General features: G+C 67.7%; 90 protein-coding genes and 4 pseudogenes. 29 read left to right on the plus strand and 65 right to left on the minus strand.

Annotated elements, in window-relative coordinates; translation table 11 throughout:
* Window positions 1-182: 182 nt before the first annotated feature.
* From A5680_RS13460 to eccB, 3 genes are all read right to left on the minus strand, one after another.
* Window positions 183-794: a hypothetical protein gene (locus tag A5680_RS13460; RefSeq protein WP_156349557.1), complete on the minus strand. Its 612-nt coding sequence runs from the start codon at window positions 792-794 to the stop codon at window positions 183-185.
* A 268-nt stretch (window positions 795-1062) separates the two neighbouring features.
* The gene (locus tag A5680_RS25755; RefSeq protein ID WP_156349556.1) at window positions 1063-1359 is read right to left on the minus strand and encodes a hypothetical protein; all 297 of its coding nucleotides are present in this window, start codon (window positions 1357-1359) and stop codon (window positions 1063-1065) included.
* A gap of 221 nt (window positions 1360-1580) precedes the next feature.
* Complete coding sequence (eccB, locus tag A5680_RS13465) at window positions 1581-2951, minus strand: type VII secretion protein EccB (protein WP_055403407.1); 1371 nt, start codon at window positions 2949-2951, stop codon at window positions 1581-1583.
* A gap of 119 nt (window positions 2952-3070) precedes the next feature.
* Here eccB and A5680_RS13470 point away from each other — a divergent pair, with 119 nt between their 5' ends.
* Together A5680_RS13470 and A5680_RS13475 are read left to right on the plus strand one after the other, a co-directional pair.
* On the plus strand, window positions 3071-3907 hold the full coding sequence (locus A5680_RS13470; RefSeq protein WP_067820072.1) for a cutinase family protein: 837 nt from the start codon (window positions 3071-3073) through the stop codon (window positions 3905-3907).
* A 57-nt stretch (window positions 3908-3964) separates the two neighbouring features.
* Window positions 3965-4585: a cutinase family protein gene (locus A5680_RS13475; protein ID WP_055403405.1), complete on the plus strand. Its 621-nt coding sequence runs from the start codon at window positions 3965-3967 to the stop codon at window positions 4583-4585.
* Here A5680_RS13475 and truA read toward each other — a convergent pair.
* The 8 genes from truA to infA form a co-directional block, all read right to left on the minus strand.
* Window positions 4582-5433 (minus strand): tRNA pseudouridine(38-40) synthase TruA, encoded by an 852-nt coding sequence (gene truA, locus A5680_RS13480; RefSeq protein ID WP_082970358.1) that lies wholly within the window; start codon window positions 5431-5433, stop codon window positions 4582-4584. The two genes, A5680_RS13475 and truA, sit on opposite strands and share 4 nt — an antisense overlap.
* On the minus strand, window positions 5420-6067 hold the full coding sequence (gene rplQ, locus A5680_RS13485) for a 50S ribosomal protein L17 (RefSeq protein ID WP_067820078.1): 648 nt from the start codon (window positions 6065-6067) through the stop codon (window positions 5420-5422). Before rplQ ends, truA begins: the two co-directional genes overlap by 14 nt.
* 114 nt (window positions 6068-6181) lie before the next feature.
* Entirely contained in the window at window positions 6182-7225 is a 1044-nt protein-coding gene (locus A5680_RS13490) for a DNA-directed RNA polymerase subunit alpha (RefSeq protein ID WP_055403402.1), read from the minus strand.
* Between the two features lie 130 nt (window positions 7226-7355).
* Window positions 7356-7961: a 30S ribosomal protein S4 gene (rpsD, locus tag A5680_RS13495; RefSeq protein WP_055403401.1), complete on the minus strand. Its 606-nt coding sequence runs from the start codon at window positions 7959-7961 to the stop codon at window positions 7356-7358.
* Window positions 7962-7972: 11 nt separating this feature from the next.
* A complete protein-coding gene (rpsK, locus tag A5680_RS13500) occupies window positions 7973-8389 on the minus strand; it encodes a 30S ribosomal protein S11 (RefSeq protein ID WP_046182344.1) in 417 nt (138 codons plus the stop codon).
* Between the two features lie 6 nt (window positions 8390-8395).
* Window positions 8396-8770, minus strand: a complete 375-nt coding sequence (gene rpsM, locus A5680_RS13505; protein WP_007167900.1) for a 30S ribosomal protein S13 — start codon at window positions 8768-8770, stop codon at window positions 8396-8398.
* A 160-nt stretch (window positions 8771-8930) separates the two neighbouring features.
* Window positions 8931-9044 (minus strand): 50S ribosomal protein L36, encoded by a 114-nt coding sequence (rpmJ, locus tag A5680_RS25245; protein ID WP_003879483.1) that lies wholly within the window; start codon window positions 9042-9044, stop codon window positions 8931-8933.
* A 38-nt stretch (window positions 9045-9082) separates the two neighbouring features.
* The gene (infA, locus tag A5680_RS13510; RefSeq protein ID WP_003418601.1) at window positions 9083-9304 is read right to left on the minus strand and encodes a translation initiation factor IF-1; all 222 of its coding nucleotides are present in this window, start codon (window positions 9302-9304) and stop codon (window positions 9083-9085) included.
* 272 nt (window positions 9305-9576) lie between these two features.
* Between infA and A5680_RS13515 the strand changes: the two genes are divergently transcribed.
* The 8 genes and pseudogenes from A5680_RS13515 to A5680_RS13550 all read left to right on the plus strand — a co-directional run bounded on the left by A5680_RS13515 (window position 9577) and on the right by A5680_RS13550 (window position 18645).
* Complete coding sequence (locus tag A5680_RS13515) at window positions 9577-11262, plus strand: FAD-dependent oxidoreductase (protein ID WP_055403421.1); 1686 nt, start codon at window positions 9577-9579, stop codon at window positions 11260-11262.
* Entirely contained in the window at window positions 11259-12734 is a 1476-nt protein-coding gene (locus tag A5680_RS13520) for an ATP-binding protein (protein WP_067820081.1), read from the plus strand. The genes A5680_RS13515 and A5680_RS13520 overlap by 4 nt, the downstream gene beginning before the upstream one ends.
* Window positions 12735-12763: 29 nt before the next feature.
* The gene (locus tag A5680_RS13525; RefSeq protein ID WP_046182367.1) at window positions 12764-13609 is read left to right on the plus strand and encodes an LLM class F420-dependent oxidoreductase; all 846 of its coding nucleotides are present in this window, start codon (window positions 12764-12766) and stop codon (window positions 13607-13609) included.
* Between the two features lie 11 nt (window positions 13610-13620).
* The gene (locus tag A5680_RS13530; RefSeq protein ID WP_055403399.1) at window positions 13621-14487 is read left to right on the plus strand and encodes an LLM class F420-dependent oxidoreductase; all 867 of its coding nucleotides are present in this window, start codon (window positions 13621-13623) and stop codon (window positions 14485-14487) included.
* Window positions 14488-14514: 27 nt separating this feature from the next.
* Window positions 14515-15510 carry a dTDP-glucose 4,6-dehydratase gene (gene rfbB, locus A5680_RS13535; RefSeq protein ID WP_067820083.1) on the plus strand — a complete coding sequence of 332 codons (996 nt, stop codon included), beginning with the start codon at window positions 14515-14517 and terminating at the stop codon, window positions 15508-15510.
* Window position 15511: 1 nt separating this feature from the next.
* Window positions 15512-16132, plus strand: coding sequence for a dTDP-4-dehydrorhamnose 3,5-epimerase (gene rfbC, locus A5680_RS13540; RefSeq protein ID WP_055403420.1), 621 nt, complete (start codon window positions 15512-15514; stop codon window positions 16130-16132).
* Between the two features lie 156 nt (window positions 16133-16288).
* Window positions 16289-17415 (plus strand): annotated as a pseudogene (locus A5680_RS13545) (acyltransferase family protein).
* 90 nt (window positions 17416-17505) lie between these two features.
* Window positions 17506-18645 (plus strand): acyltransferase, encoded by a 1140-nt coding sequence (locus tag A5680_RS13550; protein WP_055403397.1) that lies wholly within the window; start codon window positions 17506-17508, stop codon window positions 18643-18645.
* Here A5680_RS13550 and A5680_RS13555 read toward each other — a convergent pair.
* From A5680_RS13555 to A5680_RS13580, 6 genes are read right to left on the minus strand one after another with little or no spacing between them, the layout of a single operon-like run.
* A complete protein-coding gene (locus tag A5680_RS13555) occupies window positions 18605-19006 on the minus strand; it encodes a hypothetical protein (RefSeq protein WP_067820086.1) in 402 nt (133 codons plus the stop codon). The genes A5680_RS13550 and A5680_RS13555 overlap by 41 nt on opposite strands.
* Window positions 19003-19923, minus strand: coding sequence for a metallophosphoesterase (locus A5680_RS13560; protein ID WP_055405461.1), 921 nt, complete (start codon window positions 19921-19923; stop codon window positions 19003-19005). The genes A5680_RS13555 and A5680_RS13560 overlap by 4 nt, the downstream gene beginning before the upstream one ends.
* A complete protein-coding gene (locus tag A5680_RS13565) occupies window positions 19920-20312 on the minus strand; it encodes a cupredoxin family copper-binding protein (protein ID WP_082970359.1) in 393 nt (130 codons plus the stop codon). The genes A5680_RS13560 and A5680_RS13565 overlap by 4 nt, the downstream gene beginning before the upstream one ends.
* A gap of 30 nt (window positions 20313-20342) precedes the next feature.
* Window positions 20343-21044: a Rieske (2Fe-2S) protein gene (locus tag A5680_RS13570; RefSeq protein WP_055405463.1), complete on the minus strand. Its 702-nt coding sequence runs from the start codon at window positions 21042-21044 to the stop codon at window positions 20343-20345.
* Window positions 21041-21589 (minus strand): RNA polymerase sigma factor, encoded by a 549-nt coding sequence (locus tag A5680_RS13575; RefSeq protein WP_055405464.1) that lies wholly within the window; start codon window positions 21587-21589, stop codon window positions 21041-21043. Before A5680_RS13575 ends, A5680_RS13570 begins: the two co-directional genes overlap by 4 nt.
* Window positions 21590-21633: 44 nt before the next feature.
* Window positions 21634-23046 (minus strand): FAD/NAD(P)-binding protein, encoded by a 1413-nt coding sequence (locus A5680_RS13580; RefSeq protein ID WP_067820092.1) that lies wholly within the window; start codon window positions 23044-23046, stop codon window positions 21634-21636.
* A 111-nt stretch (window positions 23047-23157) separates the two neighbouring features.
* Between A5680_RS13580 and A5680_RS13585 the strand changes: the two genes are divergently transcribed.
* Genes A5680_RS13585 through mmsB form a run of 3 tightly spaced genes read left to right on the plus strand, consistent with a single transcriptional unit; the run spans window position 23158 to window position 26741 of the window.
* Window positions 23158-24678, plus strand: a complete 1521-nt coding sequence (locus tag A5680_RS13585) for a CoA-acylating methylmalonate-semialdehyde dehydrogenase (RefSeq protein WP_067820094.1) — start codon at window positions 23158-23160, stop codon at window positions 24676-24678.
* Between the two features lie 5 nt (window positions 24679-24683).
* A complete protein-coding gene (locus A5680_RS13590; RefSeq protein ID WP_055405467.1) occupies window positions 24684-25844 on the plus strand; it encodes an isobutyryl-CoA dehydrogenase in 1161 nt (386 codons plus the stop codon).
* A 12-nt stretch (window positions 25845-25856) separates the two neighbouring features.
* On the plus strand, window positions 25857-26741 hold the full coding sequence (gene mmsB, locus A5680_RS13595) for a 3-hydroxyisobutyrate dehydrogenase (RefSeq protein WP_067820097.1): 885 nt from the start codon (window positions 25857-25859) through the stop codon (window positions 26739-26741).
* A gap of 91 nt (window positions 26742-26832) precedes the next feature.
* Here the strand turns inward: mmsB and A5680_RS13600 are convergent, their stop codons facing one another.
* The 5 genes and pseudogenes from A5680_RS13600 to A5680_RS13620 form a co-directional block, all read right to left on the minus strand.
* Window positions 26833-27333: a MarR family transcriptional regulator gene (locus tag A5680_RS13600; RefSeq protein ID WP_055405659.1), complete on the minus strand. Its 501-nt coding sequence runs from the start codon at window positions 27331-27333 to the stop codon at window positions 26833-26835.
* Window positions 27237-28395, minus strand: a pseudogene (locus tag A5680_RS13605) (histidinol-phosphate transaminase). The gene A5680_RS13600 and the pseudogene A5680_RS13605 overlap by 97 nt, the downstream one beginning before the upstream one ends.
* On the minus strand, window positions 28395-29405 hold the full coding sequence (locus A5680_RS13610; RefSeq protein ID WP_055405657.1) for a 3-oxoacyl-ACP synthase III family protein: 1011 nt from the start codon (window positions 29403-29405) through the stop codon (window positions 28395-28397). The pseudogene A5680_RS13605 and the gene A5680_RS13610 overlap by 1 nt, the downstream one beginning before the upstream one ends.
* Before the next feature lie 7 nt (window positions 29406-29412).
* Window positions 29413-30060 carry a hypothetical protein gene (locus A5680_RS13615; RefSeq protein ID WP_067820103.1) on the minus strand — a complete coding sequence of 216 codons (648 nt, stop codon included), beginning with the start codon at window positions 30058-30060 and terminating at the stop codon, window positions 29413-29415.
* Window positions 30041-31786, minus strand: coding sequence for a thiamine pyrophosphate-binding protein (locus A5680_RS13620; RefSeq protein ID WP_055405227.1), 1746 nt, complete (start codon window positions 31784-31786; stop codon window positions 30041-30043). The genes A5680_RS13615 and A5680_RS13620 overlap by 20 nt, the downstream gene beginning before the upstream one ends.
* Window positions 31787-31866: 80 nt before the next feature.
* On the opposite strand from A5680_RS13620, the gene A5680_RS13625 reads away from it, so the two are divergent.
* Complete coding sequence (locus A5680_RS13625) at window positions 31867-32562, plus strand: ABC transporter ATP-binding protein (protein WP_055405228.1); 696 nt, start codon at window positions 31867-31869, stop codon at window positions 32560-32562.
* An 89-nt stretch (window positions 32563-32651) separates the two neighbouring features.
* A complete protein-coding gene (locus tag A5680_RS13630) occupies window positions 32652-35051 on the plus strand; it encodes an ABC transporter permease (RefSeq protein WP_231977625.1) in 2400 nt (799 codons plus the stop codon).
* On the opposite strand, the gene A5680_RS13635 is transcribed toward A5680_RS13630, so the two are convergent.
* From A5680_RS13635 to secY, 8 genes are read right to left on the minus strand one after another with little or no spacing between them, the layout of a single operon-like run.
* Window positions 35038-35664, minus strand: coding sequence for a class I SAM-dependent methyltransferase (locus tag A5680_RS13635; RefSeq protein ID WP_055405230.1), 627 nt, complete (start codon window positions 35662-35664; stop codon window positions 35038-35040). The two genes, A5680_RS13630 and A5680_RS13635, sit on opposite strands and share 14 nt — an antisense overlap.
* Window positions 35661-36227 carry a DUF4389 domain-containing protein gene (locus tag A5680_RS13640; protein ID WP_067820192.1) on the minus strand — a complete coding sequence of 189 codons (567 nt, stop codon included), beginning with the start codon at window positions 36225-36227 and terminating at the stop codon, window positions 35661-35663. Before A5680_RS13640 ends, A5680_RS13635 begins: the two co-directional genes overlap by 4 nt.
* Before the next feature lie 17 nt (window positions 36228-36244).
* Complete coding sequence (locus A5680_RS13645) at window positions 36245-37447, minus strand: NAD(P)/FAD-dependent oxidoreductase (RefSeq protein WP_067820108.1); 1203 nt, start codon at window positions 37445-37447, stop codon at window positions 36245-36247.
* A 15-nt stretch (window positions 37448-37462) separates the two neighbouring features.
* Entirely contained in the window at window positions 37463-38179 is a 717-nt protein-coding gene (locus tag A5680_RS13650; protein ID WP_156349710.1) for an anti-sigma factor, read from the minus strand.
* Window positions 38180-38221: 42 nt separating this feature from the next.
* On the minus strand, window positions 38222-38767 hold the full coding sequence (locus A5680_RS13655) for a sigma-70 family RNA polymerase sigma factor (RefSeq protein WP_082970360.1): 546 nt from the start codon (window positions 38765-38767) through the stop codon (window positions 38222-38224).
* Between the two features lie 49 nt (window positions 38768-38816).
* Window positions 38817-39617: a type I methionyl aminopeptidase gene (gene map, locus A5680_RS13660; RefSeq protein WP_055405234.1), complete on the minus strand. Its 801-nt coding sequence runs from the start codon at window positions 39615-39617 to the stop codon at window positions 38817-38819.
* A 2-nt stretch (window positions 39618-39619) separates the two neighbouring features.
* A complete protein-coding gene (locus A5680_RS13665) occupies window positions 39620-40165 on the minus strand; it encodes an adenylate kinase (protein WP_067820114.1) in 546 nt (181 codons plus the stop codon).
* On the minus strand, window positions 40162-41487 hold the full coding sequence (secY, locus tag A5680_RS13670) for a preprotein translocase subunit SecY (RefSeq protein WP_067820117.1): 1326 nt from the start codon (window positions 41485-41487) through the stop codon (window positions 40162-40164). Before secY ends, A5680_RS13665 begins: the two co-directional genes overlap by 4 nt.
* A gap of 242 nt (window positions 41488-41729) precedes the next feature.
* Between secY and A5680_RS13675 the strand changes: the two genes are divergently transcribed.
* Window positions 41730-42635 carry a class I SAM-dependent methyltransferase gene (locus A5680_RS13675; RefSeq protein ID WP_067820121.1) on the plus strand — a complete coding sequence of 302 codons (906 nt, stop codon included), beginning with the start codon at window positions 41730-41732 and terminating at the stop codon, window positions 42633-42635.
* On the opposite strand, the gene A5680_RS13680 is transcribed toward A5680_RS13675, so the two are convergent.
* Window positions 42632-43297 (minus strand): GNAT family N-acetyltransferase, encoded by a 666-nt coding sequence (locus tag A5680_RS13680; protein ID WP_055401813.1) that lies wholly within the window; start codon window positions 43295-43297, stop codon window positions 42632-42634. The genes A5680_RS13675 and A5680_RS13680 overlap by 4 nt on opposite strands.
* A gap of 9 nt (window positions 43298-43306) precedes the next feature.
* Complete coding sequence (locus A5680_RS13685) at window positions 43307-44665, minus strand: FGGY-family carbohydrate kinase (RefSeq protein ID WP_067820195.1); 1359 nt, start codon at window positions 44663-44665, stop codon at window positions 43307-43309.
* Between the two features lie 30 nt (window positions 44666-44695).
* Between A5680_RS13685 and A5680_RS13690 the strand changes: the two genes are divergently transcribed.
* The 4 genes from A5680_RS13690 to A5680_RS13705 are packed head-to-tail and all read left to right on the plus strand — an operon-like array spanning window position 44696 to window position 48279.
* Window positions 44696-45676: an NAD(P)-dependent oxidoreductase gene (locus tag A5680_RS13690; RefSeq protein WP_055401921.1), complete on the plus strand. Its 981-nt coding sequence runs from the start codon at window positions 44696-44698 to the stop codon at window positions 45674-45676.
* Window positions 45673-46326, plus strand: a complete 654-nt coding sequence (locus A5680_RS13695; RefSeq protein ID WP_067820124.1) for an L-fuculose-phosphate aldolase — start codon at window positions 45673-45675, stop codon at window positions 46324-46326. Before A5680_RS13690 ends, A5680_RS13695 begins: the two co-directional genes overlap by 4 nt.
* Window positions 46326-47210 (plus strand): MBL fold metallo-hydrolase, encoded by an 885-nt coding sequence (locus A5680_RS13700; RefSeq protein WP_067820127.1) that lies wholly within the window; start codon window positions 46326-46328, stop codon window positions 47208-47210. The genes A5680_RS13695 and A5680_RS13700 overlap by 1 nt, the downstream gene beginning before the upstream one ends.
* Before the next feature lie 31 nt (window positions 47211-47241).
* On the plus strand, window positions 47242-48279 hold the full coding sequence (locus tag A5680_RS13705; protein ID WP_067820198.1) for a dihydrodipicolinate reductase: 1038 nt from the start codon (window positions 47242-47244) through the stop codon (window positions 48277-48279).
* Here A5680_RS13705 and A5680_RS13710 read toward each other — a convergent pair.
* Complete coding sequence (locus tag A5680_RS13710) at window positions 48268-49119, minus strand: helix-turn-helix transcriptional regulator (protein WP_067820130.1); 852 nt, start codon at window positions 49117-49119, stop codon at window positions 48268-48270. The genes A5680_RS13705 and A5680_RS13710 overlap by 12 nt on opposite strands.
* A gap of 74 nt (window positions 49120-49193) precedes the next feature.
* Between A5680_RS13710 and A5680_RS13715 the strand changes: the two genes are divergently transcribed.
* Entirely contained in the window at window positions 49194-49832 is a 639-nt protein-coding gene (locus A5680_RS13715; protein WP_369827661.1) for a class I SAM-dependent methyltransferase, read from the plus strand.
* On the opposite strand, the gene A5680_RS13720 is transcribed toward A5680_RS13715, so the two are convergent.
* Entirely contained in the window at window positions 49829-51061 is a 1233-nt protein-coding gene (locus tag A5680_RS13720; protein ID WP_067820133.1) for a zinc-binding dehydrogenase, read from the minus strand. The genes A5680_RS13715 and A5680_RS13720 overlap by 4 nt on opposite strands.
* Window positions 51058-51819: an SDR family oxidoreductase gene (locus tag A5680_RS13725; protein WP_067820136.1), complete on the minus strand. Its 762-nt coding sequence runs from the start codon at window positions 51817-51819 to the stop codon at window positions 51058-51060. Before A5680_RS13725 ends, A5680_RS13720 begins: the two co-directional genes overlap by 4 nt.
* A 96-nt stretch (window positions 51820-51915) precedes the next feature.
* Here A5680_RS13725 and A5680_RS13730 point away from each other — a divergent pair, with 96 nt between their 5' ends.
* From A5680_RS13730 to A5680_RS13740, 3 genes are read left to right on the plus strand one after another with little or no spacing between them, the layout of a single operon-like run.
* A complete protein-coding gene (locus A5680_RS13730) occupies window positions 51916-52857 on the plus strand; it encodes a class I SAM-dependent methyltransferase (RefSeq protein WP_067820139.1) in 942 nt (313 codons plus the stop codon).
* The gene (locus A5680_RS13735) at window positions 52854-53762 is read left to right on the plus strand and encodes a class I SAM-dependent methyltransferase (RefSeq protein ID WP_067820142.1); all 909 of its coding nucleotides are present in this window, start codon (window positions 52854-52856) and stop codon (window positions 53760-53762) included. The genes A5680_RS13730 and A5680_RS13735 overlap by 4 nt, the downstream gene beginning before the upstream one ends.
* Before the next feature lie 22 nt (window positions 53763-53784).
* Complete coding sequence (locus A5680_RS13740; RefSeq protein WP_067820144.1) at window positions 53785-54699, plus strand: class I SAM-dependent methyltransferase; 915 nt, start codon at window positions 53785-53787, stop codon at window positions 54697-54699.
* Here A5680_RS13740 and sppA read toward each other — a convergent pair.
* Window positions 54696-56468, minus strand: a complete 1773-nt coding sequence (sppA, locus tag A5680_RS13745; RefSeq protein WP_067820148.1) for a signal peptide peptidase SppA — start codon at window positions 56466-56468, stop codon at window positions 54696-54698. The two genes, A5680_RS13740 and sppA, sit on opposite strands and share 4 nt — an antisense overlap.
* Window positions 56469-56507: 39 nt before the next feature.
* Here sppA and A5680_RS13750 point away from each other — a divergent pair, with 39 nt between their 5' ends.
* A complete protein-coding gene (locus A5680_RS13750; protein ID WP_067820204.1) occupies window positions 56508-57434 on the plus strand; it encodes an LLM class flavin-dependent oxidoreductase in 927 nt (308 codons plus the stop codon).
* Here the strand turns inward: A5680_RS13750 and rplO are convergent, their stop codons facing one another.
* The 11 genes from rplO to A5680_RS13805 all read right to left on the minus strand — a co-directional run bounded on the left by rplO (window position 57435) and on the right by A5680_RS13805 (window position 62385).
* Window positions 57435-57875, minus strand: a complete 441-nt coding sequence (gene rplO, locus A5680_RS13755; protein WP_055401833.1) for a 50S ribosomal protein L15 — start codon at window positions 57873-57875, stop codon at window positions 57435-57437. It abuts the gene before it with no gap.
* The gene (rpmD, locus tag A5680_RS13760; RefSeq protein ID WP_055401836.1) at window positions 57872-58054 is read right to left on the minus strand and encodes a 50S ribosomal protein L30; all 183 of its coding nucleotides are present in this window, start codon (window positions 58052-58054) and stop codon (window positions 57872-57874) included. Before rpmD ends, rplO begins: the two co-directional genes overlap by 4 nt.
* Window positions 58051-58719: a 30S ribosomal protein S5 gene (rpsE, locus tag A5680_RS13765; RefSeq protein ID WP_055401838.1), complete on the minus strand. Its 669-nt coding sequence runs from the start codon at window positions 58717-58719 to the stop codon at window positions 58051-58053. Before rpsE ends, rpmD begins: the two co-directional genes overlap by 4 nt.
* A gap of 32 nt (window positions 58720-58751) precedes the next feature.
* Window positions 58752-59120, minus strand: coding sequence for a 50S ribosomal protein L18 (gene rplR, locus A5680_RS13770; protein WP_082459801.1), 369 nt, complete (start codon window positions 59118-59120; stop codon window positions 58752-58754).
* A gap of 41 nt (window positions 59121-59161) precedes the next feature.
* Window positions 59162-59701, minus strand: a complete 540-nt coding sequence (gene rplF / locus A5680_RS13775) for a 50S ribosomal protein L6 (RefSeq protein WP_055401841.1) — start codon at window positions 59699-59701, stop codon at window positions 59162-59164.
* A gap of 10 nt (window positions 59702-59711) precedes the next feature.
* A complete protein-coding gene (gene rpsH, locus A5680_RS13780) occupies window positions 59712-60110 on the minus strand; it encodes a 30S ribosomal protein S8 (RefSeq protein WP_055401845.1) in 399 nt (132 codons plus the stop codon).
* 82 nt (window positions 60111-60192) lie between these two features.
* The gene (locus tag A5680_RS13785) at window positions 60193-60378 is read right to left on the minus strand and encodes a type Z 30S ribosomal protein S14 (RefSeq protein ID WP_003873499.1); all 186 of its coding nucleotides are present in this window, start codon (window positions 60376-60378) and stop codon (window positions 60193-60195) included.
* A 4-nt stretch (window positions 60379-60382) separates the two neighbouring features.
* Window positions 60383-60946: a 50S ribosomal protein L5 gene (gene rplE, locus A5680_RS13790; RefSeq protein ID WP_055401847.1), complete on the minus strand. Its 564-nt coding sequence runs from the start codon at window positions 60944-60946 to the stop codon at window positions 60383-60385.
* 4 nt (window positions 60947-60950) lie between these two features.
* The gene (rplX, locus tag A5680_RS13795; protein ID WP_067820151.1) at window positions 60951-61268 is read right to left on the minus strand and encodes a 50S ribosomal protein L24; all 318 of its coding nucleotides are present in this window, start codon (window positions 61266-61268) and stop codon (window positions 60951-60953) included.
* Entirely contained in the window at window positions 61269-61637 is a 369-nt protein-coding gene (gene rplN / locus A5680_RS13800; protein ID WP_003403649.1) for a 50S ribosomal protein L14, read from the minus strand.
* A 211-nt stretch (window positions 61638-61848) separates the two neighbouring features.
* Window positions 61849-62385 carry a DinB family protein gene (locus A5680_RS13805; protein WP_067820154.1) on the minus strand — a complete coding sequence of 179 codons (537 nt, stop codon included), beginning with the start codon at window positions 62383-62385 and terminating at the stop codon, window positions 61849-61851.
* A 69-nt stretch (window positions 62386-62454) separates the two neighbouring features.
* On the opposite strand from A5680_RS13805, the gene A5680_RS26465 reads away from it, so the two are divergent.
* Window positions 62455-62577: a hypothetical protein gene (locus tag A5680_RS26465; RefSeq protein WP_255353587.1), complete on the plus strand. Its 123-nt coding sequence runs from the start codon at window positions 62455-62457 to the stop codon at window positions 62575-62577.
* Between the two features lie 13 nt (window positions 62578-62590).
* Here A5680_RS26465 and A5680_RS13810 read toward each other — a convergent pair.
* From A5680_RS13810 to A5680_RS25265, 8 genes and pseudogenes are all read right to left on the minus strand, one after another.
* Window positions 62591-62944 (minus strand): annotated as a pseudogene (locus A5680_RS13810) (hypothetical protein); the annotation flags it as partial.
* Between the two features lie 18 nt (window positions 62945-62962).
* Complete coding sequence (locus A5680_RS13815) at window positions 62963-63484, minus strand: hypothetical protein (RefSeq protein ID WP_156675106.1); 522 nt, start codon at window positions 63482-63484, stop codon at window positions 62963-62965.
* Between the two features lie 67 nt (window positions 63485-63551).
* Window positions 63552-64259, minus strand: a complete 708-nt coding sequence (locus tag A5680_RS13820) for a hypothetical protein (protein WP_067820163.1) — start codon at window positions 64257-64259, stop codon at window positions 63552-63554.
* 57 nt (window positions 64260-64316) lie between these two features.
* Complete coding sequence (locus tag A5680_RS25250; RefSeq protein WP_369827662.1) at window positions 64317-64937, minus strand: uracil-DNA glycosylase; 621 nt, start codon at window positions 64935-64937, stop codon at window positions 64317-64319.
* Window positions 64938-65299: 362 nt separating this feature from the next.
* On the minus strand, window positions 65300-66352 hold the full coding sequence (locus tag A5680_RS13825) for a hypothetical protein (protein ID WP_156675107.1): 1053 nt from the start codon (window positions 66350-66352) through the stop codon (window positions 65300-65302).
* 71 nt (window positions 66353-66423) lie between these two features.
* Entirely contained in the window at window positions 66424-67668 is a 1245-nt protein-coding gene (locus tag A5680_RS26565; protein ID WP_082970363.1) for a hypothetical protein, read from the minus strand.
* Window positions 67665-69395 (minus strand): McrB family protein, encoded by a 1731-nt coding sequence (locus tag A5680_RS25260; protein ID WP_082970364.1) that lies wholly within the window; start codon window positions 69393-69395, stop codon window positions 67665-67667. Before A5680_RS25260 ends, A5680_RS26565 begins: the two co-directional genes overlap by 4 nt.
* Before the next feature lie 6 nt (window positions 69396-69401).
* Window positions 69402-70292 carry a DNA adenine methylase gene (locus A5680_RS25265; protein WP_197499786.1) on the minus strand — a complete coding sequence of 297 codons (891 nt, stop codon included), beginning with the start codon at window positions 70290-70292 and terminating at the stop codon, window positions 69402-69404.
* Between the two features lie 114 nt (window positions 70293-70406).
* Here A5680_RS25265 and A5680_RS25270 point away from each other — a divergent pair, with 114 nt between their 5' ends.
* Window positions 70407-71735 carry a site-specific DNA-methyltransferase gene (locus tag A5680_RS25270; RefSeq protein WP_082970366.1) on the plus strand — a complete coding sequence of 443 codons (1329 nt, stop codon included), beginning with the start codon at window positions 70407-70409 and terminating at the stop codon, window positions 71733-71735.
* A gap of 201 nt (window positions 71736-71936) precedes the next feature.
* On the opposite strand, the gene A5680_RS13835 is transcribed toward A5680_RS25270, so the two are convergent.
* From A5680_RS13835 to A5680_RS13875, 10 genes are all read right to left on the minus strand, one after another.
* A complete protein-coding gene (locus A5680_RS13835; protein ID WP_067820171.1) occupies window positions 71937-72869 on the minus strand; it encodes a DUF5655 domain-containing protein in 933 nt (310 codons plus the stop codon).
* A gap of 117 nt (window positions 72870-72986) precedes the next feature.
* Entirely contained in the window at window positions 72987-74069 is a 1083-nt protein-coding gene (locus tag A5680_RS25275) for a phage major capsid protein (protein ID WP_156675108.1), read from the minus strand.
* Between the two features lie 282 nt (window positions 74070-74351).
* Window positions 74352-74840: a hypothetical protein gene (locus tag A5680_RS13845; protein ID WP_067820174.1), complete on the minus strand. Its 489-nt coding sequence runs from the start codon at window positions 74838-74840 to the stop codon at window positions 74352-74354.
* Window positions 74837-75280 (minus strand): hypothetical protein, encoded by a 444-nt coding sequence (locus A5680_RS13850; RefSeq protein WP_156675109.1) that lies wholly within the window; start codon window positions 75278-75280, stop codon window positions 74837-74839. Before A5680_RS13850 ends, A5680_RS13845 begins: the two co-directional genes overlap by 4 nt.
* A gap of 274 nt (window positions 75281-75554) precedes the next feature.
* Window positions 75555-76307 (minus strand): bifunctional DNA primase/polymerase, encoded by a 753-nt coding sequence (locus A5680_RS25280; protein WP_197499787.1) that lies wholly within the window; start codon window positions 76305-76307, stop codon window positions 75555-75557.
* Window positions 76304-76777 (minus strand): hypothetical protein, encoded by a 474-nt coding sequence (locus tag A5680_RS26040; RefSeq protein ID WP_231977623.1) that lies wholly within the window; start codon window positions 76775-76777, stop codon window positions 76304-76306. Before A5680_RS26040 ends, A5680_RS25280 begins: the two co-directional genes overlap by 4 nt.
* Window positions 76778-76901: 124 nt before the next feature.
* Entirely contained in the window at window positions 76902-77237 is a 336-nt protein-coding gene (locus tag A5680_RS25285; protein WP_082970369.1) for a helix-turn-helix domain-containing protein, read from the minus strand.
* A 318-nt stretch (window positions 77238-77555) separates the two neighbouring features.
* Window positions 77556-78956 (minus strand): recombinase family protein, encoded by a 1401-nt coding sequence (locus A5680_RS13865; RefSeq protein WP_231977626.1) that lies wholly within the window; start codon window positions 78954-78956, stop codon window positions 77556-77558.
* On the minus strand, window positions 78851-80191 hold the full coding sequence (locus A5680_RS13870; RefSeq protein WP_231977624.1) for an HNH endonuclease signature motif containing protein: 1341 nt from the start codon (window positions 80189-80191) through the stop codon (window positions 78851-78853). The genes A5680_RS13865 and A5680_RS13870 overlap by 106 nt, the downstream gene beginning before the upstream one ends.
* A 41-nt stretch (window positions 80192-80232) precedes the next feature.
* On the minus strand, window positions 80233-81108 hold the full coding sequence (locus A5680_RS13875; RefSeq protein WP_067820210.1) for a DUF4436 domain-containing protein: 876 nt from the start codon (window positions 81106-81108) through the stop codon (window positions 80233-80235).
* Here A5680_RS13875 and A5680_RS13880 point away from each other — a divergent pair.
* Together A5680_RS13880 and A5680_RS13885 are read left to right on the plus strand one after the other, a co-directional pair.
* A pseudogene (locus tag A5680_RS13880) lies at window positions 81061-81687 on the plus strand (DUF4436 domain-containing protein); the annotation flags it as partial. The gene A5680_RS13875 and the pseudogene A5680_RS13880 overlap by 48 nt on opposite strands.
* Before the next feature lie 20 nt (window positions 81688-81707).
* A partial coding sequence (locus A5680_RS13885; RefSeq protein WP_067820189.1) for a formylglycine-generating enzyme family protein occupies window positions 81708-82430 on the plus strand: 723 nt, incomplete at its 3' end.

An 82430-nucleotide genomic window follows, 5' to 3' on the forward strand; every position in this document is an offset into this window, starting at 1 on the left:
GCCGCGTTGGCGATCGCGCTGGTCGCCGGCGTGGCGGGGGGCCGACGACGGGGTACCGGGAGTCGGTCAGGTTGAACGGGTCGATGGTTGCGCCTCGCGTCAGGCAGTGATCTTCGTAACTGAACCAAGGCCCCGTTAGGACCCCTAGCGCTCGGTTTCGGCACTAGGTAACCGGCACGTCATCAACGTCCCTGCGTCAAGCCTTCCCGAGCTTCCGCTTCGGTCATACCCATTACCGCGAAGTGGAGGATGGAAGTCAGGGTCTTGAACTCGGTCGCTTCTACGACCGAATTGATCGTGCCCGCCCGAACGGTCGAGCGCGGCCTATCGCACTCGATGCAGAGAACCCCGAAGGCTTCACCGTGGTCGTGCAGTTGCAGTTTGATGCCGGTCATTGCGCGAGTTTGCATTCGAAGGCCGCGGGCGTCTACGTCGGTGAAGCCATACGACCGGACCTGTGTTTCTTCCCAGTCAGCACGGCTAGCGGGCATGGTCACAACCGTCGGGGTACCTACTCCGCGCCACAATCGGCCGATGAAACCCTGTGTGTCGGGATATGAGTCCCGGCCGACCCGCGCGTAGTCGACGTTCGGTGATACCCGCCCAACAAGATAAAGGGAATTATCCCGGTGCCGGTAGACCGACAAGCGGGTGTCGTTCGAGTAGATGTTCACCGAAGTGGCAAGTTCGCGCAGAAGAATGTTGACGATGTCGATTAAGCGAACGGTGTGCGCGGTGACGCGGTTGCTAAGGTCCTCGACTTGCCGAATCAGATGGGTGTTCTGAATGGTCAATTGGGTGAGCGTAGGGCGATGCCTGGTCCGTTCATAAGCGATGGACGCAACCGCGATTGCTAGGCCCACCAGTAGCAGAGTCAAGACGATCGGGCGGACCCAAAGCCACGATGCGCCTATCCCGGCCATCCCGAGGACACCGGCGCTCAGCGCCGTGAGCACGTCCGAGGTGCATTCGCGCAACCACATACGGCATCGCTGCCGCCGGGTCAAAGGACTCTGGCTCGACGACGCCATTATGCAGACAGGTACTGACCCAGCGCTTCGACTAGGCGAGCGTCAATTCCCGCTGCCGCTCTCGCCAATGTGAACTGTGTGGAGAACCACGGAGAACCTCGATGATCGCCGCAGCTGCAGCGGCAGCATCCGCATCCGCATCCACAACGTCGTCGCTGACCATCACCAGATTGATCAAAACGCTGTCACCGTCACCGATTTCAACCCGCAACTGTGACACCCCATACCGTTCCTTCTCGAATCCTTCGAGGCAGGCGCGCATCTCGGCCAATGCGTCCTCGCGGCTCTGTCCCTCTACCCCGAAGTGCGCACTTGACTGAACACCCATAGCGTCCGCCTCTCTCAAACCTCGACCCGCTACGTCGAGTGAATCGGCAAGTATGTGGAAAGTGTACGGCCCACGCCGACAGGTTGATGTAGTCAGCGACGCACGGCTGTGCATGAAATGCGGCGCGATGGCGTGGGCCACGTTTCCGACCCGCCATGCTGAAAGCGTTGGCCGGCCGAATGATGGGGCACAGGCGTCTACACGGCAAGGGTGGTGACTCACTACGGGGAGCCCGTGACGGAGTCGCGGGGGATTGACGCCTTCTCTCTGCTCAGCTCCGGCCCAGCGGGGAGCAGGGCCAGGACCGGCCACGGCGCCGGGATCGCCGCCGGCAGTCCGAGGTCGTGTGCGGCGTCGTCGTCGTGAATCGCGAAGCGCACCCCGGAGTCGGTGACCAAATAGCGCGCGCCGGCCCGCACGTAGGCGCTCCGCCCGGGCGGCACGTACACGGCGTCCAGGGCGGGCCCGGGGCCGTCGGCCTGCGCCAAAGACATCGGCGTCCGACCCGGCGGGAGCGGCAGCCCACTGCCGACCGATAACGTGACGCCGGGTTCGCCGGGCGGCACAACCGGCCAGGAGACACACAACGCGCTGACGTCGTCCGAAAGCGTCGGCGCCCGGTCGGGGAAGCCGGCCACCGGCAGCGCGTCGTCGATCGGGGCGGAGCGGATCGCGTCGGGCGCCACCGCCACGACGGTGGCCGTGCCCTGGGAGTTGCCGAAGCGCAGGAGGTCGGCGGCCACCTGCCCGATGCGCTGGACGCCGTCGGCAAGCACCGCGTAATACTCGTCACCGCCCGCTTGTGTGACGCGCACCACACTGCCCACCGCAAATCCGGGCAACGCAGCCGCCCTTCCGCCGGCGCCGCGCACCCTCGGCGTCCTGATCGGCGCCGCCTCCGGGATCGCATCCAGCAACGCGGGCGAGACGCGGCGCGGTGCGCGCCCGTCGAGCCGGAGCGCGCGCACCACCGCGGCGTCGGTGACGTCCACCAGGGCCCGCTGCCCGTCGTAGAGCAAGTAAGTCGGCGAACCCGGGCCGGCCGCGACCAGGGTGGCTTGCCCAGCGCCCAGGCGGCGGACCGGCGTTTCGTCGGTGTGCCCCGCGATCACCGTCGTCGCGCCGGGGCCTTCCGTATCGCAGATCGTCCAGCCCGAGTCGGCCGCCGGCAACGGTTCGCCGATGAGCTGCGGCGCGCCCGGGATGCCCAGCAGCGGGCCGCGTTTGGCCCGCGCCAGGTCGGCCTCGGGTGCCGATCGGGGGCTGGCCGCCGTCCCCACGACCAGCCGCGCGGATGCCAGGTTCGGCACCGGGTGCCAGGTATCGCCCACCCGCACGTACAGCGCACCGGATTCCCGCCCCATCACCAGTTGGGCCTCGTCCAGCGCCACCCGTGGCCGCAGCAAACCAGCGAGCCCAGCCACCGCGACGGCGATAGCCGCCAGCGCGCACCCGGCCGTCAGCGCCGCCCCTGACGAGGGCGAGCGTGCGCTGAGCGTGTGGATATCCCCACCCAGCAACGCGCACTCGGCACGACGCAGCAGAAATCGGTGACCGCTGACGTGCAGCCACGTGGTCGGCCGACCCGGCACTGATCCCCCAACCCCCGTACTTCCTGGGCACACGGTAAAGCGGCCGGCCGCGCGGCCGCTTAATTGATCCACAGGCCAGCGAACTTTCGAACCGTGCTTAGGGTAGGTAAAGTTACGGCGTGTTTTCCCACCGCTTAGGTCGCTGGGTGGGCCCGGGGGTTTCTGCAGTGGTCACCGCCGCCGGCCTGCTCGTATCCCCCGCTGCGACGCCGACGGCCTCCGCATTTGACTGCCCGGACGTCGAGGTCATCTTTGCCCGCGGCACCAACGAGCCGCCCGGCCTGGGCCGGGTGGGCGACGCCTTCGTGGACTCGCTGCGCGAGCAGACCCACCTGAACATCCTCCCCTACGGGGTGAACTACGCGGCCAGCAAGCTGCAGCTGCACGGCGGTGACGGCGCCAACGACACCATCGACCGCGTCAAGAAGAGCGTCGAGACCTGCCCGAACACCAAGATCGTGCTGGGCGGCTACTCGCAGGGCGCGTCGGTGATGGACATCGTGGCCGGCGTGCCGATCGGCGGCATCAACTGGGGCAACTCGCTGCCGGCGCAGTACGCCCCCAACATCGCGGCCGTCGCCACCTTCGGCGACGTGGCCGACCGCGCCGGCGGCACGCTGCCCAGCCAGAGCGCGCTGCTGGGCTCCAAGGCGATCGACCTGTGCAATCCCAACGACCCGATCTGCCACGCCGGCCCGGGCAACGAGTGGAGCGGGCACACCGAGGGTTACGTTCCGGTGTACACCACGCAGGCCGCCGCGTTCGTCGCCTCCAAGCTGCTGGCCGGCACCGGCCAGTCGGTTCCCGGCTTCGGACCGCCGCTGGGTCCGGTTCCCGGCAGCACGCCGTCACCGGTCAACGGGCAGACCCCCGGCTCGCCGCCGTCGATCCACGGCGGAACCGCTCCGGCTCCGGCCGCGCCCGACACGGTGACTCCGCAAGCTCCTCTCGTCTGAATCGTTACCGGCCCGCGATCATCGCGCCCCTAACATCGTGGGGTGAGGCTTATTCCGTTGACGCTGGGCGCCGGGCTGCTCGCGGGAGGCGCGATAGTGGTTGCTCCGCAACTGCTTCCGCAAGCGTTCGCCTCGTGCCCCGGCGTTGAGGTGGTATTCGCCCGCGGCACCGACGAACCGCCGGGTGTCGGCAAGGTCGGCGGGGCGTTCGTCAACGCGCTGCGCCAGCAGACTTCCAAAAGCGTTGGCTCCTATGGGGTGAACTACCCGGCCAACAAGGATTTCCTGGCCGCCGCCGACGGCGCCAACGACGCGAGCAATCACATCCAGCAGATGGCCGGCAACTGCCCCAACACCAAGCTGGTGCTCGGCGGCTACTCGCAGGGCGCCGCGGTGGTCGACATCGTCACGGCCGCACCGGTGTCCGGGCTGGGCTTCCGCCAGCCGCTGCCGGCCGCGGCCGCCGATCACGTGGCCGCCGTCGCGCTGTTCGGCAATCCGTCCGGCCGCGCGGGCCAGCTGATGAGCGCGCTGACACCGGAATTCGGCGGCAAGACCATCGACCTGTGCAACCCGGGCGACCCGATCTGCTCGGGCGGCACCCAGTGGGCGGCGCACCTGAGCTACGTGCCGGGCCTGACGAACCAGGCCGCGCGTTTCGTCGCCGCCAAGGTTTAGCGGGTGCGCAGGTCCCGGGTGACCAGGTTGCGCGCTTCCAGCTGGTCGTTCGGCGGGTAGTCGACGCGCACCAGGGTCAGCCCGTGCGGCGGCGCGGCCGCGTAGTCGCTGGAACGGCTTGTGGCGCCGAGTAATTCGCGACACCACGACGCCGGTCGGCGGTGCTCGCCGACGGCCAGCAGCGCCCCGACCAGCGAGCGCACCATCGACCAGCAGAACGCGTCGGCGCTGACGTGCGCGGTGATCAGGTCGCCGTCGCGCGCCCAGTCGAAGCGCTGCAGGTCGCGGATGGTGGTGGCGTTGGGTCGGTGCCGGCAGAACCCGGCGAAGTCGTGCAGCCCCACCAGCTCTCGCGACGCCGCGGCCATCGCGTCGACGTCCAGCGGGCGCGGCCACGCGGTGACATACCGCGCCTGCTGCGGCTGCGCCCCGTAGGGCGCCGTGGAGAGCCGGTACACGTAATGGCGCCGCAGCGCCGAGAACCGGGCGTCGAAACCCGCTGGGGCGCGGGCGATGTCGAGCACTCGAACGTCGGTGGGCAGGAACCGGCCGAGCCGGCGCACCAGCGGCCGGAACTCCGGCTCGCCCACGTGCGGCGAGCGCGGATAGGCGTTCGGCAGCGCGTCCAGCGGCACGTCGAGGTGGGCCACCTGCCCGGTGGCGTGCACGCCGGTGTCGGTGCGCCCCGCAGCGCGCAGGCGCACCGTGGTGCGGAACAGGGTGGTCAGCGCCTCGTCGAGAACCCCGGCCACGGTGCGCTGGCCGGCCTGAGCGGCCCAGCCCGCGAATTCCGTTCCGTCATAGGCGATGTCGAGCCGCAGACGGACGTGATCGTTAACTCTCGTCAGCCTCGTCGGCCTCTTCGGCCTTCTCCGCCTCGGCGCGTGCCTCGATGGCCTCGTCGTGCTTTTCCTCGGCGGCGGCCTCGGCCTCGGTCGCCTCCGAAGCCTCGGTGGACTCCGAAGCCTCCGGCGTCTCGTTGGCCTCGGTCTCGGTCGCCTCCTCGGCCGTCGGACCGACGGCTTCCTCAGGCTCGACCGCCGCCTGAGGTGCCGCCGCCGCCGCGACCGGCGCCTTCTTGGGCGTCTTGGTCCGGCGCGCCCGCTCGGCCTCCGAGGTCACCGTCTTCTCCAGCACCAGCTGAATCACCGCCATCGGGGCGTTGTCGCCCTTGCGCGGCTCCACCTTGATGATGCGGGTGTAGCCGCCGTTGCGGTCGGCGAAGAACGGCCCGATCTCCTCGAACAGCTTGTGCACCACGTCCTTGTCGCGGATCTTCTTGAGAACCTCGCGACGGTTGTGCAGCGTGCCCTTTTTCGCGTGCGTGATCAGCTTTTCGGCATACGGCCGCAACGCGCGCGCCTTCGGTTCGGTCGTCTTGATCTGGTTGTGCTCGAACAGCGACGTGGCCAGGTTGGCCAGCAGCGCCTTCTGGTGCGAAGACGACCCGCCGAGGCGAGGACCCTTGGTGGGCTTGGGCATTGCACTATCTCCTAAGTGGGGCCGACCCCCGTATCAGGTAGGGCCGGGACGGACGTCTTTAGTTGTGTCCGGTTCCTCAGCGGCCGCTGCACGGCCGCATCGTCACCAGACTGATTAAAGCTGTTCGGTTTCCGCGTAGTCCTGGTCGTCGTAGGCGCCCTCGGTGGACCAGGTGCCGGTGGCCACGTCGTAGCCGGCGACCTGCGACGGGTCGAAGCTCGGCGGGCTGTCCTTGAGCGACAGGCCCAGCTGGTGCAGCTTGACCTTCACCTCGTCGATGGACTTCTGACCGAAGTTGCGGATGTCGAGCAGGTCGGACTCGGTGCGGCTGACCAGCTCGCCGACGGTGTGCACGCCCTCGCGCTTGAGGCAGTTGTACGACCGCACGGTCAGGTCCAGGTCGTCGATCGGCAGCGCGAACGAGGCGATGTGGTCGGCCTCGGCCGGCGACGGCCCGATCTCGATGCCCTCGGCCTCGACATTGAGTTCGCGTGCCAGACCGAACAATTCGACCAGGGTCTTACCGGCCGACGCCAGCGCGTCGCGCGGGGTGATCGAGCTCTTGGTCTCGACGTCCAGGATCAGCTTGTCGAAGTCGGTGCGCTGCTCGACACGGGTCGCGTCGACCTTGTAGGTGACCTTGAGCACCGGCGAGTAGATGGAATCGACCGGGATGCGGCCGATTTCGGCGCCGGAGGCCCGGTTCTGCACCGCCGGCACGTAGCCGCGGCCCCGCTCGACGACCAGCTCGACCTCGAGCTTGCCCTTGTCGTTCAGCGTCGCGATGTGCATGTCGGGGTTGTGCACCGTCACACCGGCGGGCGGCACGATGTCACCCGCGGTGACCGCGCCCGGGCCCTGCTTGCGCAGGTACATGGTGACCGGCTCGTCCTCCTCCGAGGACACCACCAGGCCCTTGAGGTTCAGGATGATCGCGGTGACGTCTTCCTTCACCCCGGCGACGGTGGTGAACTCATGCAGCACGCCGTCGATGCGGATGCTGGTGACGGCCGCGCCGGGAATCGACGACAGCAGCGTGCGCCGCAGCGAATTGCCCAGGGTGTAACCGAATCCGGGCTCCAGGGGCTCGATGACGAACTGCGAGCGGTTGTCGGTGAGGACTTCCTCCGACAGGGTGGGTCGCTGAGAGATCAGCATGGTGTTTCTTCTTCTCCTTCTCGGCACCCGCTATTTGATGCCGACTGTGTTGTCCGCTCCGACCCGCCGCGCCCGGCTTCACCGCGCTTGCGATCGTCGCAGCCCTGCGCCGGGTTCAGCGCGGGGAGTCTTACTTCGAGTAGAACTCGACGATCAGCTGCTCGGTGAGCGGCACGTCGATCTGCGCCCGCTCGGGCAGCTGGTGGATCAGGATGCGCTGGCGCTCCCCGACCACCTGCAGCCAGCTCGGGATCGGGCGGTCGCCCGCCGTCTCCCGCGCGATCTGGAACGGCACGGTGTTCAGCGAGCCCTCGCGCACGTCGATGATGTCGTACTGCGACACCCGGTAGCTGGGCACGTTGACGTGCACGCCGTTGACGCTGAAGTGGCCGTGGCTGACCAGCTGGCGGGCCATCCGGCGCGTGCGGGCGAGCCCGGCGCGGTAGATGACGTTGTCCAGCCGGCTTTCCAGGATGCGCAGCAGGTTCTCACCGGTCTTGCCGGAGACGCGGTTGGCCTCTTCGTAGTAGCGGCGGAACTGCTTTTCCATGACGCCGTAGGTGAAACGGGCCTTCTGCTTCTCCTGCAGCTGCAGCAGGTATTCGCTCTCCTTGATCCGCGCGCGGCCGTGCTGGCCGGGCGGGTAGGGGCGCTTCTCGAACGCCTGGTCGCCACCGACGAGGTCGGTGCGCAGCCGGCGCGACTTGCGGGTGATGGGTCCGGTGTAACGAGCCATGATCCTTGTTCCTAGACCCTTCTGCGCTTCGGCGGACGGCAGCCGTTGTGGGGCTGCGGGGTGACGTCGGAGATCGCGCCGACCTCGAGGCCCGCGGCCTGCAGCGAGCGGATCGCCGTCTCCCGGCCCGAACCCGGGCCCTTCACGAACACGTCGACCTTGCGCACGCCGTGCTCCTGCGCCTTGCGCGCGGCGTTCTCGGCGGCGAGCTGCGCGGCGAACGGGGTCGACTTCCGCGAACCCTTGAAGCCGACGTGACCCGACGACGCCCAGGCGATGACGTTGCCCTGGGGGTCGGTGATGCTCACGATCGTGTTGTTGAACGTGCTCTTGATGTGGGCGGCGCCGTGCGGGATGTTCTTCTTTTCCCGCTTGCGGGTCTTCTGCCCCTTCTTGGGCGCAGAGGCTGCCTTCTTGGCTGGTGGCATGGGCGATTACCTGGCCTTCTTCTTGCCGGCGATGGTGCGCTTCGGGCCCTTGCGGGTGCGCGCATTGGTCTTGGTCCGCTGGCCGCGCACCGGCAGGCCGCGGCGGTGCCGCAGGCCCTGGTAGCAGCCGATCTCGATCTTGCGGCGAATGTCGGCCTGCACCTCGCGGCGCAGGTCGCCCTCAACCTTGAGGTTCGCTTCGATGTAGTCACGCAAGTGGGTCAGCTGGTCGTCGGTCAGGTCCCTGGTGCGCAGGTCCTTGTCGATCCCCGTCGCTGCCAGGATCTCGTTCGACCGGGTGCGGCCGACGCCGAAGATGTACGTCAGCGCGATCTCCATCCGCTTGTCGCGCGGGAGATCGACGCCTACTAGTCGAGCCATAGGTGGCGTTTCCTCTTTTTCTATGCGGAGGTCTGATCCCAGCCCGTTCCCGCTCCAAAGTTTGGGGCGGGGCCCGGCCTCCGTTCCGGGCGTGATGAACGGCCTATCCGCTCAGTGGTGCTGGGAGGTCTGCATTCAGTTGTGTGGCAAGCGCTTCGGGTCAGCCCTGACGCTGCTTGTGGCGCGGATCGGAGCAGATCACCATGACCCGCCCATGCCGACGGATCACCCTGCACTTGTCACAGATTGGCTTGACGCTCGGGTTCACCTTCACGGCTGTTCGATCCTGTTCTTCTCGTTGTCTGGTCGGGCTTACTTGTACCGGTACACGATGCGGCCCCGGGACAGGTCGTACGGAGACAGCTCCACCACCACCCGGTCCTCGGGCAGGATGCGGATGTAGTGCTGCCGCATCTTGCCGCTGATGTGGGCGAGCACCTTGTGTCCGTTCTCCAGCTCAATGCGGAACATCGCATTGGGCAGGGGCTCGACCACGCGGCCCTCGACCTCTATGGCACCGTCCTTCTTGGCCATATATCTTCAGCAATCCTCGTCTTTGGTTTCGTATCCTTGAGTGCGCCCATATCGGCGCAGCATTCGCCCGACTAGAAACGTGAGCCAAGGGCAGGAAATTCCAGGAATTCCTAGGACAGGGCACGCAAAAAGTCGGCGCGGATGACGCACCGTTGTCCCACGATACCTGGTCAGGCGCCTGACCCAAAATCGCCAGCAGCGTAATCCGCCGGGCCGGCAACGCGCCGCCTCGACCTGCCGTCAGGGCCCTGACGAGGGCATACTTGAATCCGATGACGAGTCCCGCGAGTCCCGCAGAACCATCCACCCAGCCTCGCAAGCCGGTCCTGCTGACCGTCGACGACGATCCCTCGGTCTCCCGCGCGGTCGCCCGCGATCTGCGCCGCCAGTACGGCGACCGGCACCGGATCGTGCGCGCCGAGTCGGGCCCCGACGCGCTGGAGACGCTCAAGGAGCTCAAGCTGCGCGGTGAGACGGTCGCGGTGCTGATCGCCGACTACCGGATGCCGCAGATGAGCGGCATCGAATTCCTCGAGCGGGCGATGGACCTGTACCCGGCGGCGCGCCGCGTGCTGCTCACCGCCTACGCCGACACCCACGCCGCCATCGACGCGATCAACGTCGTCGACCTCGACCACTACCTGCTCAAGCCGTGGGATCCGCCGCAGGAGAAGTTCTACCCCGTCATCGACGGGCTGCTGGACGCCTGGCGGGCGTCCCCCGAGCACCCGATCCCGCACACCAAGGTGATCGGGCACCGCTGGTCGGAGCGGTCCTGGCAGGTGCGCGACTTCCTGGCCCGCAACGGCCTGCACTACTCGTGGTTCATGGCGGACGAGCCCGACGGCGAGCGGCTGCTCACGGCCGCCGGCGAGGACGGCCTGCGGCTGCCCGTCGTCGTCACCGAGCGCGGCGACACCCTGGTCGAGCCCACCGACGCGCAGCTGGCCGACACCCTGGGCCTGACCACCACGCCGTCGCAGGAGTTCTACGACCTGATCGTCATCGGCGGCGGCCCGGCCGGCCTGGCCGCCGCGGTCTACGGCGCGTCCGAGGGGCTGCGCACCGTGCTCATCGAGCGCACCGCGACGGGCGGGCAGGCGGGCCAGAGCTCGCGGATCGAGAATTACCTCGGCTTCCCCGACGGGGTGTCCGGCGGCCAGCTGGCCGACCGCGCCCGCCGGCAGGCCGAGAAGTTCGGCGCCGAGCTGATCACCGCCCGCACCGCCACCGCGCTGGAGGTCAACGGCCCCAAGCGCACCGTGCGCTTCGCCGACGGCGGCTCCATCGACGCGCACGCCGTCATCCTGGCCACCGGCGTCGCCTACCGCCAGCTGCCCGCGGAGGGCTGCGGCGAGCTGACCGGCAAGGGCGTCTACTACGGCGCGGCGGTGTCCATCGCGTCGGAATGCGCGGGCGAGGAGGTCTACGTCGTCGGCGGCGCCAACTCCGCCGGCCAGGCCGCGATGTACCTGTCCCGCGAGGCCAAGTCGGTGACCATCGTGGTGCGCGCGCCGTCGCTGGACGCCTCGATGTCCTACTACCTGATCCAGCAGATCGAGCAGCGGCCCAACATCACCGTGCGCACCTGCACCGAGGTGCGCCGCGCTGTCGGAGCGGACCACCTGGAGCGGCTGACCCTGGTCGACAACCGGACCGGGGAGACCGAGGACGTCACCTGCGCGCGGATGTTCATCTTCATCGGCGCCGCCCCGCGCACCGAGTGGCTGGACGGGGTGCTCGCTCGCGACGACCACGGCTTCGTGCTTACCGGACCGGACCTGCGCAACGTGTGCGGCTGGACGCTGGACCGCCCGCCGCACCACCTCGAGACCAGCGTGCCGGGGGTGTTCGCCACCGGCGACGTGCGCGCCGAGTCCGCCAAGCGCGTCGCGGCCGCAGTCGGCGAGGGGTCGATGGCCGTCATGCTGGTGCACCGCTACCTGGCCGAATCGTGACCGCCAAGACCCCGTGCGAGCCCGACGAGCTGCGCAGCCTGTTCCTCTTCGAGGCGCTCAGCGACGAGCAGCTGGCGGTGCTGTGCAGCAACGGGCACATCGAGAACTACGAGCCGGGACCCATCTGCGTCGAGGGTGAGCCGGCGACCTGCTTCTACGTCCTGATCGAGGGCGAGCTGACCATGTCGAAGCTCTCCGGCGGCCAGGACATCGAAACCAACCGCACCTCGCAGCGCGGCGTCTACTGCGGGGCCTGGCGGGCGTTCACCGGCGGCAAACAGAAGAGCTACGACGCCTCGGTGCACGTGACCAAGCCCTCCCGGTTCTTCGTGATGGACGCGCCGGTGTTCGCCCAGTTCATGAAGGACCAGTTCCCGATGGCGGTGCACCTGCTCGACGGCATCGCCGTCGGCACCGACCGCACCCGCCGGATCATCGACAACCGGGAGAAGCTGCTGGCGCTGGGCCGGTTGTCGGCCGGGCTGACCCACCAGCTGAACAATCCGGCCGCGGCCACCGTGCGCGCCGCGTCGGAGCTGCGGCAGCGGGTCGCCGGCATGCGCCAGAAGCTCGCGATGCTCGCCGACGGCACCGTCAGCCCGGAGGCCCTGCGGGCGCTGGTGCGGCTGCAGGAAGAGGTCGCGGCCCAGGTGGCCAAGTCGGCCTCGACGAACCTGACCGCGATCGAGACGGCCGATTTGGAGGACGCCGTCGGCGAATGGCTCGAGGACCACGACATCGAGGGCGGCTGGGACATCGCCCCGACCTTCGTCGAGGGCGGCATCGACACCGATTGGCTGGAGCGCATCGCCGCGGCCACCGAGGAGCTCGGCGCGTCGACGTCGCTGGAGAAAGCCATCCGCTGGCTGACCTACACCGTCGAGGGCGAGCTGCTGCTGAACCAGATCCTGGAAGCGAGCAAACGGATTTCGGCCCTGGTCGCCGACGCCAAGCAGTATTCGCAGATGGACCGGGCCCCCTTCCAGGTGGCCGACATCCACGATCTGCTGCGCAGCACGCTGGTGATGTTCGCCGACCGGCTGGGCCGCGACGCCGCCGTGCAGGTGGCCAAGGACTTCGACAAATCGATTCCCGAAATCCCTTGCTACCCAGGCGATCTCAATCAGGTGTGGACCAACATCATCGACAACGCGATCGCCGCGATGGGTGATGCGGGCGGCACGCTGACCATCCGCACCTGCCGCGAAGGCGAGAGCATGGTCCGCGTCGAAATCTGCGACACCGGTCCGGGGGTGCCCGAGGACGTCCGCGAGCACATCTTCGAGCCGTTCTTCACCACCAAGCCCTTCGGCCAGGGCACCGGCCTGGGGCTCGATCTGGCGTTCAACATCGTCGTGAAGAAACATCGCGGCGACCTGCGGGTGGAATCCGTCCCCGGCGACACCCGGTTCATCGTGCTGCTGCCGCTGGAGCCGCCGCCCCCCGACGCGAGTTCGCTGGACCCGGAATAGCGGCCTGCGCCGGCGGGTTGGGAACGACCATGACCGATGCAGCGAGCAAGCCCAATCTTGGCCGGTTCGGATCGTTCGGACGCGGCGTCACGCCCCAACAAGCCAAAGACATCGAAGCCCTGGGCTACGGGGCCGTCTGGGTGGGCGGTTCGCCGCCGGCCGAGCTGGCCTGGGTCGAGCCCATCCTCGAGGCGACGACCACCCTGCAGGTGGCCACGGGCATCGTCAACATCTGGACCGCACCCGCCAAGCCGGTGGCCGAATCGTTCCATCGCATCGACAAGGCCTACCCGGGCCGGTTCCTGCTCGGCATCGGCGTCGGCCATCCCGAGGCGCACACCGAGTACCGCAAGCCCTACGACGCGCTGACGGAGTACCTGCAGCAGCTCGACGACTACGGGGTGCCCGCCAACCGCCGCGTGGTGGCCGCGCTGGGCCCGCGCGTCCTCAAGCTGTCGGCCGAGCGCGCCGCCGGGGCCCACCCGTACCTCACCACCCCCGAGCACACCGCGCACGCCCGCGAGCTGATCGGCCCGTCGGCGTTCCTGGCGCCCGAGCACAAGGCGGTGCTGACCACCGACGCCGAGAAGGCGCGCGCGGTCGGCCGGCGGGCGCTCGACATCTATTTTCAGCTCGCCAACTACCGCAACAGCTGGAAGCGGCTCGGCTTCACCGACGAGGAAGTCACCAAACCGGGCAGCGACCGCCTGGTGGACGCGGTGGTGGCCTACGGCACCCCCGAGGCCATCGCGGCCCGGCTGAAGGAGCACCTCGACGCCGGCGCCGACCACGTGCCCGTGCAGGTGCTGACGAAGGATGACAACCTTGTCTCGGCGCTGGCCGAATTGGCGGGGCCGCTCGGATTGAACGCATAAGGGGGACGTAGATGACCGGCGCCGCAGCACTGAAACCCGACCTGGGCCAATTCGGCGTATGGCTGCCGGGGCGCTCCATCACCCCCGAACTGGCCGAGCGGATCGAGTCGCTGGGCTACGGCGCCGCCTGGGTCGGCGGTTCCCCGGACGCCGACCTGTCCTGGGTCGAACCGGCCCTGGAGCGGACGACGTCGCTGCAACTGGCCACCGGGATCGTCAACATCTGGACCGCGCCCGCGCAGGCCGTCGCCGAGTCCTTCAAGCGCATCGAAAGCGCTTATCCCGGAAGGTTTTTGCTGGGGGTGGGCGTCGGGCATCCCGAGCACACCCAGGAGTACGTCAAGCCGTACGACGCGCTGGTCTCCTACCTCGACGAGCTCGACGCGGCGATGGTGCCGACCAGCCGCCGGGTGCTCGCGGCGCTCGGGCCGCGCGTGTTGCAGTTGGCCGCGCGGCGCAGCGCCGGCGCGCACCCGTACCTGACCACCCCGGAACACACCGCCAAGGCCCGCGAACTGGTCGGCAACTCCGTGTTCCTGGCGCCGGAACACAAGGTGGTGCTCACCACCGACCCGGAGGAGGCCCGCGCGGTCGGCCGCCGGTACGCCGACTTCTACCTGGACCTGAGCAACTACGTGAACAACTGGCTGCGGCTCGGCTTCAGCGAGGCCGACGTCCGCAAGCCGGGCAGCGACAAGCTGATCGACGCGGTGGTCGCCTACGGCACCCCGGAGGCCATCGCGCAACGGCTGCGCGAACACTGCGACGCCGGGGCCGACCACGTCGCCGTCCAGGTGCTGGACGCCGCGGGCGACGACGCGGTGATTTCGGCGCTGAGCGAATTGGCCGGACCGCTGGGGCTGACTCGCACAAGCTGATCGAGCCGCTCGGTTAGGGTTTGCACCATGCGGTTACTGGTCACCGGCGGCGCTGGGTTCATCGGCGCGAATTTCGTGCACAGCACCGTGCGCGAGCACCCCGAGGACTCGGTGACCGTGCTCGACGCCATGACCTACGCCGGCCGGCGCGAGTCGCTGGCCGACGTCGAGGACGCCATCCGCCTGGTGGTGGGCGACATCTGCGACGCCGAGCTGGTCTCGAAGCTGGTCGCCGAGTCCGACGCGGTGGTGCACTTCGCCGCGGAGAGCCACGTGGACAACGCGCTGGACGACCCGGGGCCCTTCCTGCACACCAACGTGGTCGGCACGTTCACCATCCTGGAGGCGGTGCGGCGCCACGGCGTGCGGCTGCACCACATTTCGACCGACGAGGTCTACGGCGACCTGGAGCTCGACGACCCCCACCGGTTCACCGAGTCGACGCCCTACAACCCCTCGAGCCCGTATTCGGCGACCAAGGCCGGCGCCGACATGCTGGTGCGGGCGTGGGTACGCTCGTATGGCGTGCGGGCCACGATCTCGAACTGCTCCAACAATTACGGGCCGTATCAGCACGTGGAGAAGTTCATCCCGCGACAGATCACCAACATCCTCACCGGCCGGCGGCCCAAGCTGTACGGCAACGGCGCCAACGTCCGCGACTGGATCCACGTCGACGACCACAACAGCGCCGTGCGGCGCATCCTGGAACAGGGCGAGATCGGCCGGACGTACCTGATCAGCTCCGAGGGCGAGCGCGACAACCTGACCGTGCTGCGCACACTGCTGAAGATGATGGGCCGCGACCCCGACGACTTCGACCACGTGACCGACCGGGTCGGCCACGACCTGCGCTACGCGATCGACCCCTCGACGTTGTACGACGAACTCTGTTGGGCGCCAAAGCATACCGATTTCGAGGAGGGGTTGAGCTCAACCATCGATTGGTATCGTGCCAACGAATCCTGGTGGCGCCCTTTGAAGGACGCCGCGGAAGCCCGCTACGAAGGACGTGGTCAGTGAGATGAAAGTTCGTGAGCTCGACATACCGGGGACGTGGGAGATCACCCCGACCCTGCACGGCGACTCTCGCGGCCTGTTGTTCGAGTGGCTGACCGACCACGACTTCACCGCATTCGCGGGTCACCGCTTCGACGTCGCGCAAGCCAATTGCTCGGTGTCGTCGGCCGGCGTGCTCCGGGGCCTGCATTTCGCCCAACTTCCACCGAGCCAGGCCAAGTACGTGACCTGCGTATCGGGTTCGGTATTCGATGTGGTGGTCGACATCCGCGAGGGCTCGCCCACCTTCGGCCAGTGGGACTCCGTGTTGCTCGACGACCTGGAGCACAAATCGATCTATATCTCCGAAGGCCTGGCGCACGGCTTTCTCGCCCTGCAGGACAATTCCACGGTGATGTATCTGTGCTCGGCCGAATACAGCCCCGGGCGCGAGCACACCATTTGCCCGACCGATCCGGCGCTGGGCATCGAATGGCCGCTGGTCGACGGCGCACCCCCGACGCTTTCCGCCCGCGACGCCGCGGCCCCGACTTTCGAAGAGGTGCGCGCCGCCGGCCTATTGCCTGGTTGGGCCGATACCCAGGCGTTCGTCGAGGGTTTGCGCCGCAAATTCGACGCCCAATAGCGCGGGCGCGCCTCGACGGCGGAAGATTTCGCGAGGTATGGATCTGCCGGCCGTTCGCTACGCCGGGTTTGTTCAGGGCACATTAGGCCTACCTTTCTGCTGTTCTGTCTGGTTAGGATGGCGCCATTACAACGTGTGCCGACGAAAGGCAGGCGGATGAAACTCGGGCAAGTGATCGATCCGCGAAACAATGCACTAAACGCGTGGCGGCTGGCGCTGGCGGGCGAAGTCATCTTTTGGCACGTCTTTTCGCTCAACGGCCCCATCCCGTCAAACAGGACGTTCCTCCAACTTTTTTTTCGATAGGGGTTGACGGCTTCTTCGCGATCTCCGGCTTCCTCATCACCGCGAGCTGGTTGAACAACCCAAACGTCCGCGACTATTTCGTGGCCCGGGCCCTGCGTATCCTGCCCGGGTTCTACGTCTGCCTGCTCGTCACCGCGTTCGTCATCGCCCCCGTCGGCGTGGCGATCCGGGGCGGTTCGCCCGTTCAACTCATCCTTTCCGGGGCGCCGCTCGAATACGTCCTCAAGAACGCGGCGGTGGCGTTCGTGAAATTCGATGTCGGCGGCACACCGACCGGAATTCCCGATGCCGGCGACTGGGACGCCTCCCTGTGGTCGCTCATCTGGGAGGTGATGTGTTACCTGATCGTCGGGGTGATCGGCGTGGTGGGCCTGGCCAGCCGCCGATGGGTCTCCCCCGCGATACTGGCACTGGCGACCGTCGGTGCGCTGCTGATGCCGGCCATCACCTTTCCCGAGGTCTTGCATCACCCCGGCGGCGACGCGCGCACCGCGCTGATCTTCCTGGCCTGCCGCACCGCGATCATGTTTTCGGCCGGGGCGCTGCTGTACCAATGGCGAGACGCCATTCCCGCCCGCTGGTCGCTCGTCGCGGTCAGCGTTGTCGTCGTCATCCTGGCGGGCCGGTTGCCGGATTACCGGGTGATCGCCGCCGTTCCGCTGGCCTACGCCATCGTGGTCTCGGGCACGCTACTGCAACACCGGCGCCTGCGGCTGCGGACGGACATCTCGTACGGCATGTACATCTACGCGTATCCGGTTCAGCAGTTGCTGGCCGTTTCCGGGCTTTTCAACACGAACAGACTGCTGATCTTCAGCGTGGTGTCGGTCGCCACCGTGCCGCTCGCCTTCGCGAGCTGGTTCCTGGTCGAAAAGCCCGCGCGATCGCTCAAACACCGCTTCGCACCGAAGCGGTCCGGCGCGGGCAAGCAGCCGCTGGTCGTGCTGCCGCCGGACTTCCGAGGTATGGCGCACTAGTCGCCGAACGGCCGAAAAGCCGAACGCCCCTGGGCGGCGTGGCATAGGATGCCGCGGACAGCTTTGGCGGCGGACGAGGGGTGGAGACCGATGAACCTCGGGCAGGTGTTCGATCCGCGAAGGAACGCGCTGAACGCTTTTCGGCTAGGCCTGGCGGCCGAGGTCATCTTGTGGCACTCCTTTCCGGTCACGGGCCGCATGCCACCCGCGCCGACGCTCCAGCTGTTGTTCTCCGTGGGCGTCGACGGCTTCTTCGCGATCTCGGGCTTCCTGATCACCGCGAGCTGGCTCAACGACCCGCGGGCCCGTGACTACTTCACGGCCCGCGCCCTGCGCATTTTTCCCGGCTTCTACGTCTGCCTGCTCGTCACCGCGTTAGCCTTCGCCCCGATCAGCGTGGCGATCCAGGGCGGGTCGCCCACGAAACTGCTGTTCTCCAGCGCGCCGCTCGAGTACATCTGGAAAAACAGCGCCTTGATCTACCTGCATCACTTCGTCGGTGACACCCCGAAGGGGATCCCCGACGCGGGCGGATGGAACGCTTCGCTGTGGTCCCTCATCTGGGAATTCATGTGCTACATCATCGTTGCCATCATCGGCCTGGTCGGCCTGGCCAACCGCCGCTGGGTGTCGCCCGCGATCCTGATACTGGCGACGCTGGGCGCGCTGGTGTTGCCGCCGCTCACTTACCCCGGGGTGTGGACCATCCCCCAGCTCGCTGTCCGCTCCGCCCTTACGTTTTCGGCCGGCGCCCTGCTGTACCAATGGAAGGACGTGATTCCGGCCCGTTGGTCGCTCGTCGCGGTCAGCGTGGTGATCGTGCTGGCGTCCAGCCAGCTGCCCGACTACCGCGTGGTCGGCGCCCTGCCGCTGGCGTACGCGGTGGTGGTCTCCGGCATCCTGCTCAAGCACCGGCGGCTGCGGCTGCGCACCGACCTGTCCTACGGCGTGTACATCTACGCGTTCCCCACCCAACAGCTGCTGGCCATCTGCGGGTTGATCTGGCTGAATCCGTTGATCTACTTCGTGATTTCGACGGCCGCCACCCTGCCGCTGGCCGCGGGAAGCTGGTTCCTGGTGGAGAAGCCGGCGCAGCGGCTCAAATCGCGCCTCAAGCGAAAGTGGTCCGGCGCCAACGCCGAGCTCTCCGAGGCCGAGGCGCCTCCCGATGCCGTCGCGGCGGACCGGGCTACGCCGAAGCCAACTCCGGAGGTTCCGGATACCGCCTAGCCAGCGGCCGCCACTTCACCGACAACGCCCACAGCAGCACGGTCAGCGCCTCCGCTCCCACGCTGAGCGCGGCGTACGGCGCGGGTTCCCAGCCACGCTCCAAAAAGCCGTTCAGCCCAACGGTTCTCGACAATGTGAACGCGACCAGCGAGCCGCCCGCCAGGGCCGCGCCGGCCCAGCGCAGCCACGCGGGCCCGCCGGCCAGCACCAGCAGCGCGATGGCGAACGACGCGCTGGCCTGGACCAGGAAGGCGGCGCCGATGTCCGGGATGTGGCGGTAGCCATGGACATACAGATAGGCGTGGCTGGCGCCGCCGACCGCCAGTGACGCGGCCAGGCCGATGCGGATCAGCAGAGTCATTGCAACGTCCGTTCTTTCAGCGCCAGGGTGGTCTCGCCCTGGGTGTAGCTCACCTCGCGGACGCCGAGCGCGTCGCGAAGCTTGCCGGCGGGCAGGGTGACCGGCTTGGGCGCCGGGCCGTCGCCGGGTCGCGGCAGCGGGTACGCGGTCGTGGTCCCGCTGTAGAACGTCACGTTGCCCTCGGTCTTGGAAAACAGTTGGTGCACATGCCCGTTGAGGCAGGTGACCGAGGAGAACCGGCGCAGGTAGGACAGGGCCTGGGTCGCGTCGTCGGTGCCCCACCCCCAGTCGGGGTACATCGCGAACAGCGGGATGTGGCTGAACACGATGATCGGGGTGTCGCTCGACAGCCGCGCGACGTCCTTCTGCACGAACTCCAGCTGATCGGTGCCCAGATGCCCGAGCTTGCGCAGGTTCAACGTGTTGACCAGTGCGATCACGTGAACGCCTGCGATGTCGAAGCTGTACCAGCCATCGCCGACCGAGCCCGCACCGAAGGCGCTCCGGTATTTCTGCCCCGCGTCGTCGACCGAATCGTGCTCCCCGGGCACGGTGAACACGTGCGGCGTCTTCAAGGCACTCATCATCTGCTTCGCCTGGTCGAACTGCTCGGGGCTGGACAGGTGTGTGAGGTCACCGGTGTGCACCACGAAATCCGGTGTGTAGCCGAGGTTGTTGATCTGGTCGATCGCGTGGCCGAACGTCCCGGTGACGTCCGGGTTGGGCGCGCCGGTGAACCCGATGTGGCTGTCACTGACCTGTGCGAATCGCAGGCTGGGCCGCGCGTGCGCGTGCTCGGCGGCCGATGCGCCGGCGACATGCGAGATCACCTCGCCGCCGACGACGGCGAACCCGACCGCCGCCCCGAACCACGCCGTGTGCCGCATCAGCTGGCGGCGGCTCATGTTCGGGTTCATCGCGTCACCACCACCGTCCCGCGCATCATCGGGTGGATGGAACAGACGTAGTCGAACGTCCCGGCGTCGGTGAAGGTGTGGGTGAAGGTGGCCCCCGTCCCCATCCCCGGCGAGTGGAACGACCCGTCGCTGGCGGCCACCGTGTGCGGCTCTTCGTCGCGGTTGGTCCACGTGACGGTGGTGCCCACCGGGACGGTCAGCGTGGTGGGCGCGAACGCGAAGCCGTCGATGTTGACCTGGTTGCCGCTCACCGGGGCGGCCGGCGCGGACGCCGACATCGAACCCATGGACATGGTGGGGCTGGAGCCGGCGGCGGGCCGCGCGGCCGAGCAACCCGCCAGCAGCGCGGCGGCGGCCAGCGCGACCGCCGAATGTTTTGCAAGCGTCATGCCCAGGAATAGGGCGGCGGGTTACACCGCTCAGGCGGGCTGGTCGGGCCGGGCGGGCGCGAACACCTCGATGTTGCCGTCGACCTCGCGGACCAGCAAGGGGGGCAACGGCTTTGGGGCGATCGGTAGCTGATGGGTGAGCACCTGCCCGCTGGGAGCGAAGGATGTCGAATGACAGGGGCAGCGCAACGTGTCGTCGGGCGCGTCGAACCAGAGCCGGCAGCCCTGGTGGGTGCACACCCCGGACACGGCCTGCGGCTTGCCGTCGACGCGGCGGACGAACCCGCTGACCGACCCGAGGTCGAAGGGGTGCATGACCCCGTCGGGCACCTGCGAGCTGGCCGCCACCCGCTGCCAGGTTCCGGCGTTGGGCGTGAGCGGCGCGTTGTCGGCGGCGGGGACCGCGGTGGGCTCGCCGGCGAGCACGGCCCGGTCGATGGACACCGCGGTGACCGCGGCGGCCGCGGCGGCCGAGGTGCCGACGATGACCTGCCGGCGCGTGCTGCTGTGCGTGCGCGCCGCTTCCGGCGGGGCGTCGGACAGCTGCTCGGCGAGGCGGCGATGCAGGTCGTCGAGGAATTCCGGGCGCGGGGTCTCGCCGCGGCGCCCGGCCGCGCGCAATTCGATCGCCGTGCGCAGCTGCGCCGCCTCGAAATCGTCGGGGGCGAACGGCCTGGGCCGCCGGCCCCGCAGCAGGTCGTCGACGTACCGGCGCAGTCCTCGCGCGTTCATGACGGGCCCCCATCGTTGACCTGCGCCGCCAGGCGCAGAGCGCGGTGCTGGAGCACCTTGGCGTTGGCGACGCTGACGCCCAGGCGCGCGGCGGAGTCCTTGATCGAATGACCTTGCAGGAAGCGCAGTTCCAGGATCTGCCGGTACCGGTCCGGCAGGTTGTCCAGAACCTGGGCGACACGCTGCGGCGCCGTGCTGATCGCCTCCTCGCTGTCCGGTGGTTGCTCGATGTCGTCGATCGAGGTTATCTCCCGACCCAGGGTCTCCCGCCAATGCGCGGCCAACACCGTGCGCGCGGTGACGCGCAGGTACGCACGCACCTCGCCGACGCTCGCGGTCAGCCGCAGCGGCCGCAGCGCGGCCAGGAAGACCTCCGCGGTGAGGTCCTCGGCGTCGGCCCGGTTGCCCACCCGGGCGTACAGCGTGCGGTACACCCAGGACGCGTTGTCGGTGTAAACGGCCTCCCAGTCGGGATAGCCGGCGTCAAATCCGCTGTCGGGCACCGCCCGCAGCGGCCGTTTGACGGGTTCGCTTTGTGCCGCCACGTGCCTCCTCCACCCGATGAATATCGAGCCGGGTTACACCGGAATCACGGTGCGGCCAGTGAGGTTTGTTCACTCAGCAGTTCGTCGAGTTTGCTGGCGGTCGCCGCGAACACCGACTTGGCGATGCCCAGGAGGCGCTCACGCACCCGCGGCTTGGCCGACGCAGGCGGCAGCAGGTGGCCGATCAGGTGGCCGAACAGGTCCAGGCGCGCCCCGGACATCCAGGCGGTCAAGTCCGGGTCGTCGAGCCAGCGCAGCTGGTTGGCGTAGTCGGCCTGCGCCAGTCGCAGGTAGTCGGTGTCGGTGTCGGGATGCGGCAACGGCACGCACAGCTCGTTTTTCACCTCGTCGTCGGCGTAGGCGGCCTCGACGTGGGCGGTCAGCGCGGCGCTGAAGATCTGTTGGCATCCGCGCACGCTTTGCAGCGTGATCCGGCCGGCATCGAAAATGGGCGTGGCGGGCCGCTTTTCGGCGCCGTCGGCGGTGCAGTCGATGTACAGCGCGCGTCCGTCGCGGGCCAGGACGCCGCCGTCGAGCACCATCCGGTCCGCCTCGACGCGCAGCAGGTGGCCCATCCGCACCACGTCGCGAATGCGCTGCAGTTGCTCGAGCTCGAGCCGGGTGACGGTGGCGCAGCGATACATGGTCGGCCGGACCGCGGGATCTAGCCGCAACAGGCCGCCGGATTCCTCGAGGCGCGAGAACAGGTCGTCGACCGACACGGCGTCGCTGATGGCGCGCAGCTGCGCGATGAAGCTGGCCTTGATTTGGTCGGCGAACAACGCCCCGGGCTGCATGGCGGCGCGGTCCAGCAGCCACGAGTCGCGGGGCATGATCCAGGTCAGCCGGTCCGGCGCGACGCCCTGGCCGAGCAGCCACAGGCAGGTGTCGATGCCGGTCTTGCCGGCCCCGACGATCACGTAGCGCCGATGCGGGCCCAGCCTGGGCAGCTCGTTGGGCGACACGCAGGTGACGCCGTCGGCCACCTCATACGGCGGCGGGCGCATGGCGGGCACCGTCACCCGCATGTAGGTGGCGTCGACGGTGCGGCGCGCGTCGACCGTGTACTCGGCACCGGCGAGCGTGGTGAAGCGGCCGGCTCCGAGGTATTCGCTCATCGGGAAGTAGCTGAGCCGCCCGCTGGGCAGCAGCTGCTGGCGCAGCACGTGGTCGTAGTAGGCGCACACCTCGCCGGCCGTCGCCAGCTCGTAAAGCCCTTGGTTCCAGCCGATTTGGTCGATCGAGTCGCCGCCCAGCGGCAGCGAGTTGACGCCGTAGAACGCCGAGGGCTGGTGCAGCCGGACGAAGGGGTAGGCCATGGTCCAGTGGCCGCCCGGCTGGTGGTGGCGGTCGACCAACACCACGCGGGCGTCCGTCTCGGTCACCAGGGTGTCGACGAACGCCATGCCCATGGCGCCCGCGCCGACCACCAGGTAATCCGCCTCGATGGTGTGCATACGCCTGAAGGCTACGCGCGCCCCCTGGCCACCCGTTCTTGCGACGCCCGGCGGCAGTTACTAGGATATCCAAGTATCCGCCTCTCCTGCGCGCACGAACCCGAGGACACCATGACCACACAGATCCCCCACTTCATCGACGGGCAGCGCACCCCCGGCCAGTCCGCCCGCACCGCCGACGTCTTCAACCCCAGCACCGGGGAGGTGCAGGCGCAGGTGCCGATGGCCGGCCAAGCCGACGTCGACGCCGCGGTGGCTTCGGCCGTCGAGGCCCAAAAGGGTTGGGCGGCATGGAATCCGCAGCGCCGCGCCCGCGTGATGATGCGCTTCATCGAGCTGGTCAACGACCACATGGACGAGCTCGCCGAAATGCTGTCCCTCGAGCACGGCAAGACGCTGGCCGACGCGCGCGGCGACATCCAGCGCGGGATCGAGGTCATCGAGTTCGCCATCGGCATCCCGCACCTGCTCAAGGGCGAGTACACCGAAGGCGCGGGTCCCGGGATCGACGTCTACTCGCTGCGCCAGCCGCTGGGGGTGGTCGCGGGCATCACCCCGTTCAACTTCCCGGCCATGATCCCGCTGTGGAAGGCCGGACCGGCGCTGGCCTGTGGCAACGCGTTCGTGCTCAAGCCCAGCGAGCGCGACCCGTCGGTCCCGGTGCGGCTGGCCGAGCTGTTCCTGGAGGCCGGCCTGCCGCCCGGCGTCTTCCAGGTCGTCCACGGCGACAAGGAGGCCGTCGACGCCATCCTGCACCACCGCAACATCCAGGCGGTGGGTTTCGTCGGCAGCTCCGACATCGCCCAGTACATCTATTCGACCGCTGCGGCGACCGGCAAGCGCGCGCAGTGTTTCGGCGGCGCCAAGAACCACATGATCGTGATGCCCGACGCGGACCTCGACCAGGCCGTCGACGCGCTGATCGGCGCCGGTTATGGCAGCGCCGGCGAACGCTGCATGGCGATCAGCGTGGCGGTGCCGGTCGGCGAGCAGACCGCGAACCGGCTGCGCGCCAGGCTGATCGACCGGATCAACAACCTGCGCGTCGGCCACAGCCTGGACCCGAAGGCCGACTACGGCCCGCTGGTCACCGATGCCGCGCTGGCGCGGGTGCGCGACTACATCGGCCAGGGCGTGGAGGCGGGCGCCGAGCTGGTGATCGACGGCCGCGAGCGGTCCAGTGACGACCTCGCGTACGGGGACGCCAGCCTCGAGGGTGGATTCTTCATCGGCCCAACGCTTTTCGACCACGTCACCCCCGACATGTCGATCTACACCGACGAGATCTTCGGCCCGGTGCTGTGCATCGTGCGCGCCCACGATTACGAAGAGGCGCTGCGACTGCCGTCGGAGCACGAGTACGGCAACGGCGTGGCGGTGTTCACCCGCGACGGCGACGCCGCCCGCGACTTCGTGTCCCGGGTGCAGGTGGGCATGGTCGGCGTGAACGTCCCGATCCCGGTTCCGGTGGCCTACCACACCTTCGGCGGCTGGAAGCGCTCCGGTTTCGGCGACCTCAACCAGCACGGCCCGGCGTCGATCCAGTTCTACACCAAGGTCAAGACCGTCACGTCGCGGTGGCCGTCCGGCATCAAGGACGGCGCCGAATTCGTGATCCCGACAATGGATTAGGCGCCATGTTCACCCTGAACGACGACGAGCGGGTCATCACCGAGACGGCTGCCGCGTTCGCCGCCAAACGAATCGCCCCGCACGCGCTGGATTGGGACGCGACCAAGCACTTTCCGACCGACGTGCTGCGCGAGTCCGCCGAGCTCGGCATGGCCGCCATCTATTGCCGCGAGGACGTCGGCGGCAGCGGGCTGCGCCGGCTCGACGGCGTCCGCATCTTCGAGCAGCTGGCCATCGCCGACCCGGTCACCGCCGCCTTCCTGTCCATCCACAACATGTGCGCGTGGATGATCGACAGCTTCGGCACCGCCGAACAGCGCAAGGCCTGGGTGCCGCGGCTGGCCGCGATGGACGCCATCGCCAGCTACTGCCTCACCGAGCCGGGCGCCGGGTCGGATGCCAGCGCGTTGAGCACCCGCGCCGTCCGCGAGGGCGGCGACTACGTCCTCGACGGCGTCAAGCAGTTCATCTCCGGCGCCGGGGCATCGGACGTCTACGTGGTGATGGCCAGGACGGGCGGTGACGGCCCGCGCGGCATCTCGGCCTTCGTCATCGAAAAGGGCGCCAAGGGGCTGAGTTTCGGCGCGCTCGAGGAGAAGATGGGCTGGCACGCCCAGCCGACCGCGCAGGTGATCCTCGAGGGGGTGCGGGTGCCGGCCGAGGCCATGCTGGGCGGCGCCGACGGCGAGGGCGCCGGCTTCGGCATCGCGATGAACGGCCTCAACGGCGGCCGGCTCAACATCGCGGCGTGCTCGCTGGGCGGCGCGCAATCCGCCTTCGACAAGGCGGGCGCCTACGTGCGTGAACGCGCGGCGTTCGGCAAGTCCCTGCTCGACGAGCCCACCGTCCGGTTCACCCTGGCCGACATGGCCACCGGGCTTCAGACGTCGCGAATGATGTTGTGGCGGGCCGCGGATGCGCTGGACAACGACGATCCGGACAAGGTCGAGCTGTGCGCGATGGCCAAGCGCTACGTCACCGACACCTGCTTCGAGGTGGCCGACAAGGCCCTGCAGCTGCACGGCGGCTACGGCTACCTGCGCGAGTACGGTCTCGAGAAGATCGTTCGCGATCTGCGGGTGCACCGCATCCTGGAAGGGACCAACGAGATCATGCGGGTGGTCATCGGCCGCGCCGAGGCCTCGCGAGTGCGCGCGAGCGCGTAGAAAGGCGGTCAGATGACCGAGCACCTGACGGTGGCCTTCCTGGGCCTGGGCCACATGGGCGGCCCGATGGCGACGAACCTGGTCGCGGTCAAGCATGCGGTGCGCGGGTACGACCCCGTTCCGGCGGCGTTGTCCGCGGCGGTCGAGACCGGCGTCACCGGATTCGACACCGCCGTCGACGAGGTGGCCGACGCCGACGTGGTGATCACCATGCTGCCCAGCGGCGACATCGTCAAGCGCTGCTACGCCGAGGTGCTGCCCGCCGCGCGGGCGGGCGCGCTGTTCATCGACAGCTCGACGATCTCGGTCAACGACGCCCGCGAGGTGCACGCGCTGGCCACCGGGCACGGCATGGCGCAGCTGGACGCGCCCGTCTCCGGCGGGGTGAAGGGCGCGGTCGCCGGCACGCTGGCGTTCATGGTGGGCGGCGATGCGGAGGCCCTGGAGCGCGCCCGGCCGGTGCTGGAACCCATGGCGGGCAAGGTGATTCACTGCGGCGCCGCCGGCGCCGGGCAGGCCGCCAAGGTGTGCAACAACATGGTGCTGGCGGTGCAGCAGATCGCAATCGGCGAGGCGTTCGTCCTGGCCGAGAAGCTCGGGCTGTCCGCGCAGTCTTTGTTTGACGTCATCACCGGCGCGACCGGCAACTGCTGGGCCGTGCACACCAACTGCCCGGTGCCCGGTCCGGTGCCGACCTCGCCGGCCAACAACGACTTCAAGCCGGGTTTCGCGACCGCGCTGATGAACAAGGACCTGGGCCTGGCCATGGACGCCGTGAGCTCGACGGGCTCCTCTGCGCCGCTGGGCCGCCACGCCGCCGAGATCTACGCCGAGTTCGCGGCGGACCACGCCGACAAGGACTTCAGCGCGGTCATCGAGATGCTGCGCGAAGGCTGAAACTCAGCGCGCCGAGCGTGAACTCACGGCGGAAAATCGCACGAAAAGCCGCCGTCGGTTCACGTTCGGCGGAGAGACCAGAGCGTGCCCCTCAGAAGTCGCCCGCGTCGCGGCGCAGCGTCTCGATCGATGAAACCAGCGCCCGCGCTTCGCTTTCCGACATCCCGATGTCGGCGAACACCTGCTCGTTGAGCGTCACCGTGGCGTCCTCGACCGTCGAACGACCCAGGTCGGTGATCTGCACCAGCGTGGTGCGCCCGTCGGTGGGGTGCGGCACCCGCTTCACCAGCCCGTCGGCCTCCAGCCGGCGGATCGCGTGGGTCACGCTGGTGACGTGCACCTGTAAGCGGTCGGAGGCCTTGGTGATCGGCAGCGCGCCGGTCCGGCTGAACGCCAGCAGCCGCAGCAGCTCATAGCGGGAGAAGCTCAAGTCGTAAGGGCGCAACGCCGTCTCGACGCGGGCCAGCAGGATCTGGTGCGCGCGCATCACCGACGTCACCGCGACCATGCCCTGCGCCACGTCGGCCCAACCGGAGCGTTCCCAGTTGGCGCGTGCCGCGTCGATCGGGTCACGCTTGTTGGAGGCAGCCACGCCCCTTCATACCGCACTTGGCGCGCGAGCGTGGCCTTTCCCCAGCGCGGACAGCACCGCCATGGTCGACGCCCTGTTGCCCACGGTGATCCGCGCGCCGCCGTCCGGGTAGCACCGCACCCGTGGGCCGCCGCCGGCGAAAACCTCATGCCACGGCCCACCCCTCGGGGGCAGGTACATGAAGTTCGCGTGCGCGTCGGTGGTGTAGATCCCCAGCGCACTCATGCGCATGCGCAAGTAGCAGCGTTCGGCGTTGATCAGCCGGACCCGCTGCAGCAGTTGGTCTTCCGCCGCGTACGACGCGGCGACCGCGACCAGGCTGGTGATCGCGGCGCCGAACGGCAGCTGATCTGACCACAGCGCCCGGGCCAGCTCCGGCGACGCCACCCCGTAACCGATCCGCAGCCCCGCCAGGCCGTAGGCCTTGGAGAAGGTCCGCACCACCACCACATTCGGGAACCGAGTGATCAACGCCGACACGGCGATGCGGTGCTCGGGCGCGGTGAACTCGATGTACGCCTCGTCGAGCAGCACGACGGTGTCGCGGGGCACGCGGCGCAAGAACGCCGCGACGGCGTCGGCGGACTCCAGCGTGCCGGTGGGGTTGTGCGGGCGGCACAGCACCACCACCCGGGCATCGGCGGCGGCGCGGGCCAGCCCGTCGAGGTCGTTGTGGCCGTGCTCGTCCAGGGGTACCGTCCGCGTCGTCAGCCGCGCCATCCGCGCCAGGATCGGGTATCCGTCGAACGTCGGCGTCGACATCACCATCGTGTCGCCCGCAACGGTCAGCGACTGCAGGGCCTGCAACGCGACGCCCGTCGCGCCCGCGCCCGGCACCACCGCGTCGGCGGGCACCCCGATGTGGTCGGCGATCAGCGCGCGCAGCCGCTCGGGCAGGAACTCCGGATAGCGGTGCGCCGTCTGCACGGAACGCATCAGCGCCGAGCGGACCTCGGGCAGCGGGGGGAACGGATTCTCGTTCAGCGACAAGGCGAAAGGATCCATCGCCTCCGGGAGCGCGTCGCGGAGGTCACCGTCCCACGGGACCGGTGCGGGCTGCATCAGCCTCGCCCGCCCCAGCGCACCGCCGCCGCACCGGCGAAATCGCCGGCGTGCGCGAAGGCGGCCATCATCACGACGTCGCCGGCCCGGACCTGACCGTCGGTGATCGCGCGGTCGAAGTTGATCGGGATCCCCGCGCCGAACAGGTTGCCACACTCGTCGAACGTGTCGCGGTGTCTCGACTCGGGCAGCTCGAGCGCCTCGCGCCAGTTGCGCAGGAACACCCGATTCGGCTGGTTGGTGACCAGCAAATCGATGTCCTTGGCGGGCAGGCCGATTCGGTCGCAGACCGCCAGCGCCACCTCGGGAACCTGCCGGTTGCCGCGGGCCAACACCTTGGTGATCTTGCTTTCGGTGAAGCCGATGCTGCCCTCGCCGGACCCGGCCTGCCACCACTTGCGGGGCGGGTCGTACGACAGCGTCATCTCACCGGCGTACTCGCCGTAGGTGCGGCACTCGACGTCGAGGATCGGCGACTGATCGCCGAGGGTGACCAGCCCCACCGCCGCGCCGTCCCCGGGCACCGCGGACTGCGCCTTGCGCCGGATGGTCGGCTGGTCGAAGAACTGGCCCGCCGCGTTCTGCGCGATGGCGATCAGCGCGGTGTGTCCGCTGCCGGACTCCAGCAGCTTGCGAGCCACGTTGAGCGCCAACACGAATGCCGCGCAGCCGCCGTTGTTGAGGTCCAGCACCCAGGACGGCCGCATGCCCAGCCGGTGTGCGATGCCGCCGCCCTGGCCGTAGAAGGCCATGTCCGGCACCTGGGTGTGGGTGATCAGCACGTCGGCACCCTCGACCACGTCGTGGCCGTGCCGCTCGATCAGGCCCTGCGCCGCGCGTTCGATCATGTCGATGGAGCTCTCGTCGGGCGCGACGTGGTGCCGAAACTTCGGGGCGCGGAACATGACGTTGTCGCGCAGGTCGTCGGATTCGGCGAACTGCGCGTAGTACTCGGCGCCGATCGGTTCGCCGGGCAGATACGTGGAAACGTCGATCAGGCTGACGCTCATGGTTTTCTCACCCCATCCATTTCGGCGTCACCGGCAGGCCGTTGCGGTGCCGGTATTCCGCGATCGCCTTCAGGTTCTGCAGTTCCAGCGCATGCCCGGCGCCGAACATGTCCCAGAAGTCGCCGACCCACACCGGGCGTTGCGCCGGCGCGGTCTCCGGATAGGGGTTGTGGTCGTAGAACGGGTGATGGCAATTGGTCCACAGCACAACCGATCCCGGCTTGTCCAGCACGACCTGCGCGTCGACGACGCGCATCAGGTAGATCATCCACAGGTGCTTGCCCTGGTCCCACGCGCAGTGGTAATCGACGGTCCGCGCCTCGGGGTTGGCGACGGTGCGCGTGTAGATCTCGGTCTCCGAACCGAGCCGGTCGTGGGCCAGCCACAGGCCCGGTGAGTCGGTGGGGGTGAAACCGCGCAGGCTGTAGGTCCACTCCTCCAGGCTGCGGGTGTCGGCCATGTACTCGTACAGATCGTCGGGCGGACAATCGACGTAATCGTTGACCGTGCAGTACTGGCCGAAGACCTGGTCGTGCGGGTACACCGACCGCATCATCTCCATGATGATCGGGGTCGCCTTCTCCCGTGGACTGGTTTCGATGCGGACCACCCCGTCGAGGGGGATGGGGATATCCTCAAGCGCTGGCAACGACATCGTCCCGGTTCTCCTTTGCGGTCGAAACCTGTTCTGCGAGAGCCGCGTTGCTCGGCAACGCGGCGAGAAATGGAGCGAACGGCGGAATTTCGTCGGCGGCGCACTCGACGCTGACCACCGCCGGGCCCTCGACGTCCAGCGCCACCCGAAGCGCCGCGGCGAACTGGGCGGGTTCGCTGACGTCGACCGATGTCAGCCCCGGGAACATGGCCGCCAGGCCCGCACCCAGCGCGCTCGGCCGGAACCGGTTGTAGCTGTACCGGTCCTGGTAGAACAGCTGCTCGCGGGTCACGCACATGGCGTGGGCGTTGTTGTTGAACAAGACGAACGTCACCGGAAGGCGGTATTGCACGGCCGTGTGCACCTCCATGCCGTGCATGAAGAACGCGCCGTCCCCGGCGATCACGACGGTGCGGCCGCCGGGCCGGCCGCCGTTGGCCCGCCCGAACGCCATCCCGATACCCGCGCCGAAGCTGTAACCCATGCCGCCCATGCCGAGCGCGGCCACGAACCGGCCGCCGCGCCGCGCGGGCAGGTAGTGGATGGCGGCGGCGCCGGTGTTGCCGGCGTCGACCACGATGTCGGCGCCGTCGGGCAGGGCGCGGTCCAGGACCCCCATGGCGTCGCGGTACCGCACGCCCGGCCCGGGGCAGGCCGGCGGCGTCAGCTCGGTGCGGCGCACCACGTCCGGCACGCGCAGGCCGTTCGGGCGGCCGTGACCGCGCAGGGCCTGGGTCAGCAGGCGCAGCGAGCCGCGTAGGTCGTCGGTGTGCACGTGGACACAGCTCGGGTACGGCCGCGCCGACCCGATCGACACCGTTCGCACCGCCGCCAGCGCGTCGTCCAGGCCGCCGCGCGCGGTGACCGCGAGCCGGGTGCCGACGATCAGGCACACGGAGCTGGCGGCCACCGCTTCGGCCACGCTCGGGTGGCCCATCACGCCGGTCACCCCGAGCGCCGACGACGACCCGAAGCCCGGCGTGCCGGCGACGTCCTTGGCGTCGGGCACGGTGGCCACCCGCGCGCGCAGCACCGCGCGCAGCTGCTCGAGCTCGGCCCGCGCGTCGTCGCGGGCCACCTGCTCGCCGGCGATGATCGTCACCTGACCGGTCGCGCGGCGCAGTTCCTGCGCGATGGGATGCGGGTTGCCGATCGGCGCGCCGAAGCTCCCCGCATGCCCGTCGGGGCCGTCGGCGGCGATGCCCGCCTGCTGAATGTCCTTGGGCAGCAACAACACCGCCGGGCCGCCCGTGCGCGCGGCGGCGACGGCCCGGGGCAACGCGGACACGATGTCGGCCGGTGCGAGCACCCGCTCGCACGACACCGACACCGCCGAGAACAACGCGCGGGCGTCCAGCGAACCGTTGCGGCCGCTGGTGTCCTGGAAGCTGCCCCGACCGTCCATCGTGGTGGCGGGCTGGCCGACCAGGGCCAGCACCGGGACCCGGCTGGCGAACGACTCCCCCAGCCCGGCGATCAGGTTCAGCGCTCCGCCACCCGAGGTCGCCGCCACCACGCCGAGCCCGGCGCCGCTGCGGCTGTAGCCGTCGGCCATGGTGGCCGCCGAGAACTCGTGCTTGGCCAGCACCGCGGTGACTTCGGGGCGGAAGTGCGCCGCGTCGTACAGGTCCTCGATGTTGGCGCCATCGACACCGAAGACGTGATCCACCCCGAGTGCGGCGAGGTGCCCGACGATGTGGTCGACCACCCGGTACTTGCCGAACATGCCTTCAGACACGAGCCGGGCCCGCGATCGGTTCACCCCGGCGGGTTGAACCGTTTGCCGGCGGCCCTCGTGGTGTCTAAATGGCCATCGAACTGCGCAACGTGGTTCGCCAGTACCGCGTCGGCGGTCAGACGGTCCGCGCGCTCGACGGGATCAGCCTGCGGCTCGACGGCGGTCAGTTCGTGTCGGTCGTCGGCCCCTCCGGGGCGGGCAAAAGCACGTTGCTGCACCTGCTCGGCGCGCTGGACAGCCCCGATTCCGGCTCGATCACCTTCGACGGCGAGGAGATCGGGCGCCTGGGCGACGAGCAGCAGTCGGCGTTCCGCCACCACCGGGTGGGTTTCATCTTCCAGTTCTTCAACCTGCTGCCGACGCTTTCGGCCTGGGAGAACGTGGCGGTGCCGAAGCTGCTCGACGGCGTCCGGCTGGGCCGCGCCAAAGCGGACGCGGTGCGGTTGCTGGACCGCGTCGGGCTGGGCGACCGGACCGAGCACCGGCCGGCGGAACTGTCCGGTGGTCAGATGCAGCGGGTCGCGGTGGCGCGCGCGTTGATGATGGATCCGCCGCTGATCCTCGCCGACGAGCCCACCGGCAACCTGGACTCGGCGACGGGCGCCTCGATCCTTGCGCTGCTCGCCGAGGTGGCGCACGAGGACGGCCGGGGCCGGCTGGTGGTGATGGTGACCCACAATTCGGACGCCGCCGCTTCGACCGACCGGGTGATCACGTTGCAGGACGGGCGGGTCGGGTCCGACGTACCGGCGGTCCCTGCGTGAGGATCGGTGCGGCGGCGAGCCGACTGCGCGTGTTCAGCCTGCGTGAGCTCGCCGTCCATCGCCGCCGCACGCTCGCGTCGATCGCCGTGATGGCCGTCTCCGCAACGTATCTGGTCGCGATCTTCGGCATCTTCGGGTCCATCACCGGATCGGTCAACCGGCTGGCCGACGGGATCGCCGGCGTGGCCGCGCTGGAGGTGTCGGGCATCACCGACGCCGGGTACCCCGACGCCGTACTGGCCGACGTGGCCGCGGTCCCCGGCGTCGCGACCGCCGCGCCGATGATCAGGACGTCCGCCGCCACGGCGACGGGGCCGGTGTTGCTGCTCGGCGCGGACGCCAGCACCGCCGCGCTGGGCGGCGCGCTCAAGGACGCGGTCGCTCGCCCGGTGCAGGAGCTGTCCGCCACGCCCAACGGCGTCCAGGTGGGGCCGCGGGTCGGCTACGCGAAGGGCCAGACGCTGCAACTGGGCTCGGGGTCGGTCACCGTCACCGAGGTGCTGGCCGGCAAGCAGTTCGCGGACCTCAACGGCGGGCACTACGTCCTCGCGCCACTTGCGTTGGCGCAGAACGTGACCGGCCGCGCCGGTCAACTCGACTCGATACTGATCACCACCAAGCCGGGTGCCGATCTGGGCGCCGTCCGCGCCGCGGTCACCGTCGCGGTGAACGGCCGCGCGCTGGTCGCCGCGCCCAGCGTGCGGGCGGCCCGGGCCGGCGACGGGGTCAGGCTGATGAACTACATGGCGCTGCTGGGTGCCGCCGTCGCGCTGGTGGTCGGCGCGTTTTTGATCTACACCACGATGACGATGGCGATCACCCAGCGCCGGCCGGTCATCTCGATGCTGCGCGCGATCGGCGGCCGGCGCGTCACCATCGTCGGCGACATGCTCGGCGAGGCGGCGATCCTCGGGCTCATCGGCGGGGCCATCGGTTCGGGCATCGGCATCCTCGCGGGCCACCTCGCGATCGGCCGGCTGCCCCCGGCGATGACCCAGGGGCTCGAGGCCCGCGTCGAGTACGGGCTGCCCGGCTACGCCATCCCGATAGCCCTGGCGGCGACGGCGATCACCAGCGTGGTCGCGTCGGCGATGGCGGCGCGGCAGGTGTACAAGGTCGCCCCGATCGAGGCCCTGGCGCCCGTCGGGGCATCGGCGGCGGACGTGGTGCCGCGCTGGCTGCGGGTCGCCGCCGGGGCGGGCGCCGTCGCCGTGGCCGCGGCGTCGATCTGGGTCGTCATCGGCCAGCACGGCACGCTGGCCTTCGTCGCGATGGCCGCGCTGCTCAGCGCCGAGATCGCGCTGGGCTTCGCGCTCACCGCACCCATCGTCGCGGCCACGGCCGCGACGGCTCGCCTGTTCGGATCGTTCGGCGCGCTCGCGGCGGCCACCGTCGAACGCGCGCCGCGGCGCGTGTGGGCCACCGTGATGACGGTGCTGATCGGCGTGGTCACCACCGTGGTGATCACCGGCACCAACGCCGACATGATCCGCTCGGCCCGCGCCCTGTTCGCCCCCGCCGCCGGCGTCGACGTGTGGGTGAGCGCGGATGCCCCCGACAGCTACCCCACCGACGCACTGCCGCAAGGCCTTTCGGATAAGGTGGCCACCCTGCCCGGGGTGGGGCGGGTCACCGAGGGGGCATTCGGGTTCGCCGTCGTCGGCGGAACCCGCGTCCTGCTCGACGGCTTCGCCGACGGAACCCACGATTCGCTGTTCCGCGCGCTCGACGAACGGGTGCGCGCCGACGTGCTCGCCGGCCGCGGCGTGGTGCTCACGCAGAACCTCGGCAGTACCCTGCACGTCCGCGCCGGCGATCGGCTGCAGCTGCAGACGCCGCAGGGTCCCCGGCAAGCTCAGGTGCTGGCGCTGGTGCCGTTCTTCTCGACCGTGATCGGCACGGTCGGAATGGATCTCGAGCACCTGCGGGCGTGGTTCGATCGCCCGGCGGCGACCACCCTGCAGATCACCGCGGCGCCGGGCGCCGATCCGAGGCGCCTGCTGGCCGAGGTCCGCCGGGCGGTGCCGGCCCCGAACCATGTGTACGACGGCCGCGCCGCGCTGGCGGGGCTGGAAGCGCCGCTGCACCAGAGCATGTTCATCGCCAACGCGGTCTGGGTCATCGTCGTGGCCGTGGCCGGCGTCGCGCTGCTCAACACGCTGACGCTGTCGGTGACCGAGCGCCGCCGCGAGATCGGCGTCCTGCGGGCCATGGGGTCCAGCCGCCGGTTCACCCTGCGGACCGTCCTGGCGGAGGCGGCCGGAATCGGTTTCGTCGGTGGGATTTTGGGGCTGCTGTTCGGCCTGACCGACCAGTGGCTGTTCAGCCTCATCAGCGGGGACATCATGAATTTCCGGGTCGGCTTCCGCCTGAGCCCGATGGCCCTGGCCTTCACCGCGGGGGCGCTGGTGATCTGCCTGCTCGGTTCGGTGCCGCCCGCGCGGCGCGCGGCGCGGCTGAACATCATCGAGGCCGTCAGCGTGGAGTGAGGGTGGCGAACCCCTGCAGATGAGGCTTGCACGGGAACGGGACCGGGGTGCGGCCGATGGTGCGCAGCGCCGTGGTGTCGAACCCCGCCGCGGCGATCGATTCCAGGGTCCGCCGATTCGGCTCGCACCCGGCGGCCACCCACGACCACGGCTTGGCCACCAAGTCCTGGAACCGGCCCGTCGCGCCCTCGCCCCGCACATGCTCGAGGACGACCAGCCTGCCGCCCGGGGTGAGGACCCGGCGGATCTCGGCGAGGGTGGCGGGCACGTCGTCGACCGAACACAACACGAGCCCGATGTGCACGGAGTCGAAGCTGTTGTCCGGGAAGGGAATCGACTCGCCCGCGCCCTCGACGATGTCGACGGCGATGCCGTGCCGGGCGGCCAGCCGGGCCGCCATCCGCCGGAACGGCGCCACCGGCTCCACGGCGGCCACCGACGTCACCGCGGCGGGCAGGAACCTCAAATCGGTGCCCGGCCCCAGGCCGAGCATCAGCAGCCGCCCGACGGCGTTGCTGAGCGCCGCCCGGCGGTACCGGTGGTAGAACAGCCGGTCGAAGACCGGCTGGCCGAACCGATACACGTACGGGAACAGCGGATTGCGGCGCGTCACCGGGCGCCCAAATCCATTCGGAACGGCGGATATTCGTCGCGCATCAGGGAGACGTAGACGGCCACCCGGTAGCGCCAGCGCACGATGCCCAGCAGCAGGTCGAACATCCCCGGCGGAATGGTCGCGGTGCACAACAACGACACCGCGGCGATCACGCACAGCAGCTGCAGCAGCGGCTCCATCGACCAGCAGAGCAGTATCTGCGGAATGGCCAGCAGCCACTTCACCAGCACGGCCCAATTGCGCAGCCGCTCCGGATAATCCACCTGCAGGTCGCCGGGATAGTCGGGGCGCGACGCGAGCGTGAACGGCGGATATTGGTCCGTGCTGTTCATCGGGAATCGGAAGTTCATCACCCGCCAGGACCAGCGCAGCACACCGACGTTGAAGTCGAACAGGGGTCGCGGGTACCGCCCGGTGAACAGGATGGCGACGCCGGCGACGACGGTCGACAGCGGAAAGATCAGGTAGAGCCCGATCAGGATCGGGTAGTGCGGGACCGCCAGCACGCACCACTTCACCAGCCAGAGCCAGCGCGAGGGCGCATCGAAATCGCCTCGCACCCTGACGGATTCGTCGTTCATGGGCTGGATCGGCTGGTCGTCGCTGCCCCCATTTCTCGGTCGATCTCTGCGGACATCCTACGATGGCTCGTCCAGCGCAGGAACATCGTCAGCGCGGCGGCCTGCAGCCGGTCGGGGATCAGTGCGGCCGGGCGCAGCACGACCTCCCCGTGCGAGACCGGCAGCGAAGCCACCCGGGACACTGCCATCACCCTGTGCCTGCGGGTCCTCTCGTACCGGCGCAGCGCTTTCGGCACGTCGTCGTTCGTCGCCGCGTCGGCGAGCGCCTTGCACAGCACCATGGTGTCCAGCAGCGCCTGGTTGGTCCCCTGCGCCAGGGTGGGCGGCATCGTGTGGGCGGCGTCACCGAGCAGCGTGATCGGGCCCCGGCCCGCCGGCGGTATGGGATGGCGGAAGTGCGGATACGGCGAGTGCGCCAGGTCGTCGTCGGTCAGGGCCGCCAGCACCCGGTCGACGGCGTCGGACCAGCCGGTGAAATGGGACCGGATCTCCTCGATCGGGCGCTGCGGCCGCACGAAGCCGTAGGACCACGGCAGGTCGAACCACCACTGCACGTCGGTGCCCCCGGCCGGCCACAGGCCGAGGTTTCCCCGCTCGCCGATGACCATCAGCGCGGTGCCCTTGTCCGGGACCTCCGCGAGCGTGGTCAGCCCCTGCCAGCTGCACCAGCCGGTGGGCCGGGCCTGCCGGCCGCCGACGCGGTCGCGGACCATCGAGTGCAGGCCGTCGGCGCCGATCAGCAGATCCCCCTCGACCGCGCGGCCGTCGGCGAACTCGACCCGCACGCCGTCGCGGGTGTCCTCGAACGCGATCGCGCGGGAGCCGCATCGGATGCGGTCGGCCGGGAAGCCGTCCAGCAACCGTTCCAGCAGGACCCGGCGCGGCACCATCCGCACGGGCGCGCCCAGCCGGTCCGCCATCACCGACACGTCGAGCGTGGCGAGCGGACGGCCGGTGCGGGTGACGGCCCGCACGGTGGACAGCAGCTGACCGGCCCCGTCCATGTCGACGCCCAGCTGCCGCAGCACCGTGTCGCCGTTGGACCAGATCGTCACCGCGCCGCCGGGCGCCCGCAGCTCGGGTCGACGCTCGTAGACGGTGACGTCATGGCCGTCCCGCAACAGTCCGCGGGCGACCGAGATGCCCCCGACCCCGGCGCCCACCACCAGCGCCCGAAGCGGACGCCGGTGGCCAGTCACGTCAGCTCCCGACCCCTACAGCGAACGCTGCAGCAGAACCTGGCCGCTGTCGGCGGCCACCACCTGCACGGCGGCGATCTGGTCGACCGGAGTCGAGATGCTGCCCGCGGGCGTCGCCGTGTGGCCGGGTTCGGCCACCCAGGTCGCCAGCCGGGTCTGGCTGCCGTCGCGGCCCACGACCACCATCGCCAGGGTGTCGTGGTGCGCGTTGAGCGGGGCCAGGCACACGCACCGCAGGTTGATGGACGTCCCCCAGTGCTGGCTGGACAGCTGCACCGTCGACGTCAGCAGGGTGGTGCCCACCTGCGCCATCGGCGCCGAGGAGGCGGCCACCTGCTGCGACGAGGACGACGAATACCCCTGCAGCCCGACGAACACGCCGATCGCGAGCACCACGGCCGCGGCCGACGAGGCCACCCAGGTCACGATGCGCGTGCGGCGCCGGCGCCAGCTCACCTTGGCCAGCAACGACGGCAACAGCTCCGGCGACATCTCCGGTGTGGCCGGCAACCCGGCCTCGTTCATCGCGGCCACCTCGTCCCGGCCCAGCTGGGACAGCAGGGCGGGCACGCCACTGAGGTCCGCGACCGCCTCGCGGCACGCGGGGCAGTGCGCCAGGTGCGCCTCGAATTCGCGCCGCTCGGCGGCCGACAACGAGCCCAAAACGTATGCGGCATCCCACATCACGTACGGATCGGCGGGCGGGCCGAGGCCCCGTAGCGGCGTATTCATCTCATCCATTCCCTCATCACCCTTCAAGCATTTCGGAGCCCCTTAGCGGGTAACTCCAAGTTCCTGCAGAGTGAGCCGCAACGCCCGCACGGCGTAGTGTAATCGCGACTTCACCGTCCCCTCGGCGATGCCGAGGTCTGCAGCAATCTGCGCAGTCGTCCATCCGCGGTAGTAGGACCGGTCGATCACGGCCCGGTGCTCGGCCGACAGCTGCACCATCGCGTCGGCGATCAGCAGCCGGTCCAGCGCCGCGTTCACCTCGTCCGGCGTCGACCGTTCCGGCGCGCCCGCCTCGTCGGTCGAAGCGACGACGTTGCGGAACCGCGCGCCGCGCCGGTCGTCGATGATCATGTTGCGGGCGACCGTGAACAGCCACGCCCGCGCCGAGCGCTCCGTGTCCCCGACGACCTCCGGATGCTGCCAGGCCCGCAGCAACGTCTCCTGCACCACGTCCTCGGACTGGCTCGCGTCCCCGGTCAACCGAAGCGCGTAGCGCCACAAGACCGCCGCGTGCTCGTCGTAGAGCGCCTTCATCAGAGCGGCCTCGGCAGCCCCCGACGCCCTCCGATTGCTTGCCACACGGGCCACTCCATCACCTCCGACTACTGAAACGAGTCGAATGGCGGTTTAGTTCACGCTAAGCCAGCGTCAGGATGCGCGGACCGGCGTCGGTGACCGCCACGGTGTGTTCCCAGTGTGCCGCGCGGGAACCGTCGGAGGTAGTGACCGTCCACTCGTCGTCGAGCACCACGGTCTTGCCCGTGCCGAGGGTCAGCATCGGCTCGATGGCCAGCACCGATCCGGGGGCCAGCAGCGGGCCGCGCCCGGGCGAGCCCTCGTTGGGCAGGAACGGGTCCATGTGCATGTGCCGGCCGATGCCGTGGCCGCCGTAGCCCTCCACGATCCCGAACGCCCGCCCGTGCCGGCCCTCGGCCGCCCGCGTGCCCGCCTCGATGGCGTGCGATACGTCGGTGAGCCGGTTGCCGGGGACCATCGCGGCGATGCCGGCCTCCAGCGATTCCCGGGTGGCGTCGCACAGCGCCGCATCGGCCGCGTCGAGGCTCCCGACGCCGAACGTGACCGCGGCGTCGCCGTGCCAGCCGTCCAGCACCGCCCCGCAGTCGATGGACACCAGGTCGCCCGGAGCCAACACCTCTGCGGCCGACGGGATCCCGTGCACCACCCGCTCGTTGACCGACGCGCAGATCGACGCGGGGTAGCCGTGATAGCCGAGGAACGACGGGATGGCGCCCGCCTCGCGGATCACCGCCTCGGCGATCTCATCGAGGCTCAGGGTCGACACGCCTGCCACCGCCGCCGCCCGCACCGCCTGCAACGCGGCCGCGACCACCGCCCCCGCCGCGGCCATCGCGTCGAGTTCGTCGGCGGTGCGCTGCGGCACGACTTTGCGGCTTCGCAGCCGCGCCAGCGCGCTCACGATTACTTGCCCAGCGCCTGCAGGGCGCGGGCGAACACTTCGTCCATGCCGCCGACGGCGTCGACCGTCCTGAGTTCGTCGCGGTAGTACTCGAGCAGCGGCGCGGTCTCGTCGCGGTAGACCTTCATCCGGTTCAGGATCACGTCGTCGGTGTCGTCGGCGCGGCCCCGCGACTTGAGGCGCTGCAACAACTCCTCCTCCGAGACGCGGAACTCCAGCACGGCGTCGATGTCGGTGCCGCGGCGCCCCAGCATGTCGTGCAGCGCCTTGGCCTGCTCCGTGGACCGCGGATAGCCGTCCAGGATGAAGCCGTTGGCCGCGTCGTCATCGCTGAGGCGGTCGTCGACGAGCTGGTTGGTCAGCTCCGAGGGCACCAGGTCGCCGGCGTCCAGGTAGCGCTTGGCCTCGCACCCGAGTTTGGTTCCGTTCTCGATGTTGCTGCGGAACAGCTCCCCGGTGGAGATGTGCGGAATTCCGAGCTTTTCGGAGAGCTTCTGGGCCTGCGTTCCCTTGCCCGCCCCCGGCGGTCCCAGCAAAACGACTCTCACTTGAGGAACCCTTCATAGTTGCGCTGCATCAGCTGGCTCTCGATTTGCTTGACCGTATCCAAACCGACGCCAATCATGATCAAAACCGCGGTACCGCCGAACGGCAAATTCTGAACCGCTCCGCCATTGCCGATCTGCAAGAACAGGTTGGGCAGCACCGAGATGGCGCCGAGGTAGATCGAGCCCGGCAGGGTGATCCGGCTCAGCACATAGCGCAGGTAGTCGGCGGTGGGCTTGCCCGGTCGAATGCCGGGAATGAAGCCACCGAACTTCTTCATTTCGTCGGCGCGTTCGTCTGGGTTGAACGTGATCGACACATAGAAGTACGTGAAAAAGATGATCAGCCCGAAATAAGTGCTGATGTAGATCGGGTCGCTGGGGTCGGACAGGTAACTGCCGACGAACTTGTCCCACCAGCTGTTGCCCACGCCGCCGCTGCCGCTGCGGATCAGCTGCGTGATCAGGTGCGGGATGTAGATCAGCGACGACGCGAAGATGACCGGGATGACGCCGGCCTGGTTGACCTTCAGCGGCAGGTACGTCGACGTTCCGCCGTACATCCGCCGGCCCACCATGCGCTTGGCGTATTGCACCGGGATGCGCCGCTGACCCTGCTCGACGAACACCACGCCGACGATGATCACCAGGGCGGCGACGCAGACGGCGGCGAAGATGGCCCCACCGCGGCTGTCCAGGATGGTCTTGCCCTCGGATGGGATGCGCGCCGCGATGCCGACGAAGATCAGCAACGACATGCCGTTGCCGATGCCGCGCTCGGTGATCAGCTCACCCATCCACATCACCAGGGCCGCGCCGGCGGTCATCACCATCACGATGACCACCAGGGTGAAGATGCTCTGGTCGGCGATGATGTCCAGCGAGCAGCCCTGCAGCAGCCCGCCGTTGGCCGCCAGGGCCACGATGCTGGTGGCCTGCAGGATGGCCAGCGCGATGGCCAGGTAGCGGGTGTACTGCGTCATCTTGGCCTGGCCGGACTGGCCCTCCTTGCGCAGTTCCTCGAACCGCGGGATGACCACGGTGAGTAGCTGCACGATGATGCTGGCCGTGATGTAGGGCATCACCCCGACCGCGAACACCGTCAGTTTCAGCAGCGCACCGCCGGAGAACAGGTTGATCAGCGAATAGATCTGGCCGGCCGCGCCGCCGCTGGCCTCCTTGATGCACTGCTGGACGTTCGGGAAGTTGACGCCGGGGGACGGCAGCGCGGCGCCCAGCCGATAGAGAACGACGATGCCCAGCGTGAAGAGGATCTTCCGTCTCAGATCGACTGTCCGCAGCGATGAGATGAAAGCCGAAAGCACTCTTCCTCCTGCGCAGCCGGGGGGTCTCCTGCATTACGCGCCCAACACCCGCAGGCCAGGACGTACGGCCGCCTTATCTATAGCGCGTCAAACCGTGTACGAGACTAACAGCTGATTCGGGTGGGCCCGTCCAGGGCCGTCGGCCACAGCCCGTTTGACGCTCGGAACAACACAGGAAGCCGTAAGCCACGGGGCGTAGAGTTCTGGTGGCTCGTTGCATTTGCTAAATAAATAGGAGCACCATGACACGCACTGACCAAGACAGCTGGGACCTGGCGTCCAGCGTCGGTGCCACGGCCACGATGGTCGCCGCGGCACGTGCGCTGGCCAGCGAGGGTAGCAACCCGATCATCGACGACCCGTTCGCGGCGCCGCTGGTACGGGCGGTCGGCCTGGAATTCTTCCGCCAGCTGGTCGACGGCGAGGTCGTCCCGCCGGGCGGGGATGACGGGGACCGTGATCTGCAGCTGGAGACCGACTCGATCGCCGTGCGCACCCGCTTCTTCGACGACTTCTTTCTGAACGCCGCCCGCGACGGCATCCGCCAGTCGGTGATCCTCGCGGCCGGCCTCGACGCCCGCGCCTACCGGTTGAGTTGGCCGCCCGGCAGCGTGGTCTACGAGGTGGACCAGCCCAAGGTCGTCGAGTTCAAGAGCGCCGCGATGGCGCAGCTGGGCGCCGCCCCGACCGCGGACCGGCGGACGGTCAGCGTCGATCTGCGCGACGACTGGCCGGAAGCGTTGCGGCGCAGCGGGTTTGACCCCGCGCAGCCCACGTCGTGGAGCGCCGAGGGCCTGTTGATGTACCTGCCGCCCGAAGCCCAGGACAAGCTGTTCGACAACATCACCGAGCTCAGCGCGCCGGGCAGCAAGCTGGCCACCGAATTTCACGGCGATTCCGGCCGGACGATGACCGAACGCGCCAAGCAGTTCAACCGGCGCTGGGCGAACATCGGCTGCGACATCGACCTCTCCGGGCTGTTCTTCGACGGCGAGCGCAGCAACGTCGTGGACTACCTGTCGGGCCACGGCTGGCAGGTCACCACCCGCGAGCGGCGGGAGTACTTCGCCGACTACGGGCTGACGTTCCCGCAGGACGAGACGTCGCAGCTGCGCAACATCGTCACCGTCACCGCGACGCTGGGCTAGCTAGGCCTGGCGGCCGGCGCCCGCACCACCATCGGCACGGCGGGGAAGCACCACGCCATCTCGGTGCGCGACTTGCGCAGCGCGGCGGTGCCGTAGCCCTTCTTGCGGTGCTCCGGGTGGATCCAGATGCGCACGTTCACCTCGCCGCCGAGCAGCTCGCCGAACACCATGCCGACCTTCTCGCCGGAATCGACGGCCACGAACCAGGCGGCCTCCTCGTCGTCGAGGCGCCCGAGCGCCGCGCTGATCTCGTCGTCGAGGTTGCCCGCCGGCCCGCCCGACCCGTCGCCGGCGGCGCCCATGTCCTCGGTGCGGGCGGCAAAGATGTCGCGATCCTTGTCGGCGGAGAAGGGCCGCAGCTCGAGCGTCTCCCCGGAGCTGGCCGGGCGCTCGCCGAGGGTGAAGCTGAGCTGTTTGTTCAGGTCCTCGAGTTCGGCCAGGATCTTGCGGCGCGAGTCGACCGTGAGCTGAGCGAACGACATCCCCATCACCGCTTCGGCGGCCAGGTGGGAGGTGTCGAGCAGCCGGACGATCGCCTCGACCGCGGCCGCGTTGTTCTCGGACTCGACCACGACGTCGGCGATTTCATGCCGCCGTTCAAGGGCTTTCAACAAGGCATCGGCGATCTCGCGGCGGGCGGCTTTGCGGTCCTGGTCGGTCATTGCACCAGCCTAGAACGCCGCCCCGGGGAGCGCGCTACATCGGCGGTTTCCCAGTTCCAGGAACCGCTGGTAGCGATCCTCGATCGGGGCGGCCCAGGCGGGGTCGGGTTCGACTACGCGCTCGGTGCGGGCCCAGCGGGCGGCGTCGGCGATCGAGGTTTCCAGGCCGGCGGCCATGCGCGCCAGGAACGCCGCGCCCAGCGCCGCCCCTTCCGGCACGGCGGACACCTCGACCGGCCGCCCGGTGGCGTCGGCGATGGCCCGCATCCACGGCGCGACGCGGGTTCCGCCGCCGGTGGCGACGATGCGCGCCGCCGGCGCCCCGCTGAGCTCGATGAGCTGGCGGACCACGAAGCCGGACGCCTCGTAGGCGGCCCGCCGCAGCGCGGCGGCGTCGTGGGTGAGGTCCAGGGCGTCGAGCATGGCCCGGCGATCCGGGTCGTGGAACGGGGTGCGTTCGCCGCGGATGTACGGCGACCACACCGGCACGCGCCCGGGCCGCGCGGCGGCCGGATCGCCGGGCGCGACGACGCGGTCCACCCAGCCGAGAAACAGGCCGCCGGCGTTGCTGGCCCCGCCGATCTGGCTCTTCCCCGCTGCGGTGTGGGGGATCGTCCACAGGCCGGGCACCTGCCGGGGCTCCGAGATGGTGGTCCACACGATCAAGGTGGTGCCGCACAGCACCAGCACGTCGCCGACGCGGTCGGCACCGGCCACGATCTGTTCGCACAGCGCGTCGATCGCGCCGATCGCCAGCGCCGCGCCGGTGCCGTGCACCTGCCCCACGGCGGCGCCCATGCTTTCCACCCGCGGCATCTGCTCGGGCCTCGCGCCGCGTTCGGCGCACGCCTCGGCATTCCAGCCGGTCCCCTCGAACAGCGGATACGCGGTGGCGGCGGTGGCGAAGTCGATCACCGCCTCGCCCGCCAGCGCGTGGTTGGCCACCGCCGGTGCCGGCCAGTACGCGGCCGCGCCCGGCGCCTGGGCCGCGGTCCAGCGCAGGAATTCCGCGGCCTCCCCCAGCGCCGGCAGCGGCTGCGCCTCCTGTTGTGCCGTCCGGCCCCGTTCGTCGCCGTACAGCAGCCCCGGTGTGGTCGGCACCCCCGCGGCGTCGACGGCCGTCAGCGACGGCACCATCGCGGAGACCGCCACCGCCCTGGCGTCCGGGCGGTCCAGCCGCGCGAGGGCGGCCAACGGCCCCCGCCGCCACGCCTGGTCGGCGTCGTGCTCGAGCCGGTTCGGCGCCGGCACCCGCAATTCGTGCGGGATCCGCGCCCGCGCCGTCACCCGGCCGTCGGCGTCCGCGGCGACCGCCTTGACCGCGGTGCTGCCGACGTCGATGCCGATTGTGACGCCATCACGTGACACGGGCGTCACCGTACGCCAGCATTGGGGTTCGTGACGTCAAGACCGCGCGCCCTGGTGACGGCCCCGCTGCGTGGGCCGGGGTTCGCCAAGCTGTCCGAGCTGGCCGACGTCGTCTACGACCCCTGGATCGAGCAGGCCCCGCTGCGGATCTACGGCGCCGAACAGCTGGCCGAGCGCATCGTGGCGGAGTCCGCCGATGTGGTTGTGGTGGAAGGTGACTCGGTGAGCGGGCCGGTGTTCGACCTGAACCTGCGCGCGATCGCGTCCACCCGCGGGGACCCGAACAACGTGGACATCGAAGGCGCCACCGCCGCCGGCATCCCGGTGCTCAACACCCCCGGCCGCAACGCCGACGCGGTCGCCGAGATGACGGTGGCGCTGCTGCTCGCGGCCACCCGTCAGCTGCTGCCCGCCGACTCGGATGTCCGTGGCGGCAACATCTTTCGCGACGGCAGCATCCCCTATCAGCGGTTCCGCGGCTGGGAGATCGCCGGGCTCACCGCCGGCCTGGTGGGCCTGGGTGCGGTCGGCCGCGCCACCGCCTGGCGGCTGTCCGGGCTGGGACTGCGGGTCATCGCCCACGACCCCTACAACGACGACGCCCGGCACGGCCTGGACGAGCTGCTGGACGAGGCCGACGTCGTCTCCATGCACGCCCCCGTCACCGACGACACCGCCGGCATGATCGGCGCCGAGCAGTTCGCCGCCATGCGCGACGGCGTGGTCTTCCTCAACACCGCCCGCGCCCAGCTGCACGACACCGACGCGCTGGTCGACGCGCTGCGCAGCGGCAAGGTGGCCGCCGCGGGCCTGGACCACTTCGTCGGCGAATGGCTGTCCCCGGATCACCCGCTGGCCGGGATGCCCAACGTGGTGCTGACGCCCCACATCGGCGGCGCCACGTGGAACACTGAGGCTCGGCAGGCGCAGATGGTGGCCGACGACCTGGAGGCGCTGCTGGCTGGCGGGACGCCCACCCACATCGTCAACCCGGAGGTGCTACGGCCATGAAATCGGTAGCCGACCCCGAGACCGCGGTGCTGGACGCGGCCAAGGACATGCTGCGCCGGGGGCTCGTCGAGGGAACCGCGGGCAACATCTCCGCGCGGCGCTCCGACGGCAACGTCGTCATCACGCCGTCGTCGGTCGACTATCGCGACATGCAACTCGACGACCTCGTCCTGATCGACCCGGACGGCGCCGTGCTGCACGCCGCGGACGGCCGCGCGCCGTCGTCGGAGATGCAGCTGCACCTGGCCTGCTACCGCGCGTTCGACGACATCGGCAGCGTCATCCACAGCCATCCGGTGTGGGCGACCATGTTCGCCATTGCGCACCAATCGATTCCGGCCTGCATCGACGAGTTCGCGGTGTACTGCGGCGGGGACGTCCGGTGCACCGACTACGCCGCGTCCGGCACGCCCGACGTCGGCGCCAACGCCGTCAAGGCGCTCGACGGCCGGGGTGCCGCGCTGATCGCCAACCACGGCCTGGTCGCCGTGGGGCCCCGACCGGACAAGGTGCTGCACATCACCGCGCTGGTCGAACGCACCGCCCAAATCGTCTGGGGCGCAAAGGCACTCGGCGGGCCCGTGCCCATCCCGGAGGACGTGAACCGCAACTTCGCCAGCGTCTACGGCTACCTGCGCGCCAACGCCTGATGCGCCCGGTCCGGTTCGGCCACGCGACCGTTTCGCGGGTGGCCGAACTCCAATTCGACTTGGGTGCACAATTTTTCCCGCACACGCCGCCGTCGGGCTGGCGGGACAACGCCGACCTGCTGGAGCCCGACTTCTTCGACCCCTCGACCGACCAGTGGCACATCGCGGTCCAAAGCTGGGTCATCGAGGTGGACGGGCTGACCGTCGTCGTGGACACCGGGGTCGGCAACGACCGCGACCGCCCCCACATGCCGCCCCTGGACCACCTGAATACCGGGTTCCTAGCCGCGCTGGAGGCCGCGGGCGTCGACCGCACCGCCGTGGACGTGGTGGTCAACACCCACATCCACTCCGACCATGTCGGGTGGAACACCCGGCGCGAGAACGACGCGTGGGTCCCGACCTTCCCCAACGCGCGATACCTGGTGCCGGCCGCCGACTACCGCCACTTCTGCCCGGATGGGCCCGCCGGCCAAGACCCCGGTGACCAGCTGGTGTTCGCCGACAGCGTCGCGCCCGTCGACGCGGCGGGCCAGCTCGTCCAGTGGTCGGACGAACACCAGATCAGCCGGTCGCTGCGGCTGCGGGCCGCCCCCGGGCACACGCCCGGCTCCTCGGTGCTGTGGCTGGACGCGGGCCGGCCGGCGGCCTTCGTCGGCGACCTGACCCACAGCCCGCTGCAACTGCGTCGACCGGGCGACGCGTGCGCCTTCGACGTCGACGCGCCGGCCGCGGCCGTGACCCGCCGCCGGATCTTCACCGAAGCCGTCCAGACCAAGGCCGCCGTGATACCCGCGCACTATCCCGGCCACGGCGGCGCCACGATCCGCGCCGTCGCCGATCAGTTCGACATCGACCGCTGGCTGGACTTCGAATCCCTCTGAGCCCGAGCCTCGCCGAGGTTACGGTGTGGGCATGGCGCCCTACCGAGTAGTCCAGTGGTCGACCGGCAACATCGGCAGCAGGGCGCTCGGCGTGCTGCTTGACCGCGACGACTTCGAGGTGGTGGGCGTGCACGCCTTCGGCCCGGACAAGGTGGGCCGCGACGCGGGCCTGCTGGCCGGCCGGGCCCCGGCCGGGGTGGCCGCGACCGACAACGCCGACGCGCTGATCGAGCTTCGGCCGGATTGCGTGAACTACATGCCCCGGGTCATCGACTACGAGCTGGTGCTCAGGATGCTGCGCTCCGGCATAAACGTCGTCACGACGGGCGATTTCCTGACCGGCACCCATCACCCGGTCGAGCTCCCGGCGCTGCAAGCGGCGGCGCGGGAGGGCGGCGCGACCTTTTTGGGCACCGGGTTCGAGCCGGGCTTCATCAACGTCGTCGCCGGCTTCCTCACCGGCGCGTGCCGCGAGGTCGACCACGTCAAGCTCGTCGAAACCCTGGACTGCACAACCTATCCCGTGTGGGACGTGTGGAAGGTGCTCGGCTTCGGCAAAACCCCCCGCGAACCGGTGACGCAAATCGACCCGGCGACACAACGATTCGGGTTGGGTTACTTCGAGACGCTGGACATGATCGCCGCCATGCTGGGCGTCGAACTCGACTTCAAGGACGCGTTCGTCGAGCCCGCGGTGTTGACCCGCGACCTGCACCTGGGCTGGGTGGACTTCGCGGCCGGCACCATCGGTGGCCAGCGCCGCACGTATCGCGGCCACCGCGGCGGCCGCCCCGTGGTCGAGCTGGCCATCTGCTGGACGATGAGCGACGACGCGCTCGACCCGCAATGGCCCGACCCCAAGGGCTTCAGCGTGGTGATCGAAGGCCGGCCACACGTCGACGCCACGATCCGGTTCGGCAAACCGGGCGAGGACGTGATGACGGTGTTGATGGACAGCACCGCCGTCGCGGCCGTCAACGCCATCCCGTTCCTGTACGACGCGCGGCCGGGTGTCATCACCCCGATCGACTTGCCCATCTCCGGTTCCAAAGGGGCACTAACGGTTTGAACCGCGCCATTCGCGCGGCGTGATGCCGTGCGTGCGGCCGAACAGCCGGCTGAAATAGCCGGGATCGCCGATGCCGACCCGCCTGGCCACCTCCCCGACCGGGAGCTCCGTCTGGGTCAGCAGCTCGCGGGCGGCCGCCATCCGGCGCTCGGCGATCCACTCCCCGACCGTCCGCCCGGTGCGGCGCCGCACGACCGTGGTCAGGTGCCCGGGCGTCATGCCGAGTTCGTCGGCCACGTCGCGCAGCGACAGCGGCTCCGCGTGCCGCCGGTCGATCACCTCGAACACTCCGGCCAGCAGCGGTTCGGCGCTGCGGCGCAACTCGGCCACCGCCGGGCCCGCCAGCCGCGCGAGGTCGATCAGCAACAGCGTCAGGTGCGCCAGGACCGCCTGGCGATAACCGTCCTGGCCGCCGGCCAGCTCGGCCTCGATCGACGCGATGGCGTTGTCCCACAAGGGCCGTCGGTCATCGGGCAACTCGAGCCGCAGCACGCCGCCCGCGTGCCCGTGCAGGAACGGGAACAACAGCGGATGCGCCCGCCACGTCGGCCACGCCGACGCCGCGTCCTCGCCCAAGGCGGCGGGATCGAAGAACACCGCGACGCCGTCGTCGAGATGGAAGCCCTGCGCGGGGTCGAGCACCGCGCCCGCCGCCAGCACGTGCACCGCCCCGTCCGCGGGCACGTACCAGAGCGCCGGAAAGTCGTGGATGTGCCGGCCGCGTTCCCCGAGACCGGGCCCCGCTCGCAGCAGCGCCACCGGGGGCGTGCCCGGGTCCGCCCGGTATTCGTAGACGGGCACGCCGCCGCGCTGGCTTACCATCCGCGCTAGCCGTGCCATATCCCCGAAGATAGTCCCATTAGTTCCGATAATCGACCAATTCTTCTGCGATGCAGGCGTTCACCATGGGTAATGTGACGAAACATCATCCACATGACTACCTGCCCGCCGCGGGCCACGACGCGCTGCTGCCCACCTACGACCTGATGTCCCGCCTGCTGGGCATGAAGAAGGTCCAACGGGCCCTGATCGCGCAGGCCGAGATCACCGACGGTCAGCGCGTGCTGGAAATCGGCTGCGGGACGGGCAATCTCACCATTCGTACCAAACGGTCTCATCCCACGGCCGAGGTGATCGGCTGCGACCCCGACCCGCGGGCGCTCGAGCGGGCGCGGCGAAAGACGAGCGAAGTCCGTTTCGACAGTGCCTACGTCGAACGGCTCCCGTACGCCGACGGCGAATTCGACCGCGTGCTGTCGTCGATGATGCTGCACCACATCGGCGAGGACGCGAAAAGCACCGCCGCGGCGGAGGTTTTCCGGGTCCTGCGCCCCGGCGGCAGTCTGCACCTGGTGGACATCGGCGGCGAGCCGGCCGCCGAGCACGGCCTGGCGGCGCGGCTCATCAGGCGCAATCACCACGCGGCGGGCAACCTCGGCGACGCGATCCCCCGGCTGCTGCGCGGGGCGGGGTTCGAGTGCACGGAGGTGGCATCGATGCGGCACCGGGTCCTCGGGCGGCTGAACTACTACCGCGCCACCCGCCCCGCCTAGCGCTGGTCGATCGCGACCTTCACCGCCCCGCTATCGCCCTGGTTGGCGATCGCGAGGAACGCGTCGCGCCACTGGTCGAGCCGAAAGGTGTGGGTCAGCATGGGGCGCAAGTCGATTCGGCCGCCGGCGGCCAGGTCGAGGTAGTGGGCGATGGCGTGCTTGCGCCGGCCCTCGACCTCCTCGACGCCGAACGCGTTCGACCCCACGAGCGCGATCTCCTTGAAGTACAAGGGGCTCCACTCCCAGCGGCCGGGGGCGTGCACACCCGCCTTCACCAACGTCCCCCGCGAACGCAGCGCCCGCACCCCCACCTCGAACGTCTCGGGTTTGCCGACGGTGTCGTAGACCACGTCGAGCGCGCCCGGGTGGGCCATCGGCAGCCCCAGCAGCGGCTGTCGCAGCCGCCCGCCGCCCCAGGCGACCAGCTCCTCGATCAGGTCCAGCCGCGGTTCGTGCGCCAGCACCTTGGCGGCCCCGAACCGCCGGGCCAGCTCCGCCTGCGCACCGAAGCGCGCCACCACGGCGACGGCCACGTCCGGGTAGAGCGCCCGCAGGATCGCCACCGCGCACAACCCCAGCGAGCCGGCCCCGTACACCAGGGCGCGGCCGCCGCGCGGCGGCGGGTGGCGGGTGATCGCGTGCAGGGACACCGAAAACGGGTCGGCGAACACGGCCATCTCGTCCGAAATCGCGTCCGGCACCCCGAACAGCATGCTGTCGTGGGCGGGCATCAGCTCGGCGTAACCGCCCGTCACGTCGGCGGACACCCCGGTGTGGATGCCGGCCTTGATGTCGCCGTCGGTGAAGCTCCAGCACAGGCTGTAGTCGCCGTCTTCGCATGCCGGACACGGCGGCTCGATGCCGCGGGGGCCGCAGGACAGCCACGGGTTGAGCACCACTCGCTGCCCCACCTCGAGGCCGCGGGCCCTAGGCCCGAGCGCCACCACGTCGGCGACCACCTCGTGGCCCATGACCTGTGGGAAGGAGCAGAAGGACGACATGGCGTTGTCGGCGTCGCCCTCGCCGAAATCCATCAGGATCTGCTTGGAATCCGAGCCGCAGATGCCGGTCAGCCGCGGCCGGGTGAGCACCCAATCGTCGTGCGGCAGTTGGGAATCGGGCACGTCCCGCAGCGCGGTCGGGGTGCGGCCCAGGTTCACGGTGAGCGTGTTCGCGCCCTCGGGCACCTCGACCGGCTCCGGCGCGACGCCGTACACCAGCGCCTTCATCTCGGCGCCATCCCGGCCGCTCCCGCGATGTACGCATCGAGATCGGCGTTCTTGGCGTCGACTACCCCCTTCAGGTCGGGCACGTAGTGCTCGAAACCGTCACCCTCCAGGGCCGCGATGATGCCGTCGGCCACCTCGTCCGCGGGCACCTTGGGGCCCTGGTAGAGCGGCTCCTCACTGCCGGGCCGGTCCCAGATCTCGGTGTCGACCGGGCCCGGCTCGATCAGCTTCACCGACACCCCGGAGCCGTGCAGGTCCACGGCCATCGCCTCGCTCCACCCGCACAATGCGAACTTGCTTGCGCAGTAAGCGGATTCGTGGATGATTCCGAGCCGACCGCCGACGCTCGACACGTTGACGATCATCCCCGATCCGCGCGCCAGCATCCGCGGCAACAGCGCCAGCGTCAGCCGCATCGGGGCGAAGAAGTTGACCCGCATGACGTGCTCGACCTCGCCGGGCTCCAGCGCGGCAACGGGCCGCCGCTTGGGGACGGCGGCGTTGTTGATCAGCACGTCGATGCCGCCGAGCGCCTCCCAGGCCTGGGCGGCCAGGTCCTGCAGCGCCGCGGTGTCGGCCAGGTCGGCCACCCACATCGCCGAGGACGGCGAGGTCCGCCGGCACTCGGCCAGCACCTGTCCGAGCCGGTCCCGGCGCCGCGCGACGAGCCCCACCACCGCGTGCCGCCCGGCCAGCTTGCGCGCCAGCGCGGCCCCCAGCCCCGACGAAGCGCCCGTGATCAGCACCCGATCGCTCATCAGTCAAGGTTGCCGCGAAACGCGGGAAGCGTACAGTGGTAGCAGCTTGTTATATCGACTAAATATTAGATGGACTAGTTCTGAACAGGGGCAAACATGACTTCCACCAGGTATGAGGGCGACACCTGGGACCTGGCCTCCAGCGTCGGGGTGACCGCGACGATGGTGGCCGCGGCCCGCGCGGTGGCGACCCGGGCCGAGCGCCCGCTGATCAACGACCCGTTCGCCGAGCCGCTGGTCCGGGCCGTCGGCGTAGACCTGCTCACCCGGCTCGCGACCGGCGAAGTGAACCCGGACGAGCTGAACGACGTGCACGACGGCTCCACCGGTTCGGCCGGCGCGATGTCGCGGATGGCCGACAACATGGCGGTGCGCACCAAGTTCTTCGACGAGTTCTTCCTCGACGCGGCGGGGGCGGGCATCAAACAGGCCGTGATCCTGGCCTCGGGGCTGGACGCCCGGGCCTACCGGCTGGCCTGGCCCGCCGGGACCGTCGTCTACGAGGTGGACCAGCCGCAGGTGATCGAGTTCAAGTCGCGCACCCTGGCCGAGCTGGGCGCCGCGCCCACCGCCGACCGGCGCGTGGTGGCCGTCGACCTGCGCGACGACTGGCCCGCCGCGTTGCGCGCCGCCGGGTTCGACCCGGCGCAGCCGACCGCGTGGAGCGCCGAGGGTCTGCTCGGCTACCTGCCGCCGGAGGCGCAGGACCGGTTGCTGGACACCATCACCGAACTCAGCGCGCCGGGCAGCCGGCTGGCGACCGAGAGCGCGCCCAACCGCGAGCCCGGTGACGAGGAGAAGCTGAAGGAACGCATGCAGCGCATTTCCGAGCGCTGGCGCGCGCACGGTTTCGAGCTGGACATGGCGGGGCTGGTCTACTTCGGGGAGCGCAACGAGGCGGCCGCCTACCTCAGGGATCGTGGGTGGGCGCTGGAAGTGGTCAGCATCCGAGAGCTGTTCGCGGCCAACGACCTTCCGCCCCTGGATGGAGACGACACTCGCATGGGCGACATGCTCTACGTGAGCGGCACGCGATGAGCGTGGGACGTAGCGAAGGCGACAGCTGGGGCCCCGCGTCCAGCGTGGGAGCGACGGCCACCATGGTCGCGGCGTCGCGCGCGGTGGCGTCGCAGGGGCCCGACGCGCTGCTCGACGATCCGCTGGCCGAACCGCTGGTGCGCGCGGTCGGCCTGGAGCCCTTCATCCGCATCGTGGACGGGCAGGTCGATTTCGAGGACGACCCGCTGTTCAATCGCAAGGCGCGGGCCGAACAGATCACAGTTCGCACCCGCTTCTTCGACGACTTCTTCATCGGCGCCACCAAAGCCGGTGTGCGCCAGGCGGTGATCCTGGCGAGCGGGCTGGACACCCGGGCCTACCGGCTGGGCTGGCCGGCGGGCACCGTCGTCTACGAGATCGACCAGCCACAGGTCATCGCCTTCAAGACCGACACGCTGGCCGGCCTCGGCGCCGCCCCGACCGCCGAGCGCCGCACGATCGCGATCGATCTGCGCGACGACTGGCCTGCGGCGCTGCGCGAGGGCGGGTTCGACGTTGCCCAGCCGACGGCGTGGAGCGCGGAGGGGCTGCTCCCCTACCTGCCGCCCGAGGCCCAGGACCGGTTGTTCGACAACATCACCGCGCTCAGCGCGCCGGGCAGCCGGCTGGCCACCGAGCACGTGCCGGATCCCAATGTGTTCTCCGACGAGCGGTTGCAGCGCATCAGCGAACGGTGGCAGCGGCTCGGTTTAGACCTCAACGCGGCCGACCTGTTCTACCGCGGCGAGCGCAACGTCGTCGTCGACTACCTGCAGACGCACGACTGGCAGGTCACCACCTATCCCGCCCGGGAGTTGTACGCGCAGAACGGGTTCGACTTCCCCGAGGACGAGATGTCGGCGACCTTCGGCGAGTTGAGCTACGTCGCCGCGACGTACAAGTAGCGAGTTGGCTAGGGTTTCGGCTATGTCACGCGCTCACGACGACGAGTGGGATCTGGCGTCCAGTGTGGGCGCGACCGCGACCATGGTGGCCGCCGGTCGCGCCATGGCGACCCGCGATCCCCGCGGCCTGATCCACGACCCCTTTGCCGAACCGCTAGTTCGCGCGGTGGGGGTGGACTTTTTCACCAAGATGATGGACGGCGAGCTCGACCTGGAAGCGATCGAGAACGCTTCGACGGTGCGCATGCAGGCGATGGTCGACGGAATGGCGGTGCGCACCAAGTACTTCGACGACTACTTCATCAACGCCACCGACGGCGGGATCCGGCAAGTCGTGATCCTGGCGTCCGGCCTGGATTCGCGCGCCTACCGGTTGCCGTGGCCGGACGGCACGGTGGTCTACGAGATCGACCAGCCGCGCGTGATCGACTTCAAGTCGGGCACGCTGGCCGGCATCGGTGCCGAACCGACCGCGACGCGGCGCACCGTGCCGATCGACCTGCGCGCCGACTGGCCGACCGCCCTGAAAGCCGCCGGGTTCGACACGACGGCGCCGACCGCGTGGCTGGCCGAGGGGCTGCTGATCTACCTGCCGCCCGAAGCCCAGGACCGGTTGTTCGACAACATCACCGCGCTCAGCACGCCCGGCAGCACGGTCGCGACCGAATTCGTGCCCGGCATCATCGATTTCGACGCCGAGCGGGTGCGCGAGATGTCCGGCTCGTTTCGCGACCACGGCGTGGACATCGACATGGCGTCGCTGGTCTACGCCGGCGAGCGCAACCACGTGGTGGACTACCTGAGTTCCAAGCGGTGGAACGTCGAAGGGATCACTCGAACGGAACTGTTTGCGCGCAACGGCATCGAGGCGCCACCCCCCGAGAACGACGACCCGCTCGGCGAGATCATCTTCATCAGCGGCGGGCTTACCGGCTAGAACCGCGCCTGCCCCGGCCACAGCGCGCTGGCGCCGTTGACGCTCTGTTCGACGTTGTCCCGGATGCCGGCGAGCGTGCGGCCCAGCAGGGCGGCCAGCGCGTCCGACACCGACGCGGCGGCCGGCTGCGACGAGGCGCGTGGCCGCACCATGTCCAGCAGCGACGAGCTCGGATAGTTGACGATGCGGACCTCGTCGTCCTGGTCCAGCCCGGCCAGCACCTTGGCCCGGCGCACCGCCGTGCGCAAGCCGCCGAGTTCGTCGACCAGGCCGCGCTCGAGGGCGTCGGCGCCGGTCCAAATACGCCCCTGCGCAACACGATCGGCGGCCTCGGCCGTCAGGTTGCGCGCCTCGGCGACCCGCTGCACGAAGTCGGCGTAGAACAGGTCGGCCTCCGCCTCGCGATGGGCCTGCTGCTCCGGCGTGAACGGCGCGTCGATCGACCAGACGTCGGCATTGGCGTTGGTGCGCACGGTGTCCGAGCCGACCCCCAACCGCTCCAACAGGTCCCGGATCACCAGCTTGCCGGTGATCACCCCGATCGAGCCGGTCACCGTCGCGGGGTTGGCGACGATGGCGTCGGCGCCCATCGAGACGTAATAGCCGCCGGAGGCCGCCACGGCGCCCATGGACGCGACCACCGGCTTGCCGCGCTTGCGGGCCCTGGTCACCTCGCGCCAGATGCTCTCGGACGCGGTGATCGTCCCGCCGGGACTGTTCACCCGCAACACGATCGCGGACACCGAGTCGTCGGCGGCGGCCTGGCGCAGCGCCGCGCCGATGGTGTCGCCGCCGGCGGTGGCGGCGCCCAGCGGCAGGAACTGGGGTCCGCCGCGCCCGTCGACGATCATGCCGTCGAGCGTGATGACGGCCAGCGTCGGCTTGGGCCGGCGGCCGGGAACCGACGGCCGGGGCGGGGCCAGTCGCGAACGGGCGGCACCGGCGTAGCGCGCCAGGTACAGCCGCGGCGGCTCGGTGTCGTCCGAAACATCCTTCACGCCAACCAGTTCCGCGATCCGGGCGTAGGCCTCGTCGCGGAATCCGATCCGGTCGAGCAGCCCGGCGCTCACGGCGTCGTCGCGCAACAGCGGCGCGCGGTTGGCCAGCGTGTCCAGCGCGCCGGGGTCGAGCTTGCGGGCCTCGGCAATGGCCTGCCACGCCTGCTGCTGCAGGCTTTCCAGCATGCGGGTGACGGCCTCGCGGTGCGCGGTCGTGAAGCCGTGCTCGGTGAAACGGTTTGCCGCCGACTTGTATTGGCCGCGCGCGACGAATTGCGGTTCGATCCCCGCCTTGTCGAACGCGTCGCGCAGGAAGGTGGCGTTGCTCGCGAAACCGATCAGCCCGACGCTTCCCGACGGCTGCATCCACACCTCGTTGAACGCCGAGGCCAGATAGTAGGACAGCGTGCCCGGGTAGGTTTCGGCCCACGCCAGCGAGGGCTTGGCGGCGCTGAACGCGATGACGGCCTCGCGCAACTCCTGCACCGCCGCGGGCGGCGAGGCGGCCAGTTGCACGCGGGCGATCAGCCCGGCGACGCGCGGGTCCTCGGCCGCGCGGTGGATGGCGGCCACCGCGTCGCGCAGCGTCATCGGCCTGCCGCCGCCGAAGATCGCCAGCGGGTCGAACCCCGTCGCCTCGGGCGGCGCCGAACGCAGGTCGAGTTCGAGCACGCAGCCGTTGGGTACGCCGTGGTGGCGGGCGGTGTCGACGCGCCCGGCCAGCGCGCGGACGTCGTCGACCCCGGGAAACGAGGGCAGGAAGGCGAACATGTTCGCAGCCTACCGACACCGCCGCCGTACGGTGGTGGGGTGAGGTTCTCCATCGCCATCCCCCAATTCGATTACGACGGGTTCGACGGAGAGGGCCTGCGGGATTACCTGGTCCGGGCCGAGGATCTGGGCTTCGAGGGCGGCTGGGTGCTCGAGCAGATCGTCGGCGAGGCACCGCTGCTGGCGCCCCTGGAGCTGCTGGCCTACTGCGCGGCCTGCACCCGGCGGCTGCGCCTGGGGGTCGCCGTGCTGGTGACGTCGCTGCACGACCCGCTGCAGCTGGCCTCTTCGGTGACCGCCGTCGACCGGCTGAGCCACGGCCGGCTGGATCTCGGCGTCGGAACCGGTGGCGGCTTCCGCAGGTTCGCCGCGTTCGGCGTCGAAAAGGACACGTACATCTCGTATTTCACCGAGGGGCTGAAGCTGATGAAGGCGGCCTGGTCCGACGAACCGCGGGTGAGTTTCCACGGCCGATTCCGCGACGTCGACGACCTACCGATCGCACCCAAGCCGGTGCAACGGCCGCACCCGCCCATCTGGTTCGGCGGCCTGGCGCCCAGGGCCCTGGCCAGGGCGGTGCGCCACGGCGACTCGTTCCTGGGCGCCGGTTCGTCGACCACCGAGGCCTTCGCCGGGGCCGTCGCCGTGGTGCGCCGCGAACTCGACGAACAGCAAAAGGACGCAGAGCATTTCACCATCGGCAAGCGCGTCTACCTGATGGTCGACGACGACGCCGCGCGGGCCCGCGAACGGGTGCTCGCCGGGCTGCGGCGGATCTACGGCAAGATGCCGGGCGTCGAAGACGTCCCGGTGTCGGGCACACCCGACGACGTCGCGCGCGGGCTGCGGGAGGTGATCGACGCTGGCGCCGAATACCTGCTGCTCAATCCCGTCGGCGTCGACGTCGACGAGAACCGGGAGCAGATGGAACGCCTTGCCGCGGAGGTCATTCCGCGGCTCGGCTGATCAGAGCTCGGTGACCGATCCGCCGGCGGCGGTGATCTTCTCGCGGGCGCTGCCGCTGAACTTGTGCGCGGTGAGGTCGACCTTGACGGTCAGCTTGCCGTCGCCGAGGACCTTGACCAACGCGTTCTTGCGGACCGCGCCCTTGGCCACCAACTCGTCCACGCCGATGGAGCCGCCCTGCGGGAAGAGCCGGTTGATGTCGCCGACGTTGACGATCTCGTATTCGGTGCGGAACCGGTTCCGGAATCCCTTGAGCTTGGGCAGCCGCATGTGAATCGGCATCTGCCCACCCTCGAAGGTGGCCGGCACGTTCTTGCGGGCCTTGGTGCCCTTGGTGCCACGGCCGGCGGTCTTGCCCTTCGAGCCCTCACCGCGACCGACGCGGGTGCGGGCGGTCTTCGAGCCGGGCGCGGGCTTCAGATCGTGCAGCTTGATGGTCACTTGGCCTCCTCCACCTCGACGAGGTGATTGACCACCGCGATCAGGCCGCGGGTCTGTGGGTTGTCCTCACGGATCACCGAATGGCGAATCCGTCGCAGCCCCAGGGTGCGCAGGCTCTCCCGCTGCTTCCAGCGGGCCCCGATGGTGCTACGCACCTGGGTGATCTTCAACTGGCTCATTGCGGTGCCGTTCCCTCGCGCGCGGCACTGGCGGCCAGCGCTTCACTTTCACGTCGTGCCCGCAGCATTCCGGCCGGGGCGACGTCCTCGATGGGCAGTCCGCGCCGGGCGGCCACCTCCTCGGGCCGCTGCAGCAGCTTGAGCGCGGTGACGGTGGCGTGCACCACGTTGATCGCGTTGTCGCTGCCCAACGACTTGGCCAGGATGTCGCGCACGCCAGCGCATTCCAGCACCGCACGCGCCGCGCCGCCGGCGATCACACCGGTACCGGGGCTGGCCGGGCGCAACAGCACCACGCCCGCGGCCGCCTCACCCTGCACCGGGTGCGTGATGGTGCCGCCGATCAGCGGCACCCGGAAGAAGCCCTTGCGCGCCTCTTCCACGCCCTTGGCGATGGCGGCCGGAACTTCCTTGGCCTTGCCGTAGCCGACGCCAACCATGCCGTTGCCGTCGCCCACGATGACCAGGGCGGTGAAGCTGAAGCGCCGACCACCCTTGACCACCTTGGAGACACGGTTGATGGCGACGACCCGCTCCAGGTAGTTGCTCTTGTCGCCGTCGCGGTCGCGGCCACCACGCCCGCCGCCGTCGCGCCGACCGCGGTTGTCGCGGTTGTCGCGGTTGTCGCCGCGGGCCTCAGGGCCGCCGGCCGACTGTTCCGCCATTATGCGGTCCTTCCGGTCTGGTTCTCGGTCATCTAGAAACTCAATCCGTTCTCGCGCGCGGCATCGGCCAGCGCCGCGATCCGTCCGCCGTAGGTGTACCCGCCGCGGTCGAACACCACGGTGTCGATGCCGGCGGCCTTGGCACGCTCGGCGATCAGCTGGCCCACCCGCACGCTGCGGGCCTTCTTGTCGCCGTCCAGGCCGCGCACGTCGTCCTCGATCGAGGACGCGGCGGCCACCGTGGTGCCGTTCTCGTCGTTGACCAGCTGCACGTGGATGTGTCGCGCGGAGCGGTTGATGACGAGGCGGGGGCGCTCGGGCGTGCCCGCGATCTTCTTGCGCAGCCGGGCGTGCCGACGCAGCCGGGAGACCCGACGCGTAGCGGATACGCTCTGCCCCACCGGCTTTCGCGCGGCGGTGTCAGCTTGTTTTTGCGCCATGACTACTTACCTGTCTTTCCGACCTTGCGGCGGATCTGCTCGCCCTCGTAGCGCACGCCCTTGCCCTTGTACGGGTCGGGACGGCGCAGGCGGCGGATGTTCGCCGAAATCTGGCCGACCTTCTGCTTGTCGATACCGGTGATCGAGAACTTCGTCGGCGACTGGACCGCGAACGTGATGCCCTCTGGCGCCTCAATGACCACGGGGTGGCTGTAACCCAGCGCGAACTCGAGGTTGGCGCCCTTGAGCTGCACGCGGTAACCGACGCCGAAGATCTCCATCTTGGTGGTGTAGCCCTCGGTCACGCCGGTGACCAGGTTGGACACCAGGGTGCGCGACAGCCCGTGCAGCGAGCGGTTGCGCCGCTCGTCGTTGGGACGGGTGACCACGATCGCGCCGTCCTCGTTGCGCGCCACCGTGATCGGTTCGGCGACCGTCAGATTAAGGCTGCCCTTGGGCCCCTTCACCGAGACCTGCTGGCCCTCGATCGTTACGTCGACTCCGGCGGGAACCGGAACCGGCTGCTTACCAATGCGCGACATGTCTATCCCCTCACCACACGTACGCGAGGACTTCGCCGCCCACGCCCTGTCTGGCTGCCTGACGATCGGTCAACAGGCCCGAGGAGGTCGAGATGATCGCCACGCCCAGGCCGCCGAGCACGCGCGGCAGGTTGGTGGATTTCGCATACACCCGCAGGCCGGGCTTGGACACCCGCCGCAACCCGGCGATGCTGCGCTCCCGGCTGGGGCCGTACTTGAGCTGGACGACCAGCGACTTGCCGACCCGGGCGTCTTCCGTCCGGTAGTCGGTGATGTAGCCCTCGGCCTTGAGGATCTGGGCGATGTTGGCCTTGATCTTCGAGTGCGGCAACGTCACCTCGTCGTGATACGCCGAATTGGCGTTGCGCAGACGTGTCAAGAAGTCTGCGATCGGGTCCGTCATCGTCATGACAGCGTTGGTACCTTCCTCGCGGTGGTTCCCGGTCCGGGCCTGTCGCGCGCCTGTTCTGGGTTGGTCTTGGGGTCCTGGATTACCAGCTGCTCTTTTGCACGCCGGGCAGTTCGCCCGCGTGCGCCATCTCGCGCAGGCAGATCCTGCACAGGCCGAACTTGCGGAAGACCGCGCGCGGCCGGCCGCACTTGTTGCAGCGCGTGTAGCCGCGCACCGCGAACTTCGGTTTGCGTGCGGCCTTGTTGACCAGTGCCTTCTTCGCCATCTGCTCAGTTCTCCTTGAAGGGAAAGCCGAGGGCCCGCAACAGCGCTCGTCCTTCGTCGTCGGTTGTCGCCGAGGTGACGACGTTGATGTCCATGCCGCGAACCCGGTCGATCTTGTCCACGTCGATCTCGTGGAACACCGACTGCTCGGCCAGGCCGAAGGTGTAGTTGCCGACACCGTCGAACTGCTTGGGCGACAGGCCGCGGAAGTCGCGGATACGCGGCAGCGCGATCGAGGTGAGGCGGTCCAGGAACTCCCACATCCGGTCGCCGCGCAGGGTGACCCGCGCGCCGATCGGCATGCCCTCACGCAGTTTGAACTGCGCGATCGACTTGCGCGCGCGACGAATCTCGGGGCGCTGCCCGGTGATCAGGCTCAGGTCGTTGACCGCGCCGTTGATCAGTTTCGCGTCGCGTGCCGCGTCGCCGACACCCATGTTGACGACGACCTTGGTCACCGTCGGGATCTGCATGACGTTGGCGTAGCCGAACTGCTGCTGCAGCGAATCGCGAATCTCGTTGCGGTAGCGCTCTTTCAGGCGCGGCTGCACTTTTTCTGCTGTGGTCATGGCCTCAGATGTCCTTGCCGTTGCGCTTGGAGATGCGGACCCGCTTGCCGGTCTCCTCGTCGACGCGGTAGCCGACGCGAGCGGGCTTGCCGTCGGAGTCGACCACCATCACGTTGGAGACGTGGATCGGGGCTTCCTGCGTGACGATTCCGCCCGACTGCGCCCCGCGCTGGTTGGTCGAGATCGCGGTGTGCTTCTTGATCCGGTTGACGCCTTCGACCAGCACGCGGTTGCGGTCGGGGTAGGCCTGCAGCACCTTGCCCTTGGCACCCTTGTCCTTGCCGGCGATGACCAACACGGTGTCGCCCTTGCGGACCTTCATTTACAAAACCTCCGGGGCGAGCGAGATGATCTTCATGAACCGCTTCTCGCGCAGCTCGCGGCCGACGGGGCCGAAAATGCGCGTGCCGCGCGGGTCGTTGTCCGGCTTGATGATCACCGCGGCGTTCTCGTCGAACTTGATGTAGCTGCCGTCCGGGCGGCGGCGCTCCTTGACCGTGCGCACCACGACGGCCTTGACGACGTCCCCGCGCTTGACGTTGCCGCCGGGGATGGCGTCCTTGACGGTGGCGACGATGACGTCACCGATGCCGGCGTAGCGTCGCGACGAACCGCCGAGCACCCGGATGCACAAGATCTCCTTGGCGCCGGTGTTATCGGCGACCTTCAGCCGCGATTCCTGCTGAATCACTCGATCTCCTGACCTGGTTGCGTGTGCACGGCAGGAGGCAAGCCACAGCCCACCAAAAAACCTGACATGCGCGGTCTTTGTCACCGAAGGGCACGCGGGGCCGATTCGCACCGGCCGAGGTCTGCCCAAGGCAACCCCTAGAGTCTAGGGGACGACCAGCTCAGAGCCAAATTCGCGACCGAAGCGGGAGCGACCTGGCCGCGAGGCGGCTTCAGCGAGCCGTTTCCCCGATTCTCCGGATATCGGCGAGGTGATGCACGCCCTCGTGCATCGCCTGGCGGACCAGCCAGCGGGCCGTGCGCCGCTCCCCCGGTAGCCGGGTCCCGGTGCGGTCCCAGCCGTCGTCCGCAATGCGCGCGAGTTCGTCGCGAAATCCCGCCGCGGCGGCCGCCAGCTCGCCCAGCGTGGCGTCGATGTCGCAGTCGTTGTAGCGGAAGCGGCGGGCCCGCAGGTCGTTGAGCATCGGCTCCCACGCGGGCCGGTCCTCGGTGCGGACGCGGTGCAGCCGGATGGTGAAGCTGACGTAGACGTCGCGCAGGTGGCAGAGGTACTCGGCGACCGACCACACGCCGGTGCCGGGCCGCACACGTCGCACCTCGGGCGGAATCGCGGACACGGCCGCGCGCACCCGCTCCGGCAGGGCGGCGATGACGCCGACCGCTTCGTCGGGCGGGGTGTCGGAATAGCTCAGCCCACAATCGGCGCAGACGTAATCTTCGCCGGCCAGCGGGGGCAGCGACGCGGACATGAAGCAATCATCCTGTGTCTGTGCGGAAACCGCCGCGGGAAATCCCGGCCGGGCGTTAAGATTTCGCCCATGACCAGGGGGAAGAAGGTTCTGTTCGCGCTGCTGCTCGCGTTCGCCGTCTCGACGACTTCGGTGAGCTGCACACCCACCGTGATCACCTGCCCCGCGGGCGGCGGCCCGGTCGGCTGCTGAGCGCGACCACCCCTCAGAAGGGCGGTGGCTCGTCGTCGTCGCCGGTGGCGTCGCGTGGCCGGTATCGGGCGGTGGCGCGGGCTTGGCGGTTGGATCTGCGCTCGGTGGCCACCCGGTAGGCCCGGTCTTGGCCGCGGGTGCGGCGTCGTCTGGGCATCATCGCGGCGCGTTCGGCGCAATAGTCTTGCGGCGGGTCGGCTTCGGGAGCGGCGATCGCCCCGGTGGCCGCGCACAGGCTGGGGAACAACAGCGCGCTGCCCGGTGTGGTGACGTAGGTGCGCCCGGCCGGGGACGTCAGGATCAGCGTGCCGTCGGGCAGCTGCTTTTCGCGCCAGCCCCAAAACGTCTTCACCAAATGATGGCAACGATTTGAGAAAGTACGTTTTTAATCCGTGTTGCCTGCCGCGCGACCTTTGGCCTGGTAAAGCGCACGGTCCACCGATCGCAGGTTACGCCCGCATCGTTCGGCGATGGATCTACAGACCTTCAGGTATTGCATGTAGGGCGGATACAACTTTGGGGCGGGGTCAGCGATCTCACCATGCGCAGCCAGCGACTTGACGGCGCGCACGTCCATGACGGTATGTACGTCTGGTTGCCAAGCCATCAGCAACGAGGACGCCATCGGAACCTGCACCCCCTTCAGCAGGGTGAGGATGAGGTGCTGGATCGGTTCTGGTGCGGCCAGTGCTGTGCTGGTGACATCGTGGATCATCTCGTCAGCATTGGAGTCCAACCTTGGCAGCACACGGACGGCCTTCCACCTGCCCACCGTCAGCAGATCGACGCGGTCATAACAGCCCCGCTCACGGACCCGGGGGCCGACCACGTTCAGCACTTCGGCATCAGAGTTAGGGTCGTAGCGTTTCGCCCAAAAATCGATCCAGGATGCAGTAATTGTCGCCACAGACCCCTCCCCCTTGGCTTCGGGCTCACGGTAGCCCGCTCAACGCATGCTTCGTCAGTGTCTTCGCTCAGCGTGGGTGCTGCGACGCTGCGCTATCCCGTCCCGCACCTGTGGCCGATATGCCGATCATGACGTCATTACGGAGAGCCGGGTCAATCGCCAGGTGCATGCCCAGCTCGGTGACCCTGCCGTCACGTGGATTCCACGCGCGGAACGGCTGTTCGTGACCGAGGAACGAGCCAAGAGAGTCGATCGTCGGCTTCCATAGGTTCAGCCAGTTCCTGCTTGGGCCAACGACGAAAGCGAGTTGGAGTCTGACCGGTCCGGCTGGAAGTTCTATTCCGTCGGCCGCGGCGGCACGGATCTGCTCCTGGGCAGCGTGAGCTTCCCACGAGGCTGTCGTCGTCACGAGCAATACGTCTGTCGAGGGCGCGGGCATCTCACGGGCGGCTTCAATCCAAACAAAAGACTTCTCAGCCTGTTGCTTGGTGCACCACACTGATACCAGGCCGTCGTCTTTCAGTCGGGAGGCTAGCGGCTTTGCATAGTTGTCGAGGTCCCGCTTGTCGAGTAGATCAAGGGAGCTCGAGAGCCCCACATCGAGTCGTAACGCCCACGGGCCGTCGATCCTGGACCCCGCAAGCAATGCTTCAGTGTCATCGAGAAATGCGCGCAGCTGAATCTGCTCTGGATGGTTGAATTTCTCCCCCGAGAACAGTCGAGGCGCGACCCTCAGCTGATGATTCTGACCTTCGGGTCGGGCATACCACCGCACCGTCCAAAGGTAACGCGGCTCAGCACCGCCGTGGCAAGCCTTGAACGCCTCTGTTCCTCAACCCGAGTTCAGTGCGCTGGCTAGATACGCGATGGCGTCTTCAAATCGCTGCCTGGCATCGGCAGCAGTTAATCCGCGTGGAGAGCAGTGGGGTACCGGCCCTGGAACCACCGTCAAGTTCGTGGCAACATCGGCCCTCCTCCAACCGTCTTCTGCGGCACGGCCGAGCAGCAGGACGATCTCAAGATTCGGGCAGCGACTGACGAATTCTCTTATCCACGGTGCGCCCTGCTGCCGTTCGGCCGCGGTGGAGCCCCCGTTCTTCCCGGCGACTGGGAACGGCACAGCATTCCACGGCACGACGTCCTTCGACGAGATGTGGTGACGCTGGTAAGCCTCACGCAAATTGCGAGCGGTGCGGTCGTTGTTGTCCAGGCTGAGTAGGCCCGAGCCAGTGCCTGCTTCGGCGTTCGTAGATGGGTTGTCGAGCATCACCAGCGCGCGGGCGTGGACACCGCCACAGTCTGGATCGACATACGGGATAAAGCTGCGCGGCAGGCCTCTAACGTCAGCGATCGTGTCGGCGAGTTCATTGAGCGGCGCTACATGAGCTTCACGAATGCGCAGATGCTTCGCCGCCAGGACATCAGGATCCGCATTGCAGCCGTACACGGTCATGCCGCCCATGCTGCCCCAGGGCGTCGATCGGCAGGAGGGCATTACGGACGCAGACCCCTTTCGGATCTGTCAACTTTCAAGGTTGACAGCTGCTTCTGCATCATCGGACCTAAAACCGCCTCCAAGCAGGACTTCCCCGCGGTTCTGAACGGCTTTTTCGCGTTAACTTGTGCCGGGGGTAGAAAGCAGGAGCCGGGCTGGTCGGGAACTCGGCCAGGCGCCAAACTTTTGACCCCCTACCCCTCTCATGTCCGTACCGGGCGGCGGCATGTAGGACCCAGGACGCTGATCTAGCACCCGTTACCCCGTAGGGACCTTTGGGTTCCCCCTACAGGGTGCGGACCCGTCGGTGACATGGGCCATTAATAGCTTGACCGCTGCCGCTGCTCCTGCGAGTCGTAGTAGTCAGCCCAGCTGAAAGTCTGCGACCACGCTTCGAGCGCGGCCCGGCGGGCGAGGCCCGCTGGTGAGTCCGGCTCACGTGCTGCGGTGACGATTTCTGCAAGCCGCGGACTTCGTTGGGCAAGCGAGTCCAGTACCACTTTCGTGAAGTCTTCATCGAGATCAACTTTTAGGATCCATTCCGAACTGTCAGCATCGCCGAAGTCCAGGGGCGCTTCGGCGCCTGCGGCAAGTCGGCTGCCGGGGACGCTCACGCCGTTGAAATTGTTGATGCTCGCTTCGACGAACAGCTGCGCCAGCATGGCCTGTAGCAGTGGTACCTCCTCGGTGAAATAACCCCGAGCCAGTCCACCATCCAGCAGCCATTCCACAAACATTGCAGCGTCATCGACAGTGCTTTTCCCGCGTCGCCGTAACACAACAGCCGTATCTTCTCCCCACGACAAGGGATCCAAGAGCGTCGCGGATACGACGGCGATAGGAGTCGCTAGCCCGAAGACGCTCTCATCTAGGCCCGAGGTCATACTGCCGTTCTCACAGAAGCTGAGGTAACCCCAGGGCGACACGTCAACTAGTGGTCCAGCACCAGGCAGCATCCGGACCCCCTCAGAAGTTTGCCAAGCACTCCAGCGCGCACCGTCCACATACAGCACGCGGTACACACCCGACTGACCCTCATCTTCATCGATGTGTTCATCGCTCATCGCCTCAGACCACAGCGACTCGTCGAAGTCGTCCCTGCGGCCCGGGATGCGCAGTATGAACGGCAGCTCGGCTAACACCGAAGGTTGACAAGTGATCCGAGTGACCTGATTAGCCCGTATCTCGCCTAGAGCAGGATCGGCACCGATCAGCGCAATGACATTTGACTCCGTGCAGACTCTTTTCGGCCCCTCATCAACACGACATCGCAGCGCTCCATCTTCGTGGAACAGTTGCGCGCGCTCAATCAAAACCTCGTTATCTGTGCAAACGTCAAAGCGGCTAATCTCGTAGACAGATTTGTTGCCCATCTTGCTCCTGTTGTCTACCAATTAGAATGGCGCCATCGCCTATCATCCAATGACATCTGAAAACCCGTGGCTCAATGGTCGTTTAGAAGCTGCTCAAGTCGGTGCGCACGATCCTCGGCACCGCCCCGCCGGCGATACGTGAACATAGAAAGCCCCACTGTCGCAAGGCGTTTGGGCCTTCCATTGAAGCCTGCAACATCAAAGAATCGAATTGGCGCGTCATCCGGGTACACGATGACGGCCAGCGGCGAATGTAACGCCGCCGCGGTAGCAAGCGCCTGGAATGAATGGGCTCGTCTGGGGGTATCTCCCGACTCGGCGTATTTGGCCTCGAAAGTTACGGCAGCAGTACCATCCCGCAGTAGGAGTCCGTCGGGCTCCACTCGTTGAACAACCGAGCCGTGTTTAGTTAAGAGAGGCCATCGAGTCTTAGGGGCCAATTGGTAGCCTTCAGGTGCTTTGAACTTCACTAACGCACGAAGACTCCGTGATAGTAGCGTTTCGAGGAGCGGCCAGGGTTCTAGAGCGACCTCCAGGCCTGAAGCATGACCGGGGTCCCCTACCACCGAACGGTTCCGCAAGACAGCGGCTGCGATATCCCATGCAGGCTGGTACTTCGCCCACTGCGCTGGAAGATGTCTTAAAGCCACCGCAGGATTGACAAATGCGGGCAGCGCTTGACCTGGGATGACAGCAGTTTCCAAAGCTCGAAGTCGAGACGCTAACTGCCCATTTAGTGCCGACCTGAGAAAGAGTCCACTCACCAGAGACAGCCCACGAGCGAAGTCATTGGCGACAGAGAACTCGTCTCGTTCTATAGGAAAAAGCGCTGGATTGAGAAAGTTGGAGCGTACCCATTTGGAAAGCTTGAGCCGCCCATTCAAACGCCGCGAAATGAGATCATGATGCTCATAAACCTGAATTGGTCCATCTTGGCGTAGTGCACTCTCCAAGCGGCGTGCATACTCGAACGCAATTGCCGTGGACAGATCATTGCGCCTGGGACCCTGCGTCGACCGCTGGCTGCCAACAACCGCGATTCGAGTCTCATCGCCGATCAGTTGGACGATCGACTCTGCCCAACTAGTTCCCACCGGTATCTTGGGCTCTACTTCAATGACAGCCCCGGACTGCAAACGAGTGGACCCAATTAGGTTCTGCACCGTCACGTTGGTTCCAATGATGCTTGCTAGCTCAAGGGTAGGCCGTAGTTCTCCTTTAAGGCGCGCGAAAGTCGCTCGAATATCATCAGCCTCCGCGGCCGTAACTTCACTCGCCGCCCATTCACGAAGACTGATTCGTTTGTCCACTGTCACTTGCCAGCGAGTCGAAGCAGCTCCTTCAACGAAGCTGAGTGATCAAGCGCGCTAAGCTCATTGAAGTGCAGCCTTGCCTGCCCATAAGGCCCAAACGATTCATCGGCCGACTTCCACCACACCGCAGAAGTGTCGTTTGAATTGACGGCCTGATCCGATGTACCTGCGCAGACGATTGGCGCGAGGCTTTCGTCGTTGTCCTGCAATGACATACGCAGCGTCGGGACTATGCGCGTATCCCACGCACTCGTTAGCGCCCGAAGCGCGGCATCCGCAGTCGATCCGGCCACATTCCAAAAATTGCTCTGCCCGATTCGGAAATCCTGGCCAAGAATCGCATCAATGCGGTAGTTGAGTGCTTTTAGCAGGTCTACTGCTAGACGAGCGACATCGCTAGCGGTCCAAGCGGCATATGGCTGCGCGTAATCAACGGAGTTACTCGCATTGATGTGAAGCGCAAGTACATCGTAATCGGGTGGCATATCGATGATAGAGAACCGGCGACGCAACGCTGCGTCAATGGGAGCCACAGAGCGATCGCTGCTGTTCATCGCCGCGACGATCCAGAGATTAGGCGGCAGGCTAAACCTCGGATCTACGCTTTTACCACCCCCAGACGCAAATTCGTCCGGGACTTCGATAGGAAGGTCGCCATAGGGTAAATCTATGGAGGCTTGCCCACGTTTATCTTTATCCAGCAAAGCCAAGGCATCCCCAAGTATCGCGGCTGCGTTACCCCGGTTGAATTCATCCAGTACAAGCACGGCTGGATTACTGCCACCGGCAGCGTAGTGAGCGAGATTTATGAGAGGCCCTGTAGTTACCCGCACCTCCACTCCCGCTGGCGCGGGACGCGGCATCAGACCCAGCACTAGGTTGTCATAGGAGTACGACGGGTGGAAAACCACAGTTCTTGCTTTGCCTGGTGGGCGGCGTATCCCGCCTTCGGACCACGCAGAATGGCTGATGTCAGGGTCGAAGAAGGTACCGCGACCCGGATTTTCGACATATTCGGTTAGCCGTTCCAATAACACGGTCTTACCGGTTCCAGGAGGACCAATTAATAGAACGTTCGGATTCTCGGAAAGCGCGGAAATCAGCCGCGCAACCTCGTCGTCTAGTGGGAAGCCATCACTTTCGAGTGCCCTGCCGGAGCAAGCGCGTGATGGGCCAGTTTCGGCAGCCGTGGATCGCACTTCTTCGGGCAGAAGATCTATGTCCGCGAAACTTAAGCCCGGAGGAGGATCTGCGATATACACCCGAATGTGAAGAGTATCGCTTTCGTCTTTGAGCTTAACCACAACGAGGTAAGCCTCTAAGCCCCTTTCTTTGTAGGCGGAATAAATGGCATTTGCTTCAGCTGTTGTGGTGGCATTCGGATCACCAGGCAGAGTTTGCGGCCCCGCAGGGGTGGGCTGCGGGGCAAGCCGCCACGGCTGTGGCGCGCCCGTTGCCGTTGACCACGACAGATGGTGGCGGTCTGCCGAAAACTTGATGTGTCCGTCGGCAGAGCCATTGGGCCACCGATACTTTATATTTACACGGTCTTCCCCGGGCTTCTCGGGAAACTTCGACGTTAGAAGTTCGCGACAGCCGCCTGAGACTTGCAAGTAATCTTTAGTCCAACTTTTGTCATTTGGATCATCGTCGAAACGACCGTAGATTGCCTTGAAAACTGAGTCGCCGACATACCAAACCCATACCGCCTCTACTGGACGCGCAACCATAGTTGCTCACTTTCCGATTATGATCGCTTCTGGGGAGCGTCGGTCCTCAACTTCACGTCTGGCCTGCGCTGCAACAGACCGGTGCGTCGTAAAACCAATCACTTCAGCGAAGGAAAACAGCTCTCGAACTCCAGGCGTATCCCGATTGCTCATCACCCAGCGGACACCACATTCAGAGAGCCGGCGGCATTCCTCAGCAAGATCCTCTAGGTCACGTAGTCCAAAAACCTTGGCCGTATACTTGTTGAATTTAGACGTAGGTTCCTTCTCTTCCGGGTTGGTAAATACGGGGAGGTAGGGCGGGTCCAGATAGACGAAGTCGCCGCGACGAACGTCAGCAAGTGCTTTGCGAAAGTCAACGTAGTTGATGTCCGCGACCACGAGGATATTCTGGAGCGCTCTTAATGTGCTGTCATCGAATCCGTTGAACTTCCGATCGCCCCACGGGACATTCATGGCACCGGTCTTCGAATTTTCGCGCCAGAGATGATTCCAGGAAGTTGCGTTGAGATAAAAGAATCTTGCTGCCCGCTCAACAACGCCAACTGGCTTTGCCGATCGAACCTCGTAGTAGAACTCCTTCGAGTCCCGCTCCTTGTACCAGGCCAGCAGCGGACGAAGCTCTGCTGGAAAGTCCCGCAGGGCGATCCATCCGCTGATGAGGTCTTCATTGAGGTCAGACAAATAGGCGCGGCCGCTAATCCGTGTGTGGGTAGCAAGAAAGACGCTGCCGCCTCCGAGGAATGGTTCGTAATAGTCGCCGAGTGACTCTGGGACGTACGGCAGGATCTTTGCCAACAGCCGACTTTTGCCGCCGGCCCATCGAACGAACGGCTTCATCGGGCGCGACTGGCCTGGTTGATCGTCCGCATCGATGCCGACCGTAGATGGGGTCAAGGTCCAAGCCCTTCGGTTGTGTCATAGCGGTGATGTCAGTCGCCCGTGTGATCCTATGTAACAACAACGCGCTGACAATCCCGGCGCGCCGCGAGATCAGGAGCGATACGGCTAATGACCAGCGATGTTCAGCTCCACTGGACGAACAAGCACCTCCCACTGCGAGCAGAGGGCGCGGCCTTGTACCGCTGGGTGCAACCCTCCGACTTGGAGGCGACTGCCCAGCCCGTCTTGACCCCAATGCTTGGCGGCTTTCCCGATGCGAAAGACAACTTACTCGCCATCGGAGATGGCCTGGACGTTATTGAGGTACTTGATGCGCAGACGTCCGCCCTACGCGACGGCATCCGACTCGTCTACATCGACCCACCGTTCAATACAGGCAAGACGTTTAATCAATACGGCGACAACCTGGCTACGCCCATGTGGCTCAGCATGATGGCTGACCGCTTGCATGCTCTAAAACCCCACCTACGCCCGGATGGGTCTGTCTGGGTGCACCTCGATGACTCTCAGATACACCGGGCACGAGCCGTAATGGATGAAGTATTCGGTGAAAGCGCCTTCGTGACTACCGTGGTATGGCAGAAAAAGACAACGCGAGATTCCCGAGCCGCCTTTAGTCCAAATCATGACAATATATTGGTCTACGCGCCATGCGGGCCGAAAGAATGGAAGATCAGCCGGAATTTGCTAGTTAAAGAAGCCTCGGCCTTGCGAAATCGAGACAATGATCCGCGCGGCCCCTGGGCGGATGCCCCGTTCACCGCTCCGGGCTATCGAAAGGCTCAGCAATATGAGATTGTAACTCCAACTGGTCAAGTATTGAGACCTCCGCGTGGACGTTCGTGGTACGCGACCGAACCGACGTATCTCGACCTGTTGGCTGATAACAGGATATGGTTTCCTAAGGGGGGGAGCGGGTCACCGCGAATTAAGTTATTTCCTCACCAGTTGCGGGGACTTGTCCCCTTTACGGTCTGGGGTGGCGCAGATGTAGCCACGAATGACGATGCCAAGCGCCATTTATTAGACTTATTCCCGGACGTCTCGGTTTTTGACACTCCTAAACCTGAAGAGCTGCTCGAACGGATAATTCATATCTCGACAAACACAGGAGATTTGGTCGTTGACCTTTTTGCGGGTTCCGGCACTACGGCAACAGCCGCACATAAGATGCGCCGCCGATGGATAGCTGTAGAGAGAAACTCACAAACGGTTCTTGACTTTACATATCCGCGCATCAGCGCTGTTGTCGAAGGCCGCGACAAGGGAGGCATCACCGGTCAGGTGGCCTGGGAAGGTGGAGGGCAGTTCAAGGTGCTGCATGTTGCACCTCGATTCGGGAAGCTGACAGGTCATGAGGCGGCGAAGGGCATTAAGGAGCGCCTGAAGGAAAACGGCCTAGTTGGCGAAATGAACCCAATTTTGGCGAGCGCATAGCACATCAACCTATGGCTTTCGGATGTCTGTTGGAACTTGGCGAGTCAACGTGAGTTCATTTGCGCCAAGGCAACTCTGAAGCCATACCTTCCGTTGGCTGCGAAAGCACGATGGGCGGCTCACGATGAGGGCGGCCGGAGGCGATGTACTGATCCGGATCAGCTTCCTCGTGGTGCGACGTTCAAATCCGTACGCAACCGTTCAGCTGTTTGCGTAGCTCATTGCGAGCAGAGGTTCAGCTTGTGCAAGCTGTGCGCTATCAGCAATTCGAATCTCCAGATCGCCTGTGCCAAAGTGGCCGATTTGGCTTACATCCCGCGTAAATCCATCAACTAATTCGACCGTCGCCGGGTCCACCTTGGTATAGACCAGGATTGCGTTGGACTGCGGGTGCACCTCCACGCAGGCGAAGTTCTTCAACCTCCGGTACGCGAAATAAAACTTCCGTTCTGTCTTCGTCACATCGTCACCCATGCCAGTGAGCATCGTGTCTAGGTCTTGGAAAAGATTGCTAAGCGAGGGTTGAGCTTGCGCTAGCAGTTGACCAACCGTCTTGGTAGCCACTCCCTGCCGACTCTTGCGTCCCAGTGAGGATGATGCAGGACCCACGATGTCTTCGTCTTCTTTAATTGGATTCGTCGTGGCAGTGAGAAGCTCGAGAGCGATAAGTTCACCATTGTTGAAGGTCTGGTAGCGGATCAGCTCAATACTTCTGTTGATCTGTGCTACAGCATGCTCGTCGTACCGGGTGAAGTTGCTGGCAATACATATCAGGCGTGGGTTAACCCAATCGACTTCATCGGTACCTAGGCGCTTGCGGACAAGGTTCTCGAACTCGGCCTTATGGTCAAGAAGCCAGTCCAGGTAATACAATCCCTGATTGATCACGCTTTCGCCCCGGGTCCGCTTGTATTCGAAAATGACCGGTGAACCGTTCTCGTCTATGCCGATTGAGTCGATCCATCCCTGATGCTTTCGCCCAGTGAAGTACTCGGACTCCAGGAACCGAACACCGAAAAACACCTCCATATTGGCCTCGATCAGGCGCTGGAGGTGACGCTCGAGTTCCACAGCTGAGCCGGTTAACTCCTCCACATTCGAACCGAAGATGCGGAACAGCTTGAGGTCGCTCATGGTCTCCTGTTTACAACAGTTACGAATGTGGGGTGTGCGCGCAGCGCCGGCAGAGATGTACAGAGCTGCCCATGCCGCCGGATGAGCCGCTGATGTGCGGCTAACGTGGGTGCTTGGTCAGAACGTCGGCGGGGTTAGTCCGGTGACCTCGGCTGTGCTGACGGGGTACCGCCCGGCGGTGAAGGCCAGGTAGCCGAACACCTGGAGCCGCACGGTCAGCTGGCCGGACAGCGTCTCAGGGTAAGCCATCGTGCGAATCCCGCTCTCCCACAGCACGTTGTCGGTGACGCGGGTGATGAGGATCGAGTCCTCGGTACCGGTCGGGGTCTCGCTGCCCAGGTTGGTCGGGAAGTTCGGATCGGTGATGATGGGCAGGCCTTGGATATTTCCGACTATTTGTTCGCTGGCAACGTTGGTCAGGATGCCCGCGGCGTTCTGGGGAAACTGAGCGATGGGGGGAAACAGTGGCCGGTTCGTGGTGTCCAGGAGCGACTGGAACCAGCCCCAACGACGGGGGTGCATAAACACCGCGGTCGGCGGCTGGAACCGCGCACCGTGCACCTTCTGGATGGCGTTGGCCACCGCGGCGTACACACCCTGGATGGTGAGCGCACCCGCAGCGACCGTCTGGATGCCAGCGGTGTTGAGGATGCCCAGGATGGTGCCGTTGGTGCCGGTACCGGCGATGACCTGAGCGTCCACCTGCGCGGCGTAGTCGGCCACCAGGTCACGGAACACCAGCTGGTCGAACGCGAGCGGCGACTGATCGATCGTCTGTCGAGCGATGTCCTGCTGGCCGGCGATGGTCCGCACCGGTGCATTGATGCTGGTGTCCGTCAGGTCCTGCGACACGACGTTGGTGTTGTCGGCCGTCTGCGCGCCGGTCTTGGTGCCGGTGAGCATCTTGGGGATGTTCAGCGAGTCGGTCCCTGCGGGCAGAGGAGCGTTTGTGACCGCGTTGGCCAGCGGACGGCCGGGGCGGGCCAGCTCGACGTACTCCTGCATCATCCACAGCGGCGGGACGGCGTAGCCGCCCTGGCCGTCCACGCGGGACAGTGTGCGGTGCTCGGCGAAGGCCTTCTTGTAGTCGCGGGAGGTCTCCACGTCGCGGGCGTGGCGGATCAGACGCTCGCGGGCCTCACCGTTCCAGTCCATGCCCGCGCCGACTGCGCAGAGGTCACGCAGGTAGGAATGACGCACGTTCTCCTTGGCATAGATAGGCGGTTCATTGACACTAGTTGTCACGGTCTTTCTCCAGATTGCGGCAGATGGGTATAACGCGGCGAGATCGATTGCCACGCAGAACAATTGAAGGAATTTCGCCGCGAAAAGGACGTGCCGTCCATCTCCGCACCCGCGCCTGTCTCTGCGACTTCGCCTGCGCCGTGCCGGCTGCCAGTTAGCGGCTCCTCGTGCCGAGTCCGCCGCCGCGCGTTGCTGCAACCACCAAACTACGCCTGAGCACCGACACGGCCAAGGAGGCTAGGCCCACGGGTTGCCCTCGGGCTCAGCACCTCTACTCGTGATGTCATGCCACTGCGGATGGCGGCTGGTATCGCCGGGCGTGCCGTGCGGATGTCGGCGGCGGTAGTCATCCAGGACAGCCTGTAGATCCTGCTTGGCCCTTTCGTGGCGCTGAAGCTCAGCGTCAAGGTTCCGAACCAGCTTGCGCAGCCACGCGGCGAACCCGTCCTCTCCGTGCCATTGTGCGAGCAGCGCGGTCTCGTGAAATACGCCGCGCAGCACATTCAGCTCAGCCTCGTACAGGTCATTGAGTCCCACGATCTCCGGTGGCAGGCCCACGTCGTCATTTCCCTCGCGACGTTCCCTTTCGCGGTTGACCAGCCACCACATCCACGCCGCCCAGCCAGATGCCGGACGGGCGCCGGGTAACACCGCGATGGCCCCGAAGTCGAGCGCAAGGTGCTTCAGTGCCCCGTCGGTCAGGTGGTGCAGTTTCGGGTCAGTCATCGGTCGTCATCCTCTCGTTGGACTTGGTAGAAGCCGCGCAGGCACCCGGACGCGCGCACGGAGCCGATATGGCGTTGGCGATGTTGGTGCTCGCCGCCGCAGTACGGGCAGGCGACGAGCCTGCGGAGGGGGTCAGGGCGCGAACTGCCGGGTACGACGACGGCGCGCAGCACCGTGGGCGCTGGACCCTGCGTGATGCGGAACCGGCTGCCCACCTGGACCACAACGGAGTGCACGCCGACGCAGCTTTCGTCACACACCAGCCCCCGCATCGCTTCCACGGCAGCGGCTTCCGAATCCCACCAGATGAGCTGCGCCTCGGTTTCACGCACGCACACCAGCGCGACCCGGCCAGCGTCGTCCCTGGCCGGCGAATGTGAGGGCTTGATGTAGCTGCCCTTTGGGTCCGGTGTTGTTCCGCCCGCGCTGCCGTGCGCCACTACCGTGCCCTCCGCTGCTGAGCCATTCGGCGATGCCCTGGTGTGTCCCCGTGCCGGTACTCAAGGTCCATCTGGGCTATGCGATCCGCGACGGCCGCAACCCTCGTCTCGTCGGCATGGTGGCACCACAGGCAGAGTCGGGAGCCTAGCCAGCGCCCGAACTTCTGACACCGCTGGCACCTTCCCCGCGGACAGCCGAAACGATGGCCCTGGAGGCGGATGTGGTGCGCGCAAAGGGGACAGCGGCCAGGACGGCCCCGAAAATCGTCCAGATTCACAGCGCACCCCTCCGTGCGGAGCGCACGATGGCGGCGACCTCAGCAAGGGTTAAGCCGCGTGCCACAGCGGCCTCCATCAGAGCCGACTCAAAGGCATCGAAGTTCCCTTGCCGCAAGGCGTCTCGGCACGCCCCGAACACGGTCTTGTTCCGGGACCCGGCCGGGGCGGCGGCGATGCGCGCCAGCAGGCATTCCAACCCGAACTGCGCGGCGCCGTGAATGGGAACCGGAGCAGGCCGCTCATAGCGCGGCGCGACCAGAGCCTCCCGCAGCCAGTCGGGGGCCACTGCGGGTTCGTTCACCGGCTCACGCAGCCACCGATACCGGCACGCCACCCGACTCGGCGGGACGACGACGTACCCGCTGCCGCCGTGCTTGATGTCTACGCCCTCGCACAGCCGCGCCCGCGTCTCGATGTCCCCGACGCGGAACCAGTAATGCCACCCGCCGCCTCCGGTGCGCGCCGTCCACGTCACCGGCAGACGACCGTGCCGGTTCGTCAACCTGCGCATCGCCGCATCTCCGCCGTGGCGCGGATCGATGTCCACCACCACCATGCCCGGAGGAGGCCGGACACCGATGTTGTCGGCAGGGTGCTGTCGCCACCATTCGGTGACCGTCTGCACATCACAGGTTGCAACCCGGTAGCCGCCGGGGAGGCGTGGCCGCTTTGCTCGCGGCAGCAACGGCAGGACCGGCAGGCCGTGGTGCGCCAACCCGAGCGCGGCGTCGGGCAGTTGTCCGCTCACCGCCCACCCCTGGATGCAACTTCCGGTTCCGCCTCCGGTTCCGTTTCCGCACAGGAGATTCCCCGGGAACCCTCCCGAGAACCTCCGGAGAGTCTCCGGAAATGCGCGGTGAGGAGGGCCTCCGGATCTGACGACTTCGGGTAGCGCGGTTTGGCCGGTTTCTGCGGGTCTTGCCAGAATTTGAACGCGGCGGCTTCGATGAACCGGATACCGTCAACCTGATAGCGGATGACGAACCCCTTCTCGTGTAGCTCGTCGATTCCCTTCTCAATTTTCTGGACGGTCCCGACTGGGTCGCGGGCGAGGTCGAACTGGAAACACGCTCCTGCGATCCCGACAGGCGAGTCCTTTTGGACTCCGTTGTCGTCCACGTAGGACCACACCGCCAGCAGCAATTCGCGGCCCCAGAACGTCAGGTTTCCGATTTCCTCAGACTCGTAGAAGTCACGTTTGACGACGCGCATTCTCACCGTTGCACCTCCTGGTGTGGAGGACGGATCGCCGGCCACGGGCGTCGGGGCGCGGGGGTAGAGTCAGCCCTGTCTTGACATGCACCAGGAGCCGCCCCCGGCATGGGGCGGCTTCTTCTCTCTGTCATGCCTGCCCGCCCCCGTTGCGTGCTGGGCGCAGCAACTCGGCCAACCGTGCGCGCTGCTCGTCGCTCAGCGGTGGCGCAACGGCGAGCACCTGCTCGATGTAGTCGGCCACACTGTCGGGTGTCGGCGTTGGTTGGACGAGGCGGTCGATGACCCATTGAGGAATGCGTACCGACTTGCCTAAGCGGACGGCAGGTATCTCGCCCTCTGCGATGAGGGAGTCCAAGTGTCGGACGTTGATGTTAAGCGCGTCGGCTGCGTCGCGGCGCGTCCGCAGAGCACCGCCTTGTGTGGTTTGCACAGCGTTCTCCCATGAAGAACCGGTTGGCCTCATAACCGGTCCCTCGTTGGGACGTCGCGCCCTTTAGGCCCTTATGGGGGGCGGAATTACTGTTTGCACCGCGACCGCGCTGGCCGGGCCATTCCTCGCTGGAATGCCGCCTTGCTGACCAGCTCGGCGGGGTAACTCGACCGCTACATTACACCGCAGTGCAGACGTTCGCACGCAATAGCTTAGTGGAAGCGTTTGTCGCACAAAGTAACTCGGTGTAGCGCGCTACACCACCTATCAGATGCTGGGCAGCCAGCCGCCGTCACCAAACAACGACATGCGGAACCGCTGAACGCCCGCCCCGTGGACGCTATGCGACAGCTATCGCCAATTCACCTGCACCCGTGCCGGATCGAACACATGCCTCCCCTTGCCGACCGGGACTACCGTCACCGTGAGCAGCAGCGCCATGACGGCGCGGAACCGATCGGCTGACAGCGTCCGTATGGCACCGGCCACCTCGGGCCGACCCAGCGGAATACCGTCGAGCACCCGCAACCGTTCCTGGTCCTGCTGACGCCGTTCAAGCACACCCAGCTTGTCGAGTATTCGGTCGGTCGCCCGCTTGGCCTGGGGGCCGGTCAACAAGCCGTCTGCGCGTTCGTCGGCGATCTCGTTCAGCCGCGCCCGCAGGGTGTTCTCCTCGGTGCGCAGCTTCTCCGCTTCGGCCTCGTCGTGCAGCTCGGCCTTGAGCAGGTCCACCGCATCGGGCTTGGCCAACCGGCCCGCCACAATCCCGTACACCAGGGGCTCAACGTCGGCAGCGCGCACCGCTACCCCCAGACACTTCTTGCAGCGATACGCACCGACACCGGACTTGCTCTGGTACCCCGAGAGGTAGCCGCCGCAACCGGGCTTGCCGCACAGCAAAACACCGGTAAGCAAATGGCGGCTCACCGATTTGCGCCCCGGCGCACGTCCCGGCTCGGAGACCTTGTGCTGCACCGCTTTCCACGTGTCGTAGTCCACCAGCGCCGGCCAGGTGCCCTTCACAGGCTTGCCGTCGCTGTCGTAGACCAGCTCGCCGTTGTGATCCCTCAACCCAGCGTTGCGCGGCTTGCGCAGGAACAAGCTCACCGTCGAAGCGGTCCACGGCTTGCCGTTGAGCCCGTAGGCCCCCGCATCGTTGAACATGCGGGCTATGTCTCCCAGCGACGAGCCGTCCCGTACCGCGTCATAGGCGCGCTGGACCAGCTTCTGCGCCTTCGGGTTCACCTTGCGGGTGCCATCGTCCCTCTCCTTGGGGCGGGTGTCACGCTCATAGCCGAACGCCGCTTTCCACTGCGGGCGTCCGCTCTCCGCCTTCGCTCGGGCAGCGCGGCACTGACGCACACGCATCATCGCGATCTCGTGCTCACTGACGGCGGTCTTAATCTGCGCGGTGAGCACACCGGTCGGGGAGTACAGGTCGATCTCGCCCTGGCCGGTGGTGGCCAGCTTGATCTCCCTTCCGAGCCCGGTGAAGAACTTCCGCAGCTCCTCTAGCTCGTGCATCATGCGCCAGCCGCGGTCCTGGTCCCACGCGGCGATGGCGTCAACCTTCCCCGCCTTGATGTCGGCCAGTAGACGCTCCCACTCGGGGCGCACCTTTCCGTTGCTGGCGCTGCGGTCGTTGTCTACGTAGAAGCCGACCGGCGTCCACTCTTTGACCTCGCACAGTGCAGTGGTATCTGCGCGTTGACGATCGACGCCTGCCCGCTTGTCCGTTGGGTCCGATGAGATTCGGCAGTAGCAAGCTGCCCTGAGCTGCGGTTTTGTGGTGGTGTTAGCGACCATGCGCTAAACGGTATTTTCTCCAGCCGACATTGAGCGCGGCAGTAGCACTTGAGGTTGCTCGCGTGGGTGGGCCCACCGGCGGCGTGGGGAACGGTGTGGTCGATGTCGCAGGCCACCGCCGGGCAATCACAGCCCGGCCAGCGGCAGGTCAGATCCCGGCAGCGCACGAAATCGGCCAGTGCCTGCGAGGGCACATAGCCGGGCTCGGGCGGCGCATCCCCGGGATGGACCAGCGGCACCAGCTTGGCCGAGGCGGCCAGCTCGGCGATCAACTCCGGCGGGATCAGCCCGTCCGCCCGCAGTTCGCAGGCCGGCGCCGCGCCGTGGCCGTCGAGGGTGGCCTGCTCGGCGATCACATGGATCACCACCGGCCCGGCCGGCGCCCGGGCGCCGGCGGCACAATCCGGTCGCCCGCACCGGCATCCCAGCCGGTCGGCCCCGGCGGCCAGCGCCCCCAGCGCGTCGGCGCGGCGCTGCTCACGCGTGCGGGGATCGTCGCCGCACACGCTGGCCGCCAGCGCTGACAGCCGCGCGTCCAGGGCGTGGGCGTCCGGGCTTAACAGCACGCCCTCGAGGCGGGCCAGCCCGTCCCCCATCTCGCCGATCCACACCTCGCGCCCCGCGGCGCGCTCGCGACGCCGGCGCACCGCATCGGCGTCGGCTCTCGCTACGATCTTGTCCACCTGGGCGCCCAGGCGCGCCGGGGTCATCGACGGCCAGCGCGCCACCCGGGCGGCCAGCTGCTCGTCCACGCGGGCCATCACGTCGGGGTCGGTGATCAGATCGGTCCGGTAGACCATGGTTTGCACCATCCGGAAATCGATGTCCCCGGCGGCGAAGACCTCGGCGACCCTGGGCAGCCGCTCGCGCAACGCGCGGGCGTAGCGCACCCGGCTGGCCGCCAACCCCAGGCCGATCCGCAGCTCCGCGGCCACCTCGGCGGCCACCGCCGCCTCGGTGTCCACCGCCCAGTCCGCACACTCCCCGCCCCGGGACAACCGGTAGGCGAACAGGTTCCCGATCGCCGCCAACTGCCCGGCCGCCGCCCGATTCTCGCTCCGGGCGCATTCTCGCGCGGTGGCGAGGAACCCGGACGATTCGGCCGTCTTCGATGGATACCGCCGCTCGAAGTGCTCGTCGAGGCGCGCGATCACCTCGGGCGACACCTTCGAATCGAACATGTGTTCGAGTATGCCACGGGGCTCCGACAAAAGCGGCCCGGCTAATCCCCCTGCCGGACCCAGGCGAAGATGTACAGGCTCATCGCCGTCACGAGCGCGATCAACACCCACTGCACGATCGCCTGGTCGATCCACGAACCGGGCGGCGGAGCGCCGGGCAGGATGTTGCGCAGCGGGACGATGGCGAACAGGTTCGCGGCGTACCAGGTCGCGAACGGCGGCAAGAACTTTCTCCGGCCCAACGCCATCGGGATGGCCACCAGCAGCGCCAGGGTGGGCAGGCTGATCAGCACCAGGCAGATGCCCAGGTCGAAGATCAGCGGGCCCTTGGCCCTCTTCAGCGTGATGACGACGTTGCCGTTGTCGGTGCCGCGCTGCGTCGGCAGCGCCCCGGGGTCGTGGACGCGGTTGACCGTGATGTCCCAGCCGTCCAGCTCCCCGGTCACCTCGACCCGCGCGGGCACCTTTTTCAGGTTGTCCCCCGACCCGACGAACGCGTCGGCGGAGATCGGCTCGGTCTTATAGGAGTCGAACGGCCAGTTACCGGGGTCGCCGTGCGCAACGACCGTCGTGCTGAGCTGCGCCGGCGCCTTGCCCTTCGGGTAATGCAGGTCCCCCAGGTCGCTGGTGGGGTACAGGCGCACGGCGACGTCGGCGCCCAGCACGTCGAATCGGTTGTCGTACGCCGAAATCCCCGGATAGACAAGCACATTCACCGCGAGGTGCTTCGCGACCGGCTTGAGCTCCTCGACCTGCAGTTGCACGATGGTCGCGTCGCCGCCGCCCTGGCTGAGGTCCAGCGGCGGGAGCGGGCCCTCCGACCGCTCGAGCCAGTGGACCCCGAACAGGGACAGCATGTAGGCCGTCACGACAAACGCCTTGACGTGCTGAAGACCGACACCGCGGTCCGCATGGATCCGCCCAACGACCTGGGTGACCTGCAATACCCGGCGGGCAAGTCGCCGGCGCAGGTCGCCACCACGATCGAGGCGCACGGGGACCCCAACAACTGGCCGTTCGACTCCTACCGCACCGACACGCTCTCCGCCGACGTCCTCGTCGGGCAGGGCGACGCGCGCCAATACATCCCGGCCCGCGTCGAGGTCACCGGGGCGCTGGACGGGTGGGACGTGAGCGTCCAGCGCGTCGGCGAAGCCAGCCAGGAGTCGGAACGGCCGGACAACGTGGTGATCACGCTGCACCGGGCCAAGGGGCCGCTGATCTTCGACCTCGGCATCTGCCTGGTCCTGTTCGCCCTGCCGGCACTGGCCTTCGCGGTGGCCATCCAGATCGCTTTGGGCAAGCGCAAGTTCGTGCCGCCGTTCGTGACGTGGTTCGCCGCGATGCTGTTCGCCGTCATACCGATCCGCAACTTCCTTCCCGGTTCGCCACCGCCCGGGGCGTGGATCGACCAGGCGCTGGTGATCTGGGTGCTGCTCGCGCTGGTCGGCGCGATGGGGTTGTACATGTTGACGTGGTACCGGCAGTCCGACTGAGGTGCTCGTACCCTGAACGGGTGCTCACCGAGCTGGTCGATCTACCGGGCGGATCGTTCCGCATGGGGTCGACCAGCTTCTACCCCGAAGAGGCGCCGATCCACACCGTGACCGTTGCCGCCTTCGCGATGGAGCGGCACCCGGTGACCAACGCGCAGTTCGCCGAATTCGTTTCCGACACAGGCTATCTGACGGTCGCCGAGCAGCCGATCGACCCGGCGCTGTACCCGGGTGCCGATCCGGCGGACCTGTGTCCGGGCGCCATGGTCTTTGCGCCCACGCCGGGCCCGGTCGACCTGCGGGACTGGCGGCAATGGTGGCGCTGGGTGCCGGGTGCGAGCTGGCGACACCCGTTCGGCCCGGACAGCGATCTCACCGGTCGGGCCGATCACCCGGTGGTGCAGGTGGCCTACCCCGACGCGGCCGCCTACGCGCGCTGGGCCGGCCGGCGGTTGCCCACCGAGGCCGAGTGGGAGTACGCGGCCCGCGGCGGGAGCGCCGCGACGTACGCGTGGGGGGACGAGCCGAATCCCGACGGGCGGTTGATGGCCAACACCTGGCAGGGCCGGTTCCCGTATCGCAACGACGGAGCGCTCGGCTGGGTGGGCACCTCGCCGGTTGGGACGTTTCCCCCCAACGGATTCGGTCTGCTGGACATGATCGGCAATGTCTGGGAGTGGACCGCCACCGAGTTCTCCGCGCACCACCGCCTCGACCGGCCGCCGAAGGCCTGTTGCGCCCCG

It is taken from the genome of Mycobacterium sp. E2989 (assembly GCF_001667595.1).
Lineage (GTDB): Bacteria > Actinomycetota > Actinomycetes > Mycobacteriales > Mycobacteriaceae > Mycobacterium.

Bases quoted from the DNA above. Each gene is read 5' to 3' on its own strand.
- rplQ (WP_067820078.1), bottom strand. From the start codon at position 6,067: ATGCCCAAGCCCACCAAGGGTCCTCGCCTCGGCGGGTCGTCTTCGCAC.
- rplE (WP_055401847.1), bottom strand. From the start codon at position 60,946: ATGACCACAGCAGAAAAAGTGCAGCCGCGCCTGAAAGAGCGCTACCGC.
- A5680_RS25285 (WP_082970369.1), bottom strand. From the start codon at position 77,237: ATGAGGCCAACCGGTTCTTCATGGGAGAACGCTGTGCAAACCACACAA.
- A5680_RS25250 (WP_369827662.1), bottom strand. From the start codon at position 64,937: ATGACCGTGTACGGCTGCAATGCGGATCCTGATGTCCTGGCGGCGAAG.
- A5680_RS25260 (WP_082970364.1), bottom strand. From the start codon at position 69,395: ATGGTTGCGCGTCCAGTAGAGGCGGTATGGGTTTGGTATGTCGGCGAC.
- A5680_RS13710 (WP_067820130.1), bottom strand. From the start codon at position 49,119: ATGGCACGGCTAGCGCGGATGGTAAGCCAGCGCGGCGGCGTGCCCGTC.
- A5680_RS13590 (WP_055405467.1), top strand. From the start codon at position 24,684: ATGTTCACCCTGAACGACGACGAGCGGGTCATCACCGAGACGGCTGCC.
- A5680_RS13490 (WP_055403402.1), bottom strand. From the start codon at position 7,225: ATGCTGATCTCTCAGCGACCCACCCTGTCGGAGGAAGTCCTCACCGAC.
- A5680_RS13560 (WP_055405461.1), bottom strand. From the start codon at position 19,923: ATGAACCCGAACATGAGCCGCCGCCAGCTGATGCGGCACACGGCGTGG.
- A5680_RS13730 (WP_067820139.1), top strand. From the start codon at position 51,916: ATGACTTCCACCAGGTATGAGGGCGACACCTGGGACCTGGCCTCCAGC.
- A5680_RS13735 (WP_067820142.1), top strand. From the start codon at position 52,854: ATGAGCGTGGGACGTAGCGAAGGCGACAGCTGGGGCCCCGCGTCCAGC.
- A5680_RS13695 (WP_067820124.1), top strand. From the start codon at position 45,673: ATGAAATCGGTAGCCGACCCCGAGACCGCGGTGCTGGACGCGGCCAAG.
- A5680_RS25755 (WP_156349556.1), bottom strand. From the start codon at position 1,359: ATGGGTGTTCAGTCAAGTGCGCACTTCGGGGTAGAGGGACAGAGCCGC.
- A5680_RS13740 (WP_067820144.1), top strand. From the start codon at position 53,785: ATGTCACGCGCTCACGACGACGAGTGGGATCTGGCGTCCAGTGTGGGC.
- A5680_RS13705 (WP_067820198.1), top strand. From the start codon at position 47,242: ATGGCGCCCTACCGAGTAGTCCAGTGGTCGACCGGCAACATCGGCAGC.
- A5680_RS13530 (WP_055403399.1), top strand. From the start codon at position 13,621: ATGACCGGCGCCGCAGCACTGAAACCCGACCTGGGCCAATTCGGCGTA.
- rfbC (WP_055403420.1), top strand. From the start codon at position 15,512: ATGAAAGTTCGTGAGCTCGACATACCGGGGACGTGGGAGATCACCCCG.
- A5680_RS13785 (WP_003873499.1), bottom strand. From the start codon at position 60,378: ATGGCGAAGAAGGCACTGGTCAACAAGGCCGCACGCAAACCGAAGTTC.
- A5680_RS13620 (WP_055405227.1), bottom strand. From the start codon at position 31,786: ATGTTCGGCAAGTACCGGGTGGTCGACCACATCGTCGGGCACCTCGCC.
- rpmD (WP_055401836.1), bottom strand. From the start codon at position 58,054: ATGAGCCAGTTGAAGATCACCCAGGTGCGTAGCACCATCGGGGCCCGC.
- A5680_RS13700 (WP_067820127.1), top strand. From the start codon at position 46,326: ATGCGCCCGGTCCGGTTCGGCCACGCGACCGTTTCGCGGGTGGCCGAA.
- A5680_RS13650 (WP_156349710.1), bottom strand. From the start codon at position 38,179: ATGAATACGCCGCTACGGGGCCTCGGCCCGCCCGCCGATCCGTACGTG.
- A5680_RS13570 (WP_055405463.1), bottom strand. From the start codon at position 21,044: ATGAACGCGCGAGGACTGCGCCGGTACGTCGACGACCTGCTGCGGGGC.
- rplX (WP_067820151.1), bottom strand. From the start codon at position 61,268: ATGAAGGTCCGCAAGGGCGACACCGTGTTGGTCATCGCCGGCAAGGAC.
- A5680_RS13555 (WP_067820086.1), bottom strand. From the start codon at position 19,006: ATGACTCTGCTGATCCGCATCGGCCTGGCCGCGTCACTGGCGGTCGGC.
- rpsE (WP_055401838.1), bottom strand. From the start codon at position 58,719: ATGGCGGAACAGTCGGCCGGCGGCCCTGAGGCCCGCGGCGACAACCGC.
- A5680_RS13805 (WP_067820154.1), bottom strand. From the start codon at position 62,385: ATGTCCGCGTCGCTGCCCCCGCTGGCCGGCGAAGATTACGTCTGCGCC.
- A5680_RS13720 (WP_067820133.1), bottom strand. From the start codon at position 51,061: ATGAAGGCGCTGGTGTACGGCGTCGCGCCGGAGCCGGTCGAGGTGCCC.
- A5680_RS13585 (WP_067820094.1), top strand. From the start codon at position 23,158: ATGACCACACAGATCCCCCACTTCATCGACGGGCAGCGCACCCCCGGC.
- rpsD (WP_055403401.1), bottom strand. From the start codon at position 7,961: ATGGCTCGTTACACCGGACCCATCACCCGCAAGTCGCGCCGGCTGCGC.
- mmsB (WP_067820097.1), top strand. From the start codon at position 25,857: ATGACCGAGCACCTGACGGTGGCCTTCCTGGGCCTGGGCCACATGGGC.
- A5680_RS25270 (WP_082970366.1), top strand. From the start codon at position 70,407: ATGACCAGCGATGTTCAGCTCCACTGGACGAACAAGCACCTCCCACTG.
- A5680_RS13680 (WP_055401813.1), bottom strand. From the start codon at position 43,297: ATGACCGACCAGGACCGCAAAGCCGCCCGCCGCGAGATCGCCGATGCC.
- A5680_RS13610 (WP_055405657.1), bottom strand. From the start codon at position 29,405: ATGAGCGTCAGCCTGATCGACGTTTCCACGTATCTGCCCGGCGAACCG.
- A5680_RS13630 (WP_231977625.1), top strand. From the start codon at position 32,652: ATGGCCGTCTCCGCAACGTATCTGGTCGCGATCTTCGGCATCTTCGGG.
- A5680_RS13515 (WP_055403421.1), top strand. From the start codon at position 9,577: ATGACGAGTCCCGCGAGTCCCGCAGAACCATCCACCCAGCCTCGCAAG.
- A5680_RS13825 (WP_156675107.1), bottom strand. From the start codon at position 66,352: ATGGGCAACAAATCTGTCTACGAGATTAGCCGCTTTGACGTTTGCACA.
- rpsH (WP_055401845.1), bottom strand. From the start codon at position 60,110: ATGACGATGACGGACCCGATCGCAGACTTCTTGACACGTCTGCGCAAC.
- rfbB (WP_067820083.1), top strand. From the start codon at position 14,515: ATGCGGTTACTGGTCACCGGCGGCGCTGGGTTCATCGGCGCGAATTTC.
- A5680_RS13565 (WP_082970359.1), bottom strand. From the start codon at position 20,312: ATGACGCTTGCAAAACATTCGGCGGTCGCGCTGGCCGCCGCCGCGCTG.
- A5680_RS13870 (WP_231977624.1), bottom strand. From the start codon at position 80,191: ATGTTCGATTCGAAGGTGTCGCCCGAGGTGATCGCGCGCCTCGACGAG.
- A5680_RS13580 (WP_067820092.1), bottom strand. From the start codon at position 23,046: ATGCACACCATCGAGGCGGATTACCTGGTGGTCGGCGCGGGCGCCATG.
- rplF (WP_055401841.1), bottom strand. From the start codon at position 59,701: ATGTCGCGCATTGGTAAGCAGCCGGTTCCGGTTCCCGCCGGAGTCGAC.
- A5680_RS13550 (WP_055403397.1), top strand. From the start codon at position 17,506: ATGAACCTCGGGCAGGTGTTCGATCCGCGAAGGAACGCGCTGAACGCT.
- A5680_RS13835 (WP_067820171.1), bottom strand. From the start codon at position 72,869: ATGAGCGACCTCAAGCTGTTCCGCATCTTCGGTTCGAATGTGGAGGAG.
- A5680_RS13725 (WP_067820136.1), bottom strand. From the start codon at position 51,819: ATGAGCGATCGGGTGCTGATCACGGGCGCTTCGTCGGGGCTGGGGGCC.
- A5680_RS13675 (WP_067820121.1), top strand. From the start codon at position 41,730: ATGACACGCACTGACCAAGACAGCTGGGACCTGGCGTCCAGCGTCGGT.
- A5680_RS13615 (WP_067820103.1), bottom strand. From the start codon at position 30,060: ATGTCGTTGCCAGCGCTTGAGGATATCCCCATCCCCCTCGACGGGGTG.
- infA (WP_003418601.1), bottom strand. From the start codon at position 9,304: ATGGCCAAGAAGGACGGTGCCATAGAGGTCGAGGGCCGCGTGGTCGAG.
- A5680_RS13845 (WP_067820174.1), bottom strand. From the start codon at position 74,840: ATGACTGACCCGAAACTGCACCACCTGACCGACGGGGCACTGAAGCAC.
- rpsK (WP_046182344.1), bottom strand. From the start codon at position 8,389: ATGCCACCAGCCAAGAAGGCAGCCTCTGCGCCCAAGAAGGGGCAGAAG.
- A5680_RS13525 (WP_046182367.1), top strand. From the start codon at position 12,764: ATGACCGATGCAGCGAGCAAGCCCAATCTTGGCCGGTTCGGATCGTTC.
- A5680_RS26465 (WP_255353587.1), top strand. From the start codon at position 62,455: ATGACCAGGGGGAAGAAGGTTCTGTTCGCGCTGCTGCTCGCGTTCGCC.
- A5680_RS13625 (WP_055405228.1), top strand. From the start codon at position 31,867: ATGGCCATCGAACTGCGCAACGTGGTTCGCCAGTACCGCGTCGGCGGT.
- sppA (WP_067820148.1), bottom strand. From the start codon at position 56,468: ATGTTCGCCTTCCTGCCCTCGTTTCCCGGGGTCGACGACGTCCGCGCG.
- rpsM (WP_007167900.1), bottom strand. From the start codon at position 8,770: ATGGCTCGACTAGTAGGCGTCGATCTCCCGCGCGACAAGCGGATGGAG.